At 62.5% G+C, this 115,343-nt stretch carries 94 protein-coding genes and 3 pseudogenes (2 of these 97 only partly in view); 47 read left to right on the forward strand and 50 right to left on the reverse strand.

What is annotated here, in order from left to right; genetic code table 11:
- The 9 genes from IMX18_RS22440 to IMX18_RS22480 form a co-directional block, all read left to right on the forward strand.
- A protein-coding gene (locus tag IMX18_RS22440; RefSeq protein ID WP_025337446.1) for a flavin monoamine oxidase family protein crosses the window boundary here: on the forward strand, nt 1–383 show its 3' portion. Its footprint begins 1,300 nt before the window's first position; 383 of the gene's 1,683 nt are visible here — the last part of the coding sequence; its start codon lies off the left edge, out of view; it ends in the stop codon at nt 381–383.
- A gap of 14 nt (nt 384–397) precedes the next feature.
- A complete protein-coding gene (locus IMX18_RS22445) occupies nt 398–1,192 on the forward strand; it encodes a carbon-nitrogen hydrolase family protein (protein ID WP_061550895.1) in 795 nt (264 codons plus the stop codon).
- Between the two features lie 159 nt (nt 1,193–1,351).
- Nucleotides 1,352–3,652 (forward strand): pyrroloquinoline quinone biosynthesis protein PqqF, encoded by a 2,301-nt coding sequence (pqqF, locus tag IMX18_RS22450; protein ID WP_217190213.1) that lies wholly within the window; start codon nt 1,352–1,354, stop codon nt 3,650–3,652.
- A gap of 158 nt (nt 3,653–3,810) precedes the next feature.
- Complete coding sequence (gene pqqA, locus IMX18_RS22455; protein ID WP_003243383.1) at nt 3,811–3,882, forward strand: pyrroloquinoline quinone precursor peptide PqqA; 72 nt, start codon at nt 3,811–3,813, stop codon at nt 3,880–3,882.
- Nucleotides 3,883–3,960: 78 nt separating this feature from the next.
- Nucleotides 3,961–4,872, forward strand: a complete 912-nt coding sequence (gene pqqB, locus IMX18_RS22460) for a pyrroloquinoline quinone biosynthesis protein PqqB (protein ID WP_015268707.1) — start codon at nt 3,961–3,963, stop codon at nt 4,870–4,872.
- 153 nt (nt 4,873–5,025) lie between these two features.
- Nucleotides 5,026–5,781: a pyrroloquinoline-quinone synthase PqqC gene (pqqC, locus tag IMX18_RS22465; protein ID WP_003255592.1), complete on the forward strand. Its 756-nt coding sequence runs from the start codon at nt 5,026–5,028 to the stop codon at nt 5,779–5,781.
- The gene (pqqD, locus tag IMX18_RS22470) at nt 5,778–6,053 is read left to right on the forward strand and encodes a pyrroloquinoline quinone biosynthesis peptide chaperone PqqD (RefSeq protein ID WP_004375207.1); all 276 of its coding nucleotides are present in this window, start codon (nt 5,778–5,780) and stop codon (nt 6,051–6,053) included. The genes pqqC and pqqD overlap by 4 nt, the downstream gene beginning before the upstream one ends.
- Nucleotides 6,025–7,185: a pyrroloquinoline quinone biosynthesis protein PqqE gene (pqqE, locus tag IMX18_RS22475; RefSeq protein WP_137137861.1), complete on the forward strand. Its 1,161-nt coding sequence runs from the start codon at nt 6,025–6,027 to the stop codon at nt 7,183–7,185. The genes pqqD and pqqE overlap by 29 nt, the downstream gene beginning before the upstream one ends.
- Nucleotides 7,151–8,974 (forward strand): S9 family peptidase, encoded by a 1,824-nt coding sequence (locus IMX18_RS22480; protein ID WP_217190215.1) that lies wholly within the window; start codon nt 7,151–7,153, stop codon nt 8,972–8,974. The genes pqqE and IMX18_RS22480 overlap by 35 nt, the downstream gene beginning before the upstream one ends.
- Nucleotides 8,975–9,107: 133 nt before the next feature.
- Here IMX18_RS22480 and IMX18_RS22485 read toward each other — a convergent pair whose 3' ends face one another.
- Both IMX18_RS22485 and IMX18_RS22490 read right to left on the reverse strand, forming a co-directional pair.
- Complete coding sequence (locus IMX18_RS22485) at nt 9,108–9,266, reverse strand: YqaE/Pmp3 family membrane protein (RefSeq protein ID WP_009681539.1); 159 nt, start codon at nt 9,264–9,266, stop codon at nt 9,108–9,110.
- Between the two features lie 152 nt (nt 9,267–9,418).
- A complete protein-coding gene (locus IMX18_RS22490; RefSeq protein WP_217190218.1) occupies nt 9,419–10,699 on the reverse strand; it encodes an aspartate aminotransferase family protein in 1,281 nt (426 codons plus the stop codon).
- Nucleotides 10,700–10,907: 208 nt separating this feature from the next.
- Here IMX18_RS22490 and IMX18_RS22495 point away from each other — a divergent pair, with 208 nt between their 5' ends.
- On the forward strand, nt 10,908–11,831 hold the full coding sequence (locus tag IMX18_RS22495) for a LysR family transcriptional regulator (protein ID WP_004375209.1): 924 nt from the start codon (nt 10,908–10,910) through the stop codon (nt 11,829–11,831).
- 356 nt (nt 11,832–12,187) lie between these two features.
- Here IMX18_RS22495 and IMX18_RS22500 read toward each other — a convergent pair whose 3' ends face one another.
- The 9 genes from IMX18_RS22500 to bioB form a co-directional block, all read right to left on the reverse strand.
- Entirely contained in the window at nt 12,188–13,966 is a 1,779-nt protein-coding gene (locus IMX18_RS22500) for an acyl-CoA dehydrogenase C-terminal domain-containing protein (protein WP_054573689.1), read from the reverse strand.
- 123 nt (nt 13,967–14,089) lie between these two features.
- Nucleotides 14,090–15,373: a GGDEF domain-containing protein gene (locus tag IMX18_RS22505; protein ID WP_039613233.1), complete on the reverse strand. Its 1,284-nt coding sequence runs from the start codon at nt 15,371–15,373 to the stop codon at nt 14,090–14,092.
- Between the two features lie 267 nt (nt 15,374–15,640).
- Entirely contained in the window at nt 15,641–17,446 is a 1,806-nt protein-coding gene (locus tag IMX18_RS22510; protein WP_191472007.1) for a phenylacyl-CoA dehydrogenase, read from the reverse strand.
- A gap of 286 nt (nt 17,447–17,732) precedes the next feature.
- Nucleotides 17,733–18,029 carry a hypothetical protein gene (locus IMX18_RS22515; RefSeq protein ID WP_003258614.1) on the reverse strand — a complete coding sequence of 99 codons (297 nt, stop codon included), beginning with the start codon at nt 18,027–18,029 and terminating at the stop codon, nt 17,733–17,735.
- A 230-nt stretch (nt 18,030–18,259) separates the two neighbouring features.
- Nucleotides 18,260–18,940: a dethiobiotin synthase gene (gene bioD / locus IMX18_RS22520; protein WP_015268700.1), complete on the reverse strand. Its 681-nt coding sequence runs from the start codon at nt 18,938–18,940 to the stop codon at nt 18,260–18,262.
- 10 nt (nt 18,941–18,950) lie between these two features.
- On the reverse strand, nt 18,951–19,769 hold the full coding sequence (bioC, locus tag IMX18_RS22525) for a malonyl-ACP O-methyltransferase BioC (RefSeq protein ID WP_015268699.1): 819 nt from the start codon (nt 19,767–19,769) through the stop codon (nt 18,951–18,953).
- Entirely contained in the window at nt 19,762–20,493 is a 732-nt protein-coding gene (locus tag IMX18_RS22530) for an alpha/beta fold hydrolase (protein WP_015268698.1), read from the reverse strand. Before IMX18_RS22530 ends, bioC begins: the two co-directional genes overlap by 8 nt.
- Nucleotides 20,486–21,658 (reverse strand): 8-amino-7-oxononanoate synthase, encoded by a 1,173-nt coding sequence (gene bioF / locus IMX18_RS22535; protein ID WP_139657361.1) that lies wholly within the window; start codon nt 21,656–21,658, stop codon nt 20,486–20,488. The genes IMX18_RS22530 and bioF overlap by 8 nt, the downstream gene beginning before the upstream one ends.
- A 1-nt stretch (nt 21,659) precedes the next feature.
- A complete protein-coding gene (bioB, locus tag IMX18_RS22540; RefSeq protein WP_217190220.1) occupies nt 21,660–22,718 on the reverse strand; it encodes a biotin synthase BioB in 1,059 nt (352 codons plus the stop codon).
- Between the two features lie 89 nt (nt 22,719–22,807).
- Between bioB and IMX18_RS22545 the strand changes: the two genes are divergently transcribed.
- From IMX18_RS22545 to rarD, 4 genes are all read left to right on the forward strand, one after another.
- The gene (locus tag IMX18_RS22545; RefSeq protein ID WP_137137855.1) at nt 22,808–23,539 is read left to right on the forward strand and encodes a ComFC family protein; all 732 of its coding nucleotides are present in this window, start codon (nt 22,808–22,810) and stop codon (nt 23,537–23,539) included.
- 173 nt (nt 23,540–23,712) lie between these two features.
- A complete protein-coding gene (locus IMX18_RS22550; RefSeq protein ID WP_024086132.1) occupies nt 23,713–24,477 on the forward strand; it encodes a TOBE domain-containing protein in 765 nt (254 codons plus the stop codon).
- Nucleotides 24,478–24,578: 101 nt separating this feature from the next.
- Nucleotides 24,579–25,553 carry a serine/threonine protein kinase gene (locus IMX18_RS22555; protein WP_100413389.1) on the forward strand — a complete coding sequence of 325 codons (975 nt, stop codon included), beginning with the start codon at nt 24,579–24,581 and terminating at the stop codon, nt 25,551–25,553.
- 64 nt (nt 25,554–25,617) lie between these two features.
- Nucleotides 25,618–26,505, forward strand: a complete 888-nt coding sequence (gene rarD / locus IMX18_RS22560; RefSeq protein ID WP_015268692.1) for an EamA family transporter RarD — start codon at nt 25,618–25,620, stop codon at nt 26,503–26,505.
- Between the two features lie 332 nt (nt 26,506–26,837).
- On the opposite strand, the gene IMX18_RS22565 is transcribed toward rarD, so the two are convergent.
- Nucleotides 26,838–27,356 (reverse strand): glycine cleavage system transcriptional repressor, encoded by a 519-nt coding sequence (locus IMX18_RS22565; RefSeq protein ID WP_013970551.1) that lies wholly within the window; start codon nt 27,354–27,356, stop codon nt 26,838–26,840.
- A gap of 451 nt (nt 27,357–27,807) precedes the next feature.
- Here IMX18_RS22565 and IMX18_RS22570 point away from each other — a divergent pair, with 451 nt between their 5' ends.
- Nucleotides 27,808–29,985, forward strand: a complete 2,178-nt coding sequence (locus IMX18_RS22570) for a malate synthase G (RefSeq protein WP_015268691.1) — start codon at nt 27,808–27,810, stop codon at nt 29,983–29,985.
- A 139-nt stretch (nt 29,986–30,124) separates the two neighbouring features.
- Here IMX18_RS22570 and IMX18_RS22575 read toward each other — a convergent pair.
- Nucleotides 30,125–30,665 (reverse strand): annotated as a pseudogene (locus IMX18_RS22575) (response regulator).
- Between the two features lie 116 nt (nt 30,666–30,781).
- Between IMX18_RS22575 and IMX18_RS22580 the strand changes: the two are divergent.
- The 8 genes from IMX18_RS22580 to IMX18_RS22615 all read left to right on the forward strand — a co-directional run bounded on the left by IMX18_RS22580 (nt 30,782) and on the right by IMX18_RS22615 (nt 42,068).
- A complete protein-coding gene (locus IMX18_RS22580) occupies nt 30,782–32,719 on the forward strand; it encodes a putative nucleotidyltransferase substrate binding domain-containing protein (protein ID WP_015268689.1) in 1,938 nt (645 codons plus the stop codon).
- On the forward strand, nt 32,716–33,426 hold the full coding sequence (locus tag IMX18_RS22585; protein ID WP_015268688.1) for a 3'-5' exonuclease: 711 nt from the start codon (nt 32,716–32,718) through the stop codon (nt 33,424–33,426). Before IMX18_RS22580 ends, IMX18_RS22585 begins: the two co-directional genes overlap by 4 nt.
- 205 nt (nt 33,427–33,631) lie before the next feature.
- A complete protein-coding gene (locus tag IMX18_RS22590) occupies nt 33,632–34,150 on the forward strand; it encodes an RNA polymerase sigma factor (protein WP_015268687.1) in 519 nt (172 codons plus the stop codon).
- The gene (locus IMX18_RS22595) at nt 34,147–35,103 is read left to right on the forward strand and encodes a FecR domain-containing protein (RefSeq protein ID WP_015268686.1); all 957 of its coding nucleotides are present in this window, start codon (nt 34,147–34,149) and stop codon (nt 35,101–35,103) included. Before IMX18_RS22590 ends, IMX18_RS22595 begins: the two co-directional genes overlap by 4 nt.
- A gap of 219 nt (nt 35,104–35,322) precedes the next feature.
- On the forward strand, nt 35,323–37,758 hold the full coding sequence (locus IMX18_RS22600; protein WP_015268685.1) for a TonB-dependent siderophore receptor: 2,436 nt from the start codon (nt 35,323–35,325) through the stop codon (nt 37,756–37,758).
- Nucleotides 37,759–37,887: 129 nt separating this feature from the next.
- Nucleotides 37,888–39,000: a PepSY-associated TM helix domain-containing protein gene (locus tag IMX18_RS22605; protein ID WP_015268684.1), complete on the forward strand. Its 1,113-nt coding sequence runs from the start codon at nt 37,888–37,890 to the stop codon at nt 38,998–39,000.
- Nucleotides 38,997–39,182, forward strand: a complete 186-nt coding sequence (locus tag IMX18_RS22610; protein ID WP_054573682.1) for a hypothetical protein — start codon at nt 38,997–38,999, stop codon at nt 39,180–39,182. The genes IMX18_RS22605 and IMX18_RS22610 overlap by 4 nt, the downstream gene beginning before the upstream one ends.
- 66 nt (nt 39,183–39,248) lie before the next feature.
- Nucleotides 39,249–42,068 (forward strand): dermonecrotic toxin domain-containing protein, encoded by a 2,820-nt coding sequence (locus IMX18_RS22615; protein ID WP_191472009.1) that lies wholly within the window; start codon nt 39,249–39,251, stop codon nt 42,066–42,068.
- Here the strand turns inward: IMX18_RS22615 and IMX18_RS22620 are convergent.
- From IMX18_RS22620 to glnE, 8 genes are all read right to left on the reverse strand, one after another.
- A complete protein-coding gene (locus IMX18_RS22620; RefSeq protein ID WP_013970541.1) occupies nt 42,029–43,471 on the reverse strand; it encodes a lipopolysaccharide kinase InaA family protein in 1,443 nt (480 codons plus the stop codon). The genes IMX18_RS22615 and IMX18_RS22620 overlap by 40 nt on opposite strands.
- Nucleotides 43,471–44,223 carry a lipopolysaccharide kinase InaA family protein gene (locus tag IMX18_RS22625; RefSeq protein ID WP_015268682.1) on the reverse strand — a complete coding sequence of 251 codons (753 nt, stop codon included), beginning with the start codon at nt 44,221–44,223 and terminating at the stop codon, nt 43,471–43,473. The genes IMX18_RS22620 and IMX18_RS22625 overlap by 1 nt, the downstream gene beginning before the upstream one ends.
- A complete protein-coding gene (locus IMX18_RS22630) occupies nt 44,220–44,954 on the reverse strand; it encodes a lipopolysaccharide kinase InaA family protein (protein ID WP_015268681.1) in 735 nt (244 codons plus the stop codon). The genes IMX18_RS22625 and IMX18_RS22630 overlap by 4 nt, the downstream gene beginning before the upstream one ends.
- Complete coding sequence (gene rfaP, locus IMX18_RS22635; RefSeq protein WP_013970539.1) at nt 44,954–45,760, reverse strand: lipopolysaccharide core heptose(I) kinase RfaP; 807 nt, start codon at nt 45,758–45,760, stop codon at nt 44,954–44,956. Before rfaP ends, IMX18_RS22630 begins: the two co-directional genes overlap by 1 nt.
- Complete coding sequence (locus IMX18_RS22640) at nt 45,757–46,881, reverse strand: glycosyltransferase family 4 protein (RefSeq protein ID WP_015268680.1); 1,125 nt, start codon at nt 46,879–46,881, stop codon at nt 45,757–45,759. Before IMX18_RS22640 ends, rfaP begins: the two co-directional genes overlap by 4 nt.
- On the reverse strand, nt 46,881–47,939 hold the full coding sequence (waaC, locus tag IMX18_RS22645; RefSeq protein WP_015268679.1) for a lipopolysaccharide heptosyltransferase I: 1,059 nt from the start codon (nt 47,937–47,939) through the stop codon (nt 46,881–46,883). The genes IMX18_RS22640 and waaC overlap by 1 nt, the downstream gene beginning before the upstream one ends.
- A complete protein-coding gene (waaF, locus tag IMX18_RS22650; protein WP_013970536.1) occupies nt 47,940–48,989 on the reverse strand; it encodes a lipopolysaccharide heptosyltransferase II in 1,050 nt (349 codons plus the stop codon).
- A 224-nt stretch (nt 48,990–49,213) separates the two neighbouring features.
- Nucleotides 49,214–52,147 (reverse strand): bifunctional [glutamate--ammonia ligase]-adenylyl-L-tyrosine phosphorylase/[glutamate--ammonia-ligase] adenylyltransferase, encoded by a 2,934-nt coding sequence (gene glnE, locus IMX18_RS22655; RefSeq protein ID WP_061303841.1) that lies wholly within the window; start codon nt 52,145–52,147, stop codon nt 49,214–49,216.
- A 383-nt stretch (nt 52,148–52,530) separates the two neighbouring features.
- Here glnE and aceE point away from each other — a divergent pair, with 383 nt between their 5' ends.
- From aceE to IMX18_RS22680, 5 genes are all read left to right on the forward strand, one after another.
- Complete coding sequence (gene aceE / locus IMX18_RS22660) at nt 52,531–55,176, forward strand: pyruvate dehydrogenase (acetyl-transferring), homodimeric type (protein WP_003258640.1); 2,646 nt, start codon at nt 52,531–52,533, stop codon at nt 55,174–55,176.
- 13 nt (nt 55,177–55,189) lie between these two features.
- On the forward strand, nt 55,190–56,830 hold the full coding sequence (gene aceF / locus IMX18_RS22665) for a dihydrolipoyllysine-residue acetyltransferase (protein WP_015268676.1): 1,641 nt from the start codon (nt 55,190–55,192) through the stop codon (nt 56,828–56,830).
- A gap of 282 nt (nt 56,831–57,112) precedes the next feature.
- Nucleotides 57,113–59,785 (forward strand): putative bifunctional diguanylate cyclase/phosphodiesterase, encoded by a 2,673-nt coding sequence (locus IMX18_RS22670; RefSeq protein WP_217190226.1) that lies wholly within the window; start codon nt 57,113–57,115, stop codon nt 59,783–59,785.
- 168 nt (nt 59,786–59,953) lie between these two features.
- The gene (msrA, locus tag IMX18_RS22675; protein WP_003257532.1) at nt 59,954–60,622 is read left to right on the forward strand and encodes a peptide-methionine (S)-S-oxide reductase MsrA; all 669 of its coding nucleotides are present in this window, start codon (nt 59,954–59,956) and stop codon (nt 60,620–60,622) included.
- Between the two features lie 3 nt (nt 60,623–60,625).
- The gene (locus IMX18_RS22680; RefSeq protein ID WP_015268674.1) at nt 60,626–61,249 is read left to right on the forward strand and encodes a glutathione S-transferase; all 624 of its coding nucleotides are present in this window, start codon (nt 60,626–60,628) and stop codon (nt 61,247–61,249) included.
- A gap of 149 nt (nt 61,250–61,398) precedes the next feature.
- Here IMX18_RS22680 and creD read toward each other — a convergent pair whose 3' ends face one another.
- The 4 genes from creD to rloA2 form a co-directional block, all read right to left on the reverse strand.
- Nucleotides 61,399–62,727 (reverse strand): cell envelope integrity protein CreD, encoded by a 1,329-nt coding sequence (gene creD, locus IMX18_RS22685; RefSeq protein WP_015268673.1) that lies wholly within the window; start codon nt 62,725–62,727, stop codon nt 61,399–61,401.
- Between the two features lie 190 nt (nt 62,728–62,917).
- Entirely contained in the window at nt 62,918–64,354 is a 1,437-nt protein-coding gene (gene creC / locus IMX18_RS22690; protein WP_015268672.1) for a two-component system sensor histidine kinase CreC, read from the reverse strand.
- Nucleotides 64,354–65,034 carry a two-component system response regulator CreB gene (creB, locus tag IMX18_RS22695; RefSeq protein WP_015268671.1) on the reverse strand — a complete coding sequence of 227 codons (681 nt, stop codon included), beginning with the start codon at nt 65,032–65,034 and terminating at the stop codon, nt 64,354–64,356. The genes creC and creB overlap by 1 nt, the downstream gene beginning before the upstream one ends.
- A 240-nt stretch (nt 65,035–65,274) precedes the next feature.
- Entirely contained in the window at nt 65,275–65,775 is a 501-nt protein-coding gene (gene rloA2, locus IMX18_RS22700) for a retropepsin-like aspartic peptidase RloA2 (protein ID WP_015268670.1), read from the reverse strand.
- A gap of 182 nt (nt 65,776–65,957) precedes the next feature.
- Here rloA2 and IMX18_RS22705 point away from each other — a divergent pair, with 182 nt between their 5' ends.
- Complete coding sequence (locus IMX18_RS22705; RefSeq protein ID WP_025337401.1) at nt 65,958–66,845, forward strand: acyltransferase; 888 nt, start codon at nt 65,958–65,960, stop codon at nt 66,843–66,845.
- Nucleotides 66,846–67,091: 246 nt separating this feature from the next.
- Nucleotides 67,092–68,441, forward strand: a complete 1,350-nt coding sequence (locus tag IMX18_RS22710) for an APC family permease (RefSeq protein ID WP_003257525.1) — start codon at nt 67,092–67,094, stop codon at nt 68,439–68,441.
- Between the two features lie 214 nt (nt 68,442–68,655).
- On the opposite strand, the gene IMX18_RS22715 is transcribed toward IMX18_RS22710, so the two are convergent.
- Nucleotides 68,656–69,237, reverse strand: a complete 582-nt coding sequence (locus IMX18_RS22715; RefSeq protein WP_054573678.1) for a DUF2780 domain-containing protein — start codon at nt 69,235–69,237, stop codon at nt 68,656–68,658.
- Between the two features lie 176 nt (nt 69,238–69,413).
- Here IMX18_RS22715 and IMX18_RS22720 point away from each other — a divergent pair, with 176 nt between their 5' ends.
- On the forward strand, nt 69,414–70,415 hold the full coding sequence (locus tag IMX18_RS22720; protein ID WP_225903912.1) for an RHS repeat-associated core domain-containing protein: 1,002 nt from the start codon (nt 69,414–69,416) through the stop codon (nt 70,413–70,415).
- 794 nt (nt 70,416–71,209) lie between these two features.
- On the opposite strand, the gene IMX18_RS22725 is transcribed toward IMX18_RS22720, so the two are convergent.
- On the reverse strand, nt 71,210–71,935 hold the full coding sequence (locus IMX18_RS22725; RefSeq protein WP_225903913.1) for an RHS repeat-associated core domain-containing protein: 726 nt from the start codon (nt 71,933–71,935) through the stop codon (nt 71,210–71,212).
- A 504-nt stretch (nt 71,936–72,439) separates the two neighbouring features.
- Here IMX18_RS22725 and IMX18_RS22730 point away from each other — a divergent pair.
- Nucleotides 72,440–73,423, forward strand: coding sequence for an RHS repeat-associated core domain-containing protein (locus tag IMX18_RS22730; protein ID WP_217190229.1), 984 nt, complete (start codon nt 72,440–72,442; stop codon nt 73,421–73,423).
- 176 nt (nt 73,424–73,599) lie between these two features.
- Nucleotides 73,600–73,725, forward strand: a pseudogene (locus IMX18_RS22735) (DUF3077 domain-containing protein); the annotation flags it as partial.
- Between the two features lie 230 nt (nt 73,726–73,955).
- Here IMX18_RS22735 and fdhA read toward each other — a convergent pair.
- A complete protein-coding gene (gene fdhA, locus IMX18_RS22740; protein WP_015268662.1) occupies nt 73,956–75,155 on the reverse strand; it encodes a formaldehyde dehydrogenase, glutathione-independent in 1,200 nt (399 codons plus the stop codon).
- 271 nt (nt 75,156–75,426) lie between these two features.
- Between fdhA and IMX18_RS22745 the strand changes: the two genes are divergently transcribed.
- Nucleotides 75,427–75,759, forward strand: coding sequence for a hypothetical protein (locus IMX18_RS22745; RefSeq protein ID WP_015268661.1), 333 nt, complete (start codon nt 75,427–75,429; stop codon nt 75,757–75,759).
- Nucleotides 75,760–75,765: 6 nt separating this feature from the next.
- On the opposite strand, the gene purU is transcribed toward IMX18_RS22745, so the two are convergent.
- The 6 genes from purU to IMX18_RS22775 all read right to left on the reverse strand — a co-directional run bounded on the left by purU (nt 75,766) and on the right by IMX18_RS22775 (nt 83,331).
- Nucleotides 75,766–76,623: a formyltetrahydrofolate deformylase gene (purU, locus tag IMX18_RS22750; protein WP_013970522.1), complete on the reverse strand. Its 858-nt coding sequence runs from the start codon at nt 76,621–76,623 to the stop codon at nt 75,766–75,768.
- A 12-nt stretch (nt 76,624–76,635) separates the two neighbouring features.
- On the reverse strand, nt 76,636–77,268 hold the full coding sequence (locus tag IMX18_RS22755) for a sarcosine oxidase subunit gamma (protein WP_015268660.1): 633 nt from the start codon (nt 77,266–77,268) through the stop codon (nt 76,636–76,638).
- A 179-nt stretch (nt 77,269–77,447) separates the two neighbouring features.
- Nucleotides 77,448–80,465 (reverse strand): sarcosine oxidase subunit alpha, encoded by a 3,018-nt coding sequence (locus IMX18_RS22760; RefSeq protein WP_015268659.1) that lies wholly within the window; start codon nt 80,463–80,465, stop codon nt 77,448–77,450.
- Entirely contained in the window at nt 80,462–80,797 is a 336-nt protein-coding gene (locus IMX18_RS22765; protein WP_039613194.1) for a sarcosine oxidase subunit delta, read from the reverse strand. The genes IMX18_RS22760 and IMX18_RS22765 overlap by 4 nt, the downstream gene beginning before the upstream one ends.
- Before the next feature lie 14 nt (nt 80,798–80,811).
- Complete coding sequence (locus IMX18_RS22770; protein WP_003255680.1) at nt 80,812–82,062, reverse strand: sarcosine oxidase subunit beta family protein; 1,251 nt, start codon at nt 82,060–82,062, stop codon at nt 80,812–80,814.
- 15 nt (nt 82,063–82,077) lie between these two features.
- Nucleotides 82,078–83,331, reverse strand: coding sequence for a serine hydroxymethyltransferase (locus IMX18_RS22775; protein ID WP_013970518.1), 1,254 nt, complete (start codon nt 83,329–83,331; stop codon nt 82,078–82,080).
- 338 nt (nt 83,332–83,669) lie between these two features.
- Between IMX18_RS22775 and IMX18_RS22780 the strand changes: the two genes are divergently transcribed.
- Complete coding sequence (locus IMX18_RS22780) at nt 83,670–84,710, forward strand: threonine aldolase family protein (RefSeq protein WP_015268657.1); 1,041 nt, start codon at nt 83,670–83,672, stop codon at nt 84,708–84,710.
- A 303-nt stretch (nt 84,711–85,013) separates the two neighbouring features.
- On the opposite strand, the gene IMX18_RS28585 is transcribed toward IMX18_RS22780, so the two are convergent.
- From IMX18_RS28585 to gbcB, 6 genes and pseudogenes are all read right to left on the reverse strand, one after another.
- Nucleotides 85,014–85,751, reverse strand: a complete 738-nt coding sequence (locus tag IMX18_RS28585; protein ID WP_372241091.1) for a methyl-accepting chemotaxis protein — start codon at nt 85,749–85,751, stop codon at nt 85,014–85,016.
- Nucleotides 85,752–85,925: 174 nt separating this feature from the next.
- Nucleotides 85,926–86,951: pseudogene (locus tag IMX18_RS28590) on the reverse strand (cache domain-containing protein); the annotation flags it as partial.
- A 177-nt stretch (nt 86,952–87,128) separates the two neighbouring features.
- A complete protein-coding gene (locus IMX18_RS22790; RefSeq protein WP_003257516.1) occupies nt 87,129–87,431 on the reverse strand; it encodes a cell division protein ZapA in 303 nt (100 codons plus the stop codon).
- The gene (locus IMX18_RS22795; RefSeq protein WP_003257514.1) at nt 87,428–87,658 is read right to left on the reverse strand and encodes a hypothetical protein; all 231 of its coding nucleotides are present in this window, start codon (nt 87,656–87,658) and stop codon (nt 87,428–87,430) included. Before IMX18_RS22795 ends, IMX18_RS22790 begins: the two co-directional genes overlap by 4 nt.
- A gap of 342 nt (nt 87,659–88,000) precedes the next feature.
- Nucleotides 88,001–88,708, reverse strand: a complete 708-nt coding sequence (locus IMX18_RS22800) for an RHS repeat-associated core domain-containing protein (protein WP_102059501.1) — start codon at nt 88,706–88,708, stop codon at nt 88,001–88,003.
- A 118-nt stretch (nt 88,709–88,826) separates the two neighbouring features.
- Entirely contained in the window at nt 88,827–89,927 is a 1,101-nt protein-coding gene (gene gbcB, locus IMX18_RS22805) for a glycine-betaine demethylase subunit GbcB (protein ID WP_015268654.1), read from the reverse strand.
- Between the two features lie 294 nt (nt 89,928–90,221).
- On the opposite strand from gbcB, the gene gbcA reads away from it, so the two are divergent.
- Complete coding sequence (gene gbcA, locus IMX18_RS22810; protein WP_015268653.1) at nt 90,222–91,514, forward strand: glycine-betaine demethylase subunit GbcA; 1,293 nt, start codon at nt 90,222–90,224, stop codon at nt 91,512–91,514.
- 33 nt (nt 91,515–91,547) lie between these two features.
- Here the strand turns inward: gbcA and IMX18_RS22815 are convergent, their stop codons facing one another.
- From IMX18_RS22815 to IMX18_RS22845, 7 genes are all read right to left on the reverse strand, one after another.
- Nucleotides 91,548–92,306, reverse strand: a complete 759-nt coding sequence (locus IMX18_RS22815) for an RHS repeat-associated core domain-containing protein (RefSeq protein WP_015268652.1) — start codon at nt 92,304–92,306, stop codon at nt 91,548–91,550.
- 678 nt (nt 92,307–92,984) lie between these two features.
- Nucleotides 92,985–93,755 (reverse strand): electron transfer flavoprotein subunit beta, encoded by a 771-nt coding sequence (gene etfB / locus IMX18_RS22820; protein WP_003257512.1) that lies wholly within the window; start codon nt 93,753–93,755, stop codon nt 92,985–92,987.
- A 10-nt stretch (nt 93,756–93,765) separates the two neighbouring features.
- On the reverse strand, nt 93,766–94,998 hold the full coding sequence (gene etfA / locus IMX18_RS22825; RefSeq protein WP_039613190.1) for an electron transfer flavoprotein subunit alpha: 1,233 nt from the start codon (nt 94,996–94,998) through the stop codon (nt 93,766–93,768).
- Nucleotides 94,998–96,950 carry a dimethylglycine demethylation protein DgcB gene (gene dgcB, locus IMX18_RS22830; RefSeq protein WP_013970509.1) on the reverse strand — a complete coding sequence of 651 codons (1,953 nt, stop codon included), beginning with the start codon at nt 96,948–96,950 and terminating at the stop codon, nt 94,998–95,000. The genes etfA and dgcB overlap by 1 nt, the downstream gene beginning before the upstream one ends.
- 177 nt (nt 96,951–97,127) lie before the next feature.
- A complete protein-coding gene (gene dgcA, locus IMX18_RS22835) occupies nt 97,128–99,188 on the reverse strand; it encodes a dimethylglycine demethylation protein DgcA (RefSeq protein WP_013970508.1) in 2,061 nt (686 codons plus the stop codon).
- A 15-nt stretch (nt 99,189–99,203) separates the two neighbouring features.
- On the reverse strand, nt 99,204–99,734 hold the full coding sequence (locus IMX18_RS22840) for a DUF5943 domain-containing protein (RefSeq protein WP_013970507.1): 531 nt from the start codon (nt 99,732–99,734) through the stop codon (nt 99,204–99,206).
- Nucleotides 99,735–99,811: 77 nt separating this feature from the next.
- Nucleotides 99,812–100,789, reverse strand: a complete 978-nt coding sequence (locus tag IMX18_RS22845; RefSeq protein WP_003257506.1) for a dipeptidase — start codon at nt 100,787–100,789, stop codon at nt 99,812–99,814.
- Nucleotides 100,790–101,076: 287 nt separating this feature from the next.
- Here IMX18_RS22845 and IMX18_RS22850 point away from each other — a divergent pair, with 287 nt between their 5' ends.
- From IMX18_RS22850 to IMX18_RS22870, 5 genes are all read left to right on the forward strand, one after another.
- Nucleotides 101,077–101,478 carry a lysozyme inhibitor LprI family protein gene (locus IMX18_RS22850; RefSeq protein WP_003257504.1) on the forward strand — a complete coding sequence of 134 codons (402 nt, stop codon included), beginning with the start codon at nt 101,077–101,079 and terminating at the stop codon, nt 101,476–101,478.
- Between the two features lie 115 nt (nt 101,479–101,593).
- Complete coding sequence (locus IMX18_RS22855; protein ID WP_080958440.1) at nt 101,594–102,310, forward strand: hypothetical protein; 717 nt, start codon at nt 101,594–101,596, stop codon at nt 102,308–102,310.
- A gap of 66 nt (nt 102,311–102,376) precedes the next feature.
- Nucleotides 102,377–102,928, forward strand: coding sequence for a hypothetical protein (locus IMX18_RS22860; RefSeq protein WP_015268648.1), 552 nt, complete (start codon nt 102,377–102,379; stop codon nt 102,926–102,928).
- A 780-nt stretch (nt 102,929–103,708) separates the two neighbouring features.
- Nucleotides 103,709–105,676 carry an S-type pyocin domain-containing protein gene (locus IMX18_RS22865; protein ID WP_217190232.1) on the forward strand — a complete coding sequence of 656 codons (1,968 nt, stop codon included), beginning with the start codon at nt 103,709–103,711 and terminating at the stop codon, nt 105,674–105,676.
- Between the two features lie 2 nt (nt 105,677–105,678).
- Nucleotides 105,679–105,930: a bacteriocin immunity protein gene (locus tag IMX18_RS22870; RefSeq protein WP_015268645.1), complete on the forward strand. Its 252-nt coding sequence runs from the start codon at nt 105,679–105,681 to the stop codon at nt 105,928–105,930.
- A 121-nt stretch (nt 105,931–106,051) separates the two neighbouring features.
- Here the strand turns inward: IMX18_RS22870 and IMX18_RS22875 are convergent, their stop codons facing one another.
- Complete coding sequence (locus tag IMX18_RS22875) at nt 106,052–106,996, reverse strand: GlxA family transcriptional regulator (protein WP_217190235.1); 945 nt, start codon at nt 106,994–106,996, stop codon at nt 106,052–106,054.
- A 147-nt stretch (nt 106,997–107,143) separates the two neighbouring features.
- Here IMX18_RS22875 and choX point away from each other — a divergent pair, with 147 nt between their 5' ends.
- From choX to IMX18_RS22900, 5 genes are all read left to right on the forward strand, one after another.
- Nucleotides 107,144–108,088 carry a choline ABC transporter substrate-binding protein gene (choX, locus tag IMX18_RS22880; RefSeq protein ID WP_015268643.1) on the forward strand — a complete coding sequence of 315 codons (945 nt, stop codon included), beginning with the start codon at nt 107,144–107,146 and terminating at the stop codon, nt 108,086–108,088.
- A gap of 125 nt (nt 108,089–108,213) precedes the next feature.
- Nucleotides 108,214–109,098 (forward strand): 3-dehydrocarnitine:acetyl-CoA trimethylamine transferase CdhC, encoded by an 885-nt coding sequence (gene cdhC / locus IMX18_RS22885; RefSeq protein ID WP_024088001.1) that lies wholly within the window; start codon nt 108,214–108,216, stop codon nt 109,096–109,098.
- 18 nt (nt 109,099–109,116) lie between these two features.
- Entirely contained in the window at nt 109,117–110,082 is a 966-nt protein-coding gene (locus IMX18_RS22890; protein WP_139657352.1) for an L-carnitine dehydrogenase, read from the forward strand.
- Nucleotides 110,083–110,092: 10 nt separating this feature from the next.
- Nucleotides 110,093–110,569 carry a thioesterase family protein gene (locus IMX18_RS22895; RefSeq protein WP_217190238.1) on the forward strand — a complete coding sequence of 159 codons (477 nt, stop codon included), beginning with the start codon at nt 110,093–110,095 and terminating at the stop codon, nt 110,567–110,569.
- A gap of 368 nt (nt 110,570–110,937) precedes the next feature.
- Nucleotides 110,938–111,195, forward strand: a complete 258-nt coding sequence (locus tag IMX18_RS22900; RefSeq protein WP_003257487.1) for a hypothetical protein — start codon at nt 110,938–110,940, stop codon at nt 111,193–111,195.
- 120 nt (nt 111,196–111,315) lie between these two features.
- Here IMX18_RS22900 and gbdR read toward each other — a convergent pair whose 3' ends face one another.
- Both gbdR and IMX18_RS22910 read right to left on the reverse strand, forming a co-directional pair.
- On the reverse strand, nt 111,316–112,422 hold the full coding sequence (gene gbdR / locus IMX18_RS22905; protein WP_015268639.1) for a choline metabolism transcriptional regulator GbdR: 1,107 nt from the start codon (nt 112,420–112,422) through the stop codon (nt 111,316–111,318).
- 457 nt (nt 112,423–112,879) lie between these two features.
- Nucleotides 112,880–114,256, reverse strand: coding sequence for an L-serine ammonia-lyase (locus IMX18_RS22910; RefSeq protein WP_015268638.1), 1,377 nt, complete (start codon nt 114,254–114,256; stop codon nt 112,880–112,882).
- Between the two features lie 453 nt (nt 114,257–114,709).
- On the opposite strand from IMX18_RS22910, the gene IMX18_RS22915 reads away from it, so the two are divergent.
- Nucleotides 114,710–115,343: the 5' portion of a choline ABC transporter substrate-binding protein gene (locus tag IMX18_RS22915; protein WP_015268637.1), read on the forward strand. The gene runs 314 nt beyond the window's last position; the window shows 634 of its 948 coding nt (coding positions 1–634); its start codon is at nt 114,710–114,712; its stop codon lies off the right edge, out of view.

The raw sequence follows: 115,343 nt of genomic DNA on the forward strand, positions 1-115,343 counted from the left end.
TGCAACTGGCCCTGGACGCACTGAAGAAGATCTACCCGAAGACCGACATCGCCGGGCACATCATCGGCGACCCGATCACCGTTTCCTGGGAGGCCGACCCGCACTTCCTCGGCGCCTTCAAGGGCGCGCTGCCTGGGCACTACCGCTACAACCAGCGCATGTACGCGCACTTCATGCAGCAGGACATGCCTGCCGAGCAGCGCGGCATGTTCATCGCCGGTGACGACGTGTCGTGGACGCCGGCCTGGGTGGAAGGCGCGGTACAGACATCGCTGAATGCGGTGTGGGGTATCATGAACCACTTCGGTGGCCGCACCCACCCGGACAACCCCGGCCCAGGCGACGTGTTCGACGAAATCGGCCCGATCGCCCTGCCGGACTGAGACAAGGAGGCAGCATGCGTATCGCTCTGTTTCAGGGCTCGCCCAAGCCACTCGACGTGCCCGGCAACCTGCAACGGTTGCGCCACCAGGCGCAACTGGCGGCCGAACGCGGCGCCAGTTTGCTGGTGTGCCCGGAGATGTTCCTGACCGGCTACAACATCGGCCTGGCCCAGGTCGAGCGCCTGGCCGAGGCCGCCGATGGTCCGACGGCCATGGAGGTGGTGGAAATCGCCCAGGCGCACCGCATCGCCATCGTCTACGGGTATCCGGAGCGTGGCGATGATGGCGCGATCTACAACAGCGTGCAGTTGATCGATGGTCACGGCCGCAGCCTGAGCAACTATCGCAAGACCCACCTGTTCGGCGAGCTGGACCGCTCGATGTTCAGCGCAGGTGCCGATCACTTCCCGGTGGTGGAGCTGGATGGCTGGAAGGTCGGTCTGCTGATCTGCTACGACATCGAGTTCCCGGAAAACGCGCGACGCCTGGCGCTGGACGGTGCCGAGCTGATCCTGGTGCCGACGGCGAACATGTCGCCGTACGACTTCATCTGCCAGGTGACCGTGAGGGCGCGGGCGCAGGAGAATCAGTGCTACCTGGTGTATGCCAACTACTGCGGCTCGGAAGACGATATCCAGTATTGCGGGCAGAGCAGCATCGTCGGCCCGGATGGTAGCCTGCTGGCCATGGCCGGGCGGGACGAGTGCCAGTTGCTGGCGGAGCTGGAGCATGAGCGGGTGGTACAGGGGCGGGTGACGTTTCCTTACCTGAGCGATCTGCGCCAGGAGCTGCACCTGCGTAAAGGCTGACAGGGGCCGCTGTGCGGCCCATTCGCCGGCAAGCCGGCTCCCACCTCGACCGCACCGGTTTCAAGGCATGTGCATTCCCTGCGGGAGCCGGCTTGTCGGCGATAGGGCCAAGCCTGCCAACACAAATGGGTTAGCATGAACACCTGCCCCGGAGTTTCCATGCCTGACGCCACCCGCCACCTCACCCTCGCCAACGGCCTGCAACTGACCCTGCGCCACGCCCCGCGCCTGAAGCGCTCGGCCGCGGCCCTGCGGGTGCACGCGGGTAGCCACGACGCGCCGACCAGATGGCCCGGCCTGGCCCACTTCCTGGAGCACCTGTTCTTCCTCGGCACCTCGCGCTTCCCTCTGGACGACGGCCTGATGCGCTACGTGCAGGCCCTCGGCGGCCAGGTCAATGCCAGCACTCGCGAACGCACCACCGACTTCTTCTTCGAGGTCCCGCCCAGCGCCCTGGCCGGGGGGCTGGAGCGCCTGTGCCAGATGTTGGCCGAGCCAGACCTGGGTATCGAGCGCCAACGCCGCGAACGCGAAGTAATCCATGCCGAGTTCATTGCCTGGTCGCGCAGCCCGCAGGCCCAGCAGCAGTTCGCCTTGCTGCAATCGGCAGCGCCCGGCCATCCATTGGGCGCTTTTCATGCCGGTAACCGGCACACCCTGGCCTTGCAGGATCCTGCCTTCCAGCAAGCGCTCGGTGGCTTTCACCAGCGCTTCTACCAAGGCGGCCAGGTCACCCTGAGCCTGTGCGGCCCGCAATCGCTGGATGAACTGGAATTACTGGGCCGGCAGCATGCCAAGCTGTTCGCAACAGGTGAACGGGTGCCACAAGCTCTGCCACCGCCTTTATCGGCGACCGACACGCACCTGCTGTTCAGCCACGAAAACCTGCCGGCAGGTACCGAGCAGGCCCTTGAGTTGCTCATCGCCTGCCTCGGCGATAGCCGCCCGGGCACCTGGCTGCATGCGCTTCGCCAGCGTGGCTGGCTGCAAGGCTTCAAGGCCGAGGCGCTGTATGCCTTCGCCGGGCAGTTGCTGTGGCACATTGACCTGAAGCTGAGCGAGGACGCCTGCCCAGAGGAAGCCGATGCCCTGTTGCAGGGCTGGTTCGGCTTCATCCGCCAGGCCGCCCCTGAGCAATTGAGTGCCGAATTCGAGCTGCTGCAGCAAAGCCGCGAACGCAGTGCCAGCGCGCTTGAGCTGGCCCGCCGGGACAGCGCCGGCCAGCCGTTCAGCGGTTTGGACACACAAGGCTTGCAGGCGCTCCGTGCCCTGCTGGAAGGCCTGCCGGGCCGCGCACATGGGCATTGGCAACTGCCCGCAGTCGACCCCTTGCTCCTGGCCGACTTGCCTGATGCCAGGCCGCACCCGCTGCCAGCGGTACTGAAAGTCAGCGACCAGCTGCCTGGTGCTCGTCAGTACGCGGCGCTGTACCTGCGCTGGCATGTCCCTTCGCCGTTGCGCCAGCGCCTGCATGCGCTGCTCGAGCGCGCCTTGCACCCCCTGCAGGAGCGCTGCGAGCGCGTATCGGTGCAGCTGCAGTTCAGTACCGCTGGCGAATATTGGCAACTGCGCTGCGCCGGGCTGCCGGCAGCGGTATTGCGCACTGTGGAACAGGCCTTGGCACTGATGCTCAAGCCCCCGGCAGGAAGCTGGCTGCCGAGTTCGACGCAGCCTCCGGCACTGATCCCCATCCGTGCCCTGCTCAAGCAGCTACCCGACGCAGTTCTGGGCGCCGCGCCTGCACCTGCTCCGGCCTGCACCCTGGCACAGACGCATCTCGACAGCCTGTGGCAGCAAACACGCTGGCACGGCCTGGCTGCCGGCTTCGACGATGCCGCCCTGAACGCATTGGGCACCGTGCTGCAGCACTGCCCTGGCCAAGGCTCGGCGCCTGGCCCTCTGCCCGCCTGGGCCAAGCACCGTTGGCAACATGCCGAAGTACCCGGCAGTGAGCATGCCCTGCTGCTGTTCTGCCCACTGCCAGCGGCCATGGAAGCCGCTGGCCGCCTGCTCGCGCAGTTGCTGCAAGGGCCGGTTTACCAACGGCTACGGGTAGAACTGCAACTCGGCTATGCGGTGTTCAGTACCTTTCGTCAGGTCGAGGGGGTCGGCGGCCTGCTGTTCGGGGTCCAGTCGCCTCATGCTAGCCAGGTACAGATCCTCGACCACCTGCTCACCTTGCTGCGCCAGGGCGTTACCCTGGCCCCTGCCGCTGGTCAGGCCCTGGCCGCGCAATTCGATGAACCGGCGATGGGCAACGCCGAAGTCGCCGAATGGGCGTGGCAGACATTCCTGGCCACACAACCCGGCAGGCTGGATGCACTGCGCAGGTCTATCCTGAAAACGCGACAGACGGATCTGGACCAGTTTCTGAACCACTTGCTCGATACAGATTCCACTTGGCTATGCCTTGCCAACGCAGCCGCACCAGATGCTTCCTGGCTGGGTTCAAACCCATGATTGTTACGAAAACCGCAACGGAGTTTTCGAATAATTAACCTTTCGGTACAAATTTTTCTTGTAAGATAGCGCAATCCCAGCCATGGGAACCTCCAGCCATTGGCGGTACCCAAGTAGTAGCTGACAAACCCACCCCCTCATCCGGAAGGAGTAATTCCATGTGGACCAAACCTGCATACACTGATCTGCGCATCGGCTTCGAAGTCACCATGTACTTCGCCAACCGCTAAGCCCGGCTTACGGTTCAACGCCTCGGCCTGCCGGGGCGTTTTCGTTTTTTCGCTACGGTTTCTGCAGAGAGAGTGGCCATGTACATCCAGGTTCTCGGTTCCGCCGCCGGCGGCGGGTTCCCCCAGTGGAACTGCAACTGCGTCAACTGCAAGGGCTTGCGTGACGGCACCTTGCGGGCCACGCCGCGCACCCAGTCCTCCATCGCCCTGTCCGACGATGGCGTGCACTGGGTGCTGTGCAATGCCTCGCCCGATATCCGCGCCCAGCTCCAGGCCTTTGCGCCGATGCAGCCGGCCCGTGCCCTGCGCGACACCGGCATCAACGCCATCATCCTGCTGGACAGCCAGATCGACCACACCACTGGCCTGCTCAGCCTGCGCGAAGGCTGCCCGCACCAGGTGTGGTGCACCGACATGGTCCACCAGGACCTGACCACGGGCTTTCCGCTGTTCAACATGCTCAGCCACTGGAACGGCGGCCTGCAGTGGAACCGCATCGAGCTGGAAGGCAGCTTCGTCATCGACGCCTGCCCCAACCTGCGCTTCACCCCGTTCCCCCTGCGCAGCGCCGCGCCGCCCTACTCGCCACACCGCTTCGACCCGCACCCGGGCGACAACCTTGGCCTGCTGGTCGAGGACACCCGCACCGGCGGCAAGCTGTTCTACGCCCCAGGCCTGGGCCAGGTAGACAACAAGCTGCTGACGATGATGCAAGGCGCCGACTGCCTGCTGGTCGACGGCACCCTGTGGGAAGATGATGAAATGCAGCGCCGTGGCGTGGGCACCCGTACCGGCCGCGAGATGGGCCACCTGGCACAGAACGGCCCCGGCGGCATGCTGGAGGTGCTGGATGGCTTCCCGCGCCAGCGCAAGGTACTTATCCACATCAACAACACCAATCCGATTCTCGACGAAGACTCGCCCGAGCGTGCCGAAGTGCTGCGCCGGGGTGTGGAAGTGGCCTTCGATGGCATGAGTATCGAGTTGTAACAGCCAGATCGCACAAGCAACACAGCCCCTGTGGGAGCGGGTTCACCCGCGAAGAATCCCAAAAAGTGTATGGCACCGGCTTCGCCGGTGTTCGCGGGTAAACCCGCTCCCACAGGGATCGAGCCGAGACTCAGCTTTACAGGAGCCAGCCGAATGAGCGACGCACTGCCAATGTCCCCTGCCGAATTCGAGCAGGCCCTGCGCGCCAAGGGCGCCTACTATCACATTCATCACCCGTACCACGTGGCGATGTACCAGGGTCGCGCCACCCGCGAACAGATCCAGGGCTGGGTAGCCAACCGCTTCTACTACCAGGTCAACATCCCGATGAAGGATGCCGCGATCCTGGCCAACTGCCCGGACCGCGAAGTACGCCGCGAGTGGATCCAGCGCCTGCTCGACCACGATGGCGCGCCCGGCGAGGACGGTGGTATCGAAGCCTGGCTGCGCCTGGGCCAGGCCGTGGGCCTGGACCCGGACCAGCTGCGCTCCCAGGAGCTGGTACTGCCCGGTGTACGCTTTGCCGTGGACGCCTACGTCAACTTCGCCCGCCGGGCCAGTTGGCAGGAAGCGGCCAGCAGCTCGCTGACCGAGCTGTTCGCCCCGCAGATCCACCAGTCGCGCCTGGACAGCTGGCCGCAGCACTACCCGTGGATCGACCCGGCCGGCTACGAATACTTCCGCACCCGCCTGGGCCAGGCCCGGCGTGACGTGGAGCATGGCCTGGCGATTACCTTGCAGCACTACACCACCCGCGCGGGCCAGGAGCGTATGCTGGAGATACTGCAGTTCAAGCTGGATATTCTCTGGAGCATGCTCGACGCCATGAGCATGGCCTACGAGCTGAACCGCCCGCCCTATCATTCCGTCACCCAGGAACGGGTGTGGCACAAAGGGATCACCCTATGAGTTTCGACCGTAATCAAGTGCCAGCCTGGCGCCCCGGCTACCGCTTCCAGTACGAGCCGGCGCAAAAGGGCCATGTGCTGCTGTACCCCGAGGGCATGATCAAGCTCAACGACAGCGCGGCCCTGATCGGTGGCCTGATCGACGGCCAACGCGACGTTGCCGCGATCATCAGCGAACTCGAACAACAGTTCCCCGGTGTCCCGGAAGTGGCCGATGACATCGAGCAGTTCATGGAGGTGGCCCGTGCCGAACACTGGATCGTCCTCGCCTGAGTTACCGCCCACGCCCGCAGTCGGCCTGCCGCTGTGGCTGCTGGCCGAGCTGACCTACCGTTGCCCGCTGCAGTGCCCGTACTGCTCCAACCCACTGGACTTCGCAGCCCAGGGCCAGGAGCTGAGTACCGCACAGTGGTTCAAGGTGATGGCCGAAGCCCGGGAAATGGGTGCCGCGCAAATCGGTTTCTCCGGCGGAGAACCGCTGGTACGTCAGGACCTCGCCGAACTGATCGGCGAGGCCCGCCGGCTGGGCTACTACACCAACCTGATCACCTCGGGCATCGGCCTGACCGAGGCGCGCATCGCCGACTTCAAGAAGGCCGGCCTGGACCATATCCAGATCAGCTTCCAGGCCAGTGACGAGCAGGTCAACAATCTGCTGGCCGGCTCGAAGAAGGCCTTTGCGCAAAAGCTGGAAATGGCCCGTGCGGTGAAGGCCCATGGCTACCCGATGGTGCTCAACTTCGTCACCCACCGGCACAACATCGACAAGATCGACCGCATCATCGAGCTGTGCATCGCCCTGGAAGCCGACTTCGTCGAGCTTGCCACCTGCCAGTTCTACGGCTGGGCCCACCTCAACCGGCTGGGCCTGCTGCCAACCCGCGCGCAGCTGGAACGGGCCGAACGCATTACCAACGAGTATCGGGAAAAGCTCAAGGCCGAGGGCAACCCGTGCAAGCTGATCTTCGTCACCCCGGACTACTACGAGGAGCGCCCCAAGGCCTGCATGAATGGCTGGGGCAGCCTGTTCCTCACCATCACCCCGGACGGCACCGCCCTGCCCTGCCACGGCGCGCGCCAGCTGCCGGTGCAGTTCCCCAACGTGCGCGACCACGACCTGCACCACATCTGGTACGACTCGTTCGGCTTCAACCGCTTCCGTGGCTATGAGTGGATGCCCGAACCCTGCCGTTCCTGCGACGAGAAGGAAAAGGACTTCGGCGGCTGCCGCTGCCAGGCCTTCATGCTCACCGGCGATGCCAGCAACGCCGACCCGGTGTGCGCCAAGTCGGCCGACCACGGCATCATCCTCAAGGCCCGCGAGGAGGCGGAAAGCGCCCAGCTCACCATTGAAGAGATGACCTTCCGCAATGAACGAAACTCCCGTGTCATCGTCCGCGGCTGAGTTCAGCGCGGTCCAGGCAGTTGCCGCCGGCACCGACTTCGCCGAACTCAAGGTCAGCGCTGCGGGGCTGTTCTGGAACGAGTTTCGCCCGGCCGATGGTGCCTGTCGCATCTGGCACTGGCAGCACCAGCAGGCCCGCTGCCTGACCCCCGATGGCTTCAGTGTGCGTAGCCGGGTTTACGAATACGGCGGTGGCAGCTTTTGCCTGGGTGGCGATGGGCTGCTGTTCGTCAACGAAAAGGACCAGCAGGTCTATACCCAGGCCCTGGAAGGCGCAGCACCGCGCGCCCTGACCGATGATGCCAGCTGCCGCTACGGCGATGTGCAGTGGCAGGACGGCCTAGTGCTGGCGGTCGAGGAGCAGCATGGCGAACGGGTCGAGCATCGCTTGGTCGCCCTGGGTGAACAAGCCCGCGAAGTGCTCGCCGAGGGAGCCGACTTCTATGCATCGCCTACGGTAAGTTCCGACGGCCAGCGCCTGGCGTGGGTCGAATGGGACCGACCGGCACAACCCTGGACCGTCACCAGGCTGATGTGCCGCACACGTGATGCAAGTGGCCACTGGGGGCCCGCGCAATGTGTGGCTGGCGCCGACGAATCGCTACAGCAACCACGCTTCGATGGCGAAGGCCGACTTTACTGCCTGTCCGACCGCAATGGCTTCTGGCAACCCTGGGGCGAGGTCGATGGCCGTTGGCAGGCCCTGCCTGCCGAACCGGCGGACCACGCCGCAGCCCCCTGGCAACTGGGCACCAGTACCTGGTTGGCGCTGGGACCGCGAAGCTATCTGGCCAGCTGGTTCGAAGACGGCTTCGGGCAACTGGGCCTGCGCACTGCCGATGGCCGCCTGGAGCGTTTCGCCAGCGCCTACACACGCTTTCGCAGCCTGGCCATGGATGCCGAACACCTGTATGCCATTGCCGCCTCGCCGATCAGCCCGCCGGCGGTCATCGCCATCGCCCGCGACGACCACGAGGTCAGCGTATTGGCTGGTGGCGCCGAAGTGCTGCCGGCAAGGCATATCAGCCTGCCGCAGTCGATCCACTACGGCAGTGACGGCCACCGTGCCCATGGCTTCTTCTACCCGGCGGCCCGGTCGCAAGGAGCCGCACCGCTGGTGGTGTTCATCCATGGCGGCCCGACCTCGGCCTGTTATCCCGTGCTCGACCCGCGAATCCAGTACTGGACCCAACGCGGCTTCGCCGTCGCCGACCTCAACTACCGGGGCAGCACCGGCTATGGCCGTGAATACCGCCAGGCCTTGCACCTGCGCTGGGGCGAAAGCGATGTGGCCGATGCCTGCGCAGCGGTGGATTACCTGGCCGGACGTGGGCTGATCGACAGCCGCAAGGCGTTCATCCGCGGCGGTAGTGCGGGCGGCTACACCACCCTATGCGCCCTGGCGTTCCATGATGTGTTCCGAGCCGGTGCCAGCCTGTACGGGGTCAGCGACCCGGTTGCCCTGGGCCGGGCCACCCACAAGTTCGAAGGGGACTACCTGGACTGGCTGATTGGCGACCCGCTGCAGGATGCCGAGCGCTATCGCCAGCGTACGCCGCTGCTGCATGCGGGGCAGATCAAGGTACCGGTGATTTTCTTCCAGGGCGAACTGGATGCGGTGGTGGTGCCGGAGCAGACGCGGTCGATGCTGGCGGCACTGCAGGCTAACGGGATCGAGGCTGAAGGGCACTTCTACGCGGGGGAGCGGCACGGGTTCCGCAAGGCGGAAAACCTGGCGCATGCGCTGGAAGAAGAATGGAAATTCTATTGCCGGGTGTTGGTGAGCTGAGATTTTGGGGCCGCTTTGCGGCCCTTTCGCGACACAAGGCCGCTCCTACAAGGATCGCACAAGCCCGAATGTGGCGCTGTACCTGTAGGAGCGGCCTTGTGTCGCGATGGGCTGCAAAGCAGCCCCAAAAATCTCAGCGCTTGGCGATGATGTACACCGCATGCACGATCCCCGGAATGTACCCCAGCAAGGTCAGCAAGATATTCAGCCAGAACGCCCCGCCAAACCCCACCTGCAGGAAAACGCCCAGCGGCGGCAGGATGATGGCGATGATGATGCGTATAAAGTCCATGCGAGTCTCTCCTGAAGGGGTTACATCAGAGACTAGCCGCCCGCCACAGAGGTTCAACAGGCAAAAAAAACGCCCCGGGCCGAATGAAACAGGCCAAGGGCGATGCGCAGGAACGCCAGACGGTTCGTAGAATTCTCGATGTCACCAGGCCGCTAGGCTGGCATTTCGCGGCGGGCCTGCTGCTGGGCATGCAGACGGGCAAAGGCACGGGCCAGGCGCAGCAGCATTTCGTCGATGTTGCCCTTGCTCACGGTCAGCGCTGGCGAAAAACGCACCACATCCGCCTGCGGTGCGTTGAGCAACAGGCCTTCGTGCAAGGCAGCCGCCACCAGCTCGCGGGCCAGGTTTTCTTTCATCTGCAGGGCCCACAGCAGGCCTTGCCCGCGCACTTCGCCCTGGCCATAGCGCCCGGCCAGCCGGCTCAGGCCTTCACGCAGGTGGCGGCCGTTGTCCCGCACCTGGGTGAAGAAGCCAGGCTCCAGCACAGTATCCAGCACGGCCAGGCCGGCGGCGCACATCAGCGCGTTGCCATGGTGACTGCCTTCCAGTTCGCCAGGCTCGGCGCAGCACGCCGTGCCCCGGGCCAGCAAGGCCGCCAGCGGCACACCACCGCCCAAACCCTTGCCCAGCGTGATGATATCGGCGCGCACGCCGTAGGTTTCCTCGGCCAGCAGCGCGCCACAGCGGCCAATGCCGGTCTGCACCTCGTCGAGGATCAGCAGGATGCCCAGTTCGCGGCACAGCGTTTCCACACCCTTTAGGTATTCCTGCGTGGCCGGGATGACACCCGCCTCACCTTGGATCGGCTCGAGCATGATCGCCACGGTGCGCGAGTCCACCTCGGCGTGCAGCGCCGCCAAGTCGTTGAATGGCACCTTGCTGAAGCCAGGCAGGCCCGGTTCGCAGCGGTTGCAGGGCAGCGGGTCGGACGCTGACAACGCGCCCAGGCTGCGGCCATGGCAGGCCTGGGTGGCGGTGATGATGTGATAGGCGCCGTTGCGGTGCAGCTGGCCCCACTTGCGCGCCAGCTTGATCGCGCCTTCGCAGGCTTCGGCACCGCTGTTGAGCAGGTAGGCCTGGTCGCTGCCGGTGCTCTGGCACAGGCGGTTGACCAGCCCCAGCAGGCCACGGCTGTGGAAGCCCGAGCCCGGGTTGATCAACGCCTGGGCCTGGCTGCCCAGCGCCTTCGCCAGCACACTGGGGCTGTGGCCCAGGCTGTTGACTGCACCACCCTGGGTGAAGTCCAGGTAGGCATGCCCTTCGTTGTCCCACAACCAGGAGCCCTGGCCACGCACGAATACCTGCGCTGCGCGTTCGGTGCTGGGCATCAGGCGCTCACGCGACAGCTGCGGCGCTTCCGGCGCGATCACCGGCGCACGCTTGGGCTCGGCGACGGCGGCAGGGGCCGGGCGGCGCAGGTTGAACAGGTTCATCAGGGCTCCAACCAATCACGACAGGGGCGGTCACGGTGCGGCTTGGGTGCGGCACTCGATATTTTGCCTTGCCTATCAAAAGTGTTTTTCATCCGGGGTAACAATCGATCGATTCATCGCTGTAACCCTTTGGAATACGGCGATAGACTAGGCCTCGCGAGGGGTTTCGACCATTTCGTTTTTCCAGCATTTTCGATAAGTATCACTTATGGATTTCCGCCAACTGCGTTATTTCGTCGCGGTGTATGAAGAAGGCCACGTGGGCCGCGCCGCCGAGCGCCTGTCGCTGTCCCAGCCAGCGCTTTCCCAGCAGATACGCCAGCTGGAGCACAGCCTCGACCTGAGCCTGTTCGAACGCAGCAACAAGCGCCTGCTGCCGACTCTGGCCGCCCACACCCTGTACAACCACGCCCTGCCGTTGCTCGACGGCCTGCAGCGCGCCCACGAGGCCATGCGCAACTTCAAGGGCCAGTCGCTGCGTACCTTGGCCATCGGCGTGCTGCAGACCGTGCGGCCGAGCCTGGTGCCGCAGCTGCTTGAACGCCTGCGCAGGGCACAGCCGCACCTGGTGGTGCAGATCTACGAATTGTCAGGGCTGGAGATCGAACGGCGCTTGCTCAATGGCAGCCTGGACATCGGTATCAGTTACCTGCCGCCACGCCAGCCGGGGCTGCATGGTCTGCTGCTCTATGAAGATGAACTGCAACTGGTCATCCCCGCTACCCACCCGCTAAAGGACTTCAAGAAGGTGTCCATTCGCCAGGCCGCCGAGCTGCCCATGCTGATGCTGGGCGAGGAATTCCAGATCCGCCAGATCTGGCAGGCGCAACTGGCCAGCCAGGGGCGTCGGCCGCAGGTGCAGGCAGAGATGAACAACATGGCGGGGATTCTCGACAGCCTGGCCCATACCGCGCTGGCCACCATCCTGCCGGGGCGGGCCAAGGAGGCCGCCGAGGATGACCAGGGGCTGCTGTGGAAGCCATTGAGCGAGCCACGGGTACCGCTGAAGGTTGGCTTGGTGTTCCGCGATGCCCAACGCCAGCAGGCATCTGTGGAGCTGCTGCGCACGCTGCTGGAGGAAGAGACGGACGCCCGCCTGTTGGGTGCATCACCGCTGGATGTGCTGGGCTGAAAAAACACGCGCACAAAGAAAACCCCGCCGAAGCGGGGTTTTCCAGACTGTTTCCCTGTGACATCCGTATCGCCCCGCCATCCTGGCAGGTGTCCTTCGTCGTCATCCTTGATCTGTCCTTTGCGCTTCCTGCGCAACGTCCATGTGGTAAAGAATAACCGTGGATCCAATCTGAGAACAGTGGTGAAAAGTCACCACGTTGTGTAGGAAAAGGCTTACACGACAGGGGCCGCTTTGCGGCCCATCGCGACACAAGGCCGCTCCTACAGGGGAACGCATAGCCATTCGAGCTTGCGCGGTACCTGTAGGAGCGGCCTTGTGTCGCGATGGGCTGCAAAGCAGCCCCCCAAAATCCCTCAGAATTGCTCGGCATCCAGCAGGTACAACGACTCACTCCCCGCCTTCACCGAAGCCACCAGCGAATCCACCCGCGGCAGCAACCGCGCAAAGTAGAACTGCGCCGTACCCAGCTTGCCCGAATAGAACGCTGCATCCCCCTCACCCGCCTGCGCCGCCCGCGCCATCAATGCCCACATGTAGGCATAGGCGACATAACCAAAGGCATGCAGGTACTCGACAGAAGCCGCGCCAATCTCGTTCGGGTTGCCCTTGGCCTGTTCCAGCACCCACTCGGTCAGCCCGTCGAGCTGATCGAGACAGGCACCCAACGGCTTGGCAAATTCATCCAGCTCGCTACCTGCGCTGGCAATGAACTGGCGAATCTCGTCGGAGAACAGCCGGTAGTACGCCCCGCCACTGGCCACCACCTTGCGCCCCATCAGGTCGAGGGCCTGGATGCCGTTGGTGCCTTCGTAGATCTGCGTGATACGCACATCGCGCACCAGTTGCTCCTGCCCCCATTCGCGAATGTAGCCATGCCCGCCGAACACCTGCTGGCCGTGCACCGCGCACTCCAGGCCCAGGTCGGTGAGGAAGGCCTTGGCAACCGGCGTCAGCAGTGCCACCAGTTCTTCGCTGCGCTTGCGCACGGCGGTGTCTTCGCTGAACTTGGCACTGTCCAGCTGCATGGCCACGTAGCTGGAGAAGGCACGGCCACCCTCGATCAGCGCCTTCATGGTCAACAGCATGCGGCGCACGTCCGGGTGGACGATGATCGGGTCAGCGGCCTTGTCCTTGGCTTGTGGCCCGGTCGGGGCGCGGCTCTGCAGGCGGTCGCGGGCGTACTCCACGGCATTCTGGTAGGAGCGCTCGGCCGAGGCCAGGCCCTGGATACCAACGCCAAGGCGCTCGTAGTTCATCATGGTGAACATGGCCGCCAGGCCCTTGTTCGGCTCACCGACGATATAGCCGACCGCTTGATCGAAGTTCATCACGCAGGTGGCCGAGGCCTGGATACCCATCTTGTGCTCGATCGAGCCGCAGGTGGCCGGGTTGCGCGCCCCCAGGCTGCCGTCTTCATTGACCAGGAACTTCGGCACCAGGAACAGCGAAATGCCTTTCGGCCCCGCTGGTGCGTCCGGCAGCTTGGCCAGCACCAGGTGGATGATGTTCTCGGTCAGGTCGTGCTCGCCGCCGGTGATGAAGATCTTGGTGCCGCTGACCTTGTAGCTGCCGTCGGCCTGGGGCTCGGCCTTGGTGCGGATGATGCCCAGATCGGTACCGGCGTGCGGCTCGGTCAGGCACATGGAGCCGGCCCACACGCCGGCGTACATGTTTGGCAGGTACTTTTCCTTCAGCGCTTCACTGGCGTGGGCGTTAATCGACAGACAGGCGCCAGCAGTCAGCATCGGGTACAGGCCGAAGGACAGGCTGGAGGCGTTGACCATTTCCTCGACCTGGGCCGAGATGACCTTGGGCATGCCCATACCGCCGAACAACGGGTCGCCACCCACACCCACCCAACCGCCTTCGGCGTAGGTTTTGTACGCCTCGATGAAACCGGCTGGGGTACTTACTGCGCCGTTTTCCCAGTGACAGCCCTCTTCGTCGGCGGCACGGCTGAGCGGTGCGATGGACTTGGCGGTGACCTTGCCGGCTTCTTCCAGCACGGCCATGGCTGTGTCGGCATCGACAACCTCGGCCAACCCGGGCAACTGCGCCCACTGCTCGGCCACGTTGAAGACTTCATTCAGTACGAAGCGCATGTCGCGCAGGGGCGCTTTATATTCAGCCATGACAACCTCTCGCTAGTCGGGTCGGAGCGGTCTCGGGGAACCGCGACACTGGGTTGCAGCCAGTGTAACCGAACAACTTTTACGAGACATAGGGTCATCAATAGACCGTATAGTCTAACTCGGTCACGCCGTGCGCACCGCCCCTCGCTGCGCTTGTTGCCCATGTACCATGACACAATTGCGCCCTGCGCCCTTGGCGCTGTACAGCGCTTGGTCAGCGGATTTCAGCACCGCTTCGGGGTTACGATGATCGGCCTGGCGCTCCGCCACACCGATGCTGATGGTGACCGAAACCGTACCCCCACTGCTGCCCGCCCGCCGCTGGCGCCCGGCGGTATCGTCCTGCGGGCGGTTGTGCTGGTCGCGCAGGTGCATCACGTAGTTGGCGATCATTTCGCGCACGGCTTCCACATGGGGCACGCATTCCTCGGCGGTCTTGCCGGCAAACACCAGAGCGAACTCCTCGCCGCCATAGCGGTAGGCACGGCCCCCCCCGGTAACCTTGGACAGGCGGCTGGCAACCAGGCGCAGCACCTGGTCGCCGACATCGTGGCCGTGGGTGTCGTTGAATTTCTTGAAGTGGTCGACATCGGTCATGGCGATCACATAGTTGCGTCCCAGGCGCTGCATGCGCTCGTTCAGCGCACGGCGCCCCGGCAGGCCGGTCAGTTCGTCGCGGAAAGCCATCTGGTAGGCCTCGTGCGCCACCGCTGCGGCGATCATCAGCATGACCTGGCTGCACATGATGTTCAGGGTAAACGGCAGGATGAAGGTTTGCGGCAACATCCAGAAGATGCCCAGCAGGCCCATCACCTGCGCAGCGTGCAGCGGCCGTGGTGCACGCAGGTATTGCACCACCAGCAGGATGAACACGCCGAGGAACAGCGGATAGACCATCTGGATCAGGCTCATCCACTGGCCATGCAAGGTTGGCCAGCGGATTTCCGCCAACCAGGTCAGTAGTGCTTGGGGGTAGCTTTGCTCCAGGGCCACCGCCACGCTACCCACGGCGAACAGCACGGCGCCACGGGCGACCAGGTCCTGCAGCAGGTGGGTGCGCTCCTGCCAGGCACCATACAGCCCGAACAGGGCGGGTAGCAGCAGGCACACGAGGTGGAAGATCACCGCCGCGTCCTCGCGAACGCGGCCATGGTCACGGTAGAAGTCGGTCTGGGTGTCGAGCAGGTAGTAGGCGATGTACACCGTGAGCATCAGGAACAGCTCGCGCTGGCGACGGTACACCGCACAGTAGGCGCCACCCAGCAGCAGGACCAAGGTGGGCAGGACGTTGAACAGCGATGTGAAAAAGACACTGAGGTCTCTCACATAGGCCGCGGCGAGTCCTGCCAGCAAAAGAATCAGCGAAGGCAGGAAGTGACTCGCGCGAACAGCGTTAAAACGAAACAAGGGTAATCTCCAACCCGGCAGATCAATGGTGGCATTGTGCCCTTACTTCATCGGCAGTGCACATGAACAGTTGAATATCGAATCAGACGCTTTTCCTTGTAGGAGCAGCCTTGTGCTGCGAAAAGGCCGCAATGACAAAAGATTTTCTGTGGCAGCTATGGCCTCTTCGCAGCACAAGGCTGCTCCTACAAAGATAGGCATCAGGCCACAGAATGAAAAAACCCGCCTGCCGGTGAAGGCAGACGGGTTTCGTGTACAGCGGCAGGATCAGTACGACAGGCCGAAGTGTTCTTCGTCCATCGCCATCAGGTTGTTGGCACCCGACAGCATGGTCGCCACATGGGTACGGGTACGCGGCAGGATGCGCTGGAAGTAGAAGCGCGCGGTCTGCAACTTGGCGGTGTAGAAGGCTTCTTCGCTGGTGCCGGCAGCCAGTTTCTCCGCCGCCAGGCGGGCGATGTCAGCCCAGAAGTAGGCCAGGCAGGCGTAGCCGGAATACATCAGGTAATCGACCGAGGCCGCACCCACTTCTTCGCGGTCCTTCATGGCGGCCATACCCACTTTCATGGTCAGCTCGCCCCATTCCTTGTTCAGCGCCGCCAGCGGTTCGACGAACTCCTTGACCGCTTCGTTGCCTTCCTGCACCTGGCAGAACTTGTGCACGATCTTGGTGAAGCCCTTCAGCGCTTCGCCTTGGGTCATCAGCACCTTGCGGCCGAGCAGGTCCAGGGCCTGGATGCCGGTGGTGCCTTCGTACAGCATGGAAATGCGGCTGTCCCGTACGTTCTGCTCCATGCCCCATTCGGCGATGAAGCCGTGGCCACCGTAGATCTGCACGCCATGGTTGGCGGCTTCGAAGCCGACCTCGGTCATGAACGCCTTGGCGATCGGGGTCAGGAACGCCAGCAGGGCATCGGCCTTCTTGCGCTCTTCTTCATCCTGGCTGTACTTGACGATGTCCACCTGCTTGGCAGTGAAGTACACCATCGCGCGGTTGCCTTCGGCGAAGGCCTTCATGGTCAGCAGCATGCGACGCACGTCCGGGTGGACGATGATCGGGTCAGCAGCCTTGTCCGGTGCTTTCGGGCCAGTCAGGGAGCGCATCTGCAGGCGCTCACGGGCGTACTTCAGGCCACCCTGGAACGCGACTTCGGCGTGGGCCAGGCCTTGCAGCGCGGTACCCAGGCGAGCGGTGTTCATGAAGGTGAACATGCAGTTCAGGCCTTTGTTAGCCGGGCCGATCAGGTAGCCGGTAGCGCCGTCGAAGTTCATCACGCAGGTGGCGTTGCCGTGGATACCCATCTTGTGTTCGATCGAGCCGCAGCTCACGCCGTTGCGCTCGCCCACACCGCCTTCGGCGTTGGGCAGGAACTTCGGCACGATGAACAGCGAGATGCCCTTGGTGCCAGCCGGTGCGTCCGGCAGGCGGGCCAGGACGATATGGACGATGTTGTCGGCCATGTCGTGCTCACCGGCCGAAATGAAGATCTTGGTACCCGACACCTTGTAGCTGCCGTCGGCCTGTGGCTCGGCCTTGGTGCGCAGCATGCCCAGGTCGGTACCGCAGTGCGGCTCGGTCAGGCACATGGTGCCGGTCCACTCGCCGGATACCAGCTTGGTCAGGTAGGTGTGCTGCTGCTCGGGGGTGCCGTGCGCAGAGATGGTGTTCATCGCGCCATGGGACAGGCCCGGGTACATGCCCCACGACCAGTTCGCACCGCCGACCATTTCGCTCAGCGCCAGGCCCAGCGACTCCGGCAGGCCCTGGCCGCCGTGCTCGACGTCATGCGCCAGGCTCGGCCAGCCGCCTTCTACGAACTGTTCGTAGGCCGCTTTGAAGCCGGTCGGGGTTTTAACGCCCGACTCGCTCCAGGTGCAGCCCTCCTGGTCACCCACGCGGTTCAGCGGCGACAGCACCTGCTCACAGAACTTCGCGCCTTCTTCGAGGATCGCGTCGACCATGTCGGGCGTGGCGTCCTGGCAACCCGGCAGGCTCTGATAGTGCGCCTCATAGCCGAGCAGCTCGTCGCGAACGAAGCGGATATCACGCAAGGGGGCTTTGTAATCAGGCATTGCGATGAACCTCTAGGTGAGTTCTGTGGGGTGACCAGCACGTGGCGGCCGTCGATCAAACAGTTGTTTGAAACTTACGTTTAGCTCCGCCTTATGTCAAGGATGGACTATGGTGCCATTTACGCCACGAAAAATGGCAAAAGCGTCAAGCCATGATAAGTCCCCCTGTGGGAGCGGGTTTACCCGCGAATGGGCCAGCCCGGAAAACAGAGGTTTCCGGGCGGACGCATTCGCGGGTAAACCCGCTCCCACAGGGATAGCGTTATGTTCGGGAAAGGCCGCCGTGTCAGGCGTAGGTGTCGATGATCCGGCCGAGCATTTCGTCGGATGCCTTGGCGACCTTTGCGCCAAGCTCGACTTCGAGTTTGCCCACGGCCAGCTGCACGGTGCTGGTGGCCAGGTCCATTTGCTGGCTGCGGTCGACCGCGCGCAGGCGTTCGGCCTGAAAATCGCTGGACTGGCTGGTGGCGCTACGTTCGGCGGTGGTGCTGGCGATCTGGCTGGCAGCCTGATCGACGCGGTTCTGGCCGGTCTGGATTGCGCTCAGGCCCGCGTAATAGGCGGAGCTACCGGTGATTTCCATGTCAGGACTCCATTGACGCTGGATGGCGAACAGGCCCATTAAAGCAGGCCAGGGGCGAAAAGGCCCGTTTAAATCCCTAATGGCCTCGTGCCATTTGATAGGCCTTGGGTATTCCTGTACCGGCCTCTTCGCGGGCTTGCCCGCTCCTACAGGGGACCGCGCGATACCTGAACCCTGCGCTGTACCTGTGGGAGCGGGCAAGCCCGCGAAAGGGCCAAGCCTGGAAACGGCTAATCCAGCAGATCCAGCTGAAGGTGTTCAGCAACCATGTCGGCACTGGCCTGCTTCAACTTGGGCACCCGCCCCAGGCATGGCGCCGGCAAACGCTCGGCCAGGCTGGCCAGGTTCTCTTCCAGGCGCGAAGTACGCGGCTCGATGATGTTCGCCACCCATCCAGCCAGTTGCAGCCCGTCACGCTCGATCGCCTCAGCGCTTAACAAGGCATGGCTGATACAGCCGAGCCGCACCCCGACCACCAGAATCACCGGCAGCCGCAGGGCCACCGCAAGGTCGGACAGGTTTTCCAGCCCCGACAACGGCACGCGCCAGCCTCCGGCTCCCTCGATCAGGGTGAAATCGGCATTTTGTTGCAGCACATTCCGCATCGCAGCCAGCAGGTCCGACACGGCCAGCGTCACCCCTGCCTCACGTGCGGCCACATGCGGCGCAATCGCAGGCTCGAAGGCAAACGGGTTGACCTGTTCGTAGGGCATCTTGATCGTGCTTTCATCGATCAGCGCCTGAGCGTCGCTGTTGCGCAAGCCTTTGGGCGTCATCGTGCAACCGGAGGCCACCGGCTTGGCTCCCAACGTGCTCATGCCCTGCAACCGTGCCGCATGCAGCAGGCCGGCAGCGATGGTGGTTTTGCCGACATCGGTATCGGTACCGGCAATGAAATAGGCCTGGCTCATCTCGCTCCCCTTAAGCCTGTGGCTTGCGCAACACACCATAGACCACCTGGTAGGTGGCTGGCAGCCCCTCGGGCTGGCGAAATGCCTCATACGCCTGCAACAGGCCCTGCATGCGTGCCCGGCCGGTAAGCCCGGAAGGTCGGCCGGGGTTCAGGTTGTGGGCGCCGAGAGCCTTGAGTTCATGGGTAAGGCTGCGTACATCCGGGTAGTGCAGCACGTGCGGACAACGCTGCAGACCAAGCTGTTCGAAGCCGCTGGCTGCGCACAGGCGCTGATAGTCCTCGAAACGGCGGAAGCGGTTCACATGCACTAGGCCATCCACCGCCTGCCAACTGGCGCGCAGTTCATCGAGGGTACCCACACACAGGCTGCTGAAGGCCAGCACGCCGCCCGGGCGCAGCACTCGCAGCGCTTCTGCCAGCACGCTGGCGAACTGGCCGCACCACTGCACGGCCAGGCTGGTAAACACCAGGTCGACACTGGCATCACGCAGCGGCAAACGCTCGGCGTCACCGGCCACGTGATAGAGCGCCCCGCCCTGTTCGTTGCGGGCATGGCACAACATGCCTTCGGCGATATCCACCGCAACGCCGCTGGCCTGGGTGAACCGCTCGGCCAACGCCCTGCTGAAATGACCGGTGCCGCTGCCCAGGTCCAGCCAGCGTGACGGCTGCAGGCCTTCCGGCAACTGCTCCAGCAAGCTCGAACCCACCGCACGCTGCAAGGCTGCCACGCTGTCGTAGCTGGCTGCGGCGCGGGAGAACGAGGCCGCTACCTGGCGCTTGTCGGGCAGCGCGCCGGGCAGGGTCGGACGGGAAAGGTCAGTCATCGCCACTCTCATGCAGGAAACTCTTGATGCCCGCCGCCAGTTCCTGCGGGTATTCCAGCAGGAACGCGTGGGAGCTTTCTTCGACCAGGCCCACTTCCACATCGGGCAGCAACTCGCTCAGCGCCTTTGCCGCCTCTGCCGGCACCAGCGCATCGCTGCCGGCGAACAGGTGCAACTGCGGGCCTCCGTAGGCCTGCAGTGCTTCGCGGGTGTCCAGCTTGGCCAGCACTTCAAGGCCGGTGGCCAGGTACAGCGGGTCGGTGTCCGGTACGCCGACACCCAGTTGGCGTAGCAGGGTGCGCGGTTGCAGGGCACCGTCACTGCACAAGGTACGGAAGCGCTTCAGGGTGACCTGGGTATGGCTGCGGCAGCCGTCGAGGAACGTGCCAAAAGTGTCTTCGGCCATGCCGTGGGGCCAGTCGGGGCGAGCCACGAAACTGGGGTTGCTGGCCAGGGTCAGCAGGCCGCAGCAATGGTCGCCGCGCTTGTGCGCCAGCGCGCTGGCCAGCATGCCGCCTAACGACCAGCCACCCAGCCAGACATCACTTGGCAGCTTGCGGTCGAGGTGGTCGACCCAGGCCTGCACATCGCTATGGGCCAGTTCCGGCAAGGGCATCAGCTCTACCTGCAGGCGGGCGTCCTGGGCACGCAGGCTGGCGGCCAGCGGCTCCAGGGAAGCAGTGCCCAAGCCCCAGCCAGGCAACAGAACAAGTCGATTACGCATCGGCGCTCTCCAACTGTGGATAACACTCGGCCAATGCATTCAACAATAGCTGCACCTGCGCCCCGCTGTGCGCGGCGCTCAATGTCACCCGCAGGCGTGCGCTGCCCGCCGGCACGGTGGGCGGGCGGATGGCCGTCACCAGCAAGCCGCGCTCGCGCAGCATGCGTGACAGGCGCAGGGCCTTTGCGCTGTCGCCGATGACGATGGGCTGGATCGGCGTCGGGCTGTCCATCAATTCCAGGCCGATCTGCTGCGCACCTTCACGGAACTGGCGGATCAGCGCGGCCAGGTGCTCGCGGCGCCAGGTTTCGCGGCGCAGCAATTCCAGGCTCTTGAGGGTGGCGCAGGCCAGCGCCGGTGGCTGGCTGGTCGTATAGATGTACGGGCGGGCGAACTGCACCAGCGCCTCGATCAGCTCTTCGCTGCCGGCCACAAAGGCACCGGCGGTACCACAAGCCTTGCCCAGCGTACCGATCAACACCGGCACATCCTCAACGCCCAGACCGAAGTGCTCGACGATACCGCCGCCCCGGGTGCCGAGGGTGCCCAAGCCATGGGCATCGTCAACCATCAGCCAGGCACCGCGAGCGCGGGCGACATCGGCCAGCGCCGGCAGGTCGGCAAGGTCGCCGTCCATGCTGAACACGCCATCGGTCACTACCAGGGTATTGCCTATGGCCTTGTCCAGGCGGCTGGCCAGGCTGGCCGGGTCGTTGTGCAGGTAGCGGTTGAAACGGGCACCACTGAGCAACCCGCCATCCAGCAGCGAAGCGTGGTTCAGGCGGTCCTGCAGCACCGTGTCGCCCTGCCCCACCAGCGCGGTGATGGCGCCCAGGTTGGCCATGTAGCCGGTGGAGAACAGCAGCGCGCGCGGGCGCCCGGTGAGTTCGGCCAAGGCCTCTTCCACCTGATGGTGCGGCGTACTGTGGCCGATCACCAGGTGCGAGGCTCCGCCACCGACACCCCAGCGCTCGGCGCCGGCCTGCCAGGCGGCAATCACCTCGGGGTGGTTGGCCAGGCCCAGGTAGTCATTGCTGCAGAAGGCCAGCAAACACTGGCCATCGACCACCACTTCCGGCCCCTGCGGGCTTTCCAGCAGTGGCCGCTGCCGATACAGGTCTGCGGCGCGCCGTTCGGCCAGGCGCGCCGCCAGGTCAAAGGCCATTTCAGGCTGTCGCGGCGTTGTAGAACATCTCGCTGCTGCGCTGCTCGACCAGCGCCTGCTCGATGGCCGCCTGGTGCACTTCGTCGGCGTGCTCTTCACGCGCTTCGGGCTTGATGCCCAGGCGTGCGAACAGCTGCATGTCCTTGTCGGCCTGCGGGTTGGCGGTGGTCAGCAGTTTTTCGCCGTAGAAGATCGAGTTGGCGCCAGCCATGAAGGCCAGCGCCTGCATCTGCTCGTTCATCTGCTCGCGGCCGGCGGACAGGCGCACGTGCGACTTGGGCATGAGGATACGGGCCACGGCCAGCATGCGGATGAAGTCGAACGGGTCGACGTCTTCTTCCTCGGCCAGCGGCGTACCGGCCACCTTGACCAGCATGTTGATCGGTACCGACTCCGGGTGCTCGGGCAGGTTGGCCAGCTGGATCAGCAGGCCGGCGCGGTCGTCCAGCGACTCGCCCATGCCGAGGATGCCGCCGGAGCAGATCTTCATCCCGGCATCGCGCACGTAGGCCAGGGTCTGCAGGCGCTCGCTGTAGGTGCGGGTGGTGATGATGCTGCCGTAGAACTCAGGCGAGGTGTCGAGGTTGTGGTTGTAATAGTCCAGGCCGGCCTGGGCCAGGGCCTTGGTCTGCTCCTGGTCGAGCTTGCCGAGGGTCATGCAGGTTTCCAGGCCCATGGCCTTCACGCCTTTGACCATCTCCAGCACGTAGGGCATGTCTTTGGCCGACGGGTGCTTCCAAGCCGCGCCCATGCAGAAGCGTGTAGAACCGATGGCTTTGGCGCGGGCGGCTTCTTCCAGCACCTTCTGCACTTCCATCAGCTTCTGTTTTTCCAGCCCGGTGTTGTAGTGGCCGGACTGTGGACAATATTTGCAATCTTCCGGGCAGGCGCCGGTCTTGATCGACAACAGGGTAGAAACCTGCACGCGGTTCGGGTCGAAATGCGCGCGGTGCACGGTCTGCGCCTGGAACAGCAGGTCATTGAACGGTTGCTGGAACAGCGCCTTGACCTCGGCCAGGGACCAGTCGTGACGTCTTGTTGCAGTTGTGCTGGCGCTCATTGGCGTTTCCTTGTTTAGGCTGAAGCAGGCGCCGGGACAGGAAAGCCCGCCAGCGCATCACGGATAGCTCGCATAGTCATGGAAGGCCTATGAACTGTCAACCACACTGGAAAAGACTGGTTTACAAGTGCTCACTTATTAATCAATTGTGTTTGCTGTGCGATGAACCTGCCGAGCAGGCCTACCCGCTGTGCGTCGCCTGCGAGCAGGAACTGCCCTGGCTGGGCGATCATTGCCTGCGCTGCGCCCTGCCATTGCCGATAGCCGGCCTGACCTGCGCTCAATGCCAGCGCCGCGCACCGGCCTTCGAGCAGGTGCTTGCACTGTGGCATTTCGGCTTTCCGGTGGACACGCTGATCAGCCGTTTCAAGCACAACCGCCAGTGGCCCTTGGGGCGCCTGATGGCCGAATTGCTCGCGCATGGGCTGCTGCACCGCTTTACCGAAGGGCTGCCGCGCCCCGACCTGTTGTTGCCTGTACCCTTGGCCAAACGTCGACTACGGGAGCGGGGGTTCAACCAGGCGGGGATGCTCGGGCGCTGGCTGTCGTCGCACGTGGGGGTACGTTGCGACGAGCGGTTGCTGCTGCGCACACGGGAGACACCTGCGCAGCAACAACTGGACGCCAAGGCCAGGCGACGCAACTTGCGCCAGGCGTTTACCGTCACGGGCAAGCTGACGGGCAAGCATGTCGCCATTATCGATGACGTGTTGACCACCGGTGCGACCGCGCAAGCGGTTGCCGAAGTGCTGCGCAAGGCCGGTGCGCGGCGGGTGGATGTGTATTGCCTGGCGCGTACGGCCAAGCCGGGGTATGTATGAGCAAGCGCGGATCGCCCGGTGTAGGAGCGGCCTTGTGTCGCGATCGGGCTGCGCAGCAGCCCCAGCGATATTTGCCAAGGCATGAATCCGTGGGGCCGCTTCGCGCCCCTTTCGCGACACAAGGCCGCTCCTACACACTATCCATCCTCAGGCCCCCACAAGACCAAATGCCCATGCCCCTGCCCCCCCACCTCACCCAGCACATCGCCCGCCGCCCCCAGCGCATCGCGCTGCTGCAGCACATTGCCGAAGAAGGTTCGATCACCCGCGCCGCCAAGGCTGCGGGCATCAGCTACAAGGCCGCCTGGGACGCCATCGACGAACTCAACAACCTGGCCAGCCAGCCCCTCGTCGAGCGCAGTACCGGCGGGCGTGGTGGCGGTGGTGCCCGTCTGTCGCCGGAAGGCCAGCGGGTGCTGCGCCTGTACCAGAGGCTGCAGGCCCTTCAGGCGCAAATCCTCGAAGCGGCCGAGGAGTCCAGCGACCTCGACCTGCTCGGCCGGCTGATGCTGCGTACCAGCGCGCGCAACCAGTTGCAGGGCCAGGTCAGCGGCCTGCGCCGCGAAGGACGGCATGATCGCGTCAGCCTGGCGTTGGGCGGAGGGTTGGAGATCGAAGCGTTGATCACCCACGACAGCACCGCACGGCTGGAACTGACGCTGGGGACGACGGTAGTGGCGCTGCTCAAGGCGGGGTGGGTGAGGTTGCTGGCCGACGAGGAACAGGCCGAAGCGGATAGCAATTGCCTACGGGCGACGGTAGAGGAGGTGCTGGCGGAGGCTGATGGGCCTGGTGAGGTCCGGTTGGCGTTGGGGAATGGGCAGACGTTGTGTGCGTTTGCCGAGACGGATTGGTTGGCTGGGCAGCGGGTGGCAGCAGGCAGTTCGGTGCGGGTTCAATTTCATCCCTCTTATGTATTGCTTGGGATTCCTGCATAGCCTGGCCGCGCTTTGCGCGGTTCGCGGGTTTACCCGCGAAGAGGCCGGTACAGGCATAACGCGTTACCATGGTCCCCACGCCGCCTATCCCCGGAGCCCCCATGTCCCACCCCTTCGATACCCTCACCCCCGACCTGGTCCTGGACGCCGTGGAAAGCCTGGGCTTTCTCAGCGATGCCCGGGTGCTGGCGCTGAACAGCTACGAAAACCGCGTCTACCAGGTGGGCATCGAGGGCGCGCAACCGCTGATCGCCAAGTTCTACCGCCCAGGCCGCTGGAGCGACGCGGCCATCCTCGAAGAGCACAGCTTCACTGCCGAACTGGCCCAATGCGAAGTGCCGGTGGTCGCCCCGCTGCAGCACGACGGCCGCACCCTGTTCGAACACCAGGGCTTCCGCTTCACCCTGTTCCCCCGCCGCGGCGGCCACGCGCCAGAGCCGGGTAACCTCGACCAGCTCTACCGTCTTGGCCAGTTGCTCGGCCGCCTGCATGCCGTGGGTGCCAGCAAACTGTTCGAGCACCGCGAAGCGCTGGCTGTGGACAACTTCGGCCACGCCTCGCTGAATACCCTGCTGGAAGGCGATTTCGTCCCTCGCGAACTGCTGCCGGCGTTCGAATCGGTGGCCCGCGACCTGCTCAAGCGAGTGGAGGACATCTATGCCCGCACCCCGCACAAGCTCATCCGCCTGCATGGCGACCTGCACCCCGGCAACCTTATGCACCGCGACGAGGTGTACCACGTGGTCGACCTCGACGACTGCCGCATGGGCCCGGCGGTGCAGGACTTGTGGATGATGCTGGCCGGCAGCCGCGAGGAGCGCCTGGGGCAACTGGCCGAACTGATCGACGGCTACAACGAGTTCCACGACTTCGACCCGCGCGAGCTGGCCCTGATCGAGCCCCTGCGCGCCCTGCGCCAGTTGCACTACAGCGCCTGGCTGGCGCGGCGCTGGGACGACCCGGCATTTCCGCCGAGCTTCCCCTGGTTCGGCCAGCCACGCTACTGGGGAGACCAGATCCTCGCCCTGCGCGAGCAAATGGCCGCACTGGATGAAGCGCCGCTGAAATTGTTCTAGAAGCACGACCGCCTCTGTCTACAATAGGCGTCGCTTTATTTAGCTACCTAAGCAAGGATTCTGCATGCACGCCGCAAACCCGCGTCGCGGGTACCTACTGGGCCTCAGCGCCTACATCATCTGGGGTCTTTTCCCCCTGTACTTCAAGGCAATCCAGAGCGTTCCGGCGGTGGAGATCATTGTCCACCGGGTGCTGTGGTCGGCACTGTTCGGCTCGCTGTTGCTACTGGTGTGGAAACACCCCGGCTGGTGGCGTGAACTGCGTGACAACCCGCGCCGGCTGGGCATCCTGGCCCTGAGCGGGGCGCTGATCGCCGGCAATTGGCTGACCTACGTATGGTCGGTGAACAACGGGCGCATGCTCGAGGCCAGCCTGGGTTACTACATCAACCCGCTGATCAATGTGCTGCTGGGCATGCTGATTCTTGGCGAGCGCCTGCGTCGGCTTCAGTGGCTGGCCGTGGCCATGGCCGCGGTGGGTGTGGCTCAGCAGGTGTGGCAGGTGGGCAGCCTGCCGTGGGTGTCGCTGGTACTGGCGCTGAGCTTCGGCTTCTACGGGCTGATTCGCAAGCAGGCACCGGTAGCGGCGCTGCCGGGCCTGGTGGTGGAAACCTGGATGCTGGTACCGCTGGCGCTTGGCTGGCTATTGCTGCATCCGGCGGCGACAAGTGCCCAAGGCGCGTTCTACACCAGCAGCGAAGCGTTGTGGCTGATGGCTGCGGGGCCGGTGACACTGGTGCCGCTGGTGTGCTTCAACGCTGCTGCGCGGCACTTGCCGTACACCACGCTGGGCTTCCTGCAGTACCTGGCGCCGACCCTGGTGCTGCTGCAGGCGGTGCTGCTGTTCGATGAGCATTTGTCGCCGAGCACCTTGGTGGCGTTCATGTTCATCTGGGCGGGTTTGGCGATTTACAGCGTCGATGCGTGGGTCAGTTTGCGCAAGCGCAGCTGATCAAAAAATGATCACAACTCTGCAGCCCCTGTAGTTCATGGCCTGCAGAGACATCTCCAAAGGTTATCCACACCCTCGTCCCCGTGCTTTGTGCACAAGCTGCTGATTTTTGGGTGTTTTTTGATCAAAGCCGTGTAAGGCGCGCGCGGCCTGGGCTGGAGAGGGGAACCCCCAGGTTATCCACAGGGCCTTCCCCGTGATATCGGGATAACCGCAGGGGGCTGCTTTGCAGCCCATCGCGACACAAGGCCGCTCCTACAGGGGAACGCGTAACCCTTGTAGGAGCGGCCTTGTGTCGCGATGGGCCGCGAAGCGGCCCCGGCAATCTCGGATCAATCCTCCGGCCGCAGCTTCAACTCCACCATCAAGTCATCCGCCAGACTCTCCAGTCGCTGCTGCAGTTCTTCGAGCGGTAGAGTCAGCGGCAAAGCCAACAACGCATCTGCATGAAACAACGGCTCGCTGCTCATCGGCGCCGGCCGCACTTCTGTTGAAAACCGCTCGACGTTCACCTGCAATTCAGCCAGCAAACGGGTGATATCACGCACGATCCCCGGCCGGTCATTCCCTACCAGCTCCATGGCAATCGGTTTCCAGGTACACGAAGGCTCGATGCCACTCTCGGCGATCAGCACGCGAATGTCATATCGGACCAACCCCTGCAGCGAAGCCACCAGCTCGTCGTAGTTTTCCGCCGGCACCGCCACCCGCAGGATGCCGGCAAACTGCCCGGCCATGCGCGACATGCGGCTTTCCAGCCAGTTGCCACTGTGGTCGGCGATGCACTGGGCAATGCGCTCGACCTGGCCGGCCTTGTCAGGGGCAATCACAGTCAGTACAAGATGATCCACAAGCCCTTCCTCGTGTCGGACCGCGCCGTGCGGCAGAAAATCGGGGGATCGACTCAGTATAGGCAAGGCGCGGCAACCTGCCGCAGGGCAATCCGCATAACGAATCGTGTACTGTTTCAAGATTTATCTGGAACAATCCACCTGTTTTTTGCGAACATACTCACTCCCAGCGTGACCATACGCGACCAACGGGTCGCATAACGGCGCTTTTAGTCTGATTTTGCCCCGCCTACTGCTTCATGTAGTATCCCGTGGCGCGGACTACAAAACGTCGTTTGGATGTCTGCCAAGGCGCCTGTGAAAATACGCACACTGTCTGCCAGCCGGTCTGGCAGGCCGCACCCAGCCGCGCTCGGGGCTTTACTCGGGGGCATGCACTGGTGCCGTGTTTAGAGAAGCGCTACAGGCTTAATACAGAAGAGCGAAATAGCTGAGCAGAGTGAGGCAAGCAATGACTGGATACGTTCAAGTCGGTGGCCTTCAGGTCGCCAAGGTCCTGTACGACTTCGTGAACAACGAAGCCATCCCAGGGACCGGCATCGTCGCCGAGCAGTTCTGGGCCGGTGCAGAGAAGATCATCAATGACCTCGCTCCAAAGAACAAAGCCCTGCTCGCCAAGCGCGACGAGCTGCAAGCCAAGATCGACGCCTGGCACCAGGCACGCAAAGGCCAGGCCCACGACGCCGTAGCCTACAAAGCATTCCTCCAGGAAATCGGCTACCTGCTGCCACAAGCCGACGATTTCCAGGCAACCACCCAGAACGTGGACGAAGAAATCGCCCACATGGCCGGCCCGCAGCTGGTCGTACCGGTGATGAACGCCCGCTTCGCCCTGAACGCCGCCAACGCCCGTTGGGGTTCGCTGTACGACGCGCTGTATGGCACCGATGCCATCAGCGATGAAGGCGGCGCCGAGAAAGGCCAGGGCTACAACAAGGTACGTGGCGACAAGGTCATCGCCTTCGCCCGCGCCTTCCTCGACGAAGCCGCGCCACTGGCGGCCGGCTCGCACGTCGACTCCACCGGCTACCGCATCGAAGGCGGCAAGCTGGTAGTTGCCCTGAAAGGCGGCAGCAACAGCGGCCTGCGTGACGATGCCCAGCTGATCGGCTTCCATGGCGATGCCGCTGCGCCGACCGCCGTGCTGCTCAAGCACAACGGCCTGCACTTCGAAATCCAGGTCGACGCCAGCACCCCGGTCGGCAGCACCGACGCCGCCGGCGTGAAAGACATCCTGATGGAATCGGCGCTGACCACCATCATGGACTGCGAAGACTCGGTTGCAGCCGTTGACGCCGACGACAAGGTGATCGTCTACCGCAACTGGCTGGGCCTGATGAAAGGCGACCTGGCAGAAAGCGTTAGCAAGGGTGGCAAAACCTTCACCCGCACCATGAACCCGGACCGCGAGTACGCCGCGCCCAACGGCGGTAGCGTGACCCTGCATGGCCGTTCGCTGCTGTTCGTGCGCAACGTTGGCCACCTGATGACCAACCCGGCGATCCTCGACGCCCAAGGCAACGAAATCCCCGAAGGTATTCAGGACGGCCTGTTCACCAACCTGATCGCCCTGCACAACCTCAATGGCAACACCAGCCGCAAGAACACCCGCACCGGCAGCGTGTACATCGTCAAGCCGAAGATGCACGGCCCGGAGGAAGTAGCCTTCGCCGCCGAAATCTTCAGCCAGGTCGAAGACCTGCTGGGCATGAAGCGCAATACCGTCAAGGTCGGCATCATGGACGAGGAGCGCCGTACCACGGTCAACCTCAAGTCGTGCATCAAGGCCGCAGCCGAGCGCGTGGTGTTCATCAACACCGGCTTCCTCGATCGCACCGGCGATGAAATCCACACCTCGATGGAAGCCGGCGCCGTGGTGCGCAAGGGCGCCATGAAAAACGAGAAGTGGATCGGTGCCTACGAGAACAACAACGTCGACGTTGGCCTGGCCACCGGCCTGCAAGGCCGTGCGCAGATCGGCAAAGGCATGTGGGCCATGCCCGATCTGATGGCAGCCATGCTCGAGCAGAAGATCGCCCACCCGTTGGCTGGCGCCAACACCGCCTGGGTGCCGTCGCCGACTGCAGCCACCCTGCATGCCCTGCACTACCACAAGGTGGACGTACAGGCGCGTCAGCGTGAACTGGCTTCGCGCACACCCGCGTCGGTGGATGACATCCTCACCATCCCGCTGGCCGCCGACACCAACTGGTCGGCCGAAGAGATCCGCAACGAACTGGACAACAACGCTCAGGGCATCCTCGGCTACGTGGTGCGCTGGATCGACCAGGGCGTAGGTTGCTCGAAGGTGCCGGACATCAACAACGTCGGCCTGATGGAAGACCGCGCCACCCTGCGCATCTCGGCCCAGCTGCTGGCCAACTGGCTGCGCCATGGCGTGGTCAGCCAGGAGCAGGTGCTGGAAAGCCTCAAGCGCATGGCCGTGGTGGTGGACCAGCAGAACGCCAGCGACCCTCTGTACCGCCCGATGGCACCGAACTTCGACGACAACGTCGCGTTCCAGGCGGCGGTAGAACTGGTGGTGGAAGGTGGCAAGCAGCCGAACGGCTATACCGAGCCGGTACTGCACCGCCGTCGCCGCGAGTTCAAGGCGCGTAACGGGCTGTAAGCGACATCTGCGACAGGGGGCCGCTTTGCGGCCCAATCGCCGGCAAGCCAGCTCCCACAGGGACTGCACAGGCCCCAAACGCTGTGCGGTCCCTGTGGGAGCTGGCTTGCCGGCGATGAGGCCGGAACAGGCTCCTCAGCTAACCGATCTGCAGTTCTTTCTTCACCAGCTCCAGCAGCCTGTCCAGGTCGACCGGCTTCAGAAGAAAATCCACAACCCCCAGGTGCATCACGTCCACCGCCTCTTTCACGTCGGTATCGCCCGACACCACGATGATCGACAACGCCGCCCGCTCTGATTCGCGAACCTTGCGGATCAGGTCCAGGCCATCCTCGGGCTGCATGCGCAAATCCGTGATCATCAAGCCGATTCTTTGCTGGTAGTGCAGGTACAGCCTGGCCTCCTCGGCCCCATCCGCCCCGACACAGTCAATCCCCCGGCTTTTCAGGTACAGGATCAGCGCCTCACGATTCACCGCATTGTCATCCACCACCAGCACCAGGGGCTTGGCAACCACGGGCGCACTTACGAGGGCCAATGCCTCGCGCTCGGCGTCACTCAGGATGTCGTGTTGCTCAGGCATGCTCATCTCGTCAAAAAAGATTCCGCTTCAGCATTAGGACCGCAGAACTTGCGTAACCCGGTTGGCCTTTCGTCGGGTCTTTGACAGGGGCGCTCATAGACTTACGTCCAATGGGCACCATCCCGCCGCAAGCCGACCATGGAGGCAGAGAACAACATGGCCGGCACCTATATATATAGATATATAGTTCGGCATAGCGATACGGTCAGTTTCATGAGCAAAAAGGACGCCTACACCCAGGCGGGCAGGACAGCAGTGCTGCAGAACATCCAGGGCACCCTGCAGTTCCTGCAGCGTTTTCCGCCGTTCAACCAGATGGAACACAGCCACCTGGCCTACCTGGTCGAACAGTGCCAGCTGCGCTTCTATGCCAGCGGCGAAAGCATCGTCAAACCTGCCGATGGGCCGGTCGAGCACTTCTACATCGTCAAGCAGGGCCGCGTGGTCGGCGAACGCCAGCATCTGGTCAAACCTGGTGTGGAGACTACCTTCGAGATCACCAGCGGCGAATGCTTCCCGCTGGCTGCCCTGCTCGGCGAGCGGGCGACCCGCACCGAGCATCTGGCAGGTGAGGACACCTTCTGCCTGCAGTTGAACAAGGCCGCGTTCATCCGCGTGTTCTCGATGTCGGAAGTGTTTCGGGATTTTGCCCTGCGCGGGGTCAGCAGCCTGCTCGACCAGGTCAACCAGCAGGTACGCCAGCGCGCGGTGGAAACCCTTGGCACCCAGTATTCGCTGAACACGCCACTGGGTGAACTGGCCATGCGCCACCCGGTGGTGTGCAGCCCCGAAACGCCTCTGCGAGACGCCGTGCGACTGATGCACGAGCAGCAGGTCGGCAGTATCGTAGTGGTCGACCAGCAGCGTTACCCCACCGGTATCTTCACACTGCGCGACTTGCGCCAGGTGGTGGCTGCGGCCGATGCCGACCTGGGTGCACCCATCGCGCGCCACATGACCGCCCAGCCGTTCTACCTCAGCCCCCAGGCCAGCGCCTTCGACGCAGCCATGGCGATGACCGAGCGGCACATCGCCCACGTATGCCTGGTGGAAAACCAGCGCCTGTGCGGTGTGGTTTCGGAGCGCGACCTGTTCTCCCTGCAACGGGTCGACCTGGTGCACCTGGCACGCACCATCCGCCATGCGCCACGCCTGGATACCCTGGTCTCGCTGCGCGGCGAAATCAGCCAGCTGGTCGAGCGAATGCTGGCCCATGGCGCATCCTCCACGCAGATTACCCAGATCATCACCCTGCTCAACGACCACACCGTGTGCCGGGTGATCGAACTGGCGCTGGCCGAGCGCGGTGACCCGGGCGTGCCGTTCAGCTGGCTGTGCTTTGGCAGCGAGGGGCGACAAGAACAAACCCTGCACACTGACCAGGACAACGGCATCCTCTTCGAAGCCGCCGACAGCATCGAAGCAGACGCCATCCGCGCACGCCTGCTGCCGCTGGCGCAATACATAAACCAGTGCCTGGCCCAGTGCGGCTTCACCCTGTGCAAGGGCAACGTCATGGCCGGCAACCCCGAGCTGTGCCTGTCGCGCATTGAATGGGCGCGGCGTTTTGCCAGTTTTGTCCGTGAAGCCAGCCCGGAGAACCTGCTGGGCTCGAGCATCTATTTCGACCTGCGTGTGGTGTGGGGCGACGAGCAAGGTTGCGAGCAACTGCGCCAGGGCCTGCTGGAGCAGGTGGCCGACAACCGCATCTTCCAGCGCATGATGGCTGACAACGCCCTGCGCCAGCGCCCGCCGGTGGGCCGCCTGCGCGAGTTCGTACTGACCCGCCAGGGTAACGACAAGGCCGCCACCCTCGACCTCAAGGTCCAGGGCCTGACGCCCTTCGTCGATGGTGCGCGGCTGCTGGCCCTGGCCAACGGCATCGGTGCCTGCAATACCTTGGAGCGCCTGCGCCAGCTCGTGGCCAAGGGCGTGATCGAGGCACTGGATGGCGCAGCGTATGAAGAGGCCTACCACTTCATCCAGCAAACCCGCATGCAGCAGCACCAGCGCCAGACCCGCGACAACCTGCCCTATTCCAACCGCCTGGACCCGGACAGCCTCAACCACCTGGACCGGCGCATCCTGCGCGAGTCCCTGCGCCAGGCCCAGCGCCTGCAAAGCAGCCTGGCCTTGCGGTACCAGCTATGAGCCTGTTCGCCTGGCTGCGCCCCAGCGCGCCGGAACTGGACCACGCCACGCGCCAGCGCCTGGCCCGGCTGCCCAAGTCAGCGCCATTGGGGGTGTGTACCCTGCGCGAGCAGCGCTGGGTGGTGCTTGACCTGGAGACCAGCGGCCTGAACACCAACCGTGACCAGGTGTTATCGGTTGGTGCCGTCGCCATCGAAGACGGCGCCATCGACTTTGCCCAGCAATTCGAACGCACCTTGCACCGGCCTTTGCAGAAGACCAACGCCAGCGTGCTGATCCACGGCCTGGGCCCGAGTGCCCTGGCTGCCGGTTGCGACCCGGCCGAGGCCTTGCTCGATCTGCTCGACTTCATTGGCAACAGCCCGGTGTTGGCATTCCATGCGCCGTTCGACCAGCGCATGCTCGCCCGCGCGCTGAAGGAAAGCCTGGGCTATCGCTTGCAGTCACCTTTCCTGGATGTTGCCGAGCTGGCGCCGATGCTCAACCCCGACACAGTGCTGCGCGAGGCCGGGCTGGATGACTGGGTGGCGCGGTTTGGCCTGCAGGTAGAGGAGCGCCATCACGCCAGCGCCGATGCGCTGGTTACCGCCGAACTGGCGCTGATCCTGTTCAGCCAGGCCCGGCGCCAGCAGCTGGACAGCCCGCTGCAGCTGGAGCAGCGCTTGCGCGGGTGGCGCAGGCGCAAGGTGCACAATCACGGTTTGTAGGGCGTGAGCGCTGAGTCGCCTGTGAGATCGAGCGCCGCGCGGGCGGCGCTCGATCTCATAAACGCTACATCACCCACGCCCTACACCCCGTCAGCCCCAACCATGATGGCCATCCGATAAGCGTCCATTGCACCCACCCCCTCCCCCCTGCAACAATCGCGAATAATTATCGTTAGTTAATGCATTCGTTCCGGGGGGACGCTGCTTGTCTTCTGCACAGAGCCCACACGCCGATCTGGTCGGTGCGCTGTACCGCGACCATCGCGGCTGGCTGCTCGCCTGGCTGCAACGCAGCATGGCCTGCCGCCAACGTGCCGAAGACCTGAGCCAGGACACCTTCGTGCGCCTGCTCGGCCGTGCGCAACTGGATACGCCCCGCGAACCCCGCGCGTTCCTGGCCGCCGTGGCCAAGGGCCTGATGTTCGACCACTTCCGCCGCGCCGCGCTAGAACAAGCCTACCTGGCTGAACTGGCCCTGATGCCGGAAGCCGAACAACCTTCCCCGGAAGTGCAACACCTGATCCTCGAGGACCTCAAGGCCATCGACCGCCTGCTAGGCAAGCTGTCGAGCAAGGCCCGCGCAGCATTCCTGCACAATCGCCTGGACGGTATGAGCCATGCCGAAATCGCCGAGCGCATGGGGGTTTCGGTTTCGCGGGTGCGCCAGTACATCGCCCAGGGCATGCGCCAGTGCTACGTGGCCCTGTACGGGGAGCCGACGTGAGCAGTTCACCGGTTTCGTCCCGGGTGCTGGAAGCCGCCATTGCCTGGAAGCTCAGCCTCGACAACGGCAGCGGCACACCTGACGAGCGCAGCGAATTCATGCGCTGGCATGCCGCCAGCGAGGAGCATGCCCGCGCCTGGCACCAACTCGGTGCCATGGACCAGCGCGTGAGCGCCGCTGCCGGCCCGGCACGCCAGGCCCTGCTGCAATCGCGCGCCGGGCTGCGCCGACGTATCGGCAAGGTCGGCGGCGGGCTGGCCGGCATGTTTCTGCTGAGCTCGCTGCTGGCCTGGGTCGGCGCACCATCGCTGGCACCGAGCTACTGGCTGGCCGACCAGCGTACCGCCACCGGCGAACTGCGTACCCTGCGCCTGGAAGACGGCACCTTGTTGAGCCTGAACAGCCACACGGCCGTGGATATCGACTACGCCGGCAAGCAACGGGTGATCGTGCTGCACCAAGGCGAGATTTCGGTCGAAACCGGCCATCAGGACCCGCGCCCGCTGCTGGTGCGCACCGACGATGGCCGCCTGCGCCCGTTGGGCACGCGCTTCCTGGTGCGCCGCGAGGACGACGGCACGCGCCTGGAAGTGCTGCAAGCTTCGGTCGCCGCCATGCCGCTGAACAGCGGCGACGAACAGGTGCTGCGCGAAGGCCAGCAGGTTCTGATGAACGCCAACGGCCTTGGCCGGATCGGCACGGTGCCAGCCGGTGCCGACGCCTGGACCCGCGGCATGCTGGTGGTGGACAACGTGCGCCTGGCTGACCTGCTGGCCACGCTTGGCCAGTACCGCAGCGGTTACCTTGGGGTAGACGACCAGGTCGCCGACCTGCGGGTGACCGGCAGCTTCCCGCTGAACGATACCGACCTGGCGCTGTCGTCGCTGGTGCCGGCACTGCCGGTGAAGGTCGAGCGGCATACCCAGTGGTGGGTGACCGTCGGTCCCAAGTAGGCCTGCACTGGCCTCTTCGCGGGTAAACCCGCTCCCACAGGATTGCACCAGCCTCAAAGCCCCCGCGATCCCTGTGGGAGCGGGTTTACCCGCGAAAGGGCCGGTACAGGCAAAAGCCAACTTCAAATAATTCTCAATTTTTTTCAGATTCGCCCTGTCACTTTTCAAATCTCGCTCGGCAAGGAAGCAGAAAGCACTTATCCGTCGAGGAGCCTCTGCATGTCCCGTGCTGTTGATCGTATCCTGCGCCCCAGCCTGATGGCCCTGGCCATCGCCGTGACCGCACCATTGGCCAGCCCTGCCCTGTTCGCCGCCGAGCAATCCGCTCAGCGCGCCTACGACCTGCCCAGCGCCCCGCTGGCCACCACTCTCAACCAGATCGCCAGCCAGGCCGGCATCACCCTGGCCATCGACCCGGCACTGGTCAGCGGTCGCACCTCGGCCCCGGTGAGCGGGCAGTACGATGGCCTTGGTGCCCTGCAGGCCGCCCTGCGCGGCACCGGCCTGCAACTGCAGCAAAGCAGCGTGGGCAGCTACAGCCTGGTGGCTACGCCGGAAGGGACACTGGCGTTGCCGGAGACTGCGATCAATGCGACTTCCAGCTATGAAAGCGCCTGGGGACCGGTAGAGGGTTACACCGCTACCCGGACAGCAGCAGGCACCAAGACCGACACCGCCATCGCCGAACTTCCCCGCTCGGTAAGCGTGATCACCCGCCAGCAGATGGAAGACCGGCCGGTGCTCAGCCTGAACGACGCCCTTCGCTACACCGCTGGCGTGCAGAGCAGCGGCTATGGATCCGACTCGCGCAGCGACTGGTTGCTGGTACGGGGTTTTGTGCCTACCCAGTTCCTCGATGGCCTGCCATTGCCCAAGGGCAACTACGCCACCCCCAAGATCGAGCCCTGGAACCTGGAGCGCATCGCCGTACTGCGTGGCCCGGCCTCTTCGGTCTACGGCCAGACTCCACCAGGCGGCCTGCTTGACATGACCAGCCGTCGGCCGCAATTGGAAAGCAGCCACGAAGTCGAAGCCCAGGTTGGCAGCAACAACCACAAGCAGATCAACTTCGACAGCACCGGCAAGCTCGACGATGCAGGCCAGTTCCTGTACCGAGTGAGCGGCACCGTGCGTGACAGCGGTTCGCCGGTCGATCACATCCCGGACAAGCGCTACAACATCGCGCCCAGTCTGACCTGGAACATCAACGACGACACCAAGCTGACTTTCATCAGCCAGTACACCCGCGATGACACCGGCATCACCGGCCAGTTCCTGCCACTGCAGGGCACCAAACTGGATAGCCCCGCAGGCAAGATTTCGCACCACAAGAACCTGGGCGACCCGGATTGGGAGTCCTACGACCGCACCTACTACCACCTGGGCTATGCGTTCGAAACACGCCTGAACGACACCTGGCAGTTCCGTCAGAACCTGCGCTACGCGCGTAACGAACTGGACTTCAAGGGCATTACCGCCGGTGGTTCGATCTGGCCAGCCGGCCCGGACGAAGCTGTCAGCGCCGATGGCACCGTGCAACGCACCGCCGGTATCGTCGAGGAGGACATCTCACAGTTCGCCCTGGACAACAACTTCCAGGCCGACTTCCAGACCGGGCAGGTTGCCCATACCCTGCTGCTGGGGCTCGACCACCAGCGCTCGGACAGTAATGCCCGCTGGCGCTGGGGCTCGGCGGGTGTGCCACCGAGCAATATCCACAACCCCATCTACGGTCAGGATTTCTCGAACGTTCAGTACTTCGACATGTACGACTACGACCAGAAAACCCAGCAGACCGGCCTGTATATCCAGGACCAGATGGCGTTGGACAACTGGCGCCTTACCCTTGGTGGCCGTGAGGACTGGGTGCACACCGGCACCACCTTCCACAACCAAGGCGACGCAACCAACACCCAACGCGACAAGAAGTTCAGTGGTAACGCAGCTCTCAGCTATGTATTCGATAACGGCCTGACTCCTTACATCTCCTATGCCGAGTCGTTCCAGGCTGCCACCGGTTCCACCGTCAACAGCACCGATGCCTTCAAACCGACCGAAGGCAAGCAATACGAACTGGGCATCAAGTACCAGCCTCCAGGCAGCAATAGCCTGTTCACCGCTGCTGTGTTCGACCTGACACAGGAGAACATGTCGGTGACCGAGGGTGGTGTCACCCGCCAGGTAGGCGAAGTGCGTGTCAAAGGCCTGGAGCTGGAGGCTACCTCGGATGTGACCGAGAACCTCAAACTGGTGGGTTCGTACACCTACAACGACAGCGAAATCATCAAAGGCACCAGTGACGAGAAAGGCAAGCGCATGGCGCAGGTGCCGCGCAACCAGGCTACTGCCTGGGCTGACTACACCTGGCACAGCGGACCACTGGATGGGTTCGGGGTCGGCGTTGGCGTGCGCTACGTGGGCGATACCTACGGTAATACCACTAATACCGATTGGGGCCATGTGGGGTCATACACCGTCTACGACGCATCGGTGCACTACGACCTGGGCCGCCTGAACAGCACCCTCAAGGGGGTGACCGTAGCCGTGGATGCGAAGAACCTGTTCAACAAGGACTACTTGTCTACCTGTGACGGGTACTACTGCTACTACGGCGACGAGCGCAACGTGGTGGCCAGTGTCAATTACAAGTTCTGAGTGAGCCGGGCCATTCGCCGCACAAGGCTGCCCCTACAACGGCCAACGCGGTCCCTGTAGGAGCAGCCTTGCGCTGCGAAAGGGCTGCGCAGCAGCCCCAGCTTCCAACAGGCAAAAATCGGTACCGTGATGAAAAGCCCAACCATCCGCCGCTGGTCGGTGATCCACACCTGGAGCAGCCTGGTCTGCACCCTGTTCCTGCTATTGCTGGCAGTCACCGGCCTGCCGCTGATCTTCAACCACGAACTCGAACACCTGCTGGGCGATGCCCCTGAACTGCGGGAAATGCCGGCCAATACCCCACACCTGGACCTGCAGCAGTTGGTGATCAAGGCCGAGCAGCACCGCCCCGGCGAGGTCATGCAGTACTTCGGCTACGACGAGGACGAAGCCAACGGCGTAGTGGCCATCACCGCCGCCACCGCCGGCACCGAACCCAATTCGTCGCACACCTTCATGCTCGACGCACGCACCGGTGAAGCCGTGGCCATGCCGGCCGCCAACGGCGGCTTCATGATGACCATGCTGCGCCTGCACGTTGACATGTTCGCCGGCCTGCCCGGCAAGCTGCTGCTCGCCTTCATGGGCGTGCTGTTCGTCGTGGCGATCATCTCCGGCACCGTGCTCTATGCACCGTTCATGCGCCGTCTGGACTTCGGCACGGTGCGCCACGGCAAATCCCGTCGCCTGCGCTGGCTCGACCTGCACAACCTGATCGGCGTGGTCACCTTGGCCTGGGCACTGACGGTAGGCGTGACCGGTGTCATCAGCGCGCTGTCGGACCTGGTCATCGCCGCCTGGCGCAACGACAGCCTGGCCGCCATGGTTGCCCCATACCGTGATGCCCCACCGCTCACCGAGCGCGCCCCGGCCACCCACCTGCTGACCATCGCCGAACAGGCCGCCCCCGGCATGCGCCCGGACTTCATCGCCTTCCCCGGCACCCGCTTTTCCAGTGAGCACCACTATGCGGTGTTCATGAAGGGCGCCACGCACCTGACCTCGCACTTGCTCACGCCCGTGCTGATCGATGCGCGAACACTGGCGGTGACCGCCGTCGGCGAACGCCCCTGGTACATGGATGCCATGGGCCTGTCGCAACCACTGCACTTCGGCGACTACGGCGGCCGGCCAATGCAAATCCTGTGGGCGCTACTCGATGTGCTGACCATCATCGTCCTCGGCAGCGGCTTGTACCTGTGGTGGGGCAAACAACGCACGAAGCGGGAGGCGCGGGCATGAGCCACAAGTCACAGCCGACCTGGCGCATCTTCATCTGGCCGATGGTCGTGGCCTTGCTCACTGCCGTGGGGCTGTTTGCCGCCTTGCTGGGGGACGGGGTCTGGGACAGCCTGGCCTGGCTCGGCCTGGGGGTGTCGACGGCTCTCGGCCTGCAAGGTTTCTACCCTCGTCCACGGCAGTAACCGGATAATACCCGCACCCTCTTTTGCCGCGACATGGTTGGCTGCCATTTTCCAAGGAGCCATACCATGACACCTTTGCAGCGCCTCGAAGCGCTCGATCAACAACTCATCGCCCTTGAGCAAGGCAAACCCGAACTGGCGAGCGAAACGGAACCGGCCGCCCTGCGCCAGCGTTTTTTTGGTGACCTGGCAGCGTTCTGGAACGACCCTGTCGAAACAGGCCACAGCCGCGTCCGGCAACTGCGCGAACTGCGTCATGAGCAACTTCTGGCCGAACTGGAACTGCGCCTCGCCGACCAGACCCTGGACTACAGCCACATTAGCCTGCTGCGCACCTCACTGGAGCTGCCGCTACCCTGGCAGCGCAACCACCTGCCAGACACCCACCGGGCCCAGGTTTATCGGCCGGTATTCAACCGTTCAAGCCCCCATGGCCGGTTGCCGTTACCCGGCGTGCTGGTATTGGTGGCAGACGCACCGGAAGGGGCCGTTGCCGAGCCTGCAACAGCCACAGGCCAGGCACTGCTGTGCAGCGTTTCTCATGGCGTTGAAGGCTTCGCCAACCTGGCTGAACTGCATAGGGAGCTGTGCGAGCGCCTGGACGACCCCATGCAAAGCCGGCCAATGCTGCAACTGCTCCCCCGCCTGCAGGACCAGCAACTGGTCCGGTGTGCCGACCGGCTGCGCTACGAGTGGTTTACCGGCGACCTGGTCGAACAACAGGCCACTGACGTGATCGACGCGCAGCATCAACGGCTTACCATCGCCTGGCATGCCGCCTGGGTGCTTGACCAGAACCCGGATCTACCGGCACTGAAAAGCACCCTGTCCAAACAGCAGTCACTGACCGATCTCATGGGCAGCCAATATGCGTTGTCCACCCGTTATGCGCTGCTGCTGGAAAAACACCTGCCCGCCTGGCTGCGCCAGAGCTCCACGCAAAGCCTGACGCACATCATGCAAACGATCCAGGAGCTCGCCGGGGCCATCACACAGGCCGCTGCACCCGGCCTTTTGACCCTTGAGGCGTTCGGCAGTCGCCACCACCTGCTGGCATGGGTGCGCGAACGCCTCGGCAAGGCGCTGCGGCGCGAATTCTCCATCGAATTGCCTGCCGAAAAAATCTGCATAACCGTCACGCTTGCACACCGCACCGGCCCGCTGATCAACCCGCTGGCACCTTCGGGTTACGTGGCCGTTGCCAACCGTCGCCATGTCGGTGACACCATCGAGCTGGTAACCACCACCTACCGCCTGGACGAGCTGGCCCTGTTGAACATCGGCTGGTTCGACGTCGATTACTGGCTGACTGCCCGAATACACCACGAAGACGGCTCCACGCTGGAATCAATATCCGCGGAAGGGGTAAAGCGCCTGGTGCGTGAGCTAGACGCCGGCAGTGGCTACATCCGCTACCTGCGAACCCACCTGCTGGAGTCTCCAGGTGCGCGCTGGCGCATGCAATGCCACGGCAACATGAACCGCGCCCGCATGCGCGCCGAGGCGGCCAAGGCCCGCTATGCCAGGCACTTTCTGAACGATACCCACGAGCGGGGCTATCGCTGGGTCAAAGCCGTCACCGACCACCCCGACAACAATTGGCGCCCTACCATCGACGAGCATCGTATCGCGGTGCGCCAACTGATCATCGACGGGCACACGCTGCAAGGGGTACTGCTGCTCAATGCCGAGAGCGACAACCAGCCGTCGCTGGTGCTGTATACGCCGGACGCTCCCGACCGGCGCGCATGGCGTGAATACCCCGATACCCGGGCGCTGCTCAGAACCCTTCGCAGCACGCCGTCCTTGCGAAAGTACATGATCCAGCGCGCGCCTCTGGCTGATGGCAAGCGGCTCGACAAGTTGGTGCGCAAAGGCCGCCTCGGGCCATATGTGCAAAGACCAATGATCAACGGCAACCTCTTCGATGCCCTTTACAAGGCCCAGGTCCACGCCATGATCGCCGAGGCCGATACCAACAGCCGCAGCAACCGCGAGCTGCTCGGCGAGTACGGGCTGTCGACGCTGCGCCTGGTTCTCGACATGATCAGCCTCGTGCTACCGGCCCCGACAATGTCAGCCCTGGCCTTCGGCCGTATGTCGATTTCGCTGTGGGACGGCTTCGAAGCCCTGGAAAAAGAGGATTATGCAGCGACCTTCCACCACGCCATGGCTGCTTTGAGCCACAGCGCCGACGGGTTGTCCAGTTTCGCTGGTTCGCCCCTCATGCGCCGGGCGATGCGCGGCCTGCCGCCGCAACCTCCGCGCCCACTGCCGAATACCCACGAAGCGGCCGTGGATGTGAGCAAGCTGCGCTACCGGATCGACGGCGTTCATGGCGAGGAAGTGTACGAACAGATCAACAGCGTGCCAGGCCCGGACCGGTACTTCGTCAAGGACAGCCAGGGGAGGTTGTACAACGTCCACTTCGACGGCTATCGCTGGCGGGTTCTCGACCCCAGGCAGCCGGATGCCTACGCGCAACTGCCGATCAAACGGCTGCGCAACGGCAATTGGGTGGTCGATTCCATCGTGCTTTGGCATGACGGGTTGCCTGACATAGCCCACCTGTTGGAAGAGGTACGCCTGCAACAACCATTAGCGGGCGAACCGGTGGCAGGGGACGCCGACCTGCACGACGCTGGGGGGCAACTCTATTTGCAGTTGGGTAACCATCAGTTGCCGGTTCGACGGCACCTGCTTGCCGGGCAATACCATTTGCTGCTGCCCGAGAAGGCACTGGGCGCAGTCCACGCCTGGGCAGTATTGCGCCAACAGGGCGGCCAATGGCGCATTCGCGTGCGCCAGCCAGGCCGCAGCAGCGACTGGCTGGCACTGCCGGCGGATTACTCGGCCAGCTTGGGCAACAGCCGGTCCAGCCGCTGATGCAAGGCACTGCCACTCGGCCAGTTGCGCAGCAGCCGCGCCCGATCACGGGCGTAGGCCGGGGCGAAGCTGAGCTGGGTGGCGTGCTGGCACATGGCGTCGAGGTCGATCAGCGACCATTGGCCGTTGTGCCAGAACAGGTTGTGGCCCTTGAAGTCGCCGTGGCTGATACGCTCGCGAATCAGTTGCTGCATCACATGCACCAGGGCATCCACCTGCTCCTCAGGCGCATCGCCGTTATCCACGTAGGGCGCGAAGCATTCGGCCAGGTCTGGGCCATCGATATACTCGGTGACCAGGTAGGCACGGCTTCGCAGCCCCATCACCCGTTGCTCCAGCACCGCGAGTGGACGCGGCGTGGCAATGTCGAGGAACTCCAGGCGATGGCCTTCGATCCAGGAATGCCAGGCCCGGCTCGGGCGCCAGAAGCGCTTGAACCAGTGCGCGGTGTTCTTGATGTTGTAGCGCTTGAGCACCAGCGTGCGCCCGCCAACCTCGATGCGCGCCACACTGGCCGCACCACCGGTCTTGTACAGGTGACCCTGGTCGATCAACGCATCGGCCTGCTCCAGTACCGGCAGCATGGCTTCGACCTCGTCGCGGCGGATTGCCCGCAAGCCCGAAAGGCTGCGCTCGACACTGAACAGGCTGCATTCACGACCAGCCTTTTCCAGGTAATCCTTCTGGCGCCAGCTGCGCACCTTGTCTACCTGCTTCTGCAGGGCTTCCAGCGGCAGCGCATGCTCGGCGTTGGCCAGCAGATAGTGCACCAGCAATTCTTCGATGAAAGGCTCCAGGCGCTTGGGGAGCTGAGCGAAGAACACCCCCAGGTTTTCCAGCACACGCGGGCGTGACAGCTGCTGGCCAGGCGTTTCGGCCTTGATGCCGGCGCCGTCGATCAGGTACAGCTTGCCGCCGTGGCGCAGCAGGTTGTCCAGGTGCAGGTCTTCCTGCCACAGGCCCCGGGCGTGCATGTGCGCCACTGCGGTGAGCGCCTCGCCCAGCACCAGATGCTGCTCGTCTGCCAACACCGGCAAGCTCTCCACTGCCGCCCAGGCATCGGCCAGGCTCTCGGCGCCGTCGAGGAATTCGAACAGCAGCCAGCCGCCCTCGCCTTCCTTGAGGCCGTCGGCCAGCAGCTTCGGCGTGGTCAGGCCCTGCTCGGCCAGCAGTTTCACGCCTTGCAATTCGCGCTGGAAATGCCGTGCAGCGTTACCACCGACCAGCAGCTTGGCCAGCACCGGGGTACCGCGCCACACGCCGGCACCCACATAGCGCTGGCCCGGCAGCACGCGCAGCAGGCTGAGCAATTGCAGGTCGGCCGTGCCGGCGGCATCGGCCAGGGTGATGCTCAGGGGCAACGAGGGGCTGCGCCCGGCCTCTTTCAATTCAGACAAACGCATCAGCGGGCCTCTTTTTCACGACGGCGTTGCGTCAGGCGTTGCAGCCAGGTATCGACCAGCGTGCCATCGGCAGGCTGCGCCAGGTAGCTGGCCAGCAAGGTACGTACATCGCGCTCGCCCCAGACCGGTGCGCGGCGCAGCAACGGCTCCAGGTCCTTGAGGCGGTCACGCATGCCGAACAGCAGGGGTCGGGTCTTCTCCAGGTCGATCAGTTGCGCGTCCCAGCCTTCGCGGCGCTGACGCAGGAAGATGTGCTTGGGGTAGAAGCAACCATGCACCTGGCCGGCACGGTGCAGGGTGCGCGCCAGCTGGCCGCAGGCCTGCAGGACACCATTGCGTTCGGCATCGCTCAGTTGTGGCCACCGGGCCAACAAGCTGTCGAGGTCGGCCCATTCGTCCAGAGCACGAGTCATCAGGATCGCCCGGTGCGTGCCGCCTTTCTTGCGCTCGCCGTAGAACACCGCCTGCAAGGCCGGAATCTGCAGTTTCTGGTAACGGCTGATGTTGCGGAATTCGCGGGCGAAGGTCGGCTCGCCGAATGGCCGGTGGAGGGTACGGGTCAGGTAGTCGCTCTGGCGCTTGAGGTAGTAGCCCTTGCCCTCGAGTTCCAGGCGGTACACGCTGCTCCAGCCACCGCGGCCGGTGTTCGGTTCGTCCACGGCATCCAGTTGCAGCGCCCACAGCGCCTCGAAGTCGTCCAGGCCATGGCGCTTGAGCAGCGCGAGGTCCGCGCTGGCCAGGTAATCGGTCATTCCCTTCCCTCGAAAAAGCTCACCACCTGGCGAATGCGCTTCTTGTCACGCACATTCAGCCGATCGCGGCCACGATATTGCAGGTAGAAACGCAGGCGCTGGGTCGCCGACAGATGGTATTTGGCCACTTTGTCCAGGCATGCAAGGTCCTTGATCATCCGGTGCCGCCACATGAAGCCGCGCCAGAAATCGCCGGTGGGGCAGTCGATGAAGAATAGCGTGCCCTGGTCGTCGACCAGCAAGTTGCGCCATTTCAGGTCGTTATGGGCGAAGTGGTGCTGGTGCATGACCCGGGTGTGGCGCGCCAGCTGGCTGCTGACATGCCCGACCCAGGCGCGATCGGCCAGGCGTGCATCGTTGCGCTCGGCCAGCGCCGACAAGTCTTCGGTATGCGGCAGTTCGCGGGTGATCATGGCCCCCCGGCCAAAGGCCAGGCCATTGCGCTCCAGGCCCCAGGCCACCACTTCGGCAGTGGGGATGTCCCACTTGGCGAACTGCTTGAGGTTCTGCCATTCGGCCTTGATCCGCGGCCGGCCCAGGTAACGGCGCATGTGCTTGCCGGCCCCGGTGTAGCGCTTGACGTAATAATTGACCCCGTCACGCGTGATACGCACCACCTCACTGAGCGGGTCGCGGGTCAGGCGCTCGCCTTGCAGGGCAAATACAGCATCGAGGCTGCCGAAGTCCGCCGCCAGGTGTTCGTAGCCCGGCGCCAGTGTCCACCCCGCCATCAGAGTGCATCCCCATAGCGTTGCTTGCGATCGTAGAGTTTCTGCGCCTTGCGCTCCAGCCAGGCGAGCAGCGCGGCTTCATCCTTCAGGACTTGCCGCAGCGGGCGCTGGAAGTAACCGCGCAGGAAGCGCAGCTTGTCGCGCTGGGTCAGGCCGATGTCCAGCGCCGAGAAGTACAGCGCGGCCAGGTCCTTGTCGCGCCAGCGGCGGCTGATTTTCGCCCGGGTCTGCGCGCGGTGCAGGTCGATTACCGACAGTTTGAAGTCTTCCGCCGTCACCGGGCGGTCGGTGTGCAGCAGGAAGTGGCAGATGTAGCAGTCGCGGTGGTTGACCCCGGCGCGGTGCATGCCGCCGGTCATCTTCGCCACTTCGGCGATCAGCGCGCGCTTCAGGCGCGGCTCGGGCGGCTGCCTGACCCAGTCGATGCTGAAGTCTTCCAGGCTGATGGTCGGCGCCAGCTCTTCGGTGATGATGAACGAGTGCTGCGCGGCCGGGTTGCTGCCACGCTCGCCATAGGCGACGGCTGTCATGGTCGGCACGCCAACCTGGTGCAGGCGCTGTATGGCCTGCCATTCCTGGCCGGCGCCGAGTACCGGCAGCTTGGCGGTGAGCAGGTTCTTGAAGATCTCGCCCCAGCCGATGCCGCGGTGGATCTTGACGAAAAAGCCCTCGCCAGCGACTTCGGTGCGCAGCGTGCGGCGCCCTTCCAGTTCGCGATAGACCTCGCCTTGCAGCGCCTCCACGGCATCGAAGGCATCACGCCCGGCCCACAGGCGCTTGAACGGTTCGGCCAGTATCAGCTTCATGCGGACTCCTGCCCCAGGATCACGTCGGCGGCATGCTGCGGCATGCTGTACAGATCGGCGGTTTCAGCAAACGCCAGGCCGTTGCGCGACCAACTGGCGCGGGCCTGCTGGTCTTCGAGCATGCGCTGCAGGTAGCCATTGAGCTGTTCCTGCTCGAACGGCTCGTCCAGCACCAGGCCACTGTCGGCCTCAGCGATATAGTGGGCGTAGCCGCATACTTTGGAGACCAGCACCGGCAGGCCGGCCACCAGTGCCTCGAGCAGCACCGTGCCGGTGTTCTCGTTGTACGCCGGGTGGATCAGCAGGTCGGCGCCAAGCAGAAAGCGCGGGATGTCGCTGCGGCCCTTGAGGAACTGCACCTGCTCGCCCAGGCCCAAGGTAGCGCTTTGCAGCTGGAACACCTTGGGGTCATCCTGGCCGATCACCATCAGCCTGGTGCGTTTGCGCAGGGTCGACGGCAGTGCGGCCAGGGCCTTCAGGCTGCGGTCAACACCCTTGGTCTTGAAGCCCGAGCCAATCTGCACCAGCAGCAGGTCGTCATTGCCCAGGTTGAATTCCTTGCGGAACTCGGTGCGGATTTCGCCGGCATTGGCCGGCGCGCGGCGGTCCTGGGAAATGCCCGGCGGCAGCAGGTGGAAACGCTCCACCGGGGTGCCGTAGTGCTTGATGAACAGCGGCTGCTGCACTTCGGAAATCATCAGCACTTCGGTATGGGCGTCCTTGGCGAACACCGCGCGTTCGTATTCGGCAAAGTGCCGGTAACGACCCCAGCGGCGGTACAGGCCGCCACGCAGGGTCTGCGCCTTGTCCTCGAAGCAGCCGTCGGCGGCGTAGTACACATCCAGCCCAGGCATCTTGTTGAAGCCGATCAGGCGGTCGACCGGGCGCTTGGCCAGGTCGGCGGCCATCCAGGCGCTGAGCTTCTCGTTGCGGCGGTGGTTGAAAATCGCCTTCACCGGCGCCACCAGCACTTCGAAGCCCGGCGGAATGTCACCCTCCCAGATCAACGTGTACACACGGATCTGGTGGCCCCGCTTCTGGCATTCCAGGGCAATGCGCATGAAGTCGCGCTGCAGCCCGCCGAAGGGGAAATATTTGTAAAGCACGAAAGCCAGTTGCATCAACGGACATCCTCAGCCAGCAGCAACGCGCTCAAGCGGCTCGCCACATGCTCGGGATTCAGGCGAGTGAAGCACAATGGCCACTCGCGTTTCAGATCGAACCGGCGCAGGTCGTCGGCGCTCGGTTTGTAGGTGCACTTCTTCTGCAGGCAGGGCGCGCAGGGCCAGTCACTGGCCTGGTGAATCTGGGTCCGTCCGTAGGCGCCAGTCAGGCCCGGGTTGGTAGGGCCGAACAGCGAAATGGTGGGCACATCGAGTGCCGCCGCCAGGTGGCCGAGGCCGGTATCGACCGCCACGCAGGCTTTTGCCGCCGCCAACACGCGTGCGACGCCGGCAAGGTTCAATTTGGGGAGCACCTGGCAGTTGTTCAAGCCCTGGGCGATGCGCTCGGCCCGCGCCTTCTCGGCCGGGTTGCCCCACGGCAGGCGCACCTCCAGCTTGCGCCGGCCCATGCGCTCGGCCAGTTCGCGCCAGTAGGCTTCGGGCCAGTGCTTGGTCGCCCAGGTGGTGCCATGCAGGAACACCACATAGGGGGCGGCCGGCGGCAGTTGCAGGCGCTCGAGGTCCAGGCCGTAGTTGCCGATGCCTTCCGGCAGGTCGTAGGCCAGGGCCATGGCGAACAGCTGGCGCACCCGCTCCACCGCGTGCTGGCCGGTGGCAACCGACAGGCGCCGGTCATAGAAGCGGCTGGCCCAGCCTTCGCGGGCCGAATAGCGGTCCAGGCCGGCCACCGGAGCCTTCACGTAGCGGGTCAGCCAGGCCGATTTGACCAGGCCCTGGGCGTCGATCACCAGGTCGTACTTGCGCTCGCGTACACGTTGCTTGAACGCCTTCCACTCGCCGCTCTTGATGGTTTGCCAGAGGTTCTTGCGCCAGCGGCGAATGGCCACCGGGATCACCTGGTCGACCGCCGGGTGCCAGCTGGGGATTTCGGCGAAGCCTTCTTCCACCACCCAGTCGAAGCGGATGCCCGGGATGGCGTGGGCGGCATCGGTAAGCGCCGGCAAGGTGTGGATCACATCACCCAGCGACGAAGTCTTGATGATCAGTACCCGCACTTAGTCGACCTCGGCCACGGTATCGATCAGGTCCGGCCCGGTCAGGCTGTGCAGGGCAGCGATGACTTTGCCCGGTTCCAGCAGGCGCAGGCAGTTGTAGTGGCCGAAGCGGCAGGTGCGGTCGAAGCACGGGCTGCACTCGATGCCGGTGCGCACCACTTCCACGTGCTCGGCCAGCGGCGGGGTAAAGCCCGGCGAGGTCGAGCCGTACACCGCCACCAGCGGGCGGTTCAGCGCGGCGGCCACGTGCATCAGGCCCGAGTCGTTGGACACCACGGCATGGGCGCAGGACATCAGGTCGATGGCCTCGGCCAGCGAGGTTTCGCCGGCCAGGTTGGACGACTCTTCACGTAAGCCCGGGATCAGCCGATCGCGAATCTGCTCACCGACCGGGTGATCGTTCTTCGAGCCGAACAGCCACACCTGCCAGCCCTGGCGGATCATCGCATCGGCCACGGTGGCGTAGTGCTCGGCCGGCCAGCGCTTGGCCTCGCCGAACTCGGCACCGGGGCACAGCGCCAGCACCGGGCGGTCCAGCTCCAGGCCGAACTTGGCCAGGGCGGCGTCGCGGCTTTGCGCTTCGATCTGCAGGCTGGGGCGCGGGTACGGCTGCGGCAGCTCGGCGCCGGGTGCGTAAGCCAGGGCCATGAAGCGCTCGATCATCAGCGGGTAACGGGCCTTGTCCAGCTTGCGCACGTCGTTGAGCAGGCCGAAGCGCATTTCGCCGCGCCAGCCGGTGCGCTTGGGGATACCGGCAAAGAACGGCACCAGCGCCGACTTCAGCGAGTTGGGCAGCAGGATGGCCTGGTCGTACTGGCCGGCCAAGGACTTGCCGATGCGTCGCCGCGTGGCCAGTTCCAGTGCGCCGTGGCCGAGCGGGAAGCTCAGGGCCTGACGGACCTCGGGCATGCGTTCGAGGATCGGCCGGCTCCACTCGGGGGCCAGCACATCGATCACGCAGTCGGGATGCTGCTGTTTCAGGCACTGGAACAGGGTCTGCGCCATCACCATGTCGCCGACCCAGCTGGGGCCAATGATCAGTATTCTCATGCTTAGTCCAGAAACGCTCGGGGAGGCTACAGGCTGCGGTACAGCCTGGCCTCCCCTCTTTATATTCAGGCTATGTGGCGGACAGTGTACCACCGGTGGTGAGGCATGAGCCTTTGGGGCTGCTTTGCAGCCCATCGCGACACAAGGCCGCTCCTACAAGGGAATGCGATCTCCTGTAGGAGCGGCCTTGTGTCGCGATGGGCCGCAAAGCGGCCCCAGCAATCTCAAGTCAAACCCAATTCACCCCAGATCCGCCGCACTTCGCGGCGTTCATCGGCAAACTGCGCCGCATCGATAACCCCGGCCTGCTTCTGCAGGGCCTGGCGGTGCGAGGCCGAGCGGAACGCCTTGTACACTTCACGCAACAGCACCGCGTCACTGGCCGGCATCAAACCCGCCTGCTCCAGCTCTTCCAGAATGCGGATGTTATCGGTCCATCGGAGTATGGCCGGGTGGTCGTGGGACCAGGCCAAAGCGGCGTATTGCACCATAAATTCGATATCGACGATACCGCCGGCATCCTGCTTGATATCGAACGGCACACCGGCCTCGAAGGCGTTGGCTGCGGTACCGGCAGCGGTGGCCTTGGTGCCGAGGTTGTCGCGCATCTTGGCGCGCATTTCGCTCACTTCGCTGCGCAGTTTTTCCAGGTCGCGGGCCTGGCCCAACACCTTGGCGCGCACGCCTTCGAATGCCGTGCCCACCTGCTTGCAGCCCACCAGCACCCGGGCCCGCACCAGGGCCTGGTGCTCCCAGGTCCAGGCCTCGTTCTGCTGGTAGCGCTCGAACGCTCCCAGCGAGCTCACCAGCAGGCCCGAGGCACCCGACGGGCGCAGGCGCATGTCCACGTCATACAGCTGGCCCGAGTTGGTCTGGGTGGTCAGCAGGTGAATGATGCGCTGGCCGAGGCGCGTGAAGAACTGCGCACTGTCGATCGGCTTGGCGCCGTCGGTTTCCGCCTGCGGGTCGCCGTCATGGATGAATACCAGGTCCAGGTCCGATCCGTGACCCAGCTCCAGGCCACCTACCTTGCCGTAGCCGATGATGATGAAGCCCGGGTCGCACAGGCTGCCGTCGCTGCGCTTGGGCTGGCCGTGGCGGGCCACGGTCTGGCGCCAGGCCAGGGCCAGTACCTGGTCGAGGATGGCCTCGGCCAGCCAGGTCAGGTAGTCGCTGACTTTCATCAGCGGCAGGTTGCCGCTGATTTCCGAAGCGGCCACGCGCAGGCTGTGGGCCAGCTTGAAGTGGCGCAGCGCCTCCATTTGCTGTTCCAGGTCGTCCTCGGGAATGCGTGTCAGGCGTTCGCGCAGTTCGCTGGCCAGCTCCGGCGCCAGTGGCGGGCTGAACAGGCGGCCTTCGTTAAGTAGCTCGTCGAGCAGCAGCGGGTAGCGGGCAATCTGCTCGGCAATCCACGGGCTGGCGGCGCACAGTGTCAGCAAGCGGCGCAAGGCCCCGGGGTTTTCGGTGAGCAGCACCAGGTAGGCGGAACGCCGTGCCACGGCCTCGACCAGCGGCAGCACGCGCTCGAGCACCAGGTCGGGGTTGTCATGTTCCACAGCCTGGGCCAGCAACCGTGGGATAAAGGCGTCCAGGCGCTCACGGCCAATCCGCTGCATCGAACGCAGCTGCGGGCTGGAGCGCAGCGCGGCCAGGCGCCGCAGGGCTTCGGCAGGCTGCTGGAAACCAGCCTCTTGCAGCTGACGGCCAGCCGCATCTTCATCCTGTGCCTGCTCCCACAGCGGTGACCATTCCCCCCCCACCACCAGCTCGCCCTCGCCGTCTTCATCATCCGGGTCGGCGATCACTTGGCGGAAGTGCCAGTCAATACGGCCACGCCAGTGCGTCAGCTGGTCATGGAAGCTTTGCCAGTCGGCATAGCCAAGCATGTAGGCCACCCGCGCCTGATCGATCTCGTTGTCCGGCAGCATCTGCGTCTGGCGGTCGGCGATGGCCTGGATGGCGTGTTCGGTATAACGCAGGAACTCATAACCCTCGCGCAGCTCGGCGACCACGGCTGGCGGTAGGTAGCCCTGGCCCTCGAGGGTGGCCAGCACTTTAAGCAGCGGCCGCTGTTGCAGGCTGAGGTCGCGCCCGCCGTGGATCAGCTGGAAAGCCTGAGCGATGAATTCCACCTCACGAATCCCCCCGGCACCCAGCTTTATGTTGTCGGCCATGCCCTTGCGCCGCACTTCCTGCTGGATCAGCTGCTTCATGCTGCGCAGCGCTTCGATCGCGGAAAAGTCCAGGTAGCGGCGGTACACGAACGGCCGCAGCATCTCCTGCAACTGTGCCCCGGTCGCCTGGTCGCCGGCCACAACCCGCGCCTTGATCATCGCGTAGCGTTCCCAGTCACGGCCCTGGTCCTGGTAGTACTGCTCCAGGGCATTGAAGCTGAGCACCAGCGCGCCGGCCGAACCATACGGGCGCAGGCGCATGTCGACGCGGAAAACGAAACCGTCGACGGTGACCGGGTCCAGCGCCTTGATCAGGCGCTGGCCCAGGCGGGTGAAGAACTCCTGGTTGTCCAGCGAGCGCTTCACCCCTTCGGTTTCGCCGCCTTCGGGGAAGGCGAAGATCAGGTCGATGTCCGACGACAGGTTCAGCTCCACCGCGCCCAGCTTGCCCATGCCCAGCACCACCATGTGCTGCGGCTGGCCGCTGCGGTTGCCGACAGGCGTGCCGAACTGCTGACAGTGGCGCGGGTACAGCCATTGGTAGGCTTCGTCGATGGCGGCGTCGGCCAGGTCGGACAGGTCGCGGCAGGTTTCGCCCAGCGCGGCCTGGCGGGTGATGTCGCGCCAGATGATGCGCAGCTGTTGGCGGTTGCGCTCGCGGCGCAGGTTGCGCGCCAGCTCCTCCTCGCTTTGCGCCGCCTGGGCGGCTGCAGCGATGTGCCCGCACAGTTCACCCGCGGCGTAACTCCGATCCAGCTCGCCACTGGCCAGCAGGCCGAACAGCATCGCTGGCTCGCGTCGGACCAGGCCGAGCACGAAGTCGCTGGCGGCGGCTACCTGGTCGAACTGTTGCCGGTGCAGAGGGCTCCAGGCCTGGGGGTCGAGTTCCGGGTGGGCAGCCACGGCATCGCTGATGAATTGCTGGTTGCGAGCGACCAGTGGCTGCAGGGAAGCGGGCAGATCGGACGGCAAAGGTAGGCGCATGGTCTATCCTTGATCGGCGTGAAATAGAGGGGAAGAAGCGGCCAAGGGGAAGCCGGACCACGGTTGGACTGTCGTACAAAAGTTGGAAATAGCTGAAAGAAGCGAAAAAATGGCAACAAACATCAAGAATTACCCGTTCGCGACACAATGCCAACCAACATGAACGTTTTTCCTCACAAGCCAACATGCGACGAAACGTCGCACAAATGTAGTTTTACTACTACTCGTGTCGTGTAAAAGCATGAAATGCGAAAGCAAATGTAGTAAAACTACACGGCGCCGGAGGACACCCCGGTAATCCAAGAATTCACGACGTCTGCCCATAAGGCCAGTCGCAATCTCAGGCAATCGATTCTGGTTGCCTTTCCGCCCTGGAGCAAGCCATGCAAGACCTCGATCCAATCGAAACCCAGGAATGGCTGGATGCCCTGGAGTCGGTCCTCGACAAAGAAGGCGAAGACCGCGCTCATTACCTGATGACCCGTATGGGCGAGCTGGCCACCCGTAGTGGCTCCCAGCTGCCGTATGCGATCACCACGCCATACCGCAACACCATCCCTGTCACCCACGAAGCACGCATGCCTGGCGACCTGTTCATGGAACGCCGCATTCGCTCGATGGTGCGTTGGAACGCCCTGGCCATGGTCATGCGTACCAACCTGAAAGACTCGGACCTGGGCGGACACATCTCCAGCTTCGCCTCCAGCGCCACCCTGTACGACATCGGCTTCAACTACTTCTTCCAGGCCCCGACCGAAGAACACGGCGGCGACCTGATCTTCTTCCAGGGCCATGCTTCGCCAGGCATCTACGCCCGTGCGTTCATGGAAGGTCGCATCAGCGAAGACCAGATGAACAACTTCCGTCAGGAAGTGGACGGCAACGGCCTGTCTTCGTACCCGCACCCATGGCTGATGCCTGACTTCTGGCAGTTCCCGACCGTTTCGATGGGTCTGGGCCCGATCCAGGCCATCTACCAGGCACGTTTCATGAAGTACCTGGAAGCCCGTGGCTTCATCCCGGCCGGCAAGCAGAAGGTCTGGTGCTTCATGGGCGACGGCGAGTGCGACGAGCCGGAATCCCTGGGCGCAATCGCGCTGGCCGGCCGCGAGAAGCTGGACAACCTGATCTTCGTCATCAACTGCAACCTGCAGCGCCTCGACGGCCCGGTTCGCGGCAACGGCAAGATCATCCAGGAACTCGAAGGCGTGTTCCGTGGCGGTGGCTGGAACGTCAACAAGGTCGTGTGGGGCCGCTTCTGGGACCCACTGTTCGCCAAGGACACCAACGGTGCCCTGCAGCGCCGCATGGACGAAGTCATCGACGGCGAGTACCAGAACTACAAAGCCAAAGACGGCGCGTACGTTCGTGAGAACTTCTTCAACACCCCAGAGCTCAAGGCCATGGTCGAAGACCTGTCCGACGAAGAGATCTGGAAGCTCAACCGTGGCGGCCACGACCCGTACAAGGTCTACGCGGCGTACCACCAGGCGGTCAACCACAAGGACCAGCCTACCGTCATCCTGGCCAAGACCATCAAGGGTTACGGTACCGGTGCCGGCGAAGCCAAGAACACCGCGCACAACACCAAGAAGGTCGACGTCGACAGCCTGCGTCACTTCCGTGACCGCTTCGACATCCCGGTCAAGGATGCCGACCTGGAGAACCTGCCGTTCTTCAAGCCGGAAGAAGGTTCTGCCGAAGCCAAGTACCTGGCCGAGCGCCGTGCTGCCCTGGGCGGTTTCGTGCCACAGCGCCGCGCCAAGAGCTTCAGCGTACCGACCCCGCCACTGGAAACGCTGAAAGCGATCCTGGACGGCTCGGGTGACCGCGAAATCTCCACCACCATGGCCTTCGTGCGTATTCTGGCGCAGCTGGTCAAGGACAAGGAAATCGGCCAGCGCATCGTCCCGATCATCCCGGACGAAGCCCGTACCTTCGGTATGGAAGGCATGTTCCGCCAGCTGGGCATCTACTCGTCGGTCGGCCAGCTCTACGAGCCAGTCGATAAAGACCAGGTGATGTTCTACCGCGAAGACAAGAAGGGCCAGATCCTCGAGGAAGGCATCAACGAAGCCGGCGCCATGTCGTCGTTCATCGCTGCCGGTACCTCGTACAGCTGCCACAACCAGCCGATGCTGCCGTTCTACATCTTCTACTCGATGTTCGGCTTCCAGCGTATTGGCGACCTGGCCTGGGCCGCTGGCGACAGCCGCACCCGTGGCTTCCTGATCGGCGGTACTGCCGGCCGTACCACCCTCAACGGTGAAGGCCTGCAGCACGAAGACGGTCACAGCCACATGATGGCGGGCACCATCCCGAACTGCCGCACCTATGATCCAACCTACGGCTACGAGCTGGCGGTGATCATCCAGGACGGCATGAAGAAGATGACCGAAGAGCAACAGGACATCTTCTACTACATCACCGTGATGAACGAATCCTACCAGCAGCCAGCCATGCCGGCCGGTGTCGAGGAAGGCATCATCAAGGGCATGTACCTGCTGGAAGAAGACACCCGCGAAGCCGCGCACCACGTACAGCTGATGGGCTCCGGCACCATCCTGCGCGAAGTCCGCGAAGCAGCGAAGATCCTGCGTGAAGAGTTCAACGTCGGTGCCGACGTGTGGAGCGTCACCAGCTTCAACGAACTGCGTCGCGACGGCCTGGCCGTGGAACGCGCCAACCGCCTGAAGCCTGGCCAGAAGCCACAGCAGACCTATGTCGAGCAGTGCCTGAACGGTCGCAAGGGCCCGGTCATCGCCTCCACCGACTACATGAAGCTGTTCGCCGAGCAGATTCGCCAGTGGGTACCGAGCAAAGAGTTCAAGGTCCTGGGTACCGACGGTTACGGTCGCAGCGACAGCCGCAAGAAGCTGCGTCACTTCTTCGAAGTCGACCGCCACTTCGTGGTGCTGGCTGCCCTGGAAGCCCTGGCTGACCGCGGCGAGATCGAACCAAAGGTTGTTGCAGACGCTATCGTCAAGTTCGGTATCGACCCGGACAAGCGCAACCCACTGGACTGCTGAGGAGTATTTTTAAGTGAGCGAACTCATTCGCGTACCTGACATCGGCAGCGGTGAAGGTGAAATCATCGAGCTGTTCGTCAAGGTCGGTGATCGTATCGAGGCTGACCAGAGCCTGCTGACCCTGGAGTCCGACAAGGCCTCCATGGAGATCCCGGCCCCGAAAGCCGGCGTCATCAAGGAACTGAAGGTCAAGCTGGGCGACCGCCTGAAAGAAGGCGACGAGCTGCTGGTCCTGGAAGCCGAGGGCGCCGCTGCAGCGGCCCCTGAGGCTCCGGCCGCCGCTCCGGCCCAGGCTGCTGCGCCGGCTCCGGCCGCCGAAGCCGCCCCTGCCCCAGCTCCGGCAGCAGCCCCGGCTGCCGCCAGCGTGCAGGACATCCACGTGCCGGACATCGGTTCGTCGGGCAAGGCCAAGATCATCGAAGTGCTGGTAAAGGTCGGCGACACCGTCGAAGCCGACCAGTCGCTGATTACCCTGGAGTCCGACAAGGCCTCCATGGAAATCCCGTCGCCGGCTGCCGGCGTGGTCGAAGAAGTCCTGTGCAAGCTGGAAGACGAAGTCGGCACTGGCGACCTGATCTTCAAGCTGAAAGTCGCGGGCGCTGCCCCGGCTGCTGCTCCGGCACCTGCCGCTGCTGCCCCGGCCAAGGCTGAAGCGGCTCCGGCCGCCGCACCTGCCGCTGCAGCCCCGGCTGCTGCCCCTGCACCGGTTGCTACCGCACCGGCTGCCGGTAGCAACGCCAAGGTTCACGCAGGCCCGGCGGTTCGTCAGCTGGCCCGTGAATTCGGCGTCGACCTGGGCGCGGTTGCCGCGACCGGTCCGCACGGCCGCATCCTGAAAGAAGACGTGCAGGTCTACGTCAAGGCGATGATGCAGAAGGCCAAGGAGGCACCGGCAGCCGCCGGCGCAACCGGTGGCGCCGGCATCCCGCCAATCCCTGCCGTGGACTTCAGCAAGTTCGGTGAAGTGGAAGAAGTGGCCCTGACCCGCCTGATGCAGGTCGGTGCTGCCAACCTGCACCGCAGCTGGCTGAACGTGCCGCACGTGACCCAGTTCGACTCCGCCGACATCACCGAGCTGGAAGCCTTCCGCGTTGCGCAGAAGGCCGTGGCCGAGAAGGCTGGCGTTAAGCTGACCGTGCTGCCCCTGCTGCTCAAGGCCTGCGCCTTCCTGCTCAAGGAACTGCCAGACTTCAACAGCTCGCTGGCGCCAAGCGGCAAGGCCATCATCCGCAAGAAGTACGTGCACATCGGCTTTGCCGTGGACACCCCGGACGGCCTGCTGGTCCCTGTGATCAAGAACGTCGACCAGAAGAGCCTGCTGCAACTGGCTGCCGAAGCGGCTGCGCTGGCCGAGAAAGCCCGCACCAAGAAGCTGTCGGCCGACGAGATGCAAGGCGCCTGCTTCACCATCTCCAGCCTCGGCCACATTGGCGGCACCGGCTTCACGCCGATCGTCAACGCGCCGGAAGTGGCGATCCTGGGCGTCTCCAAGGCGACCATGCAGCCAGTCTGGGATGGCAAGGCCTTCCAGCCGAAGCTGATGCTGCCGCTGTCGCTGTCCTACGATCACCGTGTGATCAACGGCGCTGCCGCCGCGCGCTTCACCAAGCGCCTGGGCGACGTGCTGGGCGATATCCGCACCATGCTGCTGTAAGGCAGCCCGCTGCCCCTCCCTGCGAGGGGCAGTATGCTTTTCGAGCTGCCACGCTCGTACCTCAACCCCGTCGATTGGCGGGGCTTTTTTTTGCCTCGCATAAGGCACATTGGGGCCGCAAAGCGGCCCCGGAAATATCAGCCAGACTACAGATTCCCACCCACCAGCCGATAACCCGTCCACAGCATCACGCATGGCTGCTTGCCAGCCCCCGGGACATGATGCAACCTTGCCAGACCTGCCGCCCCCAAAGGCCGCGTTTCCTCTTCAAGCGAGTCTTCGATGAAAAGCCAACCCGATGCCGCCAGCCGTGTGGCGGCCGAGGTCGTCACGCAGTTACCCGTGCCCTCGCGGCTCGGCATGCTGCGCTTCGAAAGGCTCAACGAAGCCACTTGGGCCATGCTCTACCTCGACCCGGCCTGCGAGCGCCAGTTCGGCCTGCACGCTGGCGACCTCTGCGCCCTGGTAGACGCACCCTACGCCAGCCTGATGGAACCCGAGGCCCGCTACCGGCTACACGACGAGATCCAGCTGCAACTGGCCCAGCGCGGGTACTACCGCGTGCGCTACACCTTGCACACGCCAACTGCTTCGCTACGCCTGCTGGAGGCTGGGGAAGCCTACAAGCAGCACAACCGCCATCTGTTGCGCGGCTACCTGAGCGTGCTCGACGACCAGGCCGAAGAAACCAGCGAGGCCGGTGCCAGCGACCTGGAATCGCGCAACAACCGCCTGCAACTAGCCCTGCAACTGAACCAGCGCGCGCAGCAGGAACAACTCGAACACCTGGAACGGGTACGTGGCCAGCAAGACCTGATCCTGCGCCTGGCCCGCCAGCGCTACAGCGCAGGCAACTCTCTGCGGGAAGCCGCCCAGCTGATTACCCAGAGCGCCTGCGAAATCTACAAGGTCGATATTGCGAGTATCTGGCACCTTGAAGACCAGCGCCTGGAGCCGATCATCGCCTGGTACCGGGACGCGCAAGAACACCGCCAGCCCGAAGCCATCGATGCCAGCCGCTTCCCCGACTACCTTGACGCGTTGCACGCCAGCCGCGCCATCGACGCCCACAATGCCGGCCACGACCCGCGGACCCGAGCCCTGACACAAAGCCTGTGCCCGGATAACAAGGCCATGCTCGATGCCAGTATCCGTGTCGATGGCCAGGTCGTCGGCGTGCTGTGCCTGGAGCAGACCGGCCAGACACGGGCCTGGCAGTCGGACGAAATCGCTTTTGCCGGCGAACTGGCCGACCAGTTCGCCCAGGTCATCACCAACCACAACCGGCGCACCGCCGCCAGCGCCCTGCACCTGTTCCAGCGCGCAGTCGAGCAAAGCGCCAGCGCCTTCCTGCTGGTCAACCGCGACGGTGTGGTGGAATACGTCAACCCCAGCTTTACTGCCATCACCCAGTACAGCACCGAAGAAGTGCAAGGCCGCCACCTGGCTGAGCTGCCAGCGCTGGAGAACCTGAGCGAGCTGCTGTTCGACTCTCCGTCGAGCCTGGCCATGGGTAACAGCTGGCAGGGCGAGTTCAAGAGCCGGCGCAAGAACCTCGAACCCTACTGGGGCCAGCTTTCGATTTCCAAGGTATATGGCGACAACCGTGAGCTGACCCACTACATCGGCATCTACGAAGACGTCACCCAGACCAAGCTGGCCCAGCAGCGCATCGAGCGCCTGGCCTATACCGACAACCTGACCAACCTGGGCAACCGCCCGGCGTTCATTCGCAGCCTGGACGAGCGCTTTGCCCGTGATGGCGAATACTCGATGTGTCTGCTGCTGGTGGACATCGACAACTTCAAGCGCATCAACGACAGCCTCGGCCACCAGACCGGCGACAAGCTGCTGATCAGCCTGGCCCGGCGCCTGCGCAACAGCCTGCACTCGGGCGGTATCCTGGCGCGCTTTGCCAGTAACGAGTTCGCGGTACTGCTCGACGATACAAGCCTTGAAGATGGCCAGGGGGTCGCCCAGCAATTGCTGCGCACCCTCGACAAACCGATGTTCGTCGACAACCAGCTGATCAACGTCACCGCCTCGGTGGGCCTGGCCTGCGCGCCACTGCATGTGATGAAGAACGCCGGCCTGGCGCTGCACAAGGCCAAGGCCAACGGCAAGCATCAGGTGCAGGTGTTTACCGAAGTGCTCAATGCCGAAGCCAGCTACAAGCTGTTCGTCGAGAACAACCTCCGTCGTGCCCTGACCCAGAACGAGCTGGAGGTGTTCTACCAGCCCAAGCTGTGCCTGCGCAGCGGCCGCCTGTTGGGGCTGGAAGCGCTGCTGCGCTGGAACCACCCTGAGCGCGGGATGATCCGCCCGGACCAGTTCATCAGCGTGGCGGAAGAAACCGGCCTGATCATCCCCATCGGCAAATGGGTGGTGCGCCAGTCGTGCCGCATGAGCCAGCAACTGCGCGAAGCCGGCATGGGCAACCTGCATGTGGCCATCAACCTGTCCCCCAAGCAGTTCTCCGACCCGGACCTGGTGGCATCGATCAGCACGATCCTAGAGGAAGAAGCCCTGCCCCCGCACCTGCTGGAGCTGGAGCTGACCGAAGGCCTGCTGCTGGAAGCCACAGAAGATACCCACCGCCAGCTGGATGAACTGAAGGCCCTGGGCCTGACCCTGGCCATGGACGATTTCGGCACCGGTTATTCGTCGCTGAGCTACCTGAAGAAGTTTCCGATCGACATCCTCAAGATCGACCGCAGCTTCATCAACGAGATCCCGGACAACCAGGACGACATGGAAATCACCTCGGCGGTGGTAGCCATGGCTCACAACCTCAAGCTGAAGGTGGTAGCCGAGGGTATCGAGACGCCGGAGCAGCTGGCGTTCCTGCGCCGGCACCGCTGCGACGTGGGCCAGGGCTACCTGTTCGACCGGCCGATTCCGGGGCGCGAGCTGGCTGAACGGCTGAAGCGCTATCCGCGTGGCCCAGTGGCCTGACAGCCGCGCAAACCTCGGGCACTATAGAACCCATTCGGGCCCTATCGCCGGCAAGCCAGCTCCCACAGGGACCGCTCATATCTCAAAATCTGTGATATCCCTGTGGGAGCTGGCTTGCCGGCGATGGCCCCACCACCTATCCAACTGAATAAACACAGAGGAACGGCCATGGTCCTGCGTTCGGAAATCCTGGTGAACAAAAACGTCATGCCAACCGCGGAACAGGCCCTGCCTGGCCGCGAAACGCCAATGAGCCTGCCCGAGTTCCACTACGTGTTCAAAGACACGCCGCTGCTCGGCCCTTTCTTCGAAGGCGCCATCGACTTCGCCATCTTCGGCCTCGGTTGCTTCTGGGGCGCCGAGCGTCGCTTCTGGCAACGTGAAGGCGTAGTAAGCACCGTGGTCGGCTACGCAGGCGGCTTCACCCCCCACCCCACTTACGAAGAAGTCTGCTCGGGCCTGACCGGCCACACCGAAGTGGTGCTGGTGGTGTTCGACAAGGACAGAGTCAGCTACCGCGAGCTGCTGGCGATGTTCTGGGAGCTGCACAACCCGACCCAGGGCATGCGCCAGGGCAACGACATCGGCACCCAGTACCGCTCGGCCATCTACTGCACCAGCCCTGAACAGCTGGAACAGGCCAAGGCCAGCCGCGACGCCTTCCAGGCCGAACTGAGCAAGGCCGGCTTCGGTGAGATCACCACCGAAATCGACCAGGCACCGACCGTGTACTTCGCCGAGGCCTACCACCAGCAGTACCTGGCCAAGAACCCGGACGGCTACTGCGGTATCGGCGGTACCGGCGTGTGCCTGCCACCGAGCCTGCAGGGTAACTGAAGCATGAGCACGATGACTCTGTTCCACTCGCCGTTGTCGCCTTTCGTGCGCAAGGTCATGGTGGTGTTGCACGAGACCGGCCAACTTGAGCGCGTGCAGCTGCAGCCGGTGAACATCAGCCCGGTCAGCGGCGACCCACAGCTCAACCAGGACAACCCGATCGGCAAGATCCCGGCCCTGCGCCTGGAAGACGGCACCGTTCTGCATGACAGCCGGGTGATCTGCGAGTACCTCGACCTGCAGCACGTCGGCCTGCCGCTGCTGCCGCGCGAAGGCTCGGCACGCTGGCGGCGCATGACGCTGGTGTCGCAGGCCGATGCCATCATGGATGCGGCGGTATCGAGCCGCTACGAGAGTTTCCTGCGCCCTGAAGACAAGCGCTGGGATGGTTGGCTGCAGGCACAGGGCGACAAGATCCGCCGTAGCCTGGCCAATCTGGAGCAGGAGCATTTGCCCGAGTTGATGTCCGGGTTCGACCTGGCAGCGATTGGCGTGGCCTGTGCGCTGGGGTATCTGGATTTGCGCCAGCCCGAGTTTGGCTGGCGTGAACACCAGCCTGGATTGGCGGCGTGGTATGCCGAGGTGGCCAAGCGGCCGTCGATGGTGGCAACAGCACCGGCAGCCTGACAGGCCCATTCGCAGCACAAGGCTGCTCCTACAGGCACTCGTGCTCCCCTGTAGGAGCAGCCTTGTGCTGCGAATGCCTCACCTCGGTATCACAGGAAACAACTGCCCGATCCTGAGGGCCAACCACCGCCCGATCTCTCTGTCCTCCCTCATGCCACCCTCCCCACCCGGGCCCAATCCAGCCGCCGGGTCAGCACCATGAATACCCCCAGCAGGCCAAAGCACAGCAACGAGCCCATCAACAGCGCATAGTCCTCGGCACTCAGCAGCCCGTACAGCAGCGCATACAACGCCGCCAACCCCACCGCAAAGCCCACCCCACGCCCCAGGCTGCGCAGCACATGGCTCAGGTAGAAGCCGATCAGCAGCACACACGCCGAAGCTGACAACCCATACGCCAAACCAAAGCCGATGTGCTCGGACAACGACAGCAACAGCAGGTAGAAGAAAGCCAGCGCCACCCCCACCAGGATGTACTGCACCGGGTGTACGCTGAGGTTCTTAAGCACTTCGAACAGGAAGAAGCCGGCGAAGGTCAGGGCGATGAACAGCAAGGCGTACTTGATCGCCCGCTCGCTCTTCAGGTACTGGTCGACCGGGTCGACGAAGCTGACACCGAAGCTGCGCTCGCTGAAGTCCGCACACTGCCCGGCGGTAGCGCACTGGCGCAGGGCGTCTTCGAGGTTGGTGGCAAAGAACGAGGTCTGCCAGTGGGCACTGAAGCCTTGGGCGTCGATATCGCGGCGACTGGGCAGGTAGTTGCCGACGAAGCTCGGGTGCGGCCAGTTGGCACGCAGGTCCACGGCACTGGTGCGGCCCACCGGCACTACGTGCAGCTGGCCGGTGCCTTGCAGTGCGAGATCGAAACCATAGCTGAATTCACGCGCCTGCAAGCCGTCCAGCCCCGGCAGGCTGGCGTGCACGCCGCCGCGCATCCAGTCGAGCCGGGTACCGGCTTCGAACGGTACTTTCTGCTCGCCGATGCTCAGCTCAAGGCCGTTCTCGATGCCGCGGATATCGCTGATGCCCACCACCAGGAACGGCTTGTCGAAGCGGTAGTCGTCGAAGTCCTTGTCGATGCCCCAGCGTTCCGGGAGCTTGAAGCGGCCACTGATACGGCCCTTGGCGTGGAACAGCCGGGCCTGGTAGATGCCACGGGCGCGCAGTTCGGTGTCCACGCCCAGGTCGGCGTCGAAGGTTTCCGGCAGGAAGTACAGGTGACCGGCAATGGTGCTGGTTTCTTGCGTGCGCTCGCCGTCCTTTTCGATCCAGCGGCGCTGGTACTTGCGGTAGGGCACCACCAGCAGCGGGCCGCTGAGTTGCTGGTCGAAGCTAGCGCTCTGGGCGATATCGCGCAGCACAGTGTCGCGCAGGGCCTGGCGTTCACCGATCAGGCCGCTGATCAGCAGTAGCGGGACGAGCAGCAGCAAGATCAATACGGCGATCATGCCGAGTTTGAAACCGAGGGTCTTGTTCATGGGGCCTCCTGTGGCAGTGGGCGCAGTGTCTGCGCCTTGCGTGGAGGCCTCGGGGAGATGGTGTGGAGATTGTGTGTTTTTGGGGCCGCTTTGCGGCCCATCGCGACACAAGGCCGCTCCTACAGGAGGACGCGCGCTCTTGTAGGAGCGGCCTTGTGTCGCGATGGGCTGCGCAGCAGCCCCGGCAATGTCAGCTGATACGCCGCACCGGCAGCCACAACCTCACCCGCACCCCACCATCGACGTTATCCACCGCCAACGCCCCGCCATGCAGCTGCATCACCTCGGCCACGAAATTCAGCCCCAGCCCGGTACTCTTGCGCCCACTCCCCGGCCGCGGCAGCGAGTAGAACCGCTCGCTCACCCGCCCAATGGCATAGGCAGGTATCGCCTGCCCCTGGTTGAACACACTCAGCGCCACCCGCTCGCCATCGCGCTCCAGGTCGAACAGCAGCGCGCCGCCCTCCGGGGTGAAGTCCAACGCGTTGTCGAGCAGGTTGGCCAGCGCCTGGCGCATCAGAAACGGGTCACACAACAGGCGCAAACCAGCCGGCACCCGCTGACGCACCTGCAAATCGGCACCTTCGATACGCGCCGCATGGGCCAACAGCAACTCGTCCACCAATGCCGCCAGCGCCACCTGCTGCTCATCCTCCAGCGCCTGCATCTGCTCGACCCGGGCCAGGTTGAGCAGGCGTTCGATCATCTGCTGCAAACGCTCGCTCTCGCGCTCGATGTTGCCGGCAAAGCGCGCCCGCTGGTCAGCCGGCATGTCATCGCCCTGCAACAGCTCGGAAGCGCCACGAATGGCCGCCAGCGGGCTTTTCAGCTCGTGTGTCAGGGTATGCACATACCGCTCGACATAAGCCTTGCCTTCCAGTTGGGTGCGCATGTGCTCGACCGCCTGGGCCAGGTGAGCCAGTTCACCACCCTTGTAATGCGGCAGGGCGGCGCGCTCGCCCTCGCTGACCGCCTGAGCGTAGCGGGCCAGCCGGCGCAGCGAGCGCGCCAGCCACCACGACAACGCGGCACCGATCAGCAGGCCCAGGCCGATCAGCCCCAGCCCCAAGGTGAGCAAGCGCCGTTCTGAGCGGTCGATGTACGGTTGCAGCGAGCTGTTGGGCTTGGCCACGGTGACCACGCCGATGATCTTGCCATCGTCGATGATCGGCGCGCCTACATGCATCACCGAGGTGCTTTCATCTTCGGGGTCGCTGCGGGTGGAACGGGCGCCATACTGGCCACGTAGGGTCAGGTACACGTCATTCCACTTCGAGTAGTCCTTGCCCAGGTCCTCGCCGCTGGAGTCCAGCAGTACGGTGCCCTTGGCATCGGTGACGTAGATGCGGTGGCTGACCTGGTTCTTGGCCAGCCCCCAGATCTGCGCACCCGGGCTGCGCGAGCCGTAGGCCTTGAGCACTTCGGGCAAGCGGCTCTGGTTCAGGGTGCCGGCCTTGACGTCATCGTGCAGGATCTCGGCCAACAGGTTGGCGGTGTCCACCAGCGTTTCTTCCGAGGACTGTCGCACTACCGGACGGATCTGTTCACGCACCGTGTTGAGCAGAAAGTAGCCCGCCAGCCCGACGAACAGGAAGTACACCAGGAAGATCCGGATGCCCAGGCGCATCAAGCATGGTCCGGGCTGTAGCTGTAGCCGAGGCCACGGTGGGTCTGGATCGGTTCGGCGTCGCTGGCCACCTGGCGCAGCTTGGCGCGCAGGCTCTTGATATGGCTGTCGATGGTGCGCTCGTAGCCAACGTCAGAGGCCACGCCCACGGCGTCCAGCAGCTGTTCGCGGCTGAATACCCGGTGCGGTTGCTCGAGCAGGCATTGCAGCAGGCGGAATTCGTGGCGGGTAAGGGGGAGTGGCTGGCCGCGGTAGGTGATCTGCATGCGCAAGGTGTCGAGCTGGAACAGCGCGGTCTCGACAGCTGGCTCGACCCTGGGGCCCATGCGCTTGAGGATCGCCCGTACTCGCGCCGCCACTTCACGCGGGCTGAAGGGTTTGACCACATAATCGTCTGCGCCGATTTCCAGTCCCACCACCCGGTCGATTTCGCCGTCGCGGGCGCTGAGGAACATTACCGGTACTTCGCTGAAGCGGCGCAGCTGACGGCAGGTTTCGAAGCCACTGATATCGGGCAGGCCGATATCGAGGATGACCAGGTCGGCCGGGCGCTGGCGCTGCTGGTCGAGGGCGGCGCTGCCCAGGGTTACCCATTCGGTGCTATGGCCGTCGGCCTGCAGGGCATAGACCAAGGTGTCGGCGATGGCGGCTTCGTCTTCGACGATGAGGATGTGGGGCATGGCGTCCGGGCCTGTGCAGATATCTATGGCGACGCACTATTGTGTAGGAGCGGCCTTGTGTCGCGAAAGGGCCGCAGAGCGGCCCCGACAATGTCTGCATCAACGCTGAGATCGTGGGGCCGCTATGCGCCCCATCGCAGGCAAGCCAGCTCCCACAGGTACCGCGCAGCCCACAAGGACACGCGCCATCCCTGTGGGAGCGGGCGTGCCCGCGAAGAGGCCGGTACAGGTGGCTTGCGATCAGCAGCCTGGCTTGCCAGCGGTGAACTTCTTGGCCGGATTGACCGCCGCCTTGAACTCGCGCAAAGCCTTGGAACCCACCAGCAGCGGGTAGTTGAAGCTGCTGCGGTCCACCAGGTTGACCTCGACGGTGCGCTTCACGTCCCCCAGGCACAGCTCCAGGTCGACCACCGGGCGCTTGGAGATTTCCGGCGCATCGCCTTCCTCCTCTTCATCGGCACGGCCCTTGATCTTGCTGATGCGCGAGACCTTGTGCTCGTACACCTTGCCGTCCGAGTCCTTGGTGGCCAGGCGGAAGCGCACCCACTCGTCGCCATCACGGGTGAACAGCTCGATATCCTTGGCCGACAGCGACGCGGTGAAGGCACCGGTATCCATCTTGGCTTTCAGGGTTTCGCCCAGTTCGGGCAGGGCTATGTTCTCGTAACGGCCATAGATTGTGGGCTCGGCGGCCATGACCGGCAGCGCCAACAACGACAACAGGGCAAGCAGAGGTTTCACAGGCAAGCTTCCTTGAGGAGGGTCAGTGCTTAGACTGCACTGGCAGGATAGGTTCGCTGTCACAAGCCTATCCAACATAATGTGAAACATTTGTCCTCGCCGCAGGGCACTGGAAATTTGGCGTAGGGCACGGCCCTGCTTATCATTGCCAACCGTTTATCTCCTACAACAAGAGTCTCTTTATGCGTCGCCTGCTGACCGGCATCCTCACTACCACCCTGCTGCTGCTCAACACCCTGGTGTTGATCTGCCCGCTGCTGGTCTTCGCCCTGCTCAAACTGGTGCTTCCGGGGCGTGGGCGTGACTATGCCTCATGGGCGGTGATGTGGGTGGCCGAGACCTGGTCGGAGATCGACAAGGCCATCTTTGCCCTGTGCATTCCTACCCAGTGGGATATCCGCGGCGTCGAGAACCTGCGCAAGGACACTTCGTACCTGGCCGTCAGCAACCACCAGACCTGGGTCGATATCCCGGCGCTGATCGAGAGCCTCAACCGCCGTACACCGTTCTTCAAGTTCTTCCTGAAGAAGGAGCTGATCTGGGTACCACTGCTGGGCCTGGCCTGGTGGGGGCTGGATTACCCGTTCATGAAGCGCTACAGCAAGGCCTTCCTGGAGAAGCACCCCGAGCTGAAAGGCAAGGACCTGGAAATCACCAAGGCTGCCTGTGAACTGTTCAAGCGCCAGCCGGTGACCGTGGTGAACTACCTGGAAGGCACCCGCTTCACCGAAGCCAAGCGTCAGCAGCAGCAATCGCCGTATCGCTACCTGCTCAAGCCCAAGGCTGGTGGCGTGGCGTTCGTGCTGGCGGCATTGGGCGAGCAGCTGGATGCCTTGCTGGACGTGACCATCGTCTACCCCGGCAACAAGGCGCCGGGTTTCTGGGATTTGCTCAATGGCAGCATCAGCCGGGTGATTATCGACATTCGTGTGCGTGAACTGGACCCGATGCTGTGGGCGGGGGATTACGAGAATGATGCTGAGTTCAGGCAGACCGTGCAGGCCTGGGTGAACCAGTTGTGGGTGGAGAAGGACTTGCGGATCGAGCAGCTGCGGGTGGAGATGGGCTGAGATCTTTACTGCCTGATCCGGCCTCTTCGCGGGCATGCCCGCTCCCACAGGATCTCCACAGTTTTTGAATTCTGTGCAGGTCCTGTGGGAGCGGGCGAGCCCGCGAAGAGGCAGGTACAGGCATTACAAGAATCCGATTAAAAACCTGGCTAATAATCAGCATTAGGATTACTTCTTTGTCACACCCCACCTAAGTGGATAAAAATCGACCAAAGCACAACTACAAAAAATGCTCTGGATCGAACGATGGCCAACCCCCCCAGCTCCACCCCCGTCCAGCTCCGCCGTGTCCTCGGCCTGCCCGCCCTGGTGTTCTTCGGCCTGGTGTACATGGTCCCGCTGACCATCTTCACCACTTACGGCATCGTCACCGAACTTACTGGTGGTCGCACGGCCGGCGCCTATATCGTCACCCTGGTGGCCATGCTGTTCACCGCCACCTCCTACAGCTTCATGGTCAAACGCTTCCCGGTCGCGGGCTCGGCGTACTCCTACACCAACATGGCCTTCGGCCCGAACGTTGGCTTCCTGGCCGGCTGGTCGCTGCTGCTCGACTACCTGTTCCTGCCGATGATCAACTACCTGCTGATCGGCTTGTTCCTGAACATCGCCTTTCCGGCCATCCCCGCGTGGTCGATCGCGCTGGCCTCTATCGCCCTGGTCACGGTGCTCAACGTGGTCGGTATTCACTCTGTGGCCAAGACCAGCAACCTGATCGTCGGTGCACAGATCGTCTTCATCGTGGTGTTCGTCGCCCTGTCCTGCCAGTCCCTGGCCGGCCAACCGCTCGACCTGCTTTCACCACTGCTGGGCGACGGTTCGCAGCCGGGCTTCGGCGCGCTGATGGCTGGTGCGGCGGTGCTGTGCCTGTCGTTCCTCGGCTTTGACGCTGTCTCGACCTTGGCCGAAGAATGCCGCGATGCCCGCCGCGATGTGCCACGGGCAATCATCCTCACCACCCTGTTCGCCGGCGTGCTGTTCACCGTGCTGGCCTATGTCAGCCAACTGGTACTACCCGGCACCACCTTTGCCAATGCCGATGCGGCGGCCAACGAGGTGATGTTCAAGGCGGGCGGGCAGTTCCTGGCCAACTTCTTCACTGCGGCCTATGTGGCTGGCAGCTTGGGCTCGGCGCTGGCCTCGCAGGCGGCTGTGTCGCGCATTCTATTCACCATGGGTCGTGACAAGGTGCTGCCGCAGCGAACGTTCGGCTACCTGTCACCGCGCTTTGGCACGCCGGTGTTCGCCATTCTGCTGGTTTCGGCGTTCTCGTTGCTGGCGTTGGTGATCGACCTGGCGACCCTTGCCTCGCTGATCAGCTTTGGTGCGCTGGTGGCGTTTTCGGCGGTGAACCTGGCGGTGGTGAAGACCCACCTGGTGGACGATGCCTCGCAGCGCAGCCTCAAAGGGCTGCTGAGCTATGGCCTGGTGCCGCTGGTGGGGTTGGGGTTGACACTGTGGCTGTGGACCAGCCTGTCGGCGCTTACCTTGGTGATTGGCCTGTGCTGGTTTGCGCTGGGTCTTGCGTACCTGGCAGTACTGACCGCCGGCTTCCGCCGCCCGGTACGCCTGGTAGACTTTACGGAAGCGACCTGACAGGACGCGATTCCGTGTTTGCGGGATACACCATTCTCATGGCCTGCGCTGGCCTTTGTAGGAGCGGCCTTGTGTCGCGAAGGGCCGCAAAGCGGCCCCAGGATTTCAGCGTCACCACACAGATTGCCGGGGCCGCTTCGCGCCTCTTTCGCGACGCAAGGCCGCTCCTACAGGTACAGCGTAAGCCTTCAAGGCTGTGATGCTGGCAAAACCCTCAGACCGAAGGTCGAGTCAATGGAGCAGGAGTGGTCCACAAACTCCCCAGGTTCTGCAACAACGACCCAGCAATCCCCTGCTGCCCCAGGTACTGCAGCAGCAACGGCGCAAACTGCCCGATCATCCCGGTATCCATCCCCAGCGCCTTGAACGCATTGTCCAGGTCGCTGCGGTTTTCCACATTGTTGCCCAGCGCATTGCTCAAAGCCGACTGGCTCTCGCTGTTCTTGCCCAGCAACTCACCCAGGCCACTCAAGCCACCCAGTGCATTGGCCCCGGCAAGCAGGTCCAGCCCTGGCACGGCCTTGGTCAATTGGCCGTAGTCGTCGCTGCTCAGGTTGTTGCGCGCCAGCCCAAGCATGGCCCCAGCACCACCCACGGCTTGCTCCGGGGTGATATTCAATTGGCTGCCCAAGGTATTGAGCAGGTTTGCCTGCGCCTCGGGTGCCTGCACCTGGCCTTGCTGGCTATGATTCTGGTTCTGCATGGCCGACACGGCGTTGGCGGCGTCGCTGAGGTTGAAGGCAAACACCGGGCTTGCGGCCAGGGTCATCAGGGTTGCCAGGGTGAATGCTTTCATCGGGGGGGGGACCTCGTGGGCCGGGATGGCGTGGGAAACGAGGGGTTTGACTCATGGTTTTGGGGTTTGTTCCAGCCGTTCGTTACCTAGCAGAATTGCTAGTTGTCACCACCTAAACATGGCGCGCAATGTAAAGCGCCATCGCAAAATCGCAAGCGCCCAGAAAGAAATTTATGATGGACAACACCGGAAATAGAAGAGAATTGGTTTCAACATCAATCAGCCCGCACTCCCAAAAGGTCTCAGATAGAAGCACCATGACCTTCTATAAAAATGGCAAACTTACTACCGAGATATCTGCGCAAGGCTATTGTCATGTTTTCGGGGCGCAAGCCACCCATATGGCTCAGTTTGACCAGACTCAGGAGCCTAACTTTTTTAGAGTCGATGAAGCCAATACAGTCCTTGGCATGCGGAGTGACTCAATGTCGTACTCCCCCTATGGCTATCTAAATATTGAAAAAATGGCAGCACTGCTCGGATTCAATGGGCAGCGGCGAGACCTTTTGACTCAAGGATATCTACTGGGCAATGGGCACCGACTATACATCACATGCCTGATGCGGTTCGGCAGTCCGGACACGTTCAGCCCCTTCGACAGAGGAGGTGTGAATGCTTACGCTTACTGCCAGAACGACCCTATCAATAAAGTAGACCCCTCGGGGAACATTCCCCATTATTTACGTAGCGTTGCCAAGTGGATCGGTAATATTACGGGATTGAGAAAGCCTTCATCCAACCCAGGGGGTACCTTAAGCATCATCAATGAACCAGGTGTACGAGATAAGATATTCAGTCAACTTCCAGCAAAAGACCTGGGGAACCTTGCCTCCACATCAAAGGCATTCCACTTGGAGATTGGGGAATTATCCATAAAAAATGTCAAAAAACTAGATGCAAACTTAGTACCTGCGGCAATCCAAGGAAAAGTTGAGGGCATTCTTCCAATTGACACAAAACGTAAGCGCGCCCTTCATAATAGTGTCATACAGAAAATTGAAAATTTACCTATACAACAACTGGAAAACAGCGACGCATTTGCTGACCTGCACCCAGGAGCCGCACTCTTACGTATAAATAGAAATAACCAAAAAATGCTAAACTTTCCCCATGAATCCGGAGTTCCCATAATCGATCCAGTAAGTGGCAGGCGAAATGCCATTCGCTTAAACCGCTAGCTACAAATACCACTCCCATAGGTAGTACATAACGCCTTTGTGTCTATATTTGTACTACAACGCCCCAAAAACCCCTCACCTCCTGAGGAGCTGTCATTTTCAAGACGCACGGAACATACTCCCAACTTCCTCCAAGCCATTGTGGTGTTCAGGGTTGCGTCCTGGTCTCGGGCGGTCGCTGCACATCAGCGATCGGCTTTGACAGGCCGACTCAAATTAAAAGCTATGCCCTGCCTTTCATGGCGGCTGTGCGTGGGGCACCTTCGGGTGCGCCGGGCCCCTCAATTTGACCGGTCTGTCAACCCATTGCACAACTGCCGCCCTTTGTTTGACAGCAAATGGCGGCGGCTTCATCGCAAATTGAGGGTTACACCATGCTGAAAACTGTTTCTGATCCGCCCCATAATCCCCACTCCCTTGAAGGCGGCATCCTCCATACCATGGAGTACGCCTAGTGATGATCGCCGACGGGCATATTCAAACCTTCAGCAGACACCGACGTTACGTCGCGACGGGCACCGAGATATTTCAGGAATACAGCAATTATTTTGAGCGTATTGGAAGGAGAGCAGAAGAGATCCGCCAACAACTCGGGACTGATCAACTCCGATGGTTTCACTTTTAAAGCAGATATCCAGATACTCAAAGGAGTCGGCCCCTAATCACCCGCTACCTGATAAAACTGCCGGCCGCTGGTGATAGGGCCTGCACTACACGTCCAAAAATTTCAGACTGAAGGCTGAACCAAAGGCGCCGGCTTTGCCCACAGTGAAGGAAGAGATGACACCGCACAGTCAGATGTCCCCCATCCTTTGCCGGAGCGCCTGGATATCGCGCGCCATTTGCTCTTCCGTAGTTATAAAACTGCCAAAATCTGTGGGTTCGCCTGGACTTGAAACTCGCTTGAACGTAAGTACGTGGTGCGCCGCCCCAGGAATCCTCAGTTCATTTATACCTGTGCTCCGTACCACTCCCCGTGAGGATTCTTTCTTAACCACTGCAAAATCAACTGTACTTACCGCTAACACAGCACCTTTTTTCTTTAAACCTGCATAGTTGAGCGCATTCTCGTACGTATCGGTCACAAACAATGTGCCAGTTGGACTTTTAAAACCTTCCTTCAAAATTTTCTTTGCTGCGGCCTTACTTGTACCATGATAACCAATCCGGACGTCTTGGTCTGCCTGCTTTCCGCCAGGGCTTTTAGAGGACCAAAGAAGACTCCTAAAAAAGTTGAAAATCCGCCCATGACCTGTCGGATCGGTAAAGTTTACAGGGTCACCAATGCAGTACACGTACGAATTCGCTCCCCCTCTACCAAATGGGCTCAAGTTATCCGGACTGGTAAATCGCATCAGACTGGGACTATACGCACGATATCCATTACCTAATAAGTAACGAACTGCGACTTCATCAAATCGCTCACCACTGAACCCAAGCAAAGCATCCTTTAAATTTTCTAAGGATGCACAACCATAGGGCGCGTAGGCGACTCCAAATTTCGCTCCATATTTCGGCACACGCGAAACAGATAGTTTTTCATCATGATAAAGCAGTCCTATCTCGTATCGACCGTCATGAATTTCACGCCGTGCTCGAACCTATAAATCGATTGGCATTTATAGCTTTGAATTTTTGCATGTAGATTATCACCTTGATAGAAATACTGAGCGAAGGCCAGTTCCAACTTGGAATCATATTTCTCAGACATTCCTTGTTCAGGTACAGGTTTAATAGGCATAGATATCACCTCCAGCAGCATGATCACCTCTATCCATACACTCGCCCACTCAGGTTATGCCGTCTACTAGCAAAAATATCAGTTGATGGCGCTACTCACAGCGCAATCGGACATTTCCTCAGAGAAGGGCCGGAGAGCCATGTCGCTCCAAAAAAGCAACTGTCAAATTTGCCAGTAGCAGAATCGACATAGATTAAGTTAGTCTAATTTATACTTCCGCGACTCCGCCATCGTACCGCCAAGCGCCACGAGGCTAGCTCAATCAATTTGTTGGAGGACTATCATGGCACACCTCTTCTACCAAAGCGGTAATCTCATCACTTTAAAAATAGGCGATCATTACCGTTCGACTTTCCGGTCCACCAAACATATTTTCGCTGAATCCTCTAATGATAGCGCCCGAAAACTTGAACTGTTAGCGACAGATACGAAAAACTCAATAATGTACACCCATGACAGCGCAAAAAAAGAAGAGTATGCATATGCCGCTTTTGGGCATTCTAGAAACCTACCGTCCAAACGGACGTTGCAAGGATTCAATGGCGAATTCATAGATATACTATTAGGAGTCTATCACCTTGGATTGGGGTATAGAGCATACTCCCCGGATCTAATGCGTTTTCAATCACCTGATAGCCTCAGCCCCTTTGGAAAGGGTGGAACGAACTGTTACGCATACTGCGGCGGAGATCCAGTCAACTATACAGACCCGACAGGTCATGTACTCGTACATTTGGAAAATGGCCAGGTCATGAAGGTGAGCAAGAACGCTGCCGTAGCGTTTCATAGATTCAAGCCCTCCACGCTCAAGCGTACCACCTCGCATGCCAGTGCATTGCGTCCAAACGCCCCACGCTACTCTGCCACACCTGAACCCATTAATCACTTTGATAAAATAAGGGAGCCCGATATATTCGAGTCCATTATTAGCAATCTACTCCCCCAAGAGGCAGCCGCACTCTCAAAAACTTCTAGATCCATTAATAGCTATACCACCCCAATCATTCAAAGATACATAAAAGCAATAACCACAAGCGATCAAACAATGAGCGCTGCGAGGGCGGGAACACTCTCCGGCGTACCGGGTAATTTCAGCAGAAGCGCTGTAGCAAGGCTTGACCTATTAGAAGATATAAACAGCATAGAAGCTCTTGGTGGTGCAAGAATTTATTTGAGAGAGATCAGATATGGCCGACAGCAAGCTCGTCGAGACGCCCGGAGAGAGCGACCTGGTAGCCTTGAGGACCTCATCTTCGATGCTGATTAAATTATGAGAGCGAACACTTCAAAGCCGCCCTCTACAAGCGGCTTTGAATGTTCAATACATTTCTCATATTTATTGTATTCGTCCGGCCAATAGATCTTCCTGCCGCAACCGCCGAAGGCCATGCTGTCCACCTAATTTAAGTGGGCTTCGGTTGCACGGTCAGAAAGCCGTAGCGGTATGTGCGGGATATGACCATTGACGGACTGATGGACAACAAGCCGCAGTTGCTTTGGGCTTCACATTACCTGAGCGCGTTGGCCAAGGCGCTGATGGATGATGCCGAGCTGGGGATGATGCGCTGAGCCTTGTATAGCTTGGCCGGTTAGCGCGGTCAGCTGTAGGAGCGGCCTTGTGTCGCGAAAGGGCTGCGCAGCAGCCCCGGCAATTTGTGCATTTGCGCCAAAACCCTGGGGCTGCTTGGCAGCCCTTTCGCGACACAAGGCCGCTCCTACAGGGCAGTGCAGGCTTGAGATCAGTGCAACAGCCACAAAAAAGCCCCTCGATTCGAGGGGCTCTCGTTAATCGGCGCTGATTACGCCGCCCCCCACATCTTGTGCGGGTCAATAACGAACTTCTTCGGCACACCCGCATCGAACTCGCCATAACCTTCCGGCGCCTGGTCGAGGTTGATCACCTGCACACCCACCACTTCGGCAATGTTGATACGGTCCCACATGATCGCCTGCATCAGCTGGCGGTTGTACTTCATGGTCGGGGTCTGGCCGGTGTGGAAGCTGTGCGACTTGGCCCAGCCCAGGCCGAAGCGAATGCTCAGCGCGCCGATCTTGGCGGCAGCATCCACCGCACCCGGGTCTTCGGTCACGTACAGGCCCGGGATACCGATGTTGCCGGCAACGCGGGTAACCTGCATCAGCGAGTTCAGCACGGTAGCTGGCGCTTCATGCTTGGCACCTTCGTGGCCATGGCCGCGGGCCTCGAAGCCAACGGCGTCGATGGCGCAGTCCACTTCAGGCTCGCCGAGGATATCGACGATCTGCTCGTGCAGCGGGGTGTCCTTGGACAGGTCGACCACTTCGAAACCCTGGGACTTGGCGTGAGCCAGGCGGGCTGGGTTGAGGTCGCCAACGATGACGCAAGCAGCGCCCAGCAGACGTGCCGAGGCAGCGGCAGCCAAACCGACCGGGCCGGCACCGGCAACGTAGACGGTGCTGCCTGGGCCAACGCCGGCAGTCACGGCACCGTGGTAACCAGTAGGCAGGATGTCAGACAGGCAGGTCAGGTCACGGATCTTTTCCATGGCCTTGTCGCGCTCGGGCAGTTTCAGCAGGTTGAAGTCGGCGTACGGCACCAGCACGTACTCGGCCTGGCCGCCGGTCCAGTCGCCCATGTCGACGTAACCATAGGCACCGCCAGCGCGGGCAGGGTTGACGGTGAGGCAGACACCGGTGTGCATTTCCTTGCAGGAGCGGCAGCGGCCACAGGCGACGTTGAATGGCACCGAGACCAGGTCGCCAATCTGCATGCGCTCGACGTCACGGCCCTTCTCGACGATCTCGCCGGTGATTTCGTGGCCCAGGACCAGGCCGACCTGGGCAGTGGTGCGACCGCGGACCATGTGCTGGTCGGAGCCGCAGATGTTGGTGGAGACCACCTTCAGGATCACGCCGTGCTCGATCTTCTTGCCGCGTGGGTCCTGCATTTTCGGGTAGTCGATCTTCTGCACCTCGACCTTGCCGGCGCCGAGATATACCACTCCACGATTGCCAGACATGCTCTTACCTCGCTTGATTTATATTTATGCAGCGGTGGTTGAACGCGCCGCCATCCGTGGGCGGCATGTGTTACTGGAATGCAGGGAATTGTGGGCCTGATGGGGACGGATGCGCTGACTGGAAACGACAGGCAAATACCTCTGAACGGCAATCGGCCAGGTGGTGGTCGCGCGCATGCCCGGGGCGATGAATATCTACCGCAATACGTTGGCGACCGAGTGATTCGATAGGGATGCAGTAACCCATCGTCTATCAAACTGGAGAACCACCATGACGGATACTGAGCGCCCCGAGGACGCCTTCTGGCCATACTGGGTCGAGGCTGCCAGGCAGCAGGGCTTCGACCCAGACATCGAAGCAGCATTGTTCGGCAAACAGCGGTACTTTCTGGACGCCGACAAGATCTTCTATTACGCGGCTTATGGTCCAGGCTACGACTTCGACGAAGAAGCCGAAGGCATGGATCTTCACGAGTTCAAAGCAGGCTGGGTGGACCGCGACGGCGATCCAATCCCAGGTAACAAACTGGGTGCGGACATGCGCCAGAGGTTCCTTACAGCCATCCGCGAAACCCTGAAAGCCCATGCCCGCGATAAAAGCTAGACGCGGTCAGAGCACCACAGTCCTGTTCGCATTGAGGAACACTCGTCGCTCGATGTGATACCCCACCGCTCGCGCCAGGGTCAGGCACTCGATGTCGCGCCCTTTGGCAATCAGGTCTTCGGGGTAATGACTGTGGTCGACCACCTCCACACCCTGGGCGATGATCGGGCCTTCGTCCAGGTCGTTGTTGATGTAGTGCGCGGTAGCGCCAACCATCTTCACGCCCTTGTTGTACGCCTGGTGATAAGGCTTGGCGCCTTTGAACCCTGGCAGCAACGAGTGGTGAATGTTGATCGCCCAACCATCCAGGCGCCGGCACAGCTCCGGTGACAGCACCTGCATGTAGCGCGCAAGAATCACCAGTTCGGCGCCGGTTTCCTCGATCACCTGAAGTACCTTGCGCTCTTGCCCGGGCTTGTCCTTGGGGTCGAGGGCAAAGTGGTAGTAAGGAATCTTGTGCCAGTGTGCCAGGGGTTCGAGATCAGGGTGGTTGGATACCACCGCGACCACGTCCATGGCCAGCTGACCGATACGCTGGCGATACAGCAGGTCGTTAAGGCAGTGGTCGGCCTTGGACACCATGATCACCACCTTGGGGCGATGGTTAGGTGCGGTCAGCTCGAAGGTCATGCCGAACGCCTCGCTGCGCTCGGCAAGGCCGGCCCGGAAGCCGGCTTCATCGAAATCATCCGGCTGGCGGAACTCCACGCGAATGAAGAAACGCCCCGACAGCCGGTCATCGAAGGAGTGGTGCTCCGTCACGTAGCAGCGCTGCTCGAAGAGGTAACGCGTCACCACGTCGACGGTGCCGAGCATGCTCGGGCAGTCGGCGGTGAGAATCCAGGTATCCGGTGCCCGACTCATGTTCTGTTCTCCTTAAGCCTCGATGCTCAGGCCGTACTCGGCCGAAGCGTCCTGCAGCCACAGCCACCAGTAGTCGGCGAAGCTGCGGCGAATCACCAGCTCCCAGGTATCTTCGGCGGTGCGGCGGATCACCAGTTGCGACTTGGCGAAGACAGTGCCGACTGCCTTGCCCACCGGGAAGTTGTTCGGATGAACATCATAGCTGGTGGACTTCATCAGCACTTCGCGCACGTTCGGGCCGCGCAGTTCCAGCAGGCTCTGCCCACCGCTGACATTGACCACCTGGATGTGCTGGCCTTCGAGGGCCGCGCGCAGCTTCTGCTCGACGGCAAACTCCTGGCCCCCCGGGACGATCAGCAGCCACTCGTCCGGCCCCATCCATTGCAGCGACATTTCGTTGTTGGCGACCACGGTCAGTGCCACTGGCAGCTCCAGGCCCAGGGCCTTGTGCACGCCGGCGGCAAATTCCGGGTCGTGGCCGTCGCCACGGAGGGTCAGGTGGCCGAGGAACTTGCGTTCACGCAGGGTCACGCCTGCGTTCTTGCGGCCTTTGCCAACCAGGCTGGCCAGGTCGGCGTGGTGCAGTGGCGACTGGGCCTTGGCCTCGGCGCCGGGGTTTTGCTGGAAGACGTTGATAGCGCTCATTTCTTACCTGCCTTGAATTCTTGTTCGTCGATGCGACGCAGCTCGTGTGTTGGGGCTACCGGCCTCATCGCCGGCAAGCCAGCTCCCACAGGGAGCTCGCCAACCTTCAAAGCTGCATCGATCCTGTGGGAGCTGGCTTGCCGGCGATTGGGCCTGGCCTGCCCCCACAGGGCCCGGAGTCAAACGTTCTGCCGCTCACCCTTCGGATCGAAGAACACCGAAGACACGATCTCCGCCTCGATCACGCTGCCATCCGCCTGCGGCGAGTAGACGCGCTCGCCCATGCGCTTGAGGCCGCCTTTGACCACACCCATGGCGAACGAATAGCCCAGGGAGTTGGACGCATAGCTGGAGGTGACGTGGCCAACCATGTCCATCGGGATCGGCTGTTTCGGGTCGAACACCAGCTGGGCGCCTTCCGGCAGCCACTTGGTCGGGTCGACCGGCTTCAGGCCCACCAGCTGCTTGCGGTTTTCGCGCACGCAGTCTTCGCGGTTCATGCCACGCAGGCCGATCCACGAATACGGCTTGTTGCGGCCCACGCACCAGCTCATGTTCAGGTCATCCGGGGTCATTGAGCCGTCAGTGTCCTGGCCAACGATGATGAAGCCCTTCTCGGCACGCAGTACGTGCATGGTCTCGGTGCCGTACGGGGTCAGGTTGTACTTCTTGCCTGCCTCGATGATCTGTTCCAGCACGCCCATGGCGTAGTTGGCCTGTACGTTGACTTCGTACGACAGCTCGCCGGTGAACGAGATACGGAACACCCGGGCCGGTACGCCGCCGACGTTGCCTTCTTTCCAGGTCATGAACGGGAAGGCTTCCTTGTCCATGTCGATGTCGGTCAGCTCGCTGAGCAGCTTGCGGCTGTTCGGGCCGGACAGGGTCATGGTGGCCCAGTGGTCGGTGACCGAGGTGAAGTACACCTTCAGTTCCGGCCATTCGGTCTGGTGGTACAGCTCCATCCACTGCAGCACGCGGGCGGCGCCACCAGTGGTGGTGGTCATGATGAAGTGGTTGTCGCCGACGCAGGCGGTTACGCCGTCGTCGAAGACCATGCCGTCTTCCTTGCACATCAGGCCATAGCGGGCCTTGCCCACGTCGAGCTTGGTCCAGGCGTTGGTGTAGATGCGGTTGAGGAACTCACGCGCGTCCGGGCCCTGGATGTCGATCTTGCCCAGGGTCGAGGCGTCCAGCAGGCCCACGCTGTCGCGCACGGCCTTGCATTCACGGGCCACGGCGGCGTGGATGTCTTCACCGGCTTTCGGGAAGTACCATGGGCGCTTCCACTGGCCGACATCTTCGAACTCGGCGCCGTTCTTCACGTGCCAGGCATGCAGGGCGGTGAAGCGTACGGGCTCGAACAGGTGACCACAGTGACGGCCCGCTACCGCGCCGAAGGTAACCGGCGTGTAGTTGGGACGGAACATGGTGGTGCCCATTTCCGGGATGGTGATGCCGATCGAACGGGCGGCAATGGCCAGGCCGTTGATGTTGCCCAGTTTGCCCTGGTCGGTACCGAAGCCCAGCGCGGTGTAGCGTTTCACGTGCTCGACCGACTCGAAGCCTTCGCGGGTGGCCAGTTCGATGGCGGCTGCGGTGACGTCGTTCTGCTGGTCAACGAACTGCTTGGGTGCACGGGCAGTGCCTTTGTCGTGCGGCACCTGGAACAGCGCCACAGTGGCCTCTTCCTTGCGTGCAACGGTTTTCGGCAGGCTGCCAACGGTGGCCTTGAAGCCCGCTTCGGTGGCTGCGCGAACGCCGCCCTCGAAGCCATCGGCGATCACGTCGCCCAGGGCGTAGACGCCGTTGATGCCACCCACGCATTCGCGTTTCTGCGGAGCATCGCCCGGCACGAAGCCGAGGATGTCTTCACGCCATACCGGGCGACCGCCCAGGTGCGAAGCCAGGTGCACGATCGGGCTGTAACCGCCGGAGGTGGCGATCAGGTCGCACTCGAGAGTTTCGCCAGGGCTGGTGACCTTGTGTGCCTGCACATCGATGGCGGCCACACGGGCGCCGGTGACGTGCTTGCTGCCCTTGGCCTCGATCACGGCGCTGGAGGTGAGGATGCGGATGCCTTTGGCACGTGCTTCTTCAACCAGCGAGCCACGCGGGTTGTGGCGGGCGTCGGCAATGGCGACCACTTGCAGGCCGGCGTCGTGCCAGTCCAGCGCGGCGCGGTAGGCGTGGTCGTTGTTGGTCGACAGCACCAGCTTGCGGCCCGGGGCCACGCCGTAACGGCGTACGTAGGTGGAAACGGCACCAGCCAGCATGTTGCCCGGCACGTCGTTGTTGCCGTACACCAGCGGGCGCTCGTGGGCGCCGGCAGCCAGCACCACGCGCTTGGCACGCACGCGGTGCACGCGGTGGCGAACCTGACCGATCGGGGCGCGGTCGCCGAGGTGGTCGGTGAGGCGCTCGTGGATGGTCAGGAAGTTATGGTCGTGGTAGCCGTTGACCGTGGCACGTGGCAGCAGGGTCACTTCCGGCAGGCTTTCCAGCTCCTTGACCACGGCGTTGACCCAATCGGTAGCAGGCTTGCCGTCGAGGGTTTCGCGGGTGTCGAGCAGGCTGCCGCCGAACTCTTCCTGCTCGTCAGCCAGGATCACGCGGGCACCGCTGCGGGCAGCGGCCAGTGCGGCGGCCAGGCCAGCAGGGCCGGCGCCGACGATCAGCACGTCGCAGTGCTGGTTCATGTAGTCGTAGCTGTCCGGGTCGTTCTGCAGCGGCGCACGGCCAAGGCCGGCGGCTTTGCGGATGTACTTCTCGTAAGTCATCCAGAACGATTTCGGGTACATGAAGGTTTTGTAGTAGAAGCCCGGCGGCATCATGCTGCCGCCCACCTTGCCCAGGATGCCCATGACGTCGTTGTTGACGTTCGGCCAGCCGTTGGTGCTGGTAGCTACAAGACCTGCGTACAGCGCCTGCTGGGTGGCACGCACGTTGGGGATCTGGGTGGCTTCGCTGGAGCCGATCTGCAGGATGGCGTTCGGCTCTTCGGTACCAGCGGCGATGATGCCGCGTGGGCGCGAATACTTGAAGCTGCGGCCGACGATGTCGACGCCGTTGGCCAGCAATGCGGCGGCCAGGCTGTCACCGGCATAACCTTGATAGGTCTTGCCGTTGAAAGTGAAGTTCAGGACCTTGCTGCGGTCGATACGGCCGCCGCTGGCGAGGCGATAGGTCTGGCTCATACTTTTTCCCCTTGGCCTTTGACGGTCGACGCGGCGCTGCTCTGCTTGCCGCTGGCGGTCACTTGCGGCTTCTCGCCAATCTTGTAGGTTTCCAGAATCTCGTAGGTCACGGTGTCGCGGGTGACGTTGAAATACTGGCGGCAGCCGGCAACGTGGTCCCACAGTTCGTGGTGAATACCGCGTGGGTTGTCACGGTAGAACATGTAGGTACCCCACTCCTCGTCGGAGCAGGCGTTAGGATCCAGCGGGCGGGCGATGTGCGCCTGGCCAGAGGCGTGGAACTCTTCTTCGGAGCGCAGCTCGCCGCAGTGGGGACAGAAAATATGCAACATGACGGTGTCTCCGGTTAGTGGGCGACGGCGGCGGCGCCGTGTTCGTCGATCAGTGCGCCGTTGTAGAAACGGTCCATGGAGAACGGCGCGGCCAGTGGGTGCATTTCGCCCTTGGCCAGGCTCGCGGCGAAGACGTTGCCCGAACCCGGGGTCGCCTTGAAGCCGCCAGTACCCCAACCGCAGTTGAAGAACATGTTCTTGACCGGGGTCTTGGTGATGATCGGGCAAGCGTCCGGCGAGGTATCGACGATGCCGCCCCACTGGCGGTTCATGCGCACGCGCGAGAGGTTGGGGAACATCTCGACGATGGCCTGCAGGGTATGCTCGATCACCGGGTACGAACCGCGCTGGCCGTAGCCGACCCAGCCGTCGATACCGGCACCGATCACCAGGTCGCCCTTGTCGGACTGGCTGATGTAGCCGTGCACGGCGTTGGACATGATCACGCTGTCGATGATCGGCTTGATCGGCTCGGATACCAGTGCTTGCAGCGGGTGCGATTCCAGCGGCAGGCGGAAGCCGGCCAGCTTGGCCATGTGCCCGGAGTTACCGGCGGTGACCACGCCGACGCGCTTGGCGCCGATGAAGCCTTTGTTGGTTTCCACACCGATGACCGCGCCGTTTTCCTTGCGGAAGCCGATCACTTCGGTCTGCTGGATCAGGTCCACGCCCAGGGCGTCGGCGGCACGGGCGAAGCCCCAGGCCACGGCGTCGTGACGGGCCACGCCGCCACGGCGCTGCACGGTGGCACCAAGGATCGGGTAGCGGGTGTTCTTCGAGCAATCCAGGTACGGGATCTCGGCCGCGACCTGGGCGGTGTTGAGCAGCTCGCCATCCACGCCGTTCAGGCGGTTGGCGCTGACCCGGCGCTCGGAGTCACGCATGTCCTGCAGGGTGTGGCACAGGTTGTACACACCGCGCTGGGAGAACATCACGTTGTAGTTGAGGTCCTGGGACAGGCCCTCCCACAGCTTCATGGCGTGCTCATACAGGTGCGCCGACTCGTCCCACAGGTAGTTGGAACGCACGATGGTGGTGTTACGGGCGGTGTTGCCGCCGCCCAGGTAACCCTTCTCGATCACGGCAACGTTGGTGATGCCGTGTTCTTTGGCCAGGTAGTAGGCCGTGGCCAGGCCATGGCCGCCACCGCCGACGATAACCACGTCGTAGACCTTTTTAGGGGTTGGCGTGCGCCACATGCGCTGCCAGTTCTCGTGGTGGCTGAGGGAGTGCTTGAAAAGGCCGAAGCCCGAGTAACGTTGCATGGTGTGTGACTCCACTCAGCGGTAAACAGGGAAATCTGCGCAAAGGGCCGCGACGTTCTTCGCCACATCGGCTTCGACGTCTGCGTCACCGAGGTTGTCGAGGATGTCGCAGATCCAGCCGGCCAGGGCCACGCACTGAGCGACCTTGAAGCCGCGGGTGGTAACGGCCGGGGTACCGATGCGCAGGCCCGAGGTGACGAATGGCGACTGCGGGTCATTCGGCACGGCGTTCTTGTTGACGGTGATGTGCGCGCGGCCCAGGGCGGCGTCGGCATCTTTGCCGGTGAGGCCCTGGCGGATCAGGCTGACCAGGAACAGGTGGTTGTCGGTGCCGCCGGAAACCACGTCGTAGCCGCGGTCGATGAACACCTGGGCCATGGCCTGGGCGTTTTCGATCACTTGTTGCTGGTAGGCCTTGAATTCAGGCTCCAGCGCTTCCTTGAAGCAAACGGCCTTGGCGGCGATCACGTGCATCAGCGGGCCGCCCTGGGCGCCAGGGAACACCGCGGCGTTCAGCTTCTTCTCGATCTCTTCGTTCGACTTGGCAAGGATCAGGCCGCCACGTGGGCCGCGCAGGGTCTTGTGAGTAGTGGTGGTAACCACATCGGCGAACGGGATCGGGTTCGGGTACAGGCCAGCGGCAACCAGGCCGGCTACGTGGGCCATGTCGACGAACAGCAGCGCACCGACCTTGTCGGCGATGGCGCGGAAGCGTGGGAAGTCGAGGGTCTTGGAGTAGGCCGAGAAGCCGGCAACGATCATTTTTGGCTTGTGCTCGACAGCCAGGCGCTCGACTTCGTCGTAGTCGATCAGGCCGGTGTTGGTGTCGATGCCGTATTGCACAGCGTTGTACAGTTTGCCCGAAGACGACACCTTGGCACCGTGGGTCAGGTGGCCGCCGTGGGCCAGGCTCATGCCGAGGATGGTGTCACCAGCCTGCAGCAGGGCCAGGTAGACCGCAGCGTTGGCCGAGGAGCCGGAGTGCGGCTGGACGTTGGCGTAGTCGGCACCGAACAGCTGCTTGGCGCGCTCGATGGCCAGGGCCTCTACCTTGTCCACGTGCTCGCAGCCGCCGTAGTAGCGCTTGCCCGGGTAGCCTTCGGCGTACTTGTTGGTCAGGCCGCTGCCTTGGGCCTGCATCACGCGCTTGGAGGTGTAGTTTTCCGAGGCGATCAGCTCGATATGGTCTTCCTGGCGCTGTTCTTCGGCATTCATCGCCGCCAGCAGTGCATCGTCGTAACCCTGAATCTGGTCTTGCTTGCTGAACATCGTGTATCTCCCGGCAGCGATCGTTTTTTGTCGTGGGGCACTGTGGCCCTTTGTGGCGATGTTATGACTGGCCGGGGCGGGTCAGATGCCTGCGCACGCCTTGCAATGGCGCGTTTACGACATTCGTTTTGCACTGGCCTCTCTGGCCTCATCGCCGGCAAGCCGGCTCCCACAGGAATGACATTGCTCTCAAGCCCTGTGGAGTACCTGTGGGAGCCAGCTTGCCGGCGATAGGCCCAGTACAGGCACCGCTGAAATCAGCCGATGCACCGCTTGTATAGGCAACTGCTGAATCGATGGTTTAGAGTGCTGTTCTGCGTCGTTCACAGGACAGTGTCATGACAGATAAGAGCCAACAATTCGCCAGCGACAACTATTCCGGCATCTGCCCCGAAGCCTGGGCAGCGATGGAAAAGGCCAACCATGGCCACGACCGCGCCTACGGCGACGACCAGTGGACCGAACGCGCCGCGGAATACTTCCGCAAGCTGTTCGAAACCGACTGCGAGGTGTTCTTCGCCTTCAACGGCACCGCCGCCAACTCCCTGGCCCTGGCCTCGCTGTGCCAGAGCTACCACAGCGTGATCTGCTCCGAGACCGCCCACGTCGAAACCGACGAGTGCGGTGCGCCAGAGTTCTTCTCCAACGGCTCCAAGCTGCTGACCGCGCCCAGCGTCAACGGCAAGCTGACACCACAGTCGATCCGCGAAGTGGCGCTGAAGCGTCAGGACATCCACTACCCCAAGCCACGGGTGGTGACCATTACCCAGGCCACCGAGGTGGGCACCGTCTATCGCCCCGACGAGCTGAAGGCGATCAGCGCCACCTGCAAGGAGCTGGGGCTGAACCTGCACATGGACGGCGCACGCTTCAGCAATGCCTGCTCGTTCCTGGGCTGCAGCCCGGCAGAGCTGACCTGGAAGGCCGGTGTCGATGTACTGTGCTTTGGCGGCACCAAGAACGGCATGGCGGTGGGCGAGGCGATCCTGTTCTTCAACCGCCAACTGGCCGAGGACTTCGACTACCGCTGCAAGCAGGCCGGGCAACTGGCATCGAAGATGCGCTTCCTGTCGGCGCCTTGGGTGGGCCTGCTGGAAGATGGCGCCTGGCTTCGCCATGGCACGCATGCCAACCATTGCGCGCAGTTGCTCGCCTCGCTGGTGAGTGACTTGCCGGGGGTGGAGCTGATGTTCCCGGTCGAGGCCAACGGGGTGTTTCTGCAGATGCCAGAGCACGCGATCGACGCACTGCGCGCCAAGGGGTGGCGGTTCTATACCTTCATTGGTAGCGGCGGGGCGCGGTTCATGTGCTCGTGGGATACCGAGCAAGAGCGGGTGCGCGAGCTGGCGGCGGATATCCGCAGCATCATCGGCGCCTGACAGCCCGCATTCGCGGGCATGCCCGCTCTCATAGAGCAACACATGACTCATTGGTTCGGCGAGGCCCTGTAGGAGCAGCCTTGTGCTGCGAAGAGGCCGGGGCTGACAAAGCCTGTCTATTGGCTGTACCGGCCTCTTCGCAGCACAAGGCTGCTCCTACAAAGGACGCGTCAGACGAGCGATATTGGTTCTCTGCGCGACAGCGCAGCCCAAAGGGTTGGGCAATCTCCCACAGGAACATCGCAGCCGTCGAGAGCTGTGCAGTACCTGTGGGAGCGGGCAAGCCCGCGAAGAAGCCCTGATCTAAAGCCTGAACCCACCCATCTGCCGCGCCAGGTCATCCGCCAAGCCACGCAGCGCCTGGCACTCTTCACGACAGCCCTGCACCTCCGCCGCGGTCTCCCGCGCCAGGTCGGAAATCCCCTGCACCGTACGATTGATCTCCTCGGTCACCGCCGACTGCTCTTCGGTCGCAGTAGCTACCTGATGGTTCATGTCGCTGATGTGCTCGACCTGGTCAGTGATCGCCCCCAATGACGCTCCGGTGCGCTGGCTCGACTCCACCCCGCTACCCGTCGCCTGCTGCCCAGCCTGCATCGAACTCACAGCCGAACCCGCGCCCTGCTTCAAGCGCTGGATCATCTGCTGCACTTCGTCGGTGGACAGCTGCGTGCGCCGGGCCAAGGTACGCACCTCATCGGCCACCACGGCAAACCCACGGCCCATCTCCCCTGCCCTGGCCGCCTCGATGGCGGCATTCAGCGCCAGCAGGTTGGTTTGCTCGGAAATACTACGGATAACCGCAAGAACTTCGTCGATCGAAGCTACTTCCTCGGCCAGCTGGCTGACTGCATCGGCCGCCTTGCCGATATCACCCGACATCCCCTCGATACCACGGATCGAGCGTTGCACCACTTCACGCGCCTGCAGGGCTTCGTCCCTCGCCGACTGCGAGGCCTGGGCCGCATCACCGGCATTGCGGGCAATGTCCTGCACGGTCAAACCCATTTCGTGCACGGCGGTAGCGACCATTTCGGTCATTTCCTGCTGGCGCCCGGAACGCTCGGCGGTGTTGTCCACCACCTGTGTCACCTGCTCGACCGCCAGGTGCAGCCGCTCGGAAGTGTGCAATACCTCGCCGATCAACCGGCGCTGGCTGTCGAGGAAGCGGTTGAAACCACGCGCCAGGTCGCCCAGTTCGTCCTGGCGTGAATCGTCCAGCCGGTGGCTGAGGTCACCCGCGCCGCTGCCAATCTGCACCAGCGCCGCTGTCACGCGGCGGATCGGCCGCACCAGGCCACGCGCCAGCAGCACCACCAGCAGCAGCGACACCAGGGCCACGGCACCACCGATCAGGCTGGTCAGCCATACCGCCTGGTGCATTGGCGCGTAGATTTCCTCCTCGGGCACCTCGGCCACCAGGGTCCAGTTGAGGTCGCGAAGGGGCAGTCCGAGCGCCAGGTAGCTTTCGCCGTCACGGCTGAAGCGGCTGCTGCGCAGGCCTTCGCCGCCAGTCATCAGCACCTTGGCGGCATCCGCGCCGAGCTGTTCGGTGAGCTGGCGTTTGCCGCTGAAGGCAGCGTCCGGATGAACCTGGATCAGGCCATCGTTACGCACCAGGAACACCTTCCCGTGCTCGCCAAATTTGAAGTCATGGATCAGCTTCGACAGTTCGGTCATGCGCAGGCCCATACCGGCCACACCGACCAGTTGGCCATTCTTTTCCACACGATAGTCGATGAACAGCGCGAGCTCGCCGGTGGCACCGTCGATGTCGATGTTGATCAGGCGTTCGGCACCGCTGTCGATGTAGCCGTAGAACCATTTGTCCTTGGGGTTGCCGCGGCTGAGGGTACGGTCCATGCCATTCTCGTTGTAGTAGTGGCCGGTTTCGGTCGAAACGAACAAAGTGGTGAAGGCCCGGTTGCGCTGCTTGGCGGCGGTCAGGTATTCGATGAATGAAGCGGCATGGGCGGGGTCTTCACCGGCGGCAAGCCAGTCGCGCAGCAGGGTGTTGCCGGCAATATCTGCCGCCGCCACCAGCGGCTGGCCGAGCATGCGCTCGATGTCGTTGCGGATGGCCTCGATGCTGGCGGGCAGCGCGGTATCGACCAGGTAGCGTTCGGTGAGACGGTTTAGCGCCACCGTGAAAATGATGACCACCACCAGGATGCTCGCCAGCAGGGCTGCGCCCATGCTGGAGATCAACTGCCACTGGATGCTTTTACGCCAGATACGCATGCCCTACTCCCCGCATAATTATTGTTTGCGGAAAGTGTATACACTTGCGTATGCAGTTAATCTAGTGACCTGAAGCAATCAGATACCCTGTGGGAGCGGGTTTACCCGCGAATGCGATGCTGACTGCACTGACGCATTCGCGGGTGAATCCGCTCCCACAGAGGTCGATGCAAGGCCTTATTGTTCGGCTATGGTCCGCACGATGGCGTCCACCGTGGCATCGATCTGCGCCTGGGTACGCTCCAGCGTCTTGCGGTGCTCATCCTGCAGCTCGATCTGCCGCGAACACAGGTTCAGCGCGGCCAGCACCAGCAGCTTGTCGCCGATCAGGGTCGGGTACTGACGCTTGGTCTGGGCCAGGGCGGTGTTGAGCATCTGCACCGCCTGGGCCAGGGTCGCTTCCTGGCCTTCAGGCGCCTTGATCGAATAGTCGTTGCCGAGGATCGACACGACATTGATCGGCTGCGCTCGCAGTGTCATGCGCCTACGACGCCGGCGTTGGCGCGCTCGAGCAGGGCCTGCAGGCGTGCGGCGGTGCTGCCGTTCTTCTCTTCCTGCTCCATCAGCGACAGCTGCAGGGTTTCGTTCTCTTCCTTGGCCTGGGCCAGTTCCTGACCGAGGGCGGCGTTCTGCTCGGTGAGTTGAGCGTTCTTCTGCATCAGGTCGCTGACCAGTTGCTCGATTTGATTCAGGGAAGCTTCCAGCATGGGTCTATCTCAGGTTGTTGCGAGGGGCGCACACGATAAAGAAAAGTGCGGCCCATCGCCATTAAATATCGGATTCACAAAGTGTCTAACCCGCAGATTGACAGGGTAGCCGGCCCCTTGTTCCGACCTGGATCAACCGCCGGTCAGGAAAAGGACTGACGAAAGCGCCCGTGGCCAGCAGCAGAACAACGAAATCGAACAGGCGGCCAGCACCCTCATCGAGATGATCAGCGCTGTGGAAGAAGTGGCGCGGAAAGTGGACGCAACCTGGCAAACATCAATGAGCTGTCGGTGCAGAGTGCTACCGGGGCGCAACAGACCCGTGCGGTGATTGCAGAATTGTCACGCCTTGCCTTGGACTTTAATGGGTTGGCGAGATGCAGCCCTGATCTGTTCAGCAAGCTCCAAGGGGCTTGGAGACTCGCTGGCGGTGGTAGGGCCAACGAAGGGCGAAAATTCAGCCCCAGCCAAATCCATCATGAGAGGCCCAAAACTATTCTCAACCTCTTTCTGCAGCGCCCTGCCGACTGAAAATCCTTTTAACCCGGCCTTCACAATACTCCCAGCAGTCGCCAACTCTTTACCACCAGGTACTCCGTAAAAAGCCAGGCTGCCTCCGATACCGGCCGTCCATTTAGCCGCTTCAGCCAACACCTTCAATCCAGCTGGACGAGCCCAAGCTGCTTTAATCCGCGAGCCTAGCCATATCGCGCTTTTGAGAAACGAGAGAATGCTGAATGCTCCGCTCGGATCTTGCCTGTTAACCGGATCTCCCAAGCAATAGGCATAAGCATTGATACCCCCCTTGGAAAATGGGCTCAGCTGGTCTGCAGACAAGAATCGCCTTGATGCGGAGCTATATGCTCTTCTGCCATTGCCGAGCAGATAAAAGCCTGTGAGGTTATCTCGGCGCTCGCCATTAAATGCGAGTACCCAAGCAGCATTGCCCGGATGTGCACCATAGGGGTCATATGCGCCGTGTGTTCTGCAGTGGCTGCGGTAAAACACTGAACCGCTCATATCCACAACTAGCAAATGGCAACGGTTCATGCTCAATACTCAAAGAGGACTGAGGCAATTCTATTTGGTACCTCGGGTAATCTGGAACTGTCGGAAATACCAGTTGTGAAACAGAACAGGGCCGCTTTGCGGCCCTGGGAACACCGGATCAGTAATCGATCCGCACATCCCCTTTCGGCACACTGCAGCACGACAGGATGTAGCCCTCGGCTTCGTCCTCTTCGGTAATGCCGCCGTTGTGCTCCATCTCCACTTCGCCGCCCAGCTTGAGCACCTTGCAGGTGCCGCAAATGCCCATACCGCAGGCTTTCGGGATCATCAGGCCAACCTTGGCCGCCGCCGCGTGCACGGTCTCGCCCGGGGCGATGCGGATGCTCTTCTCGCTGCCGATGAACTCCACCAGGTTGAGGTCGGCCGCATCCAGTTCCGGCGCGTCGGCAGCCTGCTCGGCATGCTCCACCGCATCGGCTTTGGCCTCAGGCGGCGTCGCACCGAACGATTCCTCGTGATAGTTCTTCATGTCGAAGCCGACCGCTTCGAGCATGCGCTTGACCGCAGTCATGTATGGCGTCGGGCCGCAGCAGAACACCACACGGTCCATGTAGTCCGGCGCGATCAGCTCCATCAGGCGCTGGTTGAGGTAACCGCGATAACCCGCCCACGGCTCACCCAGGCCATGCTTTTCACAAATGATGTGCAGGCTGAAATTGGGGATGCGCGAGGCCATCTGCTCCAGTTCACGATGGTAGATGATGTCCTTCGGCGAACGGGCGCTGTGCACGAACACCATGTCGACATTGCCGTTGGTGTCGTAGAACCAGCGCGCCATCGACATGACCGGGGTGATCCCGACACCGCCCGAGAGGTACAGCACCTTTTGCGCCGGGAAATCGATGGCGTTGAACAGCCCCACCGGGCCATGCACCGGCAGCTCGGCGCCTTCGTGCATGGTGTCGTGAAGGAAGTTGGACACCAGGCCGCCCGGTACGCGCTTGACCGTGATCGAGAAGCTGTAGGGCACCGACGGCGAACTGGAGATGGTGTAGGAACGCATCACCGGCTTGCCTTCGATCTCCAGCTCCAGGGTGACGAACTGCCCCGGCTTGAAGAAGAACATGATCGGTTGATCGGCCATGAAGCAGAACGTGCGCACGTCCCAGGTCTCCTGGATGACCTTGACGCAGCGCACGATGTGGCGGCCGTTGGCCCAGGTCTGGGTAGTGACCGGATTGAGGAAGGTATCGGACATGTTCATCTCCAGCAGCCGACTATTGGCCGTTTTATGGCTTGGATAATGCGCAAGCTGAAGACGACGTACATTCCTGCCAGCGACATCGGCGTGCTTATCGCGACCAGCCCCGCACTGCAAGGGCTGGCGCGTCGTAATTCAAATCGGCCATGTCGCCCATGGATACGGTTCATGACGCCTTCGGACGCACACTCCACGGCAAAACAACTAGCTGTTTCTGATGAGCAGCCTTGCGGCACCACAACAACGATTAGCCACCTTTTGCCGGCCGCACACGGCCCCGAGGAATACACGATGGACGTCACCGCAACCCTGAGCCTGGGCGATCCACTGGAACCTGCACGCAAGGCCACCGCCGAGATGCTGCAGACCCGCGAGCGCACCTACTCGCTGCCCCAGCCTTTCTACACCGACGAGCGTCTGTTCCAGATCGACATGCAGGAGATCTTCCACAAGGAGTGGCTGATCGCGGGGCTGGTAAGCGAGATTCCGACAAAGGGCAACTTCCTGACCCTGCAGATCGGCAAGAACCCGATCATCGTGATCCGTGGTGCCGAGGGTAAGGTGCATGCCTTCCATAACGTCTGCCGCCACCGCGGCTCGCGTCTGTGCACCAGCGAAAAAGGCAAGGTGGCCAAGCTGGTCTGCCCTTACCACCAGTGGACCTACGAGCTGGACGGCCGCTTGCTGTTCGCCGGCACTGAAATGGGCGCCGACTTCGACATGAACCAGTATGGCCTGAAGCCGGTGAACGTGAAGGTCGCTGGCGGCTACATCTTCATCAGCCTGGCGGAAAACCCGCCCGCCATCGACGAGTTCCTGGCCACCCTGGACCACTACATGGAACCGTACGATATGGAAAACACCAAGGTGGCGGTACAAACCACCTTGATGGAAAAGGCCAACTGGAAACTGGTGCTGGAAAACAACCGCGAGTGCTACCACTGCAATGGGTCGCACCCTGAACTGCTGAAAACCCTGCTGGAGTGGGACGACACCAACGACCCTCGCGCCGACCAGGCCTTCAAGGACCACGTAGCCGCCTCCGCCGCTGCCTGGGAAGCCGAGAAGATCCCGTACCTGCACAAGAGCCATGGCCTGCGTAACCGTATCGTGCGCATGCCGCTGCTCAAGGGGACCGTGTCGATGACCATGGATGGCAAGCAGGCATGCAAGAAGCTGATGGGCCGCATCAAGAACCCCGACCTGGGCTCGATGCGCATCCTGCACCTGCCACACTCCTGGAACCACTGCATGGGCGACCACATGATCGTGTTCACCGTGTGGCCGATCAGCGCCCAGGAAACCATGGTCACCACCAAGTGGCTGGTGCACAAGGATGCCGTGGAAGGCGTGGACTACGACCCTGAGCAGATGCGCAAGGTCTGGGACGCAACCAACGATCAGGACCGTCGTTTGGCTGAAGAGAACCAGCGTGGGATCAACTCCACTGCTTATCAGCCTGGGCCTTACTCGAAGACCTACGAGTTTGGCGTGGTCAACTTCATTGACTGGTATAGCCAGCGCTTGCTGAACAATCTGGGCGCGGAACCTGCGCCTTACCTGAAAGAAGTGCAGGCGCAGTAACTGCCCGGGATAAGCGGATAGCGACAGATGTCGCTATCCGTATTTCTGGGATGGGGTCATGCCTCTGATCTCGGCCGCTGAAGTGTTCACATCATCTGCGGTAGGCGGAGATTCTCGCCGCCTCACAGCGACAGGCGTATCCGGTTTCCATGGCTTCTCCTGAGCCAGCCCCCATGCCTCATAGCCCGTCGTTGCGAGCGACACAACGGTCAGCGTAGCCAAGGCCCATGTCTGCCAGTTGTTTTCAGGATCGGCCGTTCTCACAACACCAATGGTCAACCCCGCAACGCCAGCGACCGCACTCACGCTGGACAAAGCCCAATCCTGTCGTGTTGGCGGCATAATCGACGGTGAAAGGCTTTCCACGGCAATTCTTCGACTAGCACCCACCTGCTTGACGAAAGCTCTGAATCGTAGCCCGCTGATAAACAGACCTAGCACGTTGGTAAGGATACTCAGCACTGGCAGTACATAATCCTCTGCCTTCTGCCCTGTGGGATCGCGGTGGTTGACCGGGTCACCAAGGCAGTACAAATAAGCATTGAGCCCGCCCTCGCCGAACGGGCTTTGCGTGTCGGGTGACTGGAAACGCATGAGCGAGGGTGTGTAGGTACGATGGCCATTTCCTAGTGGGTAATTCCCAGTCACTGGGTCCCGATACTCTCCACAAAATGCCAGCCCTGGTGCGCAGGCGGCGCTCATGACTCCATAAGGCGCATAAGCACGGGGGCCGCCGGGATACGTACCCAGTACAGAGTGCTGCCGATCGGCATTTAGCAGGTATGTCGCCATGAGTTATTCACAAATACGAAGACCTGTGGATACGGTAATGGTCGGTTTAACATTTGCGTACTGGCAAAAATGTCAGGTAGGACCTTGATCATTATTTGACCATATCAGCCAAGGTCGCGTATTAACTGGGCTACAGCGGAGTTCATACATCTTGTCCACAGAAACACCAACAGACTTTGTGGGCAACCAATGAGCTTTTTGCTATCGCCCTGTTGATAAGTGACCCAAGGGCTTGATTTTCAGGCATCGCGTAGCATCCGGGCGGGATTGTTCAATTTTTGAACAGATCTGCCAAAGCCTTTGACTACGCCGCTTACAGGTGATGCCGAACAGATTATCCACAGACCGACTAACAGCGATTGTGGGCAAAATCAGCAGGGTGCTGCCGTGCTTTGCATGCGAAGGCAGGGATAATACTGATCGTTTTTTGATCAAAAGCTTGGAGGTCACGTCATACAAGGGCTGCGGCCATGCGCCAACACTTTATCCACACCTTGGCGAACAGATTCGGTGGGCAAAAGCGACCGATCGAGGCTGTGTATGGAATGTAGGAGCGGCCTTGTGTCGCGATGGGCCGCAGCGCGGCCCCAGGATCTCGACTACGAATCAAGATAACCGGGGCTGCTGCGCAGCCCATCGCGACACAAGGCCGCTCCTACACCGGGACCGCGTGAGGCTCTAGCGCAGCACGCCTTCTTCCACCAGCAGCTTGAGGATGGCCTCGGCGCCTTCCTGTGGAGAAACGTCCTTCAATACCTTGCCACCGCCACCACTGGCCTTGGCCGTCGCCGCCTTCATCCGGTCGGCACCGCTCTTGGCCTTGATCACCTTAAGCCGCTTGGGCCGTGGGCGGGCTGGCTGCAGTTCGGCTTCGGCCAGCAGTTCGTCCTCGACGATAGCCACGTTGCGTGCCGCCAACACACCCCGACGCGCCGGCCCGAAAGCGCTCTGGCGCGGCTTGGGCGCAGCGTTATCCACAGTCGCCAGCAACGGCAGACGCACCTTCAGCCGACGCCGCTGACCGCGCGGCAGCGCCTGCAATACCTGGGCGGTGCCGTTGTCGATCGACTCCACTTCAGCCAACCCCACAATCAGCGGCCAGCCGAGCTTTTCGGCCAGCAGGAACGGCAACATGCCCGACCCTTCGCCGGTCTCGGCCTGGCTACCAGTCAGCACCAGCTGTGCCCCGGCATCGCGCAGGTAATCCCCGAGCACGCCCAGCACGTCGGCACCAGCCGGCTGCTCCAGCACATCCAGATGGTCCAGGCCCATCCCCAGGTAGGCGCGCAGCGCCTCTTCCCGTGGGTCGCCGGCATGCACCACCTGCAAGTTATCCCCAGCCAGCTGCAAACCCAGCTCCACGGCGCGCGCATCCTGCTCGGCGCGGCGAGCGCGGCCGGAGCTGGGGTGGGCACCGATGGAAACCAGGCTGATCACTTTCGTACTCATGCTCGTGCCCTTATGCCGCGTCGCGCTGGCCGCCGCTGCGGTAGTTGTCCACAGCCTCGATCAGTGCCTGGAGAATCGCCGAACTGTCGCCAATTACCGACAGGTCGGCCCGTTTGATCATGTCGCAGCCCGGGTCCATGTTGATCGCCACCACCTTGTCGCAGGCGCCGATGCCCTGCAGGTGCTGGATCGCGCCCGAGATACCCACAGCCACGTAGACCCGTGCGGTAACCCAGGTACCGGTGGCACCCACCTGGCGGTTGCGCGGCATGAAGCCGTCGTCCACCGCCACCCGCGAGGCGCCTTCGGTGGCGCCGAGGGCCGCGGTGGCCTTGTGATACAGGTCCCAGTCCTTGACCCCGTTGCCGCCCGAGACGATGAACTCGGCTTCGGCCATGGCAATGGTGGCCGGGTCCACGGCCACCGAGCCGAGGTCTTCGATGCGCGACAGGCTGCGCGCCACGCTTGTGGACAACTCCACCGGCAGCGCTTCGTGACGGGTTTCGCTGACTGGCTCGGCGCACTCGGCCGCCGCCAGGATCAAGCGTGGTACGGCGCGCTGCAGGTCTTGCTGGCCGGCACCGGCACGGCCGATGCACTGGCCGTCCTTGACCTGCCATACCCGCGTCGCCGGGCGCTCGCCCAGTGCCGCGCCCAGGCGCCGGCCCAGTTCGCCGCCACCGGTGCGGCTGTCGGGCAGCAGCCAGTGGCGCGGGGTGAACTGGTTATCCACAGCCCGCAAGCCTTGTACCAGTTGCTCCGGTGCATAACCTTCGAAAGCCTCGCCTTCGATGACCAGCAGGCGGTCGACCCCGGCTGTGGAAAAGTTGCTTTCCTTGTGCTCGCCAAACACCACTGCCAGCACCGCACCGTCGCTGCCGGCCAGACTGTGGGCCAGGCCGAGCAGGTCGCGGTCGTGGCTGCTCAGGCGGCCGCCGACCATGTCTGGCACCACGGCGATGTAGAACGCCGGCGCCGGCACCTGGTGCAGCGGCAGCTTGACCTCGGCCGCCGCCGTGCGTCGCCCGCCCACGGCGGTGCCCTGCTGGGCGCCGCTGCGGTCGATGCGCTTAATGCCGGCCGGGCCGATGAAGCCTGCGGCAATCGCATGGGGGTTCTTGCGGATGAGGCCGTTGGGCCCCATCCAGCTGGTCTGCTGCGTCTGCATCGCTGCATGCAGCGGGTGCAGACGGTTACGGGCGATCCACTCGGCGCGTGGGTCGCGGCGGATAATGTCGCTCATCAGTGCACCTCCGCAGGTTCACGTTTGGCCGTTTGCGGCTTTGGGGCAGAGGGCGCGTCCTCTTCGATCAGCACGTCGGCCACCAGTTCGGCCAGGTCCTTGATCTGCGGCCGCGGTTCGACCACACCTTCGAGCATGGCGGTGCACTGTGGGCAACCCACAGCTACCAGCTCGGCCTCGGTCTCGCGGATGTCGTCCATGCGCATGTCCGGGATACGCTGCTTGCCAGGGATGTCGGTGATCGGCGCACCGCCGCCACCGCCGCAGCAACGGGAACGGAAGCCCGAGCGCTGCATCTCGCGCACTTCGATACCCAGGGCCTTGAGCACGGCACGCGGAGCTTCGTACTCACCGTTGTAACGACCCAGGTAGCACGGGTCGTGGTAAGTGACGCTGCCACCCTTGTGCTGGCCGAGGTTGAGCTTGTTGGCCGCGATCAGTTCGGCGATGTAGGTGCTGTGGTGCTGCACCTGGTAGTCGCCGCCCAGGGCGCCGTACTCGTTCTTCAGCACGTGGAAGCTGTGCGGGTCGCAGGTGACGATGCGCTGGAACTTGTACTTGGCCAGGGTCTGGATATTGCGTTTGGCCAGTTGCTGGAAGGTCGCTTCATCGCCCAGACGGCGCGCCACGTCGCCGCTGTCGCGCTCTTCCAGGCCGAGCACGGCAAAGTCCACGCCCGACGCCTTGAGCACTTTGACGAACGAGCGCAGGGTGCGCTGGTTGCGCATGTCGAAGGCGCCGTCACCGACCCAGAACAGCACCTCGGTGGTTTTCACCTCCGACAGCAGTTGCAGGTTGAGGTCGGCGGCCCAGTTCATGCGCCCGCCAGGGGCGAAGCCGCCCGGGTTGTCGGTAGCGATCAGGTTGTCCAGCACTTCGGCGCCCTTGTTCGGGGTAGCGCCTTTTTCAAGGGTGAGGTGACGGCGCATGTCGACGATGGCATCGACGTGCTCGATCATCATCGGGCATTCCTCAACGCAGGCACGGCAGGTGGTACACGACCACAGCGTTTCGGCGTCGACCAGGCCATTGACGATCGGCTGGTGCGGGTGGCCGCCATGCTCACCGATCGGTTTGCCCGGGTATGGGCTGCCGGCAAACTGCGCGTCAGTACCACCGGCCAGGCCGATGACCATGTCCTGGATGAGCTTTTTCGGGTTCAGCGGCTGGCCGGCGGCAAAGGCCGGGCACATGGCTTCGCATTTACCGCACTGCACGCAGGCGTCGAAGCCCAGCAGCTGGTTCCAGGTGAAGTCCACCGGCTTTTCCACGCCCAGTGGCGCGTTCGGGTCTTCCAGGTCCAGCGGCTTGAGGCCGGTGGAACGGCCGCCGCCAAAGCGTTCGGCGCGGCGGTGCCAGGCCAAGTGCAGGGCACCGGCGAAGGCGTGTTTCATCGGGCCGCCCCAGGTCATGCCGAAGAACAACTCCGACACGCCCCACAGCACGCCCAGCCCGAGAATGCCCACCATCACCCAGCCACCGGTGTTGGCCGGCAGGATGCCGGCAACCGGCAAGGTGGCGATGAAGAAGCTCACGGCAAACGCCAGCAAGCTCTTCGGCAGGCGCATCCACGGGCCCTTGGACAGGCGCGAAGGCGGGTTGAGGCGGCGCTTGAAGACGAAGATGGCGCCGCTGAACATGATCACCGTGGCCACCAGCAACGCGTAGCCGAGGATCTTGCTCTGCAGGCCGAAGCCGTGCACCAGGATCGCCAGCACGGCCGACAGCACGAAGCCGCCAGCGGTGGCCACGTGGGTCTTGGACATGTACTTGTCGCGCTCGACCACATGGTGCAGGTCCACCAGGTAGCGGCGCGGCATGGCCAGCAGGCCGCCGATCAGGTTGACCTTGGACGGCCGGCCACGCCGCCACATGCGCACCCGGCGCAGGGCGCCGAGCACTGCCAGGCCAAGGGCAGCGAACAGCAGGATTGGTAGAAGGGTGTTCAACATGGGAGGCTCCCACAACAGCTGGATTCTTGCGCCACTCTGAAGGTGGGATTGGCCCCTTGTGGGAGCGGGTTTACCCGCGAATGCGTCAGATCAGACAACTCTGTTGCTTGTGCTGACGCTTTCGCGGGTGAACCCGCTCCCACAGGGACCGCGCCCGGTGGCGACGATTTTTCTCGATCAGAAGTCCTTGCACAGGCGCAAGGCGTCGTAGATCGCCGCATGCACGTTGCGCTGGGCCACGCAGTCGCCGATGCGGTACAGCAGGTAGCCTTCGCCCGGCTGGCTGAGGATCGGCTGTGGCTTGATGGCGAACAGCGCCTCCACGTCGATCTGGCCTTTGTTGCGCGAACCTTCTTTCAGTGCGTAGTACAGCTGCTCGTCAGGACGCACGCCGTTCTCCACCACCACCTGGTCGACCACGCGCTCTTCCTTGGCACCGGTGTATTCGTTTTCCAGCACCGCCACCAGCTTGTCGCCTTCGCGGTAGACCTTTTCCAGCATCATGTCGCCGGTCATGATCACTTCTTTCGGATACATGCTGCGGTAGTAGGTCGGGAAGGTTGTACCGCCCATGGCCACGCCTGGCTTGATGTCGTCGGTGACGATCTCGACCTGGCTGCCCTTGTCGGCGATGAAGTCAGCCACCGACATGCCAGTGAACTCACAGATGGTGTCGTACACCAGCACGTTCTTGCCCGGCGCAACCTTGCCGTCGAGCACGTCCCAGCTGCTGACTACCAGCCCTTCGGCGGCGCCCCAGTGCTCGTTCTGCTCCAGGAAGGAATGCCCACCTACCGCCAGCACGATGATGTCCGGGCGCAGGTCCTGAATGGCAGCCACGTCGGCGGCGGTGCCCAGGCGCAGGTCGACCTTCAGGCGCGCAAGCTCCAGCTGGTACCAACGGGTAATACCGGCGATCTGGTCACGCTGCGGGGCCTTGGCGGCGATGGTGATCTGCCCGCCAATCTGCTCCTTCTTCTCGAACAGGGTCACGTCGTGGCCACGTTCGGCAGCCACACGGGCCGCTTCCATGCCGGCCGGGCCGGCACCAACCACCACCACCTTGCGCTTGGCGCCGGTGGTCTTCTCGATGATGTGCGGCACGCCCATGTATTCACGGGAGGTCGCGGCGTTCTGGATGCACAGCACATCCAGGCCCTGGTACTGGCGGTCGATGCAGTAGTTGGCACCGACGCACTGCTTGATCTGGTCGATCTGGCCCATCTTGATCTTGGCGATCAGGTGCGGGTCGGCCATGTGCGCACGGGTCATGCCGACCATGTCCACGTAGCCGCCTTCGAGGATACGCGTGGCCTGGTTCGGGTCCTTGATGTTCTGCGCGTGCAGCACCGGGACCTTGACCACTTCCTTGATGCCGGCCGCCAGGTGCAGGAACGGCTCCGGCGGGTAGCTCATGTTCGGGATGACGTTGGCCAGGGTGTTGTGGGTGTCGCAACCCGAACCGACCACGCCGATGAAGTCGAGCATGCCAGTGGCGTCGTAGTAGGCAGCGATCTGCTTCATGTCCTCGTGGCTGAGGCCATCGGGGTGGAACTCGTCGCCACAGATACGCATGCCCACGCAGAAGTCGTCACCGACCTCGGCGCGCACAGCCTTCAGTACTTCCAGGCCGAACTTCATGCGGCCTTCGAAGGTGCCGCCCCATTCGTCGGTACGCTTGTTGACCCGCGGGCTCCAGAACTGGTCGATCATGTGCTGGTGCACGGCCGACAGTTCCACGCCGTCCAGGCCACCTTCCTTGGCGCGGCGGGCAGCTTGCGCGTAGTTGCCGATCACGCGCCAGATCTCTTCCACCTCGATGGTCTTGCAGGTGGCGCGGTGCACGGGTTCACGGATACCCGACGGCGACATCAGGGTCGGCCAGTTGAAGCCGTCCCAACGCGAGCGACGGCCCATGTGGGTAATCTGGATCATGATCTTGGCGCCATGCTTGTGCATGGCGTCGGCCAGGTTCTGGAAGTGCGGGATGATGCGGTCGGTCGACAGGTTGACCGACGACCACCACTCCTGCGGGCTGTCGATGGCCACCACCGACGAGCCGCCGCAGATCGCCAGGCCGATACCGCCCTTGGCCTTTTCTTCGTAGTACTTCACGTAGCGGTCGGTCGTCATGCCGCCGTCAGTGGCGTAGACCTCGGCGTGCGCGGTGCTGAGCACACGGTTGCGGATGGTCAGTTTGCCGATCTGGATCGGCTGGAACATTGCTTCGAATGCCATGACGCTATCTCCGGCTTACAACGGCTTTGTAACGAACAGGCCATCTTCGTGGCCTTCTTCCGACCCGCCATAGACCTGTTCGGCCACAGTGCGGATCGAGCTGCCGCGGGCAGCGAGAATCTGGTCCATGGCGCCGGCGAACCAGCCGGTGAACATGTAGTCGACCTTGCGGCCGCACTTGCCATAGACGTACACGAACGCGGAGTGCTTGAGCTTGACGCTGCAGGTGCCCTTGTCGAGGTCGATGTCCTGGATTTCGAACAGGCCCCAGCCGCGCTGGCTCAGGCGCTTCATGTAGTGCTCGAACACCGCAACGCCTTCCAGGCCATGGCACTCGGCTTCTTTTTCACACCAGTGCCAGGCGGACTTGTAGCCGGCCTTGTAGAGGATCTCGGCGTACTTGTCGGCGCCCAGGACTTCTTCGATGCCCATGTGGTTGTTGACGAAGAAATGGCGCGGCACGTACAGCATCGGCAAGGCGTCGCTGGTCCAGACACCGGTCTCGCTGTCTACTTCGATTGGCAATTGCGGGGCGATCTTGGCCATGGAAACTCAACTCCATAAAATTTTTTATCGGGATGCCCCGGCGTTGCTGGCAGGGGCTTTCAGGCTTGGAGAGCGGCTTACTCGCCCCACACGTCCTTGAGGACGTTGACCCAGTTCTCACCCATGATCTTGCGCACCACGCGCTCGGAGTGGCCGCGCTTGAGCAAGGTTTCGGTGAGGTTGGGGAATTCGCCCACAGTGCGGATGCCCAGCGGGTTGATGATCTTGCCGAAGTTGGTCAGGCGACGGGCGTAACCCTTGTCGTGGGTCAGGTATTCGAAGAAGTCCTGGCCGTGGCCCTGGGTGAAGTCGGTACCGATACCGATGGCGTCTTCACCGACGATGTTCATGGTGTACTCGATGGCTTCGGCGTAGTCGTCGATGGTCGAGTCGATGCCCTTGGCCAGGAACGGCGCGAACATGGTCACGCCGACGAAACCGCCGTGGTCGGCGATGAACTTCAGCTCTTCGTCCGACTTGTTGCGCGGGTGCTCTTTCAGGCCCGAAGGCAGGCAGTGCGAGTAGCAGACCGGCTTTTTCGACTCGAGGATGACTTCTTCGGAGGTCTTGGAGCCCACGTGGGACAGGTCGCACATGATGCCGACGCGGTTCATTTCGGCAACGATCTCGCGACCGAAGCCCGACAGGCCGCCGTCTCGCTCGTAGCAACCGGTACCGACCAGGTTCTGGGTGTTGTAGCACATCTGCACGATACCCACGCCCAGCTGCTTGAACACGTCGACGTAGGCGATCTGGTCTTCGAAGGCGTGGGCGTTCTGGAAGCCGAAGAGAATGCCGGTCTTGCCCAGTTCCTTGGCCTTGCGGATGTCGGCGGTGGTGCGTACCGGCATCACCAGGTCGCTGTTATCGCGGATCAGCTTCTGGCTGGCGGCGATGTTGTCGACGGTAGCCTTGAAGCCTTCCCAGACCGACACCGTGCAGTTGGCCGCAGTCAGCCCGCCTTTGCGCATGTCTTCGAACAGCTCGCGGTTCCACTTGGCAATGATCAGGCCGTCGATGACGATGCTGTCGGCGTGAAGTTCGGCTGGGCTCATCAGGCTGTCCCCTTTTATTGAATGGGTTTGCGCCAAACCTTATTGCCGGCGCTTTGGGGCCAGCATATGCCTGTGCCCAAAGGCGCCCCGATGCAAAAACGACAGGGGGTTTGCCGAAAGCGTCAATGCGCGACATCGCGCCCTCTGGCGCGCCGTCTGGCGATGAGAGACAGTCTCGATAACGACATTTCCGGCCGTTTCATGAACATTTCTTCAGGGAGCTATCGTCTTGTCGGCGGCTGAGCGAGAATCCAGCCGATTCGTCAGCCTTGTTGAGGAGAAAACGGATGAAATCAATGGCATGGCTGGTACTGCTGGCTGTCGTATCGGGCGCCCAGGCCGGCGAGGAAGAAAGCACCCCGTGCGACAACGTCGAGACCGACCAGCAGACATTCGCTTGCGCGGCATTCAACAAGCAGACGGCCGAGCGTGAACTTAAGTCGGCGTATGACGACCTGATACAGCGCATTCGCGACCAGTACGCCGACGAAGGCGACAAGGCAGACGCCTTGGCCGGGCGCATGGAGGCGGCCGAGAAACTGTGGACGCAACTGCGCGATGCCGACTGCAAGGTCGAAACCTATGCCGAGAAACCGGGCAGCAAGGCGTTCGAAGCAGCGTGGAACACCTGCGTGGCACAACGCAGCGATGACCGCTCGGAGTACCTGCAGTCCATCGGCCAGCAGTAAGGGAGTTCCTCGGCAGGAAAGGCTTTCGGCTTATCTGTCTTGACGATCCGAACCAAAGTGCGTTCCCGGCGCCTCACCCGAGGTGCCGATGATGAACTCGATCGGAAACCAAGACATGACCTCTACTATCAGCAAGACCGACATGAACAGCGCCATTGCCGCCCTGAAGAAAGAAGGCGAAGAACGCGCCGTCATGGTTGCCAACACCGTCTGCATCTTTGCCCCGGATGTACCTGCCAGCGTTGCCGAAGACGTGCTCGATGGCATGCGCTTGATGAACCTGTCAGCAAACAAGAAGTTCGACAAGGAAACCCAGCAGCGCGAGTGGTACAACTTCTACAACGACGGCCTGGGCAAGTTCGGCTGGACGCTGACCGGCGCCGCCCATGTCGAGGAGGCAATCGACAAGGACACCCACACGCTGGCCACCCTGGTGCCGCAGATCGTCACCGTCCAGATCGGCGCCAGCCACCGCCTGAGCCGCTGTGTAAAACGCTCCTTCGAAGTGATCGTGCAAACACCCAAGGCGCAGCAACTGCTCGAAGAAAGCAGCGTGAGCGTTTCGGGCAAATCCAGCACCATTCAGATTTCGGCCTGCGAGATGACACCGCAAGGCCTGCCGATCATGCACATGACCAGCGTTCAGCTGAGCTATGACAAGGCTGAGAAAACCGCAGGTTCCGCTGGCCGCATCATCGACAAGTCGAACACCAGGGTATACCGGGCCTCGCAGCAGGGCTCGTTCAGTGTTCGCCACTTCGACGCCATGCGCGAAGCCGTCAGGATGAAGCTGGCCAGCCAAGCGTTCGACATCCTGGCGCTGGACATCTGACCTGCGCCTGGCGCCGCCATGCGGCGCCAGGTTCCCCTTCCTACGCCTACGGCGAGGGCCAGAAGCATGCCCACCAAACCTGCCACCCAACCCTGGGAAGACCTTCATGCCTGCTTGCGCCTGGCGCAACTGGAAGCCAACCAGGTTCACGATCGCCAACAGGATGGCCAGCGCTGGTTCAACCGTTTTCTGCAGGGCCTGGAAAACAGCGGTGTCGAACTGATCGAGCGGACAACGAAAAGCATCAACTGCGTACCCACGGATGCTGTGTTTCAAGACGTCTTCAACGGCTGGATTCCAGCGCCCCAGCGTCGCAACCTCAAGTTCGAGCGGGTTGCCAACGACATACTTAATGGCTTGAAACAGCCAGACCTCGCCCTGCTGCGCAGCACCTCGGCCAGCTCGCACCTGCGCATCGAATTTGACCTGGATGATAGCGGAAGCCCGCTGGCGATCGTCTTCAACCTGTGCTGTTCGACCGACCCGGATGCCCCACGTACGCGCCTTGCCCTGCAACTGGACCACATGGGCGCGAAACTCGACGCCCGGGCTTTCGAGGCGCGGCGAGTACAGGTCGAAAACCGCCTCCAGGCGCTTTCTGACCTCGATCAGTTCTAACCAGGCGGCATTGCACGCTCCAAGGCTGAGGGTGGTCGCCACCGTGCAAATATTGGTCGCCAGAACGCACGGCACAGAGCCTCCATGGGCCGCGCGAAAGATTTCAGTTACTTTTTCCCAGTTTGGCTTCTGTTCGGTAGGTAACTTGGCCGATTCGCTCGATACCTCCTACCGATTGCGCCATGCTCAGCCCCTCAGACAGCGGATACTCCTGATCCATATCTGAGACGATGAAAGCCCCTTCATCGCCGCCCCGATAATTGCGGTGCGCTGCGCGACCTAATCCAGCACATTCTCGACCAGTATGCCGATCAAAGCGACAAGGACACTGCCTTGGTCGGCGCATGGACGCAGCCGAAAAGCTCTTGGCGCAGCTGCGGGATGCTGACCGAGAGGTCGAGCCCTATGCCGACAAGCCTGGCAACAAGGCGCTTCAGGCGGTCTGGGATACTTGCTTTACGTAACGCAGCAATGACCGCTCGGAATACCTGCAGTCCATGGGGCAGCAGTCATCACGCACCGCTCCTCACTTACATTGTAAAAAATCAAAACAACCATCATGAGATGACTTAAAAAGCGAAATTCAGCTCTCGATCTCAGTATTGGCTGCCGCCCTAGCCCAACACAGCTAATAATACGGTCATTAGATGCGCCGTGAAATCCAAGCTAAGTCAAGAAACACCAGATAGCCGGGAACTATATCTCTCTCCATTAAACCCTGCCAAATGCCGAAGATTCCAAGCTCCGCAGCTAACTGCTGCTTTTCAATTGGAGCGTCACATGCAGGGCCCTTTAGTTCTACCTGACCAGTATGTCTATCCTACAAATAGAATCCCAGTAATACTCCCCACACTTTATCCCTTTGGGTTACCTCACTGGCCATATGCCGCGCCTGGCCCATTCATCTCTGATATACCACCTGCCACTCCTTCTCCAACGGCACTCCCGAAACCAGAGCAACTGCTGGATGCAATCAGAAGTGAGAACACCAGCAAATTTGAATTAGGCAACATTATTCAATCAGTAACTGAAGAAGTTGAGGAACTGGCAGCCACTCTCTACGCAAATGACATCAACGCGCGAAAATATGCAATGGAGGACCTAATTCTACAAAAACTAGATGAGATACCGCTTCTCGACACTAATGCCAGACAACTATTAGGTTTCAATTCTACATGGAGGTCTTCTGCATCCGTCATCTCCAGTTACGAGCAAAAATATGGAAAAATAAGCGACAACCCAGACCTTTTCGTTCAGAGAGCCACACAGAGCTACGCCCACTCTAAGACTAGGGACTTTATTGCACTCCAGATTTATCATCTATCGCAACAATTGCAGGGCAGCACTACAGAGCAAGTACGGGCCCGCGTCCAAGCCCGAGAAGCCGCGCGTATGGCAGCCAGAGCTGCCGCAAATGCCGAAGCAGAGCGTATCGCCGCTGAGGCTGCCGCGAAGGCCGAAGCCGAGCGTATCGCCGCCGAGGCTGCCGCGAAGGCCGAAGCCGAGCGTATCGCCGCCGAGGCTGCCGCGAAGGCCGAAGCCGAGCGTATCGCCGCCGAGGCTGCCGCGAAGGCCGAAGCCGAGCGTATCGCCGCCGAGGCTGCCGCGAAGGCCGAAGCCGAGCGTATCGCCGCCGAAACTGCCACAGTCCGAGCAGCAAATACATACTCTACATCTGGTTCCATTGCACAAATCAGCTCGGTCGTGCTTACGGCTGCAGGCACAGTGTCGAGTAATACCCCCCTGTTCTCACTTCGCACAGTATTAGGAACTGCGATTGGAGCACTAGAAGGTTATGCGGTCGCTGTAGGCTCGGGTTTCATCGTCGGTGTTTCGGCTTTGCTCTACTCGCCTCGGCTCGGTAATGGTGAGCTCCCTGATCGCTACAGCCTGCAAACGCCGCTGTCAGATCTAGCTCCCCAAGTAAGCATAGCATTGGCAACCAATGAAGGCATAAGCAGCACAGCTGAGATGCCCTACCGTTTCAGCTCCCGGACCACGGCCGAGGGCGCCTCGGAAATTTTCGTAGTCAAAGCTAACGGCGGCCCCGTTCCATTTGAGGTACGTGTACTTACCGCTTCATTCGACGCACAACGCAACATCTATACCGCGACCACCGCAGACTCACCGCCGCGGACCCTCACCTGGACTCCTATCGACAAACCAGGAGACTCCTCTACCAGCCTGCCCTCTGAGCAAAAACCTCCGAAGATTTATCCCGGAGCTGAATTGCTACCGGTTGAAATCAGGATTGACAGCTACCCAGGTATTGCTGACGCCAACCTTGATGACTACATCGTTGTTTTTCCTGCAGACTCGGGGCTGCCGCCAATCTACACAATGTTCAGGGATCGGCGAGAAGATCCTGGTACGGCAAGTGGGTACGGCCCTCAAGTTGACGAATCGTGGTCTAGAGGCGCTTCGACAGGTGAAGGAGCCCCCATTCCAATGCAGGTTGCTGACTTGCTGCGGGGGAGAAACTTCCCAAATTGGCGGTCCATGAGGGAAGCGATCTGGAAAGCAATTGGCAATGACGAAATGCTTTCAAAACAATTCAGTCGGGTGAACATTTCTAGGATGAGAAAAGGGCTCGCTCCGTACGTTCCCAAAAATGCTCGTGTCGGGAAACGAGTTGTGGTGGAACTGCATCATAAAACATTGATTTCTCGGGGCGGAGAAGTGTACAACGCAGAGAACATTTTCCTTACGACTCCCGACCTCCATATCCAAATTCACCAAGGCAATTAAAAATGAATGATTCTATTAGCGATATTAAAGAAACAGATTTTTTGGAGTTTGTAAAAAAAATATACATAGTTGACTACCCTAGCGACGAAGCGCACCGTAGCGCTGTGGAGAAATTTGAGCAACTGTCAGAGCACCCTGCTGGATCAGATCTTCTTTTTTACCCAGAGGAAGGGAAAGATAGCCCTGAGCAAATTGTGGCCGAGGTGAAGGCTTGGCGTGCTGCAAACGGCAAACCAGGATTTGCTCAACCCTAATATGTGCCCCCCCGATCAGTTGTAAAGGCGGTCAAATAACTGATCGGGGCTCCCACCTCGTCTAACCAAACAAGTTTTCCAAGGAGGCGAGAGTTGAACCTCAATGGCTCACGAGGACCAGTCACACCACCCGGGCCAACCGATCCTCCCGCGGACACCGCTCGAACCGTGCCCGGTAGCTGCGTGTGAAATACGACGCCGACTCGAACCCGCACGCCACCGCCACCTCCAGCACACTCATGTCGGTCTGGCGCAATAGCTGCCGAGCCTTGTCCAGTCGCAATCGCAGATAGAAGCCACTGGGCGTGTCGTCCAGATGCAAGCGGAACAGGCGCTCCAGTTGCCGCCGAGTCACCTGCACTGCATCGGCCAGCACCTGGGTGTTGAGCGGCTGCTCGATATTTCGCTCCATCTCGCCGATCACCTTTACGAGCTTCTTGTTGCTGATGCAGTAACGGCTGGCGATCTGCATGCGCTGGTGGTCCTGGCGCTGGCGAATACGCCCGAGCACGAACTGCTCGGACACCTGCACCGCCAGCTCGCTGCCATGGGCCTGGCCGATCAGGTCAAGCATCAGGTCGATTGACGCGGTACCGCCTGCGCAGGTGATGCGACGCCGATCGATCTCGAACAGCTCCTGGGTCACCTGCAAGCGTGGATAGCGCTCCTTGAACGCCTCCAGCGCCTCCCAGTGCACGGTGGCGCGGTGGCCGTCGAGCAGGCCGGCCTCGGCCAGCACCACCGCGCCGGTATCGATGCCACCCAGAACCACCCCCTCATGGTCCAGGCGGCGTAACGCCTGCTGCAGCGCCGGCCCGTAACAGGCCAATGGCTCGAAACCGGCGACGATCAGCAGGATGCCACCAGGTTCGCCCGCCGCCAGCGCTGCATCGGCGTTCACCGACATGCCATTGCTGGCCTGCACCGCCCCACCGTCCAGGCTCAATACCTGCCAGCGATACAACGGGCCCTTGAAGCGGTTGGCCACCCGCAGTGGTTCCAGGGCACTGATGAAACCCATGGCCGAGAACCCGGGCAACAACAGGAAGTGAATGATTTGCGGCATTGCATGCTCCACGGCAAAGGTGGTCGCCTCCGTGCAAATGTTGGTCGCCAGGGTGCGATTTTCCACCCTGACAGCAGCGTAGCTTCTTCATACGACCCAGAGAGGTCGAACCCCAATAACAATATGCACTGCCGATGGAGAGCCACCATGCACAGCTTGATCCGCCGCAGCCTGTTGACCCTTGCCCTGAGCAGCATCGCCACTTCCCCACTATTCGCCGCCGAGCCCGCGGCTTGCAAGAACGTCCGTCTGGGCGTGGTCAACTGGACCGACGTCATCGCCACCAGCGCCATGGCGCAGGTGCTGCTCGATGGCCTTGGCTACCAGACCAAGCAGACCAGCGCTTCACAGCAGATCATCTTCGCCGGCATCCGCGACAAGCGCCTGGACATGTTCCTGGGTTACTGGAACCCTATCATGACCCAGACCATCACACCGTTCGTCGACGCCAAACAGGTCAAGGTGCTCGACAAGCCGAGCCTGGAAGACGCCCGCGCCACCCTGGCGGTGCCCAAGTACCTGGCCGACAAGGGCCTGAAGACCTTCGCCGACATCCACAAATTCGAGAAGGAACTGGGTGGGAAAATCTACGGCATCGAACCAGGCTCCGGCGCCAATACCCAGATCAAGGCGATGATCGCCAAGAACCAGTTCGGCCTGGGCAAGTTCCAGCTGGTCGAGTCCAGCGAGGCCGGCATGCTCGCCGCCGTCGACCGCGCGGTGCGGCGCAACGAGGCTGTGGTGTTCTTCGGCTGGGCACCGCACCCGATGAACGTGAATATCGACATGGTCTACCTGGGCGACAGCCAGGACGCCCTGGGCCCTGACGAAGGCCGCGCGACAGTGTGGACGGTGACCGCGCCGGACTACGCCGAACGCTGCCCCAACGCCCACCGCCTGCTGGCCAACCTGAATTTCAGTGCCGAGGACGAGAGCCGCATGATGCAGCCGCTGCTCGACCACAAGGATGCGCTGGAGTCGGCCCGCCAGTGGCTCAAGGACCACCCCGAGGACAAGGCCCGCTGGCTGGAGGGTGTGACCACCTTCGATGGCAAGCCGGCTGCTGACAACCTCAAGCTCACTGCCAACTGACAGCCCCCCTTCGCAGCACAAGGCTGCTCCTACAGGTACAGCGCATAGAACAAGGTCTGCGCAGACCCTGTGGGAGCGGGCATGCCCGCGAAAAGGCCACCACAGCTCTCTCAAGGAACCCCGACATGAACCACGACGTCATCATCACCTGCGCCCTCACCGGCGCCGGCGACACCGCCTCGAAAAGCCACCTTGTTCCAGTCACCCCCAAGCAGATCGCCGAGTCTGCCGTAGAGGCCGCCAAAGCCGGCGCCACCGTGGTCCACTGCCACGTGCGCGACCCGCAAACCGGCCGCTTCAGCCGTGACGTGGCGCTGTATCGAGAAGTCATGGAGCGCATCCGCGAAGCCGACGTGGACATCATCGTCAACCTTACCGCGGGCATGGGTGGCGACCTGGAAATCGGCCCGGGTGAAACACCACTGGAGTTCGGCGCGGGTACCGACCTGATCGGCCCACTGGAGCGTCTGGCCCATGTCGAAGCGCTGCTGCCGGAAATCTGCACCCTCGACTGCGGCACCCTCAACTTCGGCGACGGCAACTCGATCTACGTCTCCACCCCGGCACAACTACGCGCCGGCGCCAAGCGCATTACCGAGCTGGGGGTAAAAGCCGAGCTGGAAATCTTCGACACCGGCCACCTGTGGTTTGCCAAGCAGATGATGAAGGAAGGCCTGCTCGAAGACCCGCTGTTCCAGCTGTGCCTGGGTATCCCGTGGGGCGCTCCGGCCGATACCACCACCATGAAGGCGATGGTCGACAACTTGCCGCCAAACGTCACCTGGGCCGGGTTCGGTATCGGTCGCATGCAGATGCCGATGGCCGCACAGGCGGTGCTGCTGGGCGGCAACGTGCGGGTGGGCCTGGAGGACAACCTGTACCTGGACCGTGGTGTGCTGGCCAGCAACGGCCAGTTGGTCGAGCGCGCGGTGGAAATCATTTCGCGCCTTGGCGCCCGTGTGCTGACCCCGGCCGAAGGCCGGGAAAAGATGAACCTCAAACGCCGCTGACACTTTCAGGAGCCCAACATGACCTTCATCACCGAGATCAAGACCTTCGCCGCGCTGGGTAGTGGCGTGATCGGCAGCGGCTGGGTCGCGCGCGCCCTGGCCCACGGCCTGGACGTGGTCGCCTGGGACCCGGCGCCAGGCGCCGAGCAGGCCTTGCGCAAGCGCATCGCCAACGCCTGGCCGGCACTGGAAAAGCAAGGCCTGGCACCAGGCGCATCACAAGACCGCCTGAAGTTCGTCGCCACCATCGAGGAATGCGTCCGCGACGCCGATTTCATCCAGGAAAGCGCCCCTGAACGCCTGGACCTGAAGCTCGACCTGCACGCAAAGATCAGCGCCGCCGCCAAACCCGACACGATCATCGGTTCCAGCACCTCGGGCCTGCTGCCCAGCGAGTTCTACGAGTCGGCCACCCACCCCGAGCGCTGCGTGGTCGGCCACCCGTTCAACCCGGTGTACCTGCTGCCGCTGGTGGAAATCGTCGGCGGCAACCGCACCGCTCCCGAGGCCATCGAAGCGGCCCGGACCATCTACACCGCCCTGGGCATGCGCCCGCTACACGTACGCAAGGAAGTGCCCGGGTTCATCGCCGACCGCCTGCTCGAAGCGCTGTGGCGCGAAGCACTGCACTTGGTCAACGACGGCGTGGCCAGCACCGGCGAGATCGACGATGCCATCCGCTTCGGCGCCGGCCTGCGCTGGTCGTTCATGGGCACGTTCCTCACCTACACCCTGGCCGGTGGTGATGCGGGCATGCGTCACTTCATGGCCCAGTTCGGCCCGGCGTTGAAACTGCCCTGGACCTACCTGCCGGCGCCGGAACTCACCGACAAGTTGATCGACGATGTGGTCGAAGGGACTTCCGAGCAACTGGCGGATCGCAGCATCGCCGCGCTGGAGCGCTATCGTGATGACACCCTGTTGGCAGTGCTGGAAGCGGTAAAGACCAGCAAGGCCAGCCACGGTATGGCTTTCGGCGACTGAGGAGACCGCGATGCCCGCACTGATCACCTACCGCACCCCGGTCCAGGAGGACTGGGTCGACTACAACGGGCACCTGCGCGATGCCTACTACCTGCTGATCTTCAGCTACGCCACCGACGCGCTGATGGAGCGCATCGGCCTGGATGCCGACAGCCGCGGCCAGAGCGGTAACTCGCTGTTCACCCTGGAGGCGCACATCAACTACCTGCACGAAGTGAAGCTGGGCACCGAGGTATGGGTGCAGACGCAGATCATCGGCTTTGATCGCAAGCGCCTGCATGCGTACCACAGCCTGCACCGGGCAGGGTTCGCCGAAGCGCTGGCGGCCAGTGAGCAGATGCTGCTGCATGTGGACCTGGCGGGGCCGAGGTCGGCACCGTTCAGTGAGCGTGGTGTCGAGTTGCTGCAAGGGTTGGTGGATGAGCAGCAGGATGTGCCCCCGGCTGAGTTCGTCGGCCGTGTGATAGCCCTGCCTACACCAAACTGAGCAGCAACATATAACCTGTGGGAGCGGGCGTGCCCGCGAATGCGGCGGTAAATCCACCATCGCATTCGCGGGCACGCCCGCTCCCACAGGTCATGTATTCAGTCAAAAAAATAACCCCGGAAAGCCGTGAGCATCCGGGGCCAAGAGCGAGCAACATCCACTGTACACGAACGAGGGTGACCAAACCCTCCGTTGCGGCAGATGGCTTGAGTTTGCGCACTTCCCGAACACTGGATTTAGCCGTAAACGACCTGTTCTTAGCCAAAGCAGCCATGGCGCCATTCTGTTGTTGCGGGCATGTCGCCGGCGTCACAGAATCGGTCGTAAATCACAGCAGCACTCTCTTAGCGATAAAAGGGACAACAGCCATGATGCATGCGGATTTGATTGACCAGGACGATCTGGCAGGCCACCTGCGCGCGCGCGGGTTCGAGATTCCGGCCGGCGCTACTGCCGAGCAGGCGTGCGAAGCGGTGGTGCGTGGGCTGACCGAGCCCAATGCACGGGCGTTGAAGGGGATGGTGGAGCAGATGTATACCGGTAGTGCGACGATCCTGCCGGCGGTGCGCCAGGCTATCGACAAACAGCTGTTGCCGGCGTTGGCGCAGTTCAACAAGCGCGGCTGACAGAGTTTTCCTGCACCGGCCTCTTCGCGGGCTTGCCCGCTCCCACAGGGATTGCACAGAGTTCAAATACTGTGCACATCCTGTGGGAGCGGGCAAGCCCGCGAAGAGGCCGGCTCCGTTTCAGAGCCTTACACTGGCAAAGGTCGACTCATTGCGCGCCTGGCTCAGGGCCGCCATCGGCCCGCTGTGCGGCGACAGGGTCATGGCCTGCGGGATCGGCATCATCGCCACCTGCTGCGCGGTGTTGGAGCCCACGCGCTCGTCACGCGGCGGAATGCCGAAATACTCGCGGTAGCATTTGGAGAAGTGCGGGGTAGACACGAAGCCGCACACCGACGCCACTTCGATGATCGACATCGGCGTCTGCTTCAGCAGCTGCCGGGCGCGGATCAGGCGCAGCTTCAGGTAGTAACGCGACGGCGAACAGTGCAGGTACTTCTGGAACAGGCGCTCGAGCTGCCGGCGCGATACCGACACGTATACCGCCAGTTCGTCCAGGTCGATCGGCTCTTCGAGGTTGGCCTCCATCAGCGCAACGATTTCCTGCAGCTTTGGCTGGTTGGTGCCAAGCATGTGCTTGAGCGGCACGCGCTGGTGATCCTGCTCGTTGCGGATGCGCTCGTAGACGAACATTTCGGAGATCGCCGCCGACAGTTCACGGCCGTGGTCGCGGCTGATCAGGTGCAGCATCATGTCCAGCGGCGCAGTACCGCCGGAGCTGGTGAAGCGGTTACGGTCGAGGGTGAACAGGCGGGTGCTCATGTTGACGCGCGGGAAAGCCTCTTGCATCGCGGCCAGGCACTCCCAGTGCACACTGCAATCGAAACCATCCAGCAGCCCGGCACAGGCCAAGGCCCAGCTGCCGGTGCATACCGCGCCCAGGCGGCGCGACTGGCGGGCCTGGGTTTGCAACCAGGTGACATGCTCGCGGGTGACACTGCGCTGGATGCCCACGCCGCCGCAAACAATCACGGTATCGATGGGAGGCGCACTGTGCATCGCGGCGTCAGGGGTTATCTGCAAGCCATCGCTGGCCCACACCTGTCCACCATCGGCGGTTAGGGTGTGCCAGCGGTACAGCTCGCGGCCGGACAGCTGGTTGGCCATGCGCAGCGGCTCGACGGCCGACGCCAGGGAAATCAGGGTGAAATTGTCCAATAGGAGAAACCCGATGGACTGGGGGGCTGTGCGGTTCTGGGTTGGGTTCCCGGAGGTGTACGACGTCATCGCGATTTCTCCTCACACAAATGCAGGGGGTGCCTCAGGCGAGCACTGATTTCTTGTTATGTATGGCCCCGGTTTCATGTGTGGGGGCCTTGGTACCAATCTCTACGCAAACGCCGTGCCTGAAGTTGAACGGCCATCCAAAAAAACCTGAAAACGACGCCTTTGTTAGGCAAATCAGGTGCTTTGATCGAGTTGGTCAATCATCGTAGAACGGGCGTGCTAGGCGGTGTGCGTGGAATGGCTGAGCAATTTGGTGACACGCGCAGTGTAGGATGCCCAGAAACGACACTCTTGAGTGTCACCGACAATGCCCGCACTGATTACGACACCCGACGATTGGTATGCGTCGCGCTGCACCATAAGGATGCATTGGGGGGGCTGTGCTGCACCTGCGTCAAACTCAAGGGCCTCTTCACGGTTTCACCCGCGAAGAGGCCCTTGAGTTCCGGTCAAGCTATCAGCACTCGATCGCGCTGACCGCCAAACCACCGCGCGAAGTCTCTTTATACTTGTCGTGCATGTCGGCCCCGGTATCGCGCATGGTGCGGATCACCTGGTCGAGGGAAATGAAGTGCTCGCCGTCACCACGCAAGGCCATCTGCACTGCGTTGATGGCCTTGACCGCAGCAATAGCGTTGCGCTCGATGCACGGCACCTGCACCAATCCGCCAACCGGGTCGCAGGTCAGGCCCAGGTTGTGCTCCAGGGCGATCTCGGCAGCGTTCTCCACCTGTGGCGGGGTCGCGCCCAGCACTTCGGCAAGACCCGCCGCTGCCATGGCGCAAGCCGAGCCGACTTCCCCCTGGCAACCCACTTCGGCACCAGAGATCGAGGCGTTCTTCTTGCACAGGATGCCCACCGCGGCAGCACCGAGGAAGAAGTCGACCACGCTGGACTCGTCCACCGCATCGCTGAAGCGCATGTAGTAGTGCAACACCGCCGGGATGATGCCCGCCGCACCGTTGGTCGGTGCGGTAACCATACGCCCCCCGGCAGCGTTTTCTTCATTGACCGCCAAGGCGAACAGGTTGACCCACTCCATGGCGCTCATGGTCGAGCCGATCACGTTGGGTTTGCCGATTTCCTGCAGGCTGCGGTGCAGCTTGGCGGCGCGGCGGCGCACGTTCAATCCGCCGGGCAGCGTGCCTTCGTACTTGAGGCCGTTGTTGACGCATTCCTGCATGGCTTCCCAGAGCTTGTGCAGGCCGGCGCGGATCTCTTCCTCGCTGCGCCAGACCTTCTCGTTGGCCATCATCAATTGCGACACGCTGAGGTCGTTTTGCTTGCACAGGCGCAGCAGTTCGGCAGCGCTATTGAAATCGTACGGCAGCACCGTCTGGTCAGCATCCAGCACGCCGCTGGCGGCCTGGGCGGCATCGACCACGAAGCCGCCACCCACCGAGTAGTAGGTGTCGCGGTGCAGCTCGCCCTGTTCGCCTTCGGCAACCAGGGTCATGGCGTTGGGGTGGTACGGCAAATTCTCGTCCAGCAACAGCATGTCGCGGGCCCAGACGAATTCGATGGGCAGGCGGCTGTCCAGCTGCAGGGTGTTGGTTTCGCGCAGGTCGGCTATACGCGGCGCGATCTGGGTCGGGTCGATGGCGTCAGGCCATTCACCCATCAAGCCCATGATGGTGGCATTGTCGGTGCCGTGCCCCACACCTGTGGCCGACAGCGAGCCATACAGGCGCACTTCGATCCGCTTCACACGTTCCAGCTCGCCGCGTTCGCGCAGGCCCTGGACGAACAGGGCGCCAGCACGCATGGGGCCTACGGTGTGGGAGCTGGAGGGCCCGACACCGATCTTGAACAGGTCGAACACGCTGATGGCCATTGTCGAATCACCTCTTGCTGGGCTTGTCTCTGCGCGCCATGCGCAGGGCGGGGTAACTGCTAGGCTGAAGCAGCGGGCCGCCTTGAATGCACGCATCATCGGGCTTTTACCAACCCCCTCGCCGTCTGCAACCGACGTACTTTTGTCCAGCAGCGCCGCGCTGTTTTCAACCGGGGAGCTGCCCTTGCCACGCCGCTTTACGGCGGCCTGGTGACGTAAAAATGCGGCTGAGGGGGTGGAAAAATCCATAAACGACATCGCCCATACTGGATACGACCCGTTCCGTACTGGTTACGACCCCACCAGTAGGCGATTGCACGGCGCTGGAGGATTATCGAAAGCGACTCGTAAAGCACGGCCACGCATCCTGCCCTCTGCAGGCCTGGTCGACCGGACCCTGAGAAAGCCCGGCGACCCACGCGAACCCGAAGACAAAATCACAGGAGTCCATCCATGAAAGGTTCACCCTCGCTGTTGCTGGTTGCGTTGCTGTCCGCGCCTTTGCTGGCCCAGGCCGCCGAACCCGAGCAATGCAAGACGGTACGGTTCTCGGATGTCGGCTGGACCGACATCACGGTCACCACCGCGACCACCAGCGTTGTGCTCGAAGCACTGGGTTACAAGACCCACACCACCATGATCTCGGTACCGGTGACCTACAAGTCGCTGGCCACCGGCAAGGACCTGGACGTGTTTCTCGGCAACTGGATGCCGACCATGGAGAACGACATCAAGCAGTATCGCGACGCCGGCACCGTGGAAACCGTGCGCGCCAACCTGGAAAACGCCAAGTACACCCTGGCCGTGCCCCAGGCGCTTTATGACAAGGGCCTGAAGGATTTCAGCGACATTCCCAAGTTCAAGCAGGAACTGGACGGCAAGATCTACGGCATCGAGCCCGGCAACGATGGCAACCGCACCATCCAGAGCATGATCGACAAGAACGCCTTCGGCCTGAAGGACGCCGGATTCAAGATCGTTCAGTCCAGCGAGGCCGGCATGCTGTCGCAGGTCGACCGCGCGCAGAAACGCGGCGAGGCCATCGTGTTCCTCGGCTGGGAACCGCACCCGATGAACACCCGCTTCA

It is taken from the genome of Pseudomonas shirazica (assembly GCF_015168335.1).
Classification (GTDB): domain Bacteria; phylum Pseudomonadota; class Gammaproteobacteria; order Pseudomonadales; family Pseudomonadaceae; genus Aquipseudomonas; species Aquipseudomonas asiatica.

Bases quoted from the DNA above. Each gene is read 5' to 3' on its own strand.
- IMX18_RS22865 (WP_217190232.1), top strand. From the start codon at position 103,709: ATGCAGGGCCCTTTAGTTCTACCTGACCAGTATGTCTATCCTACAAAT.
- IMX18_RS22840 (WP_013970507.1), bottom strand. From the start codon at position 99,734: ATGGCCAAGATCGCCCCGCAATTGCCAATCGAAGTAGACAGCGAGACC.
- IMX18_RS22775 (WP_013970518.1), bottom strand. From the start codon at position 83,331: ATGTTCAGCAAGCAAGACCAGATTCAGGGTTACGACGATGCACTGCTG.
- IMX18_RS22550 (WP_024086132.1), top strand. From the start codon at position 23,713: ATGCCCCTGCCCCCCCACCTCACCCAGCACATCGCCCGCCGCCCCCAG.
- IMX18_RS22580 (WP_015268689.1), top strand. From the start codon at position 30,782: ATGAGCAAAAAGGACGCCTACACCCAGGCGGGCAGGACAGCAGTGCTG.
- IMX18_RS22815 (WP_015268652.1), bottom strand. From the start codon at position 92,306: ATGGCGACATACCTGCTAAATGCCGATCGGCAGCACTCTGTACTGGGT.
- glnE (WP_061303841.1), bottom strand. From the start codon at position 52,147: ATGCGCCTACCTTTGCCGTCCGATCTGCCCGCTTCCCTGCAGCCACTG.
- IMX18_RS22705 (WP_025337401.1), top strand. From the start codon at position 65,958: ATGCGTCGCCTGCTGACCGGCATCCTCACTACCACCCTGCTGCTGCTC.
- IMX18_RS22445 (WP_061550895.1), top strand. From the start codon at position 398: ATGCGTATCGCTCTGTTTCAGGGCTCGCCCAAGCCACTCGACGTGCCC.
- IMX18_RS22800 (WP_102059501.1), bottom strand. From the start codon at position 88,708: ATGAACCGTTGCCATTTGCTAGTTGTGGATATGAGCGGTTCAGTGTTT.
- rarD (WP_015268692.1), top strand. From the start codon at position 25,618: ATGCACGCCGCAAACCCGCGTCGCGGGTACCTACTGGGCCTCAGCGCC.
- IMX18_RS22745 (WP_015268661.1), top strand. From the start codon at position 75,427: ATGACGGATACTGAGCGCCCCGAGGACGCCTTCTGGCCATACTGGGTC.
- IMX18_RS22710 (WP_003257525.1), top strand. From the start codon at position 67,092: ATGGCCAACCCCCCCAGCTCCACCCCCGTCCAGCTCCGCCGTGTCCTC.
- fdhA (WP_015268662.1), bottom strand. From the start codon at position 75,155: ATGTCTGGCAATCGTGGAGTGGTATATCTCGGCGCCGGCAAGGTCGAG.
- IMX18_RS22845 (WP_003257506.1), bottom strand. From the start codon at position 100,789: ATGAGCCCAGCCGAACTTCACGCCGACAGCATCGTCATCGACGGCCTG.
- gbcB (WP_015268654.1), bottom strand. From the start codon at position 89,927: ATGTCCGATACCTTCCTCAATCCGGTCACTACCCAGACCTGGGCCAAC.
- pqqB (WP_015268707.1), top strand. From the start codon at position 3,961: ATGTACATCCAGGTTCTCGGTTCCGCCGCCGGCGGCGGGTTCCCCCAG.
- creD (WP_015268673.1), bottom strand. From the start codon at position 62,727: ATGAACAAGACCCTCGGTTTCAAACTCGGCATGATCGCCGTATTGATC.
- gbdR (WP_015268639.1), bottom strand. From the start codon at position 112,422: ATGACGTCGTACACCTCCGGGAACCCAACCCAGAACCGCACAGCCCCC.
- IMX18_RS22615 (WP_191472009.1), top strand. From the start codon at position 39,249: ATGACACCTTTGCAGCGCCTCGAAGCGCTCGATCAACAACTCATCGCC.
- waaF (WP_013970536.1), bottom strand. From the start codon at position 48,989: ATGAGAATACTGATCATTGGCCCCAGCTGGGTCGGCGACATGGTGATG.
- IMX18_RS22780 (WP_015268657.1), top strand. From the start codon at position 83,670: ATGACAGATAAGAGCCAACAATTCGCCAGCGACAACTATTCCGGCATC.
- dgcB (WP_013970509.1), bottom strand. From the start codon at position 96,950: ATGTTGAACACCCTTCTACCAATCCTGCTGTTCGCTGCCCTTGGCCTG.
- IMX18_RS22760 (WP_015268659.1), bottom strand. From the start codon at position 80,465: ATGAGCCAGACCTATCGCCTCGCCAGCGGCGGCCGTATCGACCGCAGC.
- IMX18_RS22900 (WP_003257487.1), top strand. From the start codon at position 110,938: ATGATGCATGCGGATTTGATTGACCAGGACGATCTGGCAGGCCACCTG.
- IMX18_RS22490 (WP_217190218.1), bottom strand. From the start codon at position 10,699: ATGAACCTGTTCAACCTGCGCCGCCCGGCCCCTGCCGCCGTCGCCGAG.
- purU (WP_013970522.1), bottom strand. From the start codon at position 76,623: ATGAGTCGGGCACCGGATACCTGGATTCTCACCGCCGACTGCCCGAGC.
- IMX18_RS22765 (WP_039613194.1), bottom strand. From the start codon at position 80,797: ATGTTGCATATTTTCTGTCCCCACTGCGGCGAGCTGCGCTCCGAAGAA.
- rfaP (WP_013970539.1), bottom strand. From the start codon at position 45,760: ATGAAGCTGATACTGGCCGAACCGTTCAAGCGCCTGTGGGCCGGGCGT.
- IMX18_RS22625 (WP_015268682.1), bottom strand. From the start codon at position 44,223: ATGACCGATTACCTGGCCAGCGCGGACCTCGCGCTGCTCAAGCGCCAT.
- pqqC (WP_003255592.1), top strand. From the start codon at position 5,026: ATGAGCGACGCACTGCCAATGTCCCCTGCCGAATTCGAGCAGGCCCTG.
- gbcA (WP_015268653.1), top strand. From the start codon at position 90,222: ATGGACGTCACCGCAACCCTGAGCCTGGGCGATCCACTGGAACCTGCA.
- IMX18_RS22530 (WP_015268698.1), bottom strand. From the start codon at position 20,493: ATGCGTAATCGACTTGTTCTGTTGCCTGGCTGGGGCTTGGGCACTGCT.
- IMX18_RS22500 (WP_054573689.1), bottom strand. From the start codon at position 13,966: ATGGCTGAATATAAAGCGCCCCTGCGCGACATGCGCTTCGTACTGAAT.
- bioB (WP_217190220.1), bottom strand. From the start codon at position 22,718: ATGAGCGCCAGCACAACTGCAACAAGACGTCACGACTGGTCCCTGGCC.
- etfB (WP_003257512.1), bottom strand. From the start codon at position 93,755: ATGAGTACGAAAGTGATCAGCCTGGTTTCCATCGGTGCCCACCCCAGC.
- IMX18_RS22620 (WP_013970541.1), bottom strand. From the start codon at position 43,471: ATGCGTTTGTCTGAATTGAAAGAGGCCGGGCGCAGCCCCTCGTTGCCC.
- IMX18_RS22495 (WP_004375209.1), top strand. From the start codon at position 10,908: ATGGATTTCCGCCAACTGCGTTATTTCGTCGCGGTGTATGAAGAAGGC.
- IMX18_RS22850 (WP_003257504.1), top strand. From the start codon at position 101,077: ATGAAATCAATGGCATGGCTGGTACTGCTGGCTGTCGTATCGGGCGCC.
- IMX18_RS22680 (WP_015268674.1), top strand. From the start codon at position 60,626: ATGAGCACGATGACTCTGTTCCACTCGCCGTTGTCGCCTTTCGTGCGC.
- IMX18_RS22510 (WP_191472007.1), bottom strand. From the start codon at position 17,446: ATGCCTGATTACAAAGCCCCCTTGCGTGATATCCGCTTCGTTCGCGAC.
- IMX18_RS22600 (WP_015268685.1), top strand. From the start codon at position 35,323: ATGTCCCGTGCTGTTGATCGTATCCTGCGCCCCAGCCTGATGGCCCTG.
- IMX18_RS22895 (WP_217190238.1), top strand. From the start codon at position 110,093: ATGCCCGCACTGATCACCTACCGCACCCCGGTCCAGGAGGACTGGGTC.
- IMX18_RS22910 (WP_015268638.1), bottom strand. From the start codon at position 114,256: ATGGCCATCAGCGTGTTCGACCTGTTCAAGATCGGTGTCGGGCCCTCC.
- IMX18_RS22585 (WP_015268688.1), top strand. From the start codon at position 32,716: ATGAGCCTGTTCGCCTGGCTGCGCCCCAGCGCGCCGGAACTGGACCAC.
- creB (WP_015268671.1), bottom strand. From the start codon at position 65,034: ATGCCCCACATCCTCATCGTCGAAGACGAAGCCGCCATCGCCGACACC.
- IMX18_RS22875 (WP_217190235.1), bottom strand. From the start codon at position 106,996: ATGCCGCAAATCATTCACTTCCTGTTGTTGCCCGGGTTCTCGGCCATG.
- cdhC (WP_024088001.1), top strand. From the start codon at position 108,214: ATGAACCACGACGTCATCATCACCTGCGCCCTCACCGGCGCCGGCGAC.
- IMX18_RS22715 (WP_054573678.1), bottom strand. From the start codon at position 69,237: ATGAAAGCATTCACCCTGGCAACCCTGATGACCCTGGCCGCAAGCCCG.
- IMX18_RS22890 (WP_139657352.1), top strand. From the start codon at position 109,117: ATGACCTTCATCACCGAGATCAAGACCTTCGCCGCGCTGGGTAGTGGC.
- aceE (WP_003258640.1), top strand. From the start codon at position 52,531: ATGCAAGACCTCGATCCAATCGAAACCCAGGAATGGCTGGATGCCCTG.
- IMX18_RS22570 (WP_015268691.1), top strand. From the start codon at position 27,808: ATGACTGGATACGTTCAAGTCGGTGGCCTTCAGGTCGCCAAGGTCCTG.
- dgcA (WP_013970508.1), bottom strand. From the start codon at position 99,188: ATGGCATTCGAAGCAATGTTCCAGCCGATCCAGATCGGCAAACTGACC.
- bioD (WP_015268700.1), bottom strand. From the start codon at position 18,940: ATGAGCCAGGCCTATTTCATTGCCGGTACCGATACCGATGTCGGCAAA.
- IMX18_RS22670 (WP_217190226.1), top strand. From the start codon at position 57,113: ATGAAAAGCCAACCCGATGCCGCCAGCCGTGTGGCGGCCGAGGTCGTC.
- pqqD (WP_004375207.1), top strand. From the start codon at position 5,778: ATGAGTTTCGACCGTAATCAAGTGCCAGCCTGGCGCCCCGGCTACCGC.
- msrA (WP_003257532.1), top strand. From the start codon at position 59,954: ATGGTCCTGCGTTCGGAAATCCTGGTGAACAAAAACGTCATGCCAACC.
- creC (WP_015268672.1), bottom strand. From the start codon at position 64,354: ATGCGCCTGGGCATCCGGATCTTCCTGGTGTACTTCCTGTTCGTCGGG.
- pqqF (WP_217190213.1), top strand. From the start codon at position 1,352: ATGCCTGACGCCACCCGCCACCTCACCCTCGCCAACGGCCTGCAACTG.
- bioC (WP_015268699.1), bottom strand. From the start codon at position 19,769: ATGACTGACCTTTCCCGTCCGACCCTGCCCGGCGCGCTGCCCGACAAG.
- IMX18_RS22755 (WP_015268660.1), bottom strand. From the start codon at position 77,268: ATGAGCGCTATCAACGTCTTCCAGCAAAACCCCGGCGCCGAGGCCAAG.
- IMX18_RS22555 (WP_100413389.1), top strand. From the start codon at position 24,579: ATGTCCCACCCCTTCGATACCCTCACCCCCGACCTGGTCCTGGACGCC.
- IMX18_RS22480 (WP_217190215.1), top strand. From the start codon at position 7,151: ATGAACGAAACTCCCGTGTCATCGTCCGCGGCTGAGTTCAGCGCGGTC.
- IMX18_RS22720 (WP_225903912.1), top strand. From the start codon at position 69,414: ATGGACAACACCGGAAATAGAAGAGAATTGGTTTCAACATCAATCAGC.
- IMX18_RS22730 (WP_217190229.1), top strand. From the start codon at position 72,440: ATGGCACACCTCTTCTACCAAAGCGGTAATCTCATCACTTTAAAAATA.
- IMX18_RS22610 (WP_054573682.1), top strand. From the start codon at position 38,997: ATGAGCCACAAGTCACAGCCGACCTGGCGCATCTTCATCTGGCCGATG.
- IMX18_RS22870 (WP_015268645.1), top strand. From the start codon at position 105,679: ATGAATGATTCTATTAGCGATATTAAAGAAACAGATTTTTTGGAGTTT.
- IMX18_RS22855 (WP_080958440.1), top strand. From the start codon at position 101,594: ATGACCTCTACTATCAGCAAGACCGACATGAACAGCGCCATTGCCGCC.
- IMX18_RS22770 (WP_003255680.1), bottom strand. From the start codon at position 82,062: ATGCAACGTTACTCGGGCTTCGGCCTTTTCAAGCACTCCCTCAGCCAC.
- IMX18_RS22545 (WP_137137855.1), top strand. From the start codon at position 22,808: ATGAACTGTCAACCACACTGGAAAAGACTGGTTTACAAGTGCTCACTT.
- IMX18_RS22485 (WP_009681539.1), bottom strand. From the start codon at position 9,266: ATGGACTTTATACGCATCATCATCGCCATCATCCTGCCGCCGCTGGGC.
- IMX18_RS22640 (WP_015268680.1), bottom strand. From the start codon at position 46,881: ATGCAACTGGCTTTCGTGCTTTACAAATATTTCCCCTTCGGCGGGCTG.
- IMX18_RS28585 (WP_372241091.1), bottom strand. From the start codon at position 85,751: ATGACCGAAATGGTCGCTACCGCCGTGCACGAAATGGGTTTGACCGTG.
- IMX18_RS22860 (WP_015268648.1), top strand. From the start codon at position 102,377: ATGCCCACCAAACCTGCCACCCAACCCTGGGAAGACCTTCATGCCTGC.
- IMX18_RS22795 (WP_003257514.1), bottom strand. From the start codon at position 87,658: ATGCTGGAAGCTTCCCTGAATCAAATCGAGCAACTGGTCAGCGACCTG.
- etfA (WP_039613190.1), bottom strand. From the start codon at position 94,998: ATGAGCGACATTATCCGCCGCGACCCACGCGCCGAGTGGATCGCCCGT.
- IMX18_RS22515 (WP_003258614.1), bottom strand. From the start codon at position 18,029: ATGGAAATCACCGGTAGCTCCGCCTATTACGCGGGCCTGAGCGCAATC.
- bioF (WP_139657361.1), bottom strand. From the start codon at position 21,658: ATGGCCTTTGACCTGGCGGCGCGCCTGGCCGAACGGCGCGCCGCAGAC.
- IMX18_RS22630 (WP_015268681.1), bottom strand. From the start codon at position 44,954: ATGGCGGGGTGGACACTGGCGCCGGGCTACGAACACCTGGCGGCGGAC.
- IMX18_RS22790 (WP_003257516.1), bottom strand. From the start codon at position 87,431: ATGACACTGCGAGCGCAGCCGATCAATGTCGTGTCGATCCTCGGCAAC.
- IMX18_RS22605 (WP_015268684.1), top strand. From the start codon at position 37,888: ATGAAAAGCCCAACCATCCGCCGCTGGTCGGTGATCCACACCTGGAGC.
- choX (WP_015268643.1), top strand. From the start codon at position 107,144: ATGCACAGCTTGATCCGCCGCAGCCTGTTGACCCTTGCCCTGAGCAGC.